Below are 115343 nucleotides of genomic sequence, written 5' to 3' on the forward strand. Positions count from 1 at the left end.
AGTCTGGCTACATTTCTTCCAATCTTTCCTAATCCAATAATTCCCAAATATTTACCTTTTAGTTCTACTCCAATTAGATCTTTTTTAATCCATTTACCATTCTTGGTAGCATTATTGGCAACTGGTATATTCCTGCTTAGTGAGAATAGAAATCCTAATACTAATTCAGAAACTGCGTTTATTGAAGCCTCCCCTGCATTAATTACTTCGATATTGTTATTTTGGGCTTCATTTGTGTCTATATTATCCAGACCAACTCCTACTCTTGCTATTATTTTTGCTCTCTTTGCATTTTGTATTACCTCTTTTGTTATCTTGGTCCTACTGCGTACAACAATCACGTCATAGTCTTTCACTTTAGATATTAATTCTTGATTTGTTATCTCAGGTAAATATTCAACAGTGAGTCCCGCCTTTTTTAAAATCTCCATTCCCTTTTCGTCAATGGAATCGCATACTATTACACTGCCATCAATTTGCATATTTGAAAACTTTTTAATGGGAATATATTGATTACTTTTTTATTTTAAGGAAAATGTTTCCAATGTTAGGGAGACCTAACTGATTCGACGAATCTATTAGCATACTTATGTGTTTCTTTGATCAATAATTGTATTAATAATAAAAATACTTATAATACATAACGCCGTTATTAACAGTATGACCTCAAAAGAACTAGATATGGATTATAGTAAATATGATTTTAAAGATTCCACCCAACTTTATGTATATTTAAGTAAAAAGGGCCTTTCTAGGGGTACGGTAGAAGAAATAAGCAAAATGAAAGGGGAACCTGATTGGATGCGTGATTTTAGATTAAGGTCATATGACGTTTTTATGAGTAAACCAATGCCAAACTGGGGAGGAGACTTGTCTCACATAGATTTCCAGAATATTTATTATTACGCTAAGGCTGCCGAAAAGCAAAGTAAGAACTGGGATGACGTTCCAGAGTCAGTTCGAAATACCTTTGAAAAGTTAGGTATACCGGAAGCAGAAAGAAAATTCTTAGCTGGGGTAGGGGCACAATATGAATCTGAAACAGTTTATCATCATTTGCGTGAAGATCTGGAACAACAGGGTGTAATATTCTTAGATACTGATACCGCAGTTAAAAAATTTCCTGATTTATTAAGAAAGCATTTTGGAAAAGTTATTCCGCCAGAGGACAATAAATTTGCAGCACTTAATAGCGCTGTATGGTCAGGCGGTTCATTTATTTATATTCCTCCAAATGTAAAAGTGGACTTACCATTACAAGCATATTTTAGAATTAATGCTGAAAATATTGGACAATTTGAAAGAACTTTGATTATTGCAGATGAGGGTGCCGATGTTCATTATATTGAAGGATGTACTGCACCTGTATATTCTACCGAGTCATTGCATTCTGCTGTAGTCGAATTGATTGCAAAAAGAGGAGCACGAATTAGATATACTACTATTCAAAATTGGAGCAAAGATGTATACAACTTGGTTACAAAGAGAGCATACGCTTATGAAAATGCATCTGTTGAATGGATAGATGGCAATCTAGGTAGCAAACTAACGATGAAGTATCCTGGCGTTTACATGTTGGGTAAGAATGCTCATGCCGAAATTGTGTCCGTTGCCTTTGCAGGAAAGAATCAACACCAAGATGCTGGTGCAAAAGTGGTCCATCTCGCACCCCATACTACATCCAGAATTACTAGTAAATCTGTGAGTAAGGATACAGGAAGAACCACTTATAGGGGATTATTGCATGTAGCAAAAGGAGCCTATGGAGTAAAATCAAATGTTCGCTGTGATGCATTATTACTTGATGAATTTTCAAGGACTGATACATATCCATATGTTGAAGTAAATGAGGAGGATGCAACTATTACTCATGAGGCAACAGTGGGAAAAATTGGTGATGAACAAATATTTTATTTAATGAGTAGAGGCTATTCTGAATCTGATGCCTTGAGTATGATTATAGGTGGATTTATGGAGCCGTTTACCAAAGAACTCCCAATGGAATACGCTGTAGAACTAAATAGAATGGTAAAAATGGAGATGGAAGGGTCAGTAGGTTAATGGTTAATTTAGCCTCATCACTAGTCTTTTTATTTTTTCATAAAGATTGATTCATAATGATCCAATTATCATTGCTGTCAGAAAATAATGTACATGAAATACTGTCCAAAAATGAAAGTGAACCCCAGTGGATGATGTCTTCTAGAAAGGCGATTTTGTCAAAGTTTTCTGGTTTACCAAATGAGGTTTCACCATTATATTCTAAATACAGTGGATTAACTGTTTTAGAACCAAACAAAGTTTATTTTTCCAATGAGAATACCTCTTCTATTTCAAAAGACCTTGAAATGAGACTAGAGGAAATAAGGTCCTCTCCAAGTGTACTTTTAATAGGTTCTTCTGTTGTACACATTTTTGTTCCAAAGGCTTTATCCAAAAAAGGTTTAATTATTTCGACAATTCAAGACGCCATGAAAAACAATTCAGAACTGGTGAAGAAATACCTTTTAGATAACTCTATCAATTACGAAGAAGATCGTTTTCTCGCATTAGGTTCCTCCGCATTTCAATCTGGATTCTTTATTTACATTCCAAGAAATATGATGATTGAGGAACCGATTAGAATCGTATATTCTTTAAAAGATGATCGCACCTCATCAATTTGTAGGAATATTGTTATCGCTGATGAAGGCTCAAAAGGAACAATAGTACAAGAATTATACTCATCATCTACTACATTTTCATCATCTTCATCCTCAAATCCAGAGGTATCAAAGACAAATAATGAAGCTAAAGGAAATGATGCAGGTGATAATAGACAAGAAAGCTATTTTGAGGTTCTTGAATGTATTGTCAAACCAGCTGCGGAACTTGAGTTCATTACTTTGCAATCTATGAATTCTGATACTGTTTGTGTTGTTAATAGAAAGGCCTTTGTTGAAAAGGACGCCAAGATGTCTTGGTATTCTGGAATGTTTGGTGCACGCCTTTGTCGATTCAAAACCGATAGTGTCATGAAAGGCTCAGGAGCACGAGCTGAAGATGTAGAAATAGTTTTTGGCACAAATAATCAATCATTTGACATCTCTTCTAATCTTGATCATATTGGATTTAGTACTAGAGGCAAAGTGCTGGTTAAATCAATTGTAAAAGATGCAGCCAAATCCTTATTTAAAGGAATGATAAAAATTCGAAAGGATGCACAAGCATCAGAATCTTATTTGGCCGGACATGCAATATTATTGAATAAAGGTGCTCAGGCAGATGCCATACCTGGATTGGAGATTGAGACCAACGAGGTCAAAGCTACGCATTCTGCGTCCGTTTCTCAGATTGATGAAGAACAAATATTTTACTTGATGTGTAAAGGGTTGGATAGAGAAAGTGCAAAGCGGGAGATAATAAATGGGTTTGTAGAACCTTTATCTAGAAAAATGGGTCCATTTATTCGTGCTTGGATAAGTTACCTGTTTGAGAACAAGTGGACTGGAAAACCTCTAATGTTAAAGGGCGATGAGGTCATGGAGCAGATTCTTGAAGTAGAAAAATCACGTTACAAAGAAACTGCAGATATATTTGAGAAACATTACAAGTACCGGTAAAGGAAAATTTTCGAAAGATGAGCTTTACGTCTTTACTTTTATTTTCAATATTTGAGTTAGGTGTTATGAATTGACAGGCACACAAAATTGGATTGATGTTTCCCAATTTCTCAAGTTAAGGAAAGGAGAAATGGACGAATTTGATTATGAAGACAAAAAAATCATGATTTTGAATCTAAACGGCGAGTTTTGCGCCTCAGATCGCATTTGTACTCATGCATACGTTGACCTCACCGGGGGTATTTTGAATGAATCTGAAAGAACAGTAACCTGTCCATTACATTTATCGTCTTTTGATCTGAAAAGTGGTAGCGCTTTGAACCTGCCTGCAGAAAAGCCACTTGAAATTTATCCGATGAAAAAGGAGAAGAACAAGTTGTTGATTTTGATATAATTGTTACTACCGGCGCATCATTTTATGTCTGTGTTCTAGGCCTCTCTTAAATCACATATTCAAAATAAGTCACTGTTTGATTAATCTGAGTAATGATTCTACAGCTCCATTAATCGTAAATTCAGACGATTCCATAAAATCTATTTTATTTTTCTTTAGTTCAAGTGAAGTTTTTGGTCCTATTGAAACCACCTTATTTATGTTCAAGTCTTGCAGTACCTCACTCTCATTTTTGCCATCCGAAAATTGAGAGAATTGATGATAAATTATTTTAAAAAAAGATCTAACTGTGGAGGGGCTTGTAAAAATCAGAAATGTTTTTTCAACGCGGTCAGGTAATTCCAATAACTTCTTCCATTCCTCTGAATATGATGCATTTTTATTTTCTCTTATTTCATAAAAGAAAACTTGATCCAAAATTAGATGTTCAAATTTCGTATCGATATAATTACTAGACTTTACCGATTCTGCACTTCGGGGCATCAGGATTTTTGGGATTTCTTTTTGATGTTCTGTTTTACCTTCTCTATCCAAGTTTTCTAAAAACTCAATTATTTCCGATGAAGAATATTTCTTGTCGATGATATTGGCAGAAGATCCTAACTTTGACTTAAATCCATATCCTTGCAGTATTTTTTTGGTCTTAGGTCCAATTACTATTATGTTTGTCTTATTTAACTCCTCGATAATTCTTTCATAGTTGTGTTGGTTTTTTGCGATTTCAAAAAATGTCTTGACTGCATTTGAGCTCAAAAAAATACAATAGTTATAAAAACCACTGCTGAGTCTTTTAAAAGACTCTGTTACTTCTTGTGAATCGATTTTGTTGAAAGTTACGGTGGGTAACGCAATCAACTCAATCTTATCTAATTGAGCTTGGTCAATGTTTTGGTTTTGAATATCATCCGTCAATACTCCTTCATTTGTGATCACAATAATTATCTCTTCCAACTTATCTGATTATCTCTTTCTTTTTATTTGGATCATAATTCCACACTGGATTATTGATTGTACCATTTGATCTTCTTATGTAGATTTACTATATCTCCAATTATAACGACGGCGGGAGGTTTTACATTATATTCTTTAGCTAAACTAACTATGTTACCTAAGTTGCCGGTAATTATTTTCTGATTGTTTAAGGTGCTATTTTGTATTATTGCTATTGGGGTTCTATCATCAATTTTTCCTCCTTTTATTTTATTTATGATCAATTCTAACTTTTCTGTTCCCATGTAGATAACTACGGTATCAACCGCTTCAGATAATTTATCCCATTTTACTTCAGGAGTTTTCTTTTCTGGATCCTCATGACCGGTAACGAATGCAACAGTGGAGCCATACTTTCTATGCGTCAGTGGGATCCCCGAATAATTAGCTGCCCCAATACCAGATGTAATCCCAGGAATGATTTCAAATGGGATTTGATTCTCAACCAATATCTCTGCTTCTTCACCTCCTCTCCCAAATATAAAAGGGTCACCGCCTTTGAGTCTTAATACACTTCTCCCCATTTTTGCATACTTTATCATCAACTCATTTGTCCTATTTTGATGGGTAGTCGGGTCCCCAACATTTCTACCGACGTATACTTTCTCTGATGAATCTGGAAAGAGTTTAATAATTTCATCTCCAATTAGTCTGTCATACAAGATTACATCAGCATGTTTTAACAATTCAAACGCTTTTATTGTCAATAATTTTGGATCACCGGGACCTGCTCCACAAATGTAAACTTTGCCCAATCTATCGTTGTTTTTCATTCTATCAACTCATCTAGTGTATCGATATTCATACTAGTATTATTCCATTCTTTTGTTATTTCTTTGGCACCTTTTGAAATTAATACTTCTGCTACCGTCTGACCCAATTTTCGTGGGTACGCAGCATTATATTGTTTCTTTACTTTAATGGATTTTCTTCCATCTAACGAATAAACTACGGCAAAAAGTGTCATCAATTTTTCCTTATTTTTTAAAGTCGCTAATGCTCCCATTGGAACTGTGCAACCTGCTCCGATACTTTCGGTAAGAGATCTTTCAGCCTGGATTTCTTTATATGAATTCTTGTGCTCAATTCGCTTTAGCATTTTTAAGAGGTCTTTATCATCTTTTCTACAAACAATTGCTAAGGCTCCTTGACCAGGGACCGGTGTAAAGCTCTGAATACTTAGTCTTTGTGTTATCTGATTTTTTATACCCAATCTCTTAATTCCTGCTTCTGCTAGGATTATTCCAGAGTAATGATTTTCTGTTGATTTATCTAATCTTGTTTCTATATTCCCCCTTATTGACTTTACCCTTAATTTCGGATACTTGGTTCTAATCTGTATAGCTCTTCTTATACTGCTTGTTCCTATTATAGAACCTGCTTCTAGCTCCTGAAGCTTTTTGTTATTTATACTGTTTATGAAAACATCGTTAGGTCTTTCTCTTTTGGGAATGCATGCTATTACTAACTGATCCGATATCCCTGCGTGAAGATCTTTAAGACTGTGTACTGCAAAATCAGCCTTATACTGAAGTAATCTTTCATTCACTTCTTTTTCAAATACTCCAGCTTGATTGATTACATAAAATGGTCTTTTATCTCTATCACCTTTAGTAGTAACTTTGTCCATTCTAATGTTTAGGTCAGGTTCAGTCTCTCTCAAAGATGAAACAACTAAGTTAGTTTGATAGGTGGCTAATTTGCTAGCTCTGGTAGCAACAACTATTTCCTTAATACTTTTTCACCTTCGCTAATGCCGTTTCATAAGCATCTAAAGTTTTTTCAAGATCTTCCTCATTATGTTGAGTTGAAATAAAACAGGTTTCAAATGGGGAGGGGGGGATAAATACACCTTTTGCGAGTAATATTTTAAACATATCCATAAAGAACTTTGTATTTGATGATTTTACTGAATAGTAGTTTCTTATTATTTTATCAGAAAAAAAAATTTGAAACATGGAGCCAATAGAATTTATGGTAGCATCAATTTTCTTGTCTTGTACCATATTTCTTAACGCTTCAACTAATTTGTCGCAAGTTCTGGCTACTATGGGATATATGATGTTCCTGTCTTCAATTAAGATCTCTAAAGTTTTCAGCGCTGCTGTTACTGAAATTGGATTCCCAGCGAATGTACTTGCTTGATATACCGATCCACGGGGAGCTAATCCCGACATTATTTCTCTGCTGCCTGCGAGAAGGGATATTGGATATCCATTTCCCAACGTTTTGGCAAATGTAGCCAAATCTGGTTTTATACCGAAAAATTCACTTGCTCCTCCCAAGGCTAATCTAAATCCGGTTACCACTTCATCAAATATCAAAACAATGTTGTTTTGTTTAGTTATGTTTCGTATACTATTAAGATAATCTTTTTCAGGAAGAATGAGACCTGTATTAGCCATTACTGGTTCAATTATGATGCAAGCAATGTCATTGTGATTCTGTTCATTATCTATCACCGATTTCAGGGACTCAATATCATTAAACGGAACGGTGATAGTTTTTGAGGCACTCTCTGATAATATGCCATCAGAATATTCTTGACCAGCTGCTCCCGAACCAGCTTTATTTAGGACATAATCATAAGCACCATGATATCCACCTTCAAATTTTATAATCTTTGTTTTTCTTGTAAATGCTCTTGCTATTCGAATAGAATGCATCGTTGCCTCTGCTCCAGTATTCATAATCCTTATCATTTCTGCACACGGAATTATTTTGGAACAAATTTCTGCTAGGAGAGTTTCCTTTTCCGTAGGTGTACAAAACAAGTTGCCTTTGTCTATCTGACTCTTTATTTCAGAGCCAATTTGTTGATTACAATGTCCTAGAAAAACCGATCCATAACCTAAGCAATAATCAATTAATACATTACCATCATTGGTAAATAGCCTACTTGCGTTGGCAGATTCAACAAAAAACGGGTACGGTTGAAAATATCTGACCGGACTATTAACCCCTCCTGGAATCACCTTGGATGCTTTTTCAAATAGAATACGTGATTTGTCAAATGTTATATCAGTCATAAGGTATAATGATATTGTTGGTTATATGTTCTAGATATACATTATCTATATATTGTTGCTTATTATGGTCCCCGGTCTAAAAAACGACAGACCTTCGATCTTTTTTTAATTGGAGTTTTGGATGATTCATTAATTGTTTCGAATTCCATTAGAGATACATTTCTACATATATACTTACTTTCATTAGCTACTATTCAGAGAATCGAAACGGATTCTGTTTTTCAATATGTTTACATTTGTTTAGCGTCATATTTATTATACAAGGAGTAATTACATTACAAATCTATATGCTATGCCTTATTCGTCAACAACAGGAAAGAGGCATTTTATAAATAGTAGAGCTGGACCTGTATAAGAAAACTAGTAAAAAATATCCTCAAAAGAAATCTATGAAGAACGCTGTCTCGCTGCTGGTACCAATATTGTTAATATTATTCCAATTATTGCTAGAATAATTCCTATTTCCTTGCTATGATATTTGCACAAGGAGGCAGCAAGTTTGAAATCAAATATAAAATTACTCCATTTATGGTAATAATAATTCCAGTAACTAAACTCACATTATATTTGTAACCTTGTTCGAATATCATTGTTAAGGGTAATCTAGTAGCAAGTATAAGGAATGCTCTACCAAAACGCGGACAATATTCCTGTATGATATTACATGTTGTATTGATACCATACTTTGACTTTCATTGTGATTTATTTTATAACGATTTTGGTTTACTGAAACTGAAACATCTAATTCCTAAATCTAAATACTTGACACTTTAGGAGTAAAAATGTAATCTAAATCATCTGCAACATAATCTTAAAAGCTAGCAGTTTGTTTCCTGATTTTGGTTTTTTTTCCAAATTTTCTTGCCTTCTCCAAAATCCGGTAGTAGGTCATTGTTTGATTAAAAACTAATGAAATAATGAATATAGTTGCGAGTATTACAGCCAGCATGAAAGTTAATTGCTGTAGAAAACTCATACCTATTAAAAAAACTAATACACTTATATGTCTAATCATTTAGATGTGTATTCTTAATTGCTCAACGAATAATTGGTTGTAAAATCCCATCAATAAATAATTATTTTTAAAAATTCAGATCGCCAAAAGTGGTTAGGCAGGAGACTTACCAGCTACCAGACTATTTCTATATGGATAGATCTTTTCAAAATACTCTAATTCCTGTTAATTTATCTTTAGTAAGAAATTCATAAAAGATAATAAAGGCAAATGTCCATATGAGTTAATGCAAAATTATGTAACATTAATTCTTGTTGTTATTATGATAGGTGGTTTTGCTTTTATAGGCGTTATTGCAACTACCACTTTGGCCCTGCCTCTTGACTTTCTTGACAACACTTATGTTTTTGGACCCATTACTGGATTGACTCAAGATAATAACGGTACAATTGATTGGGTACTGGCAGGGGTATGGAGAGCGAGTTTACCTAACGCTACTGATGCCTCCTCTAATACAAACAGTAGTTCATTTAATGCAGCAATCGAAATGATTCGACCTGATGGTACTGGTAGACATACACATACTGTAACTGATTTTACTCTATTAAATTCATCACAATCTGATACTAATTCTACATTCTACAATGGAACTTCCACTGTAAGCCTTGCCAAAGGACCAGCCCTTGACATTCCTACTTCCGTTACATTGTCGAATAAGAGTATAATATCCATATGGCTCGATCCTGAAAGTGTAGATCATCATTTTGGCGATTCACATACCATATTTGGAATAGTAGCAAGCCCTGAATTTGACAAATCCATCCAGAATTCTCCTCTACATAACGGAGCCGGCAATAATACACTGGATCATTAAATAACTGATTTTTTTCTTTTTATTTTTTGACTTTTAAAAAACTATTTAAATAATGCATCATTGATATTACGAGATGAAGCTTATTCCATTTGCTATTTTAAGCACACTTGTAATTGGTGTGCTGTTATTAACAGCGAGCCAATTCTCCGCATATGCACTCGAATTTGCACATAAAACTATGTGGGGAGAGAAAGGAGTTGCTCAAGGTCAATTTAACCAGGTTTCTGGTATAGGTGTTGACTCTGAAGATAATGTGTATGTATCAGATTTTGCTGGATATACAACCAAAATGATCCAAAAGTTTACTCCTAATGGCACATTTATCCTTGGTTTCGGTACTTTTGGCAATGGGCCACAGTACTTTACTAATCCTGCTGGCATCGCAATAAATTCTAATAATTCTGTTTACATTGCTGACTTTGGGAATCCAACGTATGCAATAAAAGAATTTACCTCCAATGGCACTTTTATTCGATCCATCGGTGGATTTGGCCTTGGCCCTGGATTATTTATTAATCCGGGTGGGGTTGGAGTGGACAAAGAAGATAACCTTTATGCAACAGATTTTGGAGAAAATAATAACGTACAGAAATTCGATCCGAATGGATTTTATGTGATGAGTTTCGGGTCTCCGGGTATCGGCAATGGTCAATTTAATAATCCTGCAGATGTAGCCGTGGATTCAAATAATAATATTTTTGTAAGTGATTCTAGTAACAACAGAGTACAAAAATTCGATCAGAATGGAAACTACTTGATGAAATTCGGAACCTTTGGATCGGGCAATGGTCAATTTAAAGCACCTATTGATTTAGCAATAGATCCTGCTAACAATGTCTACGTGTCAGATAGTGACAATAACAGGATTCAAGTTTTTGATAATAATGGTAACTATATCACTCAATTTGGAAATACAGGTGCATTACATGAAAGGATTGAGGATCCAGTCGGAATTGCGTTGGACTCCCAAGGGGATGTATACGTAGCTGATGGGAAAGACACAGACATTCATGTGTTCTCTCCAATACCTTAATTTTCTATAACTTCATAATTTTCTATATAGTATTATACTTGATTATCTAATGTTTGACTAAGCTATATTCTACTAAACTAAATTAAACTGTGTTTCATTCCTCTAACTATTCTTTAAAATTTCTGCCATTTTTTTTGCATAATAAGATATTATGATATTTGCACCTGCTCGTTTGATAGCAGTCAGAGATTCCGTTACAGCAAGATTTTCATCCATCCAATTATTCGATGCAGCTGCTTTTATCATAGAATATTCTCCAGATACACTGTATGCTGCTATAGGATGAAGAGTATTTTGTTTTGCAGCATAAATTAAATCTAAATTGGGTATCGCTGGTTTTATCATTAGTACATCTGCGCCTTCCTCTACATCGGATTTGATTTCTCTACTTGCTTCTCTTGAATTATTATAGCTCATTTGATATGACAATCTATTTCCAAATTCAGGTTTAGAGTGTGCTGCGTCTCTAAATGGCGAAAAAAACGATGATGCCTGTTTGGCAGAATATCCCATTATTAGTGTATCCTTAAATTCATTATCATCAAGAATATCTCTTATGGATTTTACTTGGCCATCCATCATGGCTGATGGTGCTACTATATCAGCACCGGCGACCGCATGGCTTAAAGCGGTCTTTGACAATATGTCCAAAGATTTGTCGTTATTTATCTCCTTTCCTTGGAAAATTCCGCAATGACCATGTGATGTATACTGGCATAGGCATACATCCGTAATTATGACTAATTTATCCCCATAGTTCTTCTTAATGGATTTGATTGTTTTTTGTACAATACCTTTGTCATTGAATGCATTTTTCCCATTCAGATCTTTCTTTCGTGGGATCCCAAAGAGAATTATTCCCTTAATTCCGAGACTTGAAATACAATCAATTTCTTCTATGATTTTATCAGGTGAATATCTAAATATTCCTGGCATTGATTCTATTTCCAGATTTTTGTTTATCCCCTCTTGTACAAATACGGGTATAACAAAGTCTTTTGGAGATAAACGTATCTCTTGAAGGAGTTCTCTTATAGCAGCAGTTTTTCTTAATCTCCTTAATCGCATTTTTGGAAAAAGTTCATAACTATAATGATTATTTGAGTTGAAAGTTGTGGTATCTATAAAATCGCTTTCTACACTTTGGTTCTTGTCCATGTTCCTTAATTTATCCACGTTACGGTTTTTCATAATTAAATAACTTTAAAGCCAAATTTATTAATTCATTTTCATTTTTATTACTTGTAAATTCTTTTCGTAAGTTATTCATAGGTGTAGATAGTATCCCTTCTACTAGTGCATATGAAAACTGTTCCAGTATCTTAACATCATCATCACTAACTCTATTACCAATCAATGATAAGGCCTTTTTAAATTCTTTATTCCTTATCGAATCTGCATTCTTGAATATGGTTATTATGGCTGGCTCCGAGCTTTTTCTTTTTAAAATTTCCTTGATTGCTATTAGTTCATCATCTATTATTTTTTCTGCCGATTGAATTTCTTTTTTCCTTCTTCCAACATTCTTCTCTACGATTTCTGAAATTTGATCGATATTTACCAATTTGATATTATTTAGAGTAGCAATTTTGTCTTCTACAGTTCTAGGATTTGATAAATCAAAAATCATTAATCCCTTGTTCCTGTTTTTCATCATATTGGCAATTCTCTCATATGTTAGTAAATAATACGGAGCAACAGTAGATATGAATACAATGTCTATATTGTCATTGATTTTTTCCAAGGCCGTTTCAAAAGGTATGGGAGAACCAGCTACAGTATCTGCAAATGATCGTGCTCTTTCAAAAGTTCTACTTGTAACAAAAAATTTCATATTTCTTTGTTTAAGGGCTTTCGCGATTAAACTAGCTCCTTCTCCAGAGCCAATAAGAAGAATCTCTTTTTCCTTTATGTCATCAAAATATTCATAGGCTAAATTTACTGCCATAGATCCAACCGACGTGCTTCCTTTGTTAATACCTGTTAAAGTTCTAACTCTACTTCCTATTTTTATTGTCTTGTCAAAAAGTATGTTTAGATTCGGACCTGCAAACCCGTTTTTTCTTGAAAACTCTAGGGATCTTTTGACCTGACCTAAAATTTGATCCTCTCCTACTACTAACGAATCTAGCCCAGATGTTAAGTTCACCAGATGTTTTAAAGCTTCTTCTCCATCGTTTATTATTATGTTATTTTTCACTTGATCTGCTGGTAAATTTATTAGAGAAGACCATGCATTGATCAAATTATCATAATCGGGATTTAGCCCTACACCATAAATTTCAACGCGATTACATGTCTGTAAAATTATACATTCTTGCAAATCAGCTAAATTCAGCAGGTGCTGATGAGCATCAAAAACATCTTTAAAAGCAAATTTTTCTAATATGTGAATAGGGGAGTTTTTAAATGTGACTCTAATATTGACAAATTGTGATGATTGTACTCCAAGATATAGCGTCATCTGCCTTTATTATCCTCCCATTTATCTAATGTATTAATAATTCTTTCTTTGACCTTATTCATGTTATTTTTTGCTACTAATTCTTGAATCTCTTGATCGTCTACTAAACTATACAAAAACATCCTTCTTTCATGCTGATTCTTTATGTAGTTTCTTACATGTTCTCTGGCAAATTCTTGAATTTTAATATTATCTGTATCTTTTTTCCCTATTATATTTTTTATAGCATTTTCAATTCTATCTCTGATAATCTTGCTCATCAAGGGGCTTTTTCCTGACGTGGAGATTGCTATCTGAATAGTTTCATCAATATTTATTATAGATGTGAAAAAGAAATCACTTGATGAGGCATCATCCATGCTATAAGAAAGTATGCCCTTCTCCTTTGCCCTAGCTATAATTTTTTTGTTCAAAAATGGATCATTAGTGGACGCAAAAACTATAAAAATATCGCTAAATTCGTCTATGATATTTGGATCTTCAATTTTTCTCCTTATTATTATGATTGGGGTGTTTTTACCCTCTATTTCGTATAGTGATTCATTGACAGTTTCGCTTACTATTATTATTTTACAATCCTGATTAGACAACGATTTTATCCTCTTTGCACCTTCCATGCCCGCCCCAATTACCAAGATATTCCTGCCTTTCAAGTTTAAATCAACAATCACATCTATTACAGATCGTTTTCAATTTGATTTAATATAGTTTATTTAATAAACTAGATTATCTCAGACTCTAAATAATAAACTAGAATTTCTGTGTCCATTCTTTATCGTTTGCTTAGTCCAATTGTGTATTTTTTTAAATTACCTTTAACATTGTTTAGTCCGAATTATTAGCATTATTGAAATATTGGAATAGATAAGATATTGTATATTTGAATTTTAGTCCAGATTCTAGTCCGTTTTTTAATACTAAGTCAAATAAAAGTCCTTTTTCTTTAGATTTATTACCTAATTTACCTGATGATACGATAAGGTTATTAAAAGAGTCAGGCTTTTTGTCCATAAAGGATCTGGTTATTGAGGGACCGATTGAAATTTCTGCTAGAGTTGGAATCAATATCGATGATTCTATCTTCATTTATAATCAATCTATTACATTTCTTGAGGATCTAGGAATAATGGAAAAGCGATTTACCCCAGCTACAACCTTGTATCACAAACGAAAAAAAATTGGAAGGATTTCTACTGGTTCTAAGAACTTCGACAAACTTCTTGGCGGTGGAATTGAAACTAATGCTATTACTGAGGTCTATGGGGAATTTGGAACTGGGAAAACGCAGTTATGTCATACTGCTTGTGTAATGGTGCAACTTGATCATTCGGATGGTGGGCTAGAAGGCGGAGCACTCTATATTGATACCGAAAATACTTTTAGACCGGAAAGAATTGATGCCATTTCGAGAGCCCGTGCCCTAAACCCCACTAAAGTTCTTGATAACATTGTGGTTGCAAAGGCGTACAGTAGTTCGCATCAGGAACTAATATTGTCTGAGTCAAGCAAAATAATTGAATCTCAAGATATAAAGTTAATGATATTTGATTCTGCAATTTCTTTATACCGTTCCGAATTTCTGGGATTATCTACACTATCAATCCGTCAACAGCGATTGAATAAGTTAGTTCACACTATTATGAGGATCGCTCAAACTCACCAAATCGCCGTCTTACTAACCAATCAGGTTCAATCATCACCAGAGTCGGGTTTTGCTGGGAATGCCTTTAAAGCTGCTGGAGGAAATATCTTCGCACATTCTAGTACATACCGGATTTTCCTGAGAAAGGCAGACAGAAATCGGATCGCTAGAATTGTCGATTCACCAAATCACCCTGAGAGTGAAATTTTGTTTACAATAGGAGAATCTGGAATTTCTGATCCTATAAAAAATAAAACATAAGTAGAGATATTGTATTTTATTGTAAATAATTTTTATTAGGGTATTTATGAAAAGATGTTATGCCCTCATCACACGGAACTAGAAGGAAATCTCGATCGATATTAACAAAATCTAACAAAATTACAGGTATATCATATTTGCTTATCGAATATAAACCAGGTGATAAAGTTGTAATTGATATAGATCCAAGCGAGCATAATACTATGCCTCATAGACGTTTTCAGGGCAAAGTTGGAGTAATCGAGCATGTTGGCAGACGAATCGTTAGAGTCGTCGTAGTGTTCGGAAGTAAGCCAAAGTACTTGCAAACAAAACTTAACCATATTCGACCCATAGTTGTCTAACTAACTAAAAAGTGTGTGCTTGATTTGCCCGAAGTAATAAAAAGAGAGATCGTCACTTTGTCTGAAGTGAAAAAAATATTAGAGACAATTCCTGTGGATGAAATGGATCAAATTCAACGTTGGACATTTGATTACTCTAAGAAGTTTTCAAAGGTTGATTACGAGCCAGCTAAAGAAATGGTCGATAGGCTTGTGGCTGAGGGTGATTTGACCAATGAAGAGTCTGTAGAATTGGTAAATGTAATGCCACGTTCCATAGAAGAATTAAGGGCTTTTACCTTTGGGTGGAAAAAATTAATAGTTACAGAAAAACTTGAAAAGATAAAATCCATTTTACTCTCTAATAATGAGAATAATGGGGACGAACAACTTCAATCCCAAGTTGAAAGTTAAATAAAAAGTCATTACTTATATATTTGTAAAGGTAAAACAAATTTTGTCAAGGTATAATTCAAACAGAGATAATTATAGTAGACATGGTGATACTTTTTCTCCACGAAAATTCGAAGAATATGCTTATATTTTAGACTATATCCAAAATGGAAAATCCTCAATAGTGAGAATGAGAGAAGGAGTAATTATTCATGCAATAGGTGAAGAGCATTTAACGTTATTAGAATTATTAGGAATTAGTAACGAAAAATTTAGTATTGGTGAACGTGTTTATATCGGTAAAGATGGACGCGAGAAAATTATTAGCGTATTGGGCAGACTTGATTATAATCATATTTCTCAATCCGCAAAAAATGAATTACCAATTGTAATTGAAAAAATAGTGAATGTAAATGAAAAACGATTTATAGATTATTTCAATTCTGCTCAGCCAATGACACCAAGGGTTCATTCCCTTGAGCTTATCCCTGGAATAGGTAAAACATACATGAAGTCGATATTGGATGAAAGGGATAAGCGAAAATTCGAATCATTTTCAGATTTACAAAATAGGACTGGATTACGAGATGTAACAAAATTAATTGCAAAAAGAATATATGATGAAATTTCTGGCGAAACGCGCATGAATATCTTTGTGAGAAAATAGGGATAATTTTTATTCCAGAATTTTCACAATAATTAATCCAAAGAAATAAGGTCACAACATTTCTCGACTCACATTGAAAAAATCGACCAAATTAGGACAAAATTTTCTCATAGATCATACTATAACAAGAAAAATAATTCAGGAATCTAGAATCAATATAGATGATGTGATATACGAAGTTGGAACAGGAAAGGGCATACTTACTACAGAGCTATGTAAAATTTCGAAATTTGTTCATTCATTTGAACTGGATTCTGCTCTGTACTCTCATTGTAAGAAAAATTTGAAACATGCGAATTTGGCATTAAATCATTTGGATGGTTTTAATGAAAATCTGACCATTCCCTTTGATATTTTTTTCTCCAGTTTGCCTTATTATGAGAGTCGAAACGCAGTAACATGGCTATGTCAAAAAAATTTTAAAAGGGGAATAATCCTGTTACAACGTGAATTTGTTGAGAAACTTCTCTCAAAGCCTGGAGAGAAGAATTATAGGGCTATTTCTATATTGTCTCAGTATAGGTTCTCAATCAATAAATTACTTGATGTTCCTCGTACGTCATTTTCACCAATGCCAAAAGTTGACTCGGTCTTGATCGAGATAAGTCCAAAAACATTACCCTTGACAAATAAAGTCATTAAGGACATTCACTTCTTGTTGTCCTTTAGGAAAAAGACTACCTCATTTATAGTCAATTATTTTAGAAAGAATTATGCCCAAGATTTAAACAGTTTTGATCATAATGGGTTTGGAAAAAATAAACTGATAAAATTGTCTCCAGAAGAAATAGTTCGATTTAGTTCCTACCTGAATAATACCTTTAATAAACAAATAATGGCAAATTGATTCATTAACCAGCCATAAATTTAAGAAGGAAGAATTAATTTCTAAACCCAGTGATCTTATTTGCTATTTCCTTTTGTTCTCTCCATAGTCTTGTATAACTAAGGATATTCTAAGTTGAAACAAGATCCGTCTAATGTTTATCTTGATTTGTCTATTTTTACGATGAACCTTACCGAAGGGAATACAAATTATCAAGATCTTAATTTGGTATGCTACCCATTCCAGCCAATAAACTTGTTCGCAATCATCCGAATGTGAGAAAAAATCCTGATTCATAAAGATAGAATATTAATAGAAATAAGGTGCACTTATCATAATGCTTAACTTTTTTACTACTTGCAATATTGTGAATTATATATGGGTTTCTGCAACTATTTTATAATCGAATATATTAGAAACATTTAGAAATTTGTATTAAAAAGAGATAGTTTGTGTTGTCTTGATTGGCGAATACAATATACTAATTCAAAGTATTCATTCGATTTCATCAATTTTATGGTGGAGTGTTACCTTAATTGTTGTCACTATTATTAGACCTTTAAACGGAGGGGGCAATCTGTCCATAATCTTGCCGCGTGTTCGTAAACTTGTGATATTTACCTCTACTATTTCTATCATAAGTGGATTTGGCCTATTTGGCCTCAATTCAAATTTCCAATTTGAGGATTTGATTCATACAACAAAGGGTAACGTCATTTTATTTAGCGGTTCTTTGTCTCTAATAGTATATTATCATGTCTTGTCTGGATCAAAGCCCAATTCAGTGGCATCAAAGTTGCATAAAGTGTTAAAATTGACTAGATTTATACCTTATATCATGTTCGGTTTTCTTACTACTGCCTTGGTATCAATGTTCATTGCCTCTGCGATCATATTTTAGATGACATCAGACTTTAGAACTGTAAATTCTACGTTGCTTTACTTGTTGGTATTTAATAATACATTGCAAAATTCCTCTTTCCTACTTATTTGATGATAATTTTATTTTACTATCAGGATGGGACAATGGGCATAGGTAGAAATTCCGGAGGCTACGCTTCCTACTATTAGTTTTTTCCATCCGGATTTGCCTTTGGATCCAATAATTATTAAATTAATATTTTCCTTCTCAGCATATGTTAGGATCCCTTCTACTATTGATATTACAGTAAACACCACTTCAGTTTTAATATGTACCTTTTTTTCCTCAGCTCTCTTGTTTATTTCTTCAAACCATTTTTCTGCTTCTTGCTTTGCGTCAAGGTTTAGATCATTTAAAGAGCTTGATGTAATAGCCCCAGCTACTGTTTCTTTGTGAAAAGCAAATCCTGATTGTGAATACAAGACATGCAACGCTAATAGCTCACTTTTGTATTTATCCGCTAGGTCTATAGCATAATTAATGGCTTTCATAGAATTTGGAGAACCATCTACAGGGATCAAAATCTTACTAAATATATTATTATTCAAGTTCATCTATGAAAACATTTTCGAACATAAAACTATTTTTTCAATGATCTCGATTCAATATTTAACATTAGATGTTCGTTTATCAAAAATAACAGTCGGTTGTTAGATGAATCTCAAAAAAAATAATTTAACACTTTTTGAATTTATTAATTACATTTTATATCTGACACTTGATTTACGTGGTACACTTTCCAGATAATAAGACTTATATTCAATTTTCAATAACAATCTTGTGATTGTCAAGAACCTACAATCACATTTCTGTCGCCTACTCTGTGACCGGCATTCTTGCATGTATAATACTTTTACTAGTCTCTTTCAATTTATCCTATGCCGTGGACCACCCCGACCCCAATACAACCGGTAATCCAAGGGCCTATGTCAAAAATTATTCATCCTATCTTGATGCTGACAATAACACCATAATTATTGGTTCCGTTGCAAAGTCTGATTATCAGATTTACCCCCAAAATGTTACAGTAGGTATCTTAACATATAACAATATTACAGCAAGCGATGAAATCATTGCTGAAAAACCTTACAATACAATATTGTCTAAAAATAATGAGCCATTTCCATTCAAATTTAAATTAAATTCTACCATTTTTCCTTTAGCGGCAGAAGCAGAGCCGTTTATTCTTAAGAGTGAAAACGTCAGTATGCCTACCACTAAACTAAATACGATCAAATTGGATTATCCTGCGATCCCACAAGGTAAAAATAAGGAATTATTTGGCAACATAACTAACACTAGTCCTGTAACAATCAATAACATCACCTTGTTTGCAATTGTAAATGACAGAAATAGCATACAAATTGACTCTGCACGGACCCTTATACCTGTTTTAAAACCCTTTGAACAAGTGCAGTTTTCATTTACACCCGACCCTGCTATAAAGGATAGAGTTTATTTTTATAGTTGTGTTGGAGGTGACATCGATGATATGAAAATTGATGAATTCAAAATTGTCAATATATCTGCTACAAAAATATTGGGATATAAATTTTCAGCACTAGTTCAAATCGATTCGATGAATTATAATGATAGCAGTAAACAGTTTAATTTTGCGATAAATAATATTTATCCATACCCCGGATCACTATCGGTAGAGTTGATGCCTGTCCAAAATAGTCCTATTTCCATCATGATGGACGGATCGCCTTACCAGGCTACAAATCTAAAAAACACCAACAATAAAACATCAATAGATTTGTCGATACCCAAAGGTGTCCATGATGTTGCAATATTAAACATAGAGAAGTAACACATAGTATTCAACACTTGAAAGGACGATGGTGGATGAATGCGTAAGGACACTGGATGAATGCGTAAGGACACTGGTTACAATTTAAGCTCTCAAGGCAAACTATTTCTCAAGAATCACTAAACAACCAGCCGAAATTATTAAATTAGATGGTTTTGGTCAAATTATGTATAATTTACCTCATCAATGATGTTAAGGACTGATGATCCCTTTTCATAATCCAGTCACCCTATGTTGGTTATAACTAAAGGTAATACCAATGATAGAGTAATTCTTAATATTTATAGAATTATTCTCTTGGTGATGATGGATGCAGAGTATATTATTAAAAAACTAGGCTTAGATATGCATGTCTCTGAGGGTGGATATTTTAAAGAATCATATCGTTCCCTTGATATGATATCTAATAATGGATTTCATAAGAAGAAATACGAACATGAGATTTCTAAAGAGACACCTTGTCCAGAAAAAATGCGTCCTGCTTCAACTTTAATATATTATTTGTTGGTTGGAAATCAATACTCTGCTATTCATAGGGTCCGGAGCGATGAAATTTGGCATTTCTATTTGGGTAGTCCTGTTACCATTCATATAATTAACGATGATCGTATTAATCCAATAATTCAACTTGGCAATAATCTTGAAAAAGGAGAAAATATTCATTACGTAGTAACAAAGGATACTTGGTTTTGTGCCGAAATAAACAACAAGACATCCTTTGCACTGATGGGTTGTACCGTTTCTCCAGGATTTGATCTTGAAGATTTTGAATTAGGTAAAAAGGATAAATTACTACTCCAGTATCCCCAACATCAGGAACTCATAGAAAGATTTTCAAAACAATGAAACCAATATCAAAATTCTATTTTTTTATTAGGCAGCTAAGATGATCTCATAATATACGTGATATTAATGGTAAATGTTACTCATTGCATTTACGGCATTATATCAATTAGACGATCTACCAAAATCTTAAACAGTTTATTCGATTTTAATGGATAGCCTTTATTCTGATGATATACTTATTTTGTATTTCTTTCTACATAGTTTGTGGATTTGCTCTTCGATATCTTTTGTTGTAGATATCATTTGCTCCTCTAGTCCTGTTTTTTGCTTACTAGTCTCATCTTTCCTTTGATTTTCAGACATGATCATTCTTTCCGCTTCTTTTCTTTCCGCTTCTTTTCTCTTTAATTCGTCTAGGACTGCTATTTTGTCTTTATCCTTTAGTCGATCTACTCTTGAATCTAACTCTTTGATCTCAGATTTAAATTTGGGTAATTCGTCCATTAGCATGTCAAAGTATTGTAATACCTTTTTAGAATCTTTTAATACAATTTTGTTACTCCTTACAGATTCTTTGATATCTTTTAGTAGTGTTATGTATTCTGACATATTTGTTTTGGAAACTATTTCTGAAGGTTTATTTACAATTGTATCTATTTTTTCTACCGTTCCTCTTGATAGTCCATAAGAATATTTATTTGCTGCTTTTGTCAAATGGCTGGAAATTTCGTAGAGTTCATTAATAGATTTCTTTCTCCTCTTGTCAATTTCTTCCTTTTCCTGTAGGTATTTTAAACATTTACTATAGTCTGAAGAGGATTTTATTGAATTAATTTCCTTTTCTCTCCTATCTTTTCCTTCTTGAAGTTGTCTAATCTTTTGATCAAGATTTTTTATTGCAATATTAGTTCTGTTAATCTCATCTATTTTGGAATGCATACCTAAGAGGCTAGATCTACATTGTTCTATCATTTTTCTTTCATCAGTTATCTGTTCATATTCGTCGTTTAATTTTTCAGAACTATCACTTATTCTTTTTAATTCTCCCCTTAAACTATTTGCATGTTTTTTCATAAAGGTATTGACGATTCTGCTATGCGAGCTTGTAACTTCGCCGAACCTGTTTATTGATGCATCCACTGAATCTTTGTATTTTATGAAATCTTCAAAGGTCTTGGGAATGGGTAGAATGTTGGAAGATTCACGTTTCAATGCCCTCACAATGGTATTTTTTGTATTCTGCACCAAGGGCATCAGCTTTTCCTCTTCCGTATCAATAACTTCAGCGTCCAACTCCTCTGCAATAATATTAATGCGTTGAAAGGCTAGATTCGTGTCCTCAAATGTCTTTTCCAAATTAGTCAAAAGATTCTTCGAGATCCTTCCTTCACTCTTTTCTAACTCTTTTATAGCGTCCTCAATAGTAATTTTATTGTCTTGGGCCTGAACTATCGGTATTGTTGAATTTGAAGTACCAGCTCCAGCACCACTCTTTTTACTACTTAGTTTTGAAATATCTTTATCTCTTTTCTTAAAAAAATTAAACGAGGGCATGAATCTATATTAATTTCGACAAAAATAAGTATATATGTTAACGGAAAATTCAATTTTTTCCACGCCATCTTAGATCATTATACGACTTTGGGATGATAAGACATCATTCATGAATTACTAAAATCTGGTTAACGGTCATCAATTCAAAACCTTTTTTAGAATACATCAGTTGACAAAAAACCGACCTAAATTGCAATAGATGGAGTTAGCGATTCAATAAGATTGCTCAGAAACAATAAATCATTGAAAGAGAAATCATGTTAGAATCCTAAACTCAGTTATGGATTATTGTTATTTTTCCATCAGATCTTGTCGTTTTTTTATCAGATCCCTCAAACAGTATCTGAAGGCAAGATACTCAAGGAGTAAGCCGGTGTCGCTATCTGCATCTCTTGCCTTGTTTATGAGGACTTTGCAAGTTTTCGTCACTATAGGATAACCATTATTAATGGATTCTGCGATGGAAACGCATTCCCTTAATAGTTTTTCTTTTAATAAAATCAAGTTTTCGACTATCGGATTATCCTTTTGTTTTTCATCGTCGTTTAATCTGACTATTTTATTGATGAGTTTTATATTATATGCTTCGTTGGCATCAATTATTTTTCCAGTATAAATCAATTCTTTTGCTTTTGAGATGCCTACTATTCTTGATAATCTCTGAGTACCTCCCCACCCAGGTGAAATTCCTATCTTAACTTCTGGTTGCCCTATTTTTGCATTACTGGATGCAATTCTCAAATCACAGGCCAGAGCGATTTGACATCCACCGCCCAAGGCATAACCATTGATCGCAGCGAGCACAGGCTTGGCTAGCCCCTCAATAAGGTTTAATAGTTCATGAACATGATTTGCGTATTGTATTGCATCATTAGGAGACATCTTAATAACGTTTTTCAAATCCCCTCCAGCACTGAAAGAGTTTAATCCTTCTCCTGTTAGGATTACAGCACAAATTTTCTCGTTGGTTTCACATAGGCAAATCTCCCGCTTTAATTCAGTAACCAAATCGAAATTAATCGCATTATATACCTCTGGTCTATTAATTTTGATTATTCTAGTGTTTTCTCTTTGTTCGGTAATAATATATCTCGTATTCGGCAATTAGATATTGTATTTTAATTGTTTAGATATTTAGATTATGAAAATATCCTATGTCTGATAAATTTAATAATCGGTTTTTATTATTTCTATTCCCTTTCCGTATTGTAAAATCTACTTTTTCAATTAACGGACCTGCTACCGACATTCTTTATAACTAGCAGACAGTCAAAAATATCATGCCTGCAAATACCCAACAATTTGAAAATGAATCCTATCTGAATCTTGAAACTTATAGAAAAAATAATCAACCAATAGTTACACCCGTATGGTTCATCTTAAATGATAATGATATTTTTATAGTAACAAAAGAAAAGACTGGAAAAGTGAAACGTCTAAAAAATAATAATATTGTGAGGGTGGCTCCATGCAATTATAGGGGAGTATCAAAGGGAACGTGGGTGACTGGCACGGCACATTTTGTTGGAGCACAGGAGAAAAGCAATATTCTAGAGATGAGAGATAAAAAATATGGTATCAAAGCAAAGATGGCAAGCCTACTTAGTATACATAAAGGAAATTATGTTGTAATTGCAGTACAAGTTTGATATTTTATTGTCGACTTTATCACACAAGTTGGATTCCGGGGGTATTTGAAAAGATCATAAAGATAATCACGAATATCAAAATCATTCAATATCTTTACGACAGAGGACCTCAATCATAATTGATAGTTGATTACTATATTCAAGAGTAATCACCAATTAAAACGTAATTGATAACAAAAAATAAATATCATCACTAGATAGTAATCAGTATATCAGAGATAAAAAAAGAGAAACCGGTAAGTTCTAAGAAAAATAGAATAGAACCATTTGCAGTGGCAGACGAGAATTCTTTTGACGATTTACTAAAGAAACTCGATGAAGATGAGATTAAAATAATTGTTCAACTCTATGTAATTAAACGAGGTAAACGGGTAACAAACATCAAGGGGTTTACCGATCAAGAAAAAATGGAATCAATTGCTCATGAATTAAAAAAGACTATAGGTACAGGTGGAACCGCAAAAAATGGGATGATTGTGTTGCAAGGGGATCATAGATCGAAGGTAACTGAATTTTTGTTGACCAAGGGTTATCCTAGAGAATCTATCGAAGTAATTTGATTAAGAATCTATATATACAATCAAATGATTTTTTTGACGAGGCTATTACTACATTAATTTCTTCTTTCTCATTAGATATATTGTGTAAAGACATTCTGATTTCCAAGACGTAAATAAACCATGTACTCTAACACTCTATGAGATTTTAACGATTTTTTTGGATTTGTGTAAGCGGTATAGTTCAATATACCTATCTTACTTATGGGGGTATATTGCTTTTTTACCTTACAATGTTTTTCTATTGTATAACTATTTGCATAACTGCTTTATGAAATTCAAATTTACCTCTCCCTTCATTTTTACTTTAATGAAGGGATTTCTCAAACTTCAATAAATGGTGAATATGATCTTAATGTTAATCCTATAGACTATTTAGAAGCACATAATATGTACAATATTAGAAATTAACCACATGGAGAGCTCCGGGTGGTCTGAAATGGATGAGTGGGGCCCAGAAAAAATATTGCAGGTGTATGACCCTGACACTGGTATGAAAGGTGTTTTGGTTATTGACAATACCTCTACTGGTCCTGGCAAAGGAGGAATAAGGTTTGCAGAAAGTGTTACTCTTACAGAGGTTTTTAAGCTCGCAAGAACAATGACTTGGAAATGTGCGTCAGCAGGACTACCATTCGGCGGTGCTAAAGGAGGAATTCTGGCCAACCCAGGTAAAGTAAATCAAGTAGAATGGATTAAATCCTTTGCTAAAATGATAAAACCCTATTGTCCCTCCCAATATATTGCAGCTACTGACGTTGGAACAACCGAATTGGATATGGCAGTATTTGCACATGAGATCGGAGATATGCGAGCATGTACTGGTAAGCCGCAAGAACTTGGAGGAATTCCTCACGAACTAGGTACAACTGGTTATGGTGTAAGTGTTGCACTAAGAACCACAATAGACTTTTTAAAAGACATCAAACGTAAAGGATTAGATATTTCCAAACCTCTTCTCGCTCTCACAAACACCTTAGACAAGAAAAGAAATGATTTTAAAATAGTTATTCAGGGATTTGGCAATGTAGGTTCATTTACTGCAAAATTTCTAAATGATTTAAATATAAAAGTTATAGGCGTTAGTGATGTCTCGGGGTTTGTATTTGATGATAATGGTTTGGATATTCCGAAATTAATGAGCGACATGAAAGACAAGTCCAAGTTAAGTGATCTACCAGTAGATAATCATAATCATCAAAACCACTCTTATAATATTTTAGATAAAGACGAAATTTTTAATGTAGATTCAGATATTTTTATTCCTGCAGCTTTGACCGGTGTTATCAACGATAAGACTGCCCCCAAGTTATTAGAGCATAATGTAAAGATAATTGTAGAGGGTGCAAATATTCCAACAACTCCTACAGCTGATCAATATTTAGTGGATAATAATATTTTAATCATACCCGATTTTCTTGCAAATTCTGGTGGTGTAATCGGATCATTTGTTGAGTATCAAGGTCGAACAGAAAAAGAAGCCTTTGATCTAATAGAATATAAAATTACAAATAATGTTAAAAGAGCACTTTACAATTCACTTTCATTAACTGACCAGAAAGATGATACTTCAGAATTTAATGTTAGAAAGGTTGCGATGGAAACAGCAAAACAAATAGTATATAGAGCAATGTTATTAAGAAAAGGCGCAATTAGTGTCGCAAGAGAAGCATATGCAAGAAAGGAACGAGTAATTTATTAGATTAATTGAATTGATGTTACTAACACAAATGGATAAGAAAGGATTTGCCTATCGTATATTGTGAATCTGATAGAATTATCCTTGGATCCTTACACGTCGTAGAAACCTTCTATTGGTAATCAATACTCAAATTGTTGCAATTGATAAAACCATACAGCAAACGTCTCAAAAACAATAATTAGTGTGATTTTTAACTTAGACTCTGCAACCTATTTTTCCACTCTTAGTTTCTATAACAACGAGGTTGCAGACTATAAATAAATTAAAAAACTATGATTAACGTTATGTTTTTGCTACAGCCGACCAAATTATCGTAAAAAAAGATAATATCGACACTTTAGATGCTCTGTTCATTTAACGAAATCTTATAGCTTGAAGATACTTTATCTTCTTTATGATTACCAGAAACAAAACACCTTCAAAGTACGTATACTATGGTCTGTATTTGTATTTTTCAGGTCTATTGCTTAGGAGAGCAGCCGAAAGATTATCTTATATTTTCAAACGAAATCATGTTTCTATTTGGAACTGGATTCAAAAGTATCATCCCAAAAGGATATCATCAAAGAGAAAAAGGATCGCAGAATATATTATAGATGAAACACTGATCAAGGTTGGTTCTCAATATATCTGGCTTTGGGTAGCCATAGAACCAAGAAACAGACAAATTCTCGCACTAAACATATCTAAGGAAAGAAACATGCTCATAGCAGAGAGATTTATTTCCGGTTTAGTAAGGATTCACGGAAAGCATCCAGTATCTACAGACAGAGGTACGTGGTATCCTCAAGCATGCAGGTTCTTGAACCTTGATCACCACATTCATTCCCACTACGAGAAAAGTATCATAGAAAGGAAGATGCAGTACATCAAGGATAGGGCTGAAAGTTTCGATGACTACTTTCCATGCAAAATGAAGAATTGTAATCTAAATCACATAATCAATTGGTTGACTCTATTTGTAGATTATCACAACAAGGAGAGAAACCGTTAAGTGAACAGAGCCCTTTAGATTCAAAAAACCATTAAATAGCATAATGAAATGATGCTTTAAAAAAAAGAAAAGATATTGTGTAGAGATTGTCTATTCTGATCATGGATTGATTGTCAGAGGATTTTGTTGCTTCTCGGTTAAGCTGCTTTTCCAATAGTTTGGCAGGTTTTGCACCCAGCCATCATAAATATTAGGAATCGCTAGTACTCCTTGCCCTCCTGTTCCCTCTAAATCTGTTATTTTGTCATCAGTTATTGTATCATTTGAAGCAACAAGTGATACCTTTCCAGCAATCGATGCATCCACCGGATTTCCATCATTGTTTGGATCCCCATCTACTACTATGGCCTCATTTGAGAAGGTACTTGAAACGTATGCATAATATCCACCCCCTTTCTTTGCACCGAAATTAACTCCGTGACATCCGGCATCACATGGTAATTCTTTTACTACCTGATCAGTGTCGGTATCCAGTATTGTTATTGTTCCGCCGGTATTTGCTGTTACTATATATTGACCATCTGGACTTACAGGTGTCTGTATTGGAAGAAAACCGACCGGCCCAGTTGTATTACCTGTTATTGGATCGTAATTGGCGAGGAGGTTAATTTTCTTTATCAGCGTAGCGTTGGTAGTATTTATGACACTCATAGTACTGTCAAAAAAGTCTGCAACGTATGATTTACTACCATCCGGCATCATTCCAACTGCAACAGGGGATACGCCAGTCTTTACTTTTCCGATTATTTTATCTTGCATCATATCATATATGGTTGTAGTTCCAGTAAGCGCATCTGGAGTTACCATGTATCTGTCATCAGAACTCATCCAATGACCGTGTGGATGAGTTGAGGGTGCTGATGGAGATTGTAACAAGATAAACTTTTCAAGATTAAATTCAGGATTCGATGACACCACAGTTACTCCATCTTCACCGTTTAGCGCTATATACAGTTTGTCAGTTGTAGTTCCAGTCATTACATGAGATGGGTCATCTCCAACTTGTATGTCCTTTACAAGCTCACCAGTTGTGCGGTCAAATATGGTTGTTCTGTTATCAAACCACTGAGTTTGGTAAATGAGTTCTTGATTTTTGTCAGTCCACATGTTGTGAGGATTATTCATATTGATTTCAGGCAAAGCAACTTTCTTACTTACGTTCCAAGTGGTACCGTTAATGGCCGTAGCAGTTCCCGGTTTAGTCTTGCCAGCAGTTTTTTCAAACTGTGTATCAATCCATATTTCTCCCACTGCAGGAACCGTTGGATTTGACAAAGGAGTCAAAGTAATGTTTTGACCATATGTCTTTTCTAATACGTCTTTGACATTAACGACAGTCCCGTTTGTTATTCTAGCATCTACATCAGGATATGAAACGTGCCATGGTTGGGAGATATTTGTATAATCCTGCCAGTTTGGTGGAGAAGTTGCAATAAAGAATGTCCTTAACAACTTTAAGGCCAAATCACTATTTGTAGGAATCGTAACTCCGTTTATCAAAGTAAGTTCTTCGCCCAAGTCCAGTCCCTCTGTATCCGGATCATCAACAATGACTGCAGCAAGCATGAAAGGATGAAGACTGCATGCAAATACATATAATCCAGGCTCGTCAAGGTTTACTATTGCTCCTCCCTTGTATGCCATCATTTGACTAAATGGCATGTGGCTAGCGTTCTTAGGATATATTATGCTAGTTACGGTGTGAACGCCATGTGTACTATCCATCATAAAGTTAACTGTTCCAGACTTGTTTATTATCGCTAGTGATTCGCTACCTGTGTTTGATATGTCGCCTTTGAGATTTGTAAACCATTTACCTGGTTCATCACTAATTGAAAATGATGCAAAGTTTTTGTAGGGTGATGCGCCAGGAATACTTTTTTGGGTCGACTTGTCTTCTGTCATCATTGCCTTTACTTGTGAGGATGCGTTGGCAGAAAGTACCTTAAAGGTAGACATCATGCCTGCTTCCATATGAGAGAACACATGACAATGGTATTGCCAGTCGCCAGGACCCACACCATCGCCTGCATCTATGACAAATACATGGGTCTTACCTGGATGGATTTCTTTTACATCAATGATATTACTTGTACCCGGATCGACCCATCTGTGAGCATGTAAATGGAATGTATGAGAGTGACCATTGGGGTTTGATGACGGGCCTATTCCAACAATGTGGAAACGGATCTTTTGATTCTCTTCTGCTACAGGTACTGGATTTGTCCACAGAGGAGTTTGCGTACCGTTCCTATCTACTTCCATCCCCCAAAAGGTTGACCCCACCATAAACAATAGGACTTCTTTATCCAATTCATCAAGAGGTATGGTTGTTATTTTTCCATCTACAAGGGCCTCTGTCATCCTATCCTTAGGATTAACAATAACTACTCCATATAGTCCTCTATCACCTAATTCTTCATCTTGATATACGTATGTTCCTGGATTAGATGCAACAAAATCTTCTTGGGTTGTATTTCCACCTAGATGGTTGATTGTTATAAGGGCCTTGTCACCCTCGCTTATCACTATAGCCGGTCCAGGAATGGTGGCGATAGTACTATAGTTATTTGTGATGTTTAATTTAGTACCATTAGTTTGATTAATTATGTGTTGAATCATTTTATATGCTGGCTCACCATCTGGTAGTACCTGCTCTTTAATCACTATGTCATGTACAGCAGAACTTGAATTTAGAACCATGTTTCCATCAGTTGTATTTGACGAAACTTTAGATGATATAGTATCAAATACCTTACCATCATCGTTATTTGTCTGAGTCATTGGAATAAATGATTCAATTCCTCGTGCTATCCCGGGAGCTGTCATTGTTGAAGACAAAATTAGCGTTGCAATGACTACGGAATAAAGAACATTAATTTTCTTGATCCATCTAGTATGGTTATTATCGTTGTTGTATGACATTTCAAACCACCTCTTTATTTACTGAATTTTCAAATACTTGTGCATCTAAAGAATCGGATATAACAAAATCTCCCTTCATACCTCCGAGAAGGTTAATTGTCGAATTATCATAGTAGCTTGAATTTTTGTTGGCTTCAATAGTAAAAACATGATTTGCAAGAGGACCTATTATATGAGAGTTGATAACCTTGTTTGTTCCCGGACTTAGCCATTCAATATTATCCATTGTGAAATTGTGAAATTCGTTTCCTGTCGATTGAATATTGAATCTAACGATACTATTATTGGCTGCAGTTAATGTCGGATTGGTTCCCAATTGTGTATGCTTTCCACCCTTTGAATAATCTACTTCAGTTCCCCAAAACACATCATCATTGACAAATAAAATATAATCTTTGTCGATGTCGCTGACATTTACCTGTTTTGGAACACCATTAATCAAAGCATTTACCTTTCCGTCAGAGGGATTTATAATTATACTTGAAAAAAGCCCTACTGTCTCAAGACCATCCATGCTTTTTCCTAAAACATTTCTTCCAATGGTATGATCATGAAAAGGCCATGAGCCAGCCGTACCATTTGCAGCATCCCATTTAACAGTAAATGGTTTTGTAGGAGAAGCAGCCTGATCAGAAACCTTGTTTAATTCCTTTAATGTTCCGTCACTAGTTATTTTATAATGCGCACCATGAGTGTGAACACCTGGATAACCCCATCCCATTTCATTAACGAGTGTGATAATTACCTCATCACCTTCATTTACTATGATGGTAGGCCCAGGAATAGTAGTCTCATTAGTATAGTTGGAAGTAATATCCTTAGTTTCATTACTAGTAACATCTCGAACTAAATAACTGTTGAGATTGTAAGCAATTCGATCTCCGCTTAGTTCATCCACTCCCATCTCAATTTCATGGGATTTTACATGATGGTTTTCTTGTTCTATCCTTGGGTTAGACTGAGCAAATACGTTAATAGCACTACTTGATGGTAGAGAATTTGCAACTATCAAACCAACCGTTAGAGCTACTATTATGTTACGCGACTTAAGTAAATTGTATATGTACAATAACCTGATCGAATAAATAATAAAACGGCGTTATATAATAGATCGGTATTGAATGCAAATTTCTGTAATCTTTAGCAATTGTTTGTATACAAAACAACGAAATCTAGCTCGATACTGCAGTTTTGCTGGGTGCAACATTCTATGTCGCGGTATAACAGAATTAATCGATTGGATTGATCCCACATATTTATAGAATAATTGAAGGTGACGCCAAAATTGAGATAACCTCTGAATAGTTATTAAAATGTAAAACTAATAATTATTCAAAGAACTATTTGATGCACATCCTTGTTCTCTTTTTATATGTATCAGATAGCACAACTGAATGCAATTGATTAAAATGCAATCCTTTATGTGGAAATATTATTATAGGTCTGTCATTAAATAATTGAGGCTGGGTCATTATTCATTTTGATAATCTCATCCAGTAACCATATATTTAATCAAATTAGGATCCAAGCAACTACTTGATCATTCTTCTGGGATCATTGTTTCCGTTCATACAATTATGATAAACAGATATCTGGTACAGCAATACGGATAACAGTACAATACCATGCACTCTATCATCTCCTTTTAAGGGTACTGGATCTATACTGAATACGGACTCGATATGTTCTATCAGAGGTTCTATGGGTATACATCTCTATTTTTTTAAGAATTGTAATTGTAGATAATATTTCAATAATTTATGGGAATTATAATCTATTAATTTAGGTAAATCCTTGACTACAGATCCTACAATATTATTAATTTTTGTTTTTTTTTCTTGAGATCAAGCTAATGGATATTGAATTGAATGGTATAAAGAAGAAACAGAATTATATGATCATATAAAGCTAGTAACTATATTGATTTATGTGAAATGGTATATTTATTTCTCAAATCTCTATCCAAATACCTTTTTTAATGTCCTCAAATCAATTTCTCTAAAATATCTATTATTACTACAATAAGAGGATGGATGTCGATGTAATATATATCACAACCCCTATTACCATTATAAGAAAATAATATTCTTTTGGATGAAATTTAAAGCCTCTTTATTAGATTTAATTTAGATAACTCTCTAGTTAATTAGTTAATTACTGACATACACTATAGGGTGGATTCTTTAAGAGTATAAGAAACCCCATCCAAAGATCTCATTAGTTTGGAAGCTGAAGTATATCTTTGTATTCACTATTACCTCAACCGTGAAAAAAAAGCTGAATATTGTTTGGATATGTATATCATTTCCTTTAAAAATTAAACATTATACAATTCAAACCGGAGATTAAGCGATTTAGTGTAGATATCTTTCATACCTTTTTTGCCTATACATCAATTGGAAAGGAAAGATAAGTAAAGATTGCCTGGAAAATCCAATATATCTCAGAAGAATTCTGCATTGTCTAGCGTTGATTTTGGTACAATGGAATTTATGAATGGTTAATATCAAAAGATACAAATTCTTGAGATACTTGGATAGTAGTCAAAGACTATTTTGATAATAAATATGTAATTTTATTTGATAAAAGTATTCTTAGCGATGTTATTGTTGCTTATAGGGACGTATGCCTTTGGTGTATGACCTGTAACACTGATGATTGTGGTCATGTGGGATTTGCTAAATGTCTGAAACAAGATTACGATCGAAACGACCAAATGGTTCTTTAGGTAAAATAGGATAAAACCATAAGTATTAATAATCAATGATTTCTCAAAAAGATCACTTACATCTTTATATTTGCATAAAAATTATTGACAAGACCGAAGCTTAATCATTTCACATGAAATAAGCAAGTAATTAAATTAACTTCTAAAAATATTCAAAAACCGCTTTGTCTATCTTTTATCTCCTATATACAACAAGTTCAAAAGGGCTAAAAAATTTCATTGGTTGTATGGTTTTAGATTTGGACAGGGATTAGATTGAATATAACATCAATTGATTTGCCTATATCTCATACTACAACAGTAAGCTCCTACTATATTTTCAAACCGATCAAAGCGTTATCTTACTATTAATACTGCACAGTCTACTTCTTCCGCAACCTTTCTTGCAACACTTCCCAATTTCCTAAACATTCCTGAAATTCCTTTATGTCCACTGCTACCCATTACAATGAGATCGGTGTTATTCTGTTTAGTAAAGTCTATAATTTTTTCAGCAGGATCACCTATTTTAATTTCTGTGGTAATATAAACATTGTTTTCAGTATACTTGTTTTTGACATCCTTCATAATCACAATCATTTCATTCTTTATCTCATTATGAATCTTATTAACTAACGGAGATATGATCACTTCATTGTTTTTTGATTCTATTTTTGAAAAATGAATCGGTAAAGGAATTTCGTTAATTACATGTAGTACAAAGATTTGAGTTTTATCCACCGTAGATAATTCTATAGCTTTTTCCAAGGCCTTGATGGACAACTTGGAGGTATCATAAGGTACTAGTATACGATTAAAAGGCATCAAACCATAATAAGTTTTGAAGAATATAAGCAAATATCTACTTGATTAGATAGCAAAAAAATTGAAGATAGCTCTGTCATTACCTCAGTCATTCTAATATCGTTTATGAATCTGGGAATATATGCAAAATTCTCTGACTATTTCATTTCTGAATCTTCTTTTGTAATAACAATGCTTATTGCAGCATTTGATTTATTCTTTGTATATGGATTAACAGGGTATTTTACTTCGTATGTCATAGGGAAAAGGGACAAATCATCTAGAATTGCTGCCTTTGTAATTATGAGTTATATAAATAATACACACTTGTAGTAGTATTTGCATCTCAATTTTTCGGAACGGAAGTAGCTGCCTTGGCGGCATTTTATAATTTGGCTTATTATGGCTTAATGGTGCCATTGAAAAAATTATTTTTGATTGGAACTATGTAGTATTCTTTTCGTCTTCTATATTTATTTATTAAAAAATAAAATTTGAAGCAAAAGGAATTTTGTTGCAATGGATAATAAAAAAGTAATGTTAATCTACTTTTGGATCTATCTACTGCATATATCTACTAACACATATTAAATTAAAGGCACGAAGTTCAATAAACTATTTTATATCCCGTAGTTTCATCATAATAATATATGTTTGCTCAAGTATATGATATCAAATATTGTTACTAATTCTATCACCTTATTATTGTCATAGGGCAAGAAACTGCTTCTGATACTTTTCTGGATACACTTCCAAGCCCTCTAATTTTAGCTAAACCCTGCAGTCCATTGCTTCCCATAACTATCAAATCAACTCTATTATTGTTAGAGTAATCTATGATATGATTAGTGGGATCGCCATAAAGAAATATTGACTCTAGCTTAACTCCGTCTATGGATTTATATGCCTTCTTTTTTTCATTCATATCTTTTTGCATTAAAGTTTTTGTTTCTAGATATATACTATTAGCATGTTCATTCAAAGATGTATTCTTATTTTCACGATTAATTTTCACTTTACCTAAAAGAGTTTTTGTAAAGGGTATTTCCTCTACTACATGTAGCATTAAGATTTTAATGATTCGCTTTTTTGGATCACCTAAAAAGATCGATTTTGCTAAATATACTGCATACTCCAATGCGTTTTCGGAAAAGTGAGAACCATCATATGGCACCAAAATGACTTTTATGTCCAATCTTAAGTAAAAACATACATATCATATCTTAATAGATTTACTATGACTGTAGGTTCCAGTTGATACAGTTTGACTGTAAAATAAATGTCTATTTATGAATCCAAATTGCTCTTATCAATATGTCGAATTAAAAACAAGTGATTATCCCTAGTTCATCTATTTTTTTATATCATGCAAAAGGATCTCCTTATACTATCGTTAGAGCAGCTAACATTACCTTAAATAAATATATTTCAAAGAAATATGGGGCTAATAATATACGAGCATATAGTTTACCTCGGAAATATCGCTACGGCGGCAACATATGAATCGATGACTACCGTAGATAGAGATTTGGCTACTCAAGAACCTTCAATGAAGAGGGGGGTAGACCTGAAGAGCTGGCAAAAGTTGTTACATGTATTGCGGATGATAACTTTTCTTTTGCCACAGGTAATACCATAATTATAGATGTTGGCAATATATGATTGTAATAAAAATAGTAGGGAAAGCCTTAAAAATTTATCTTCTAATATCAATTAGTTATATTATAGTTGTTTGATAATTTTGAAACTAAAGTAATTGAATGTAAACAGTGTCCTCGTTTGATTAAATACATAAACCATGTAGGACAAACAAAAGTAAAGAGGTTTATTAATGAGAACTATTGGGCAAAACCTTTACCAGGCTACGGTGATTCTGCGGCCACCCTTTTAATTATTGGTTTAGCACCTGCAGCTCACGGCGGTAATAGAACAGGCAGAATATTCACTGGAGATAGCTCTGGCGATTGGTTAGCAAAAGCATTATTTGAAACAGGTTTTGCAAATCAATCAACTAGCATATCTAAGAATGATGGATATAATTTAAGGAATGCCTATGTTACAGCGATAGTTAAATGTGCCCCGCCGAAGAATATTCCGATTCCTACGGAGATAACGAATTGTTCTCAACATATGAAGACAGAATTAAAGTTATTAGAAGATCATCTTAAAGTTATTATTACTCTTGGAAATATCGCTTTTGATAGTTATTGTAAAATATCAGGTTTAAAAGGGCTAACCTTTGGTCATAATTTAGTATATCCTTTAGAAGGGGATAAAAAATTAATATCTTCCTATCACCCTAGTAAGAGAAATACAAATACGGGAACCTTAACATGGGATATGTGGATTAAGGTATTCAGAATTGCTCAGTCATTTGTTAATGCATCTCAAAAATAGCCTAGGTTTTCAAATCATATTTATATTTTGTTGATTTAAATAAATTAACAATAAAGACAATTACATATTTTTCCTATACATGCTACCATCTATATAGTATTAGAATTTTCAATATGTAAACAAGTTAGTACAAGATGACAGAGCGAAAAATATTAGAAACGGATTAAACGCATCCCGTTGTTTTTCCATTATCTTTGGACAATGCAATTACAATAAATTATAGTATATTTTTCTCTAATTATTACCTTCTCAATAACCCTTGAACTCTTTTATTTAAAAAGAAGAAAATTATAACTTTACCAAATCAATGTTAGATGAACCTCAGATATTTTACTATAGGGCATTCGAATCGTCAATGGGATGAGTTTATGCGTCTCTTAGAAGATAATAAGATAGCATCAATAGCTGATGTACGTAGGTATCCTGGTTCTCGAGTTTGTCCGCAGTTTAACAAAGAAAATATGATTAGAGAACTTCTGATAAAAAGCATTGAATATAGACATATAGAGAAACTTGGTGGAAGACGAAAACAAAGTGATAAAACATCAGTGTATGATAATAGCGGGTGGCAAAACAAGTCTTTTAAATTCTATAAAGACTATGTGGTAACAAGTTCATTTAAAGAAGGCATAAAAGAATTACTTTTACTTTTAGCAAATTGTGATGGTTTTCTTGCTGTTATGTGTTCAGAAGCAGTGCCATGGCGCTGTCATAGAAGATTAATAGCAGACTATCTAATTATGATTGAAGGTATTTCTGTTTACAATATTATTGGGAACAGCAAACGCTTCAAACCTCATAAAGTAACTTCATTCGCTCTTCGTCAATCAGATGATTTAGTTGTTTTTCCTAATTGACTGATCATGTCTAAGAAGATCCACTATCATTTTGTTTCGAAACGTATCTTGTTACAAATGGAATATCAAATCGGGGCTTATCCCAAAATTCATTAGAACATACATTGTTGAATTCATTTTTGAAGTGTGACCTCCATTCATAATGAGAAGAAAAAAATAAGACTAAACCTTCTCCACACTTGAGAATCCGTCTAGATTATAAGATAAACTAAAATTATTTTACCCGATAAGAAGTTTTCCAAATCTGTGATTTGATCAGTTTATTTTTCAGGCAGAATAGGGTTCGAAAACCGTGCGCGTGATAGAACAAGGAGTGGGGAGAATGATCTAGAATTCGTACAGCTAAATCTTGCATAATCATTTAAATAAAATAATTTTAAGACAGTTATTAACCTTACATGACCTTCTAAATATTTTAGCCAATGTTTTTATTAAAAAGAGGATTGGTAATCCTTAGTATTCGAATTGATAGTATCACGTCTTTGTTATTTCACCGTTTTATCGTCGTCTGGTTTTTAATGTCGTAGCATATCAGATAAATCAAGATTCTGGAATTGCTTTTACAGTAATTATCGTTACTTTTAGTGTACATGAGGCGATGGTGTGCTATCTTTTGAGAGATTCATTCTATGTACCTTCGGTTTTTTCATGATATTCCAGATTAGATTGATCTACCTTAATCGCTTGGGGAGGACATACAGATACGTAGGCCATGCACCAAATATAATCATGTTCTCTGATTGGATGGGACTTGTCGGTATAATCTTTTCTTTCTTCCTTTTCTATGCTACCAGTTCCTTCATTTGTCACATTGATCATCTCTAATGCAGGAACATCTTGTTCTGATATATACCATTGATATACTTGAACAGGACAAGCTTCTATACAAGCCCCATCAGCAAAACCAGAATCCCAGTCTAATGCTACAGAAGTTCCAGGAACTCCTAATCCTACATGTTCTTCCTCTCTTGCTTTGTATGCATCCTGGACTTCATTGCTGATGGATGTTTATGCGTCAGTTATTGCCGAACCCTAAACATAGTGAAAGTGTTCTTTATCAGAAAGATTATGTTTTCCAATTACTTCATAATTCTTTGGAAAATCTGGATCTACTGGCATATAAAAATAAATTCAACGATACTTATAAACACCTACAATCGTATCAGAGTAGAAAGTCATCAACACACTTTAGCTAATTTCTCTAGTTCACATTTATAAAAGACAATTATTAGGTATACTGAAAGATTAAGATAACTTTATCCATCAAATATGGTAAAAGAGGGTTTTTGTATCTTTGGGGTATGGGTAAATGTTTACTCGATATTAATAATATTCTGGTTTTAGATATAACAACTGATAATCGCTTAAAGAAAGTATTAAATACCTTTACAAAATAATAATCTTCCATCAGTTTTTTATACAATGCATCTCTGAACTGCAACTTAAGCCGATAAAATAGATATAGCATTACATAAGGATGTGTATGCAAGTCATATGCCTTTTTTTCTGTTTACCACTAAAAATCCAATTCCACCACAGATTATTCCAAAGATTAATACCAGTATTGCAATAGCAATTGGTTCAACAAAGGGTGCTAGAACTTCATGTGCTTGCCCTGCGTTAAATCCCAACCCACCTACTGAAGTTGGAAGCATTGCTGCTCCACCTGTATATCCAGCTAACATTAATAGAGCCATTGCAACGGTGGTACCTATATTCATAAGAATAAGATGTATCCAAGCAAATACTCTCGCACCATTGTGATCTTTGTACTTTTTTTTGAGGACTCGCTCTATATATAAATAAAATAGGGCTGAAACTGCAACACCAATTACTCCAACTACGATGTACATAACATAGCCTAAAGTAAACCAAGTGCCTGCTCCTCCTCCTGCTATTACTCTAGACACGCCCGGTTCTAGTATCGAAATTTCTCCAAATATTATGAAAACTGTTAACCCAACAATAATTGCTCCCTGAACTATCGCAGCTGTTATGAATCTTCTAGTCCAAACCAGATTTAACTGATGATTTTCTCCATTATGCATTTGTAAGTTAATGTTTATTGTACTATTTTTAGCACTATCATTCCCATATTCTTTGACTTTTACTATGAGAATATAGCTGCATAATTCTAGTCCATTATTTTGTCGTATTAATCTTGTGGAAAATAGACTTTTGTAAATAGACAATTCTGCAAATCTAATTCCGTGTTTTTGATGTCTAATATTTTGTGATATTTTTTTATATTATATAGCATGCGACATGATGAGAATAAATGAAGGCATAGTAAGATGAAATTTTTCTATTAGTGTTATTAATACGTATCACAAAATAAAAGTGTAAATGAACTACAAAATAAATTTTGATGAATCCATTCCTGATATGATTGAAAGGCTAAAACAGGAACATGTACAATTTGAAATAACTTTAAACAAAATAACCAAATACAATGAAGAGAATAACATCAACAAGGCAATAGAAACTATAAACTATATGAGCCAACCAATAATAAAACACGCTGTTGAAGAAGAAGCAAGGTTAATGCGAGTAATAATGCATAACGCGAAAGAAGAATCCGCCGATTCTATTAAAATAATGCAGGAGCATAATTGGGTTGTGGATTTTCTAAAACATAGAGTGTCATCTTTAGAAAATAGTATTTACCGACAACAAAACAAACAGGATAAACAATTTGAACAGAAAACTCGGAATGAAATTAATGAATTTGTTACAAATCTAAAGGAGCACTTTGAAGAAGAAGAACAGATTGTTTTTCCACTTGCACTAAAAGCAGATTTGAAGTAAACAGATTTTTTTATGATATTAATCATCTTCATCAATTAGTTTTATCCTAAGTTTGTCTTATATAGATGGTATTGCAGTCTTAGAAATTTATTTAAAAATACGGTTTTTTAATCTAAGATCGTTTATCTAACATAAATCTAAAACCCTGATGTTTATTTGGAATAAAATATCTTTACAGATGCTTTTCTTTTCACTAGTTTGCTGAAGATGGTTTCAGCAAATTGTTATTATTAAGCTGTACATTTTGACTAATTTTATCGACTTCTTTTATCTGTTGATTTTGTTGATTTATGAACTCAGTTATTTTGGCTAAAACATCCTCAAGCTCCATACCTTTTCTACCCGGACCACTGCCATCTACTAGCCCTCCAAATATTGAATTATGCATATCATGTGACTGCTTGTCAATATAACTTTGTCCTATAATATGAGATAAAATCCCGATAGTATTTTCTTGCAGTCCCATTAGTTAACATCCTGCCAATACTTACAGAAGCCAGACCAGCTAACTGTTTATTAAGAAATTGCTTATTAAAACGAGCCGCATTAGCAATTACATCTGACGGAGTTAAATTATTTTTATCTTGTTTATTATTTTGAGTCTGATTATTGATGACATAAAATTTAAAACAAAGTTATAGTTATAATACCTAGATTTTGTTGTTATAACCATGATTTGTTCATTAATAATTTAATTAATTTTAGAATTTTCCATATCTTGTCTTATTTATTATTGGTTATTTTAGGTTATATGAATTCATCTATGCTCTTTAGGTCTATTCTTTAATTGATAAAAATATAAATACAATTCTCTTCAATCTTGCTATCATATATTTTTAAAGGAATCTTTGCAGGAGGATTTTGTGATATACCAGTTTCTAGTTCAAACCTAGAAAAATGCAGTGGACAGGTGATAGTTTTTTCCTCTTCATTTAAGAAACCTGTCGACAGATCAGCATATTCGTGAGTGCATATTCTATCAGTTGCATAAATTTTACCTTGTATGATGGTTACAAGAATCTTTTTATCATCGTAATCAAATGCCACAATCTTATCATTATTTAAAATATCCACTTTACACACATTTATCCATGCCATCATAATATATCGATAATGATATCATCAATAACTGTTTACGTATTCTTTCAATTTTTACATTGATATTACAACAACGGGAGCTCAATTCAGATGTATAATGTATAAAAGATTAGCTAATCTAACGATGTATAATAAAATAATATGACGATATTGTAGCTATACCTTTTTTCTATCTGGAATAGCCCTTTTAGATATCAATGGATAACAGTATGATCGATTTACTTTACTAAAACAATTTAAGAATCATTTATGATAATCTTCCTTTTTGCTAGTTTGCTCTTACAGTATGGAACCAATTCGCTACAATTTTCCATTAATTTAATGCTGATTACTCGATACATTTTGATCAAATATTAATGATGATAAAAAAAGAATTTTGAAATATTACTCTATTCATTGAAGTGATCGTATATGATAAGGTTGCAATTTTAGAGATTATTGTCTATTTGTTTCACCCAAAGACTTTGACATTTCGTCATGAACCTGTAAATTTGCTTCATCAACTTTTATTGATTGAGTAGGACATACTGTTACACATGCCATACACCAAATGCAGTCGCGTTCTCTTATTGGGTCTGATTTATCTGTAAAATCTTTTCTGCCATCTCTATTGCGATCCTCACCTATTCCTTCACTTGTTGCATTGGTCATCTCTATTGCAGGAACATCTTGTTCTGATCTATACCATTGATATACCTGAACAGGACATGCTTCTATACAAGCTCCATCAGCGATACACGAATCCCAGTCTAATGCTACAAAAGTTCCATGCACTCCTAGACCTACATATTCTTCATTTCTTTGCTTATAAGCCTCTTGAACATCTGCATTTTCAGAGGATTCAGCATCAGTTCTTCCTGGGCCCCAAACAAAATGATATCTCCCATCTGCGTTTTTGTGTTTTCCTATAATTTGGTGATTCTTTGGAAATTCTGGATCTATTGGCATATAGTGATAATATCATTTACCTATATAACAACTTGGAATTATTTGCAATCGTTAGTAATCAAAAGGTCAATTTAAAAAAACATTCACTTATAGTAGAATCAAAAACGTGAAAATATTTTATTAAAACGGTTTCTATCATCGATCTGAAAATAGTCTATTTTGCTATGCTTTGACAAATGATTGAGCAATTCTAAATACGTTAATCCATATACCTACTTTTTAATATTCTCGAGATATTCCTTCAATGCAACTGCATTGTTGAATTTTTTGTCTTTTGCTCCATATAAGAAAATTACTGGACCTTTGTCTACTTTATCTAAAATGGTATTTATAGATTTATTACATTTCTCAAGTTCTTTAAAATATCTTGATTTAAATTCATCCCATTTTTTTTCTTCATGATCAAACCATTTTCTTAACGGGGTACTTGGTGCAACATCCTTTATCCACAAATCGATATTTACCTCATTTTTGCTTAGGCCACGAGGCCAAAGCCTATCTATTAAAATTCGGAAACCGCTGTTATCTTCATCACTCTTTCCCTTAGGATTATCATATATTCTTTCGATTTTTATCAATGATATTATAACGACTTTGTACTTAATTCATCTAGGATGTATAAAAGATTTGTCAAATCTTAGTAATAAAGGAGAAAAATAAAAAATGCATTTGTAATATTGACTCGATGGATTTCTCAAAAATAATTAAAGTTATGTATCAAATATAATCCCAAATGATCGATTCAACATTAGTTATTTCAAATACCAGTACAATTATTTTAAAGCCATTATAAAATAATATGATTTCGCATTTAGTGTGTGAATAGTCATAAACCGTTTGTATCTCATGTAATTGTAGAAAAAAAAAGGAGAAAAGGGCGATACAAACATAATAGATATATTATTCTAAAGCCCTGATTTCCAAATAACTTTGAAAAAATGGGATTAATGAAAACAATGCCAACTTCAGAGATATTGAATTTGTTTGGGTTGCAAATCCGACCAAAAATGGAAACATGCCGCATGAAATCAAAAACCAAAAGTTCTTGTGAAATATTCCTTTAAATATTTCAAAATTGTATGCAAATAAAAAACCTCAACAATTCCTAACAGTATTAGAAGAGGCGCGAATATCAATTAGTAATAGATTCCCAAAAGATAATAAAATAGCACAAAGATTATAATAATCATCCAAGACTGTTTTTTAATAATTCGCCCCAAGGTTTAATCTTCTTTGATCCAATATTAACATCTATATGAACAGCAATTTCCAATGACACAAAGTAAATTAATGCTATCTTCCCTAACCTTTCGTAATCGTAAGGATTTAAGATCATGATTCCTTACTACAAAGGAAATTCACATCCCGGTATATGTTAGAAATAACATTCCGCAAAATAATCTGAACCTTATTGGACCAAATTTCGAGACGAACCATTCGTTTAATCTATTATATTTATGTATTTCTTTTTACCAAAATTATGTTGAAAATGTAAAACATATGTTAACTTGTAGTAATCTGAAAAATCCTATTGACAAAAGAAATGACGATAATTCCACTTCTCCATTGTTTTAATAATTAATTTATCAAGATCATGATGGTCACATCATACCATCTATTATTCTTACTTGTAAAAAGAATTACTAAACCAAAAATGTGAAAAATCGTCGTATAATTCTTTCTGAGGTATAGGAAAATCAGCCGATATAACTGTAGTAATTAATTCCTTATTACTCATCAGTAGTTTAAACATGTCATGTTCAGTAACAATACCTACAAGGGCAGTTCCTTCCAGAATAATAACTCTTCTTATCTTTCGTTCATACATTAATTTCATTGCGTCTAAAACCGATGCATTTTGTGAGAGTGTAATTAATGGATAACTCATGAGTTTTCTAATAGGAACTTCCAAGTCTGATAATGAAAATGTGCTTACTACTCTAACTACATCCCGCTCAGTAATGATGCCTACTGGATTTTTGCTCTCATTATTATCAATAATTACAACTGAACCTATATTGTTGTCTATCATAACCTTAGAAGCACCAAAAACATCTTGTTCTTGATCAATTACTTTAACATTTTTATTAACTATCTGTGAAATACCAATCGATTCTAGACCCATTAATTTTCTTATATTTCCTTTTATATTAAACTATATATTCTGAAACTGCTAGGTAATAAGATATAAGCAACAAATCTTGGTATTATTACTAATTAAAAGTATACAAAGGAAATAACAAACTTAGTTTACATGTGAAATTATTATTTCAGTATAAAATGATATCATACATTCAATAAATTCTCATTAACTTATACTTTTACTCATATACCCGTCCCCTGCTAAAAAAGATAATGCAATAGATAGTAGATTATATACAAAATTAACCATATATCTGATATATGCGCGAAAGTGGGAAAGTGCACTCATCAATCAGATGTATTTGATTAAACAATTGATGATCAGATATCAAAAATACATTCGAGTGCAATCGTTTAAATTGCAATCTCTTTATTAGATACATTATTATAGTTTAGAGAATAGCTTGATGATACTATGAGAAAATACCATATTCAAAATATACCAACACATTGTTACTCTACAAATATTTTTAGCAGCAAATTTAACAATAGAAAACAGCAATATATTACAATCCATGCCAACTCAAGAAACAGTTATTGCATTTGAACCAATATGAATAATAACCACGTGGAATAAAACCGAGACATATCAAATGTTAAAGAAAAATAATGCAAATAAAAACAAACAAATTGTAATATTGGGTGGAGGATTTGGAGGCATTGGAGTATTAAAAAATCTTCAAGATGAATTTCGGGAAAATAAAAACATAGAAATCACCTTAATAAGCAAAAATAATTTCCTTCTTTTTACCCCCATGCTTCCTGAAATAGTATCGGGAGCTATTGAAACAAGACATATAGTAACTCCTATTCGTTCATTTTGCAATAAATCAACGTTTTATGAGGCGGAAGTAAAATCAATAGATTTAGACAACAAAGAGATAACTATAACTCATACTATTGGAAGAGAAACGCAAGATTCTGATGTTGAAGAAAAAGAAGGACACGATCATAAACTTCGATATGATTATCTTGTTATTGCATTGGGAAGTGAAAACAATTTCTTTGGTAATTCTAATATCCAAGAAAATGCATTTACGTTAAAGACTATTACTGATGCAATTATTTTAAGAAACCATTTAATCAAAGTTCTAGAACAAGCAAACATAGAACAAGATGACAAAGAGTTGAGAAAAAGTTTATTGACTTTTGTAGTTGTCGGAGGAGGTTTTAGCGGTGTTGAAACGGTAGGAGCAGTTAACGATTTCATACGCGAATCTGTCAAACGATATTATCCGAATATTTACATGTCAGATGTAAAAGTCATCCTAGTTAGCGCTACTAATAATCTATTAGAACAAATAGATGAGGATCTAGGGCATTACGCTTTAGAAAAATTAAAGCAAAATGGAGTGGAATTTATTATGGATACTCTGGTTAAAGATATAGCCAAAAATACGACAATATTAAATAACGATATTGTAATACCTTGTTATTCTCTTATTTGGACTGCTGGAGTAACACCTAATAAATTAATTACAGATCTTAACTGCAAACATGATAAAAATCATAGAATTATCGCGAACAATTATTTAGAAGTAACTGGGTACGAAAATAGTGTTTATTCTCTAGGAGATTGTGTTTCTATAATCGATCCTCATACAGGAAAACCATATCCTCCCACAGCACAGCACGCAATAAAACAAAGTGATGTTGTATCAAAAAACATTATTTCTTCTATCAAAGGGAAACCTGAAAAAGACAAACAATTATTTGATTACAAATCAAAAGGAATGATGGCACAGATTGGTAAAAGAACTGGAGTCGCAATTTTCTTTGGTAAAATCAAATTGCATGGGATATTAGCTTGGTGGCTTTGGCGTATGTATTATTTAATAAACTTACCCACAACAAAAAAGAAAATCAAGGTCATTGGGGATTGGACATTTGATTTCATCTTTAAACCTGATATAAGTCAAATTCAATAAAGAGAAAGGATAGGAAGATTTTGATATATTTAAAAATAACAATAAGAAGAAAAGGGATAAGAGGATAAAAATGGACATTGAAACCATTCTCGTACTTCAAGGAGGGGGTTCACTTGGTGCTTATGAATGTGGAGTGTATAAAGCACTTTACAAAAGAGGCATCGAATTTGATATTCTCGCTGGTTCATCCATTGGTGCCATTAACGCGTCAATAATAACTGCTGCACAGAATTCAGAAAAAAATACTTCTGAAATCCTTGAATCTTTTTGGCTCACGCTTGCTGAAAATATCAACCCATCAGGTTTCAATTTTGAAATTCCATACCTATCTTTTGATAAAAAAATGGCTCTATGGGCTTCAATGCAATCGTCGTTTTTTGGTAATTCAAAGGCATTCTTACCAAAATGGTTTAGTCCCGGTTCTCCCTTTTATTTTGATCCATCCAATTGGACGTATCTCTATGATTTGACTCCACTCAGAAAGACATTAAAAGGGTTTATAGAATTTGAGAATCTCAAGAAAATTACTACTGACAAAAATGATAATAAATTCGACAAAAACAAATCAAACTCTGCAAGACTAATTGTAACTTCTACAGACATACAGAAAGGAGAACCAGTGATCTTTGATAATGCTCATATGGACATCGATGTAAATATGATAGCTGCTTGTGCAGGTTATCCTTTCTATGGATTAAAGTGGACCATAATAGATGGGAGATATCTATGGGATGGAAGTTTGTTAACCAATACCCCAATGATGGAGGTTATGAGAGCGTCCCCGCTAAAAAATAAGAAGTTATACATTGTAGATGTTTTTCCACGTCAGCAAGAAGAAATTCCCAGTAATATGATTGAAGTTTGGCATAGAGCCAGAGATATAATGTTTATGGATAAAACAGACACAAATATAGAAATGCTAAAGATTAGTGAAAAATATCTAAACCTCTTAAAGAAAATGCACGATATTGTTAACTCAGAGGATGCGAAAATAGATCAAAGTACAAGAGATAAACTAAATCAATTAGATTCTGACTATCGTTCCTTAACCCAAAGTCATGGCGCAGCCATAATGGATGTGGTAAGAATAGGTAGAAAGGAAAGAGATTCGCATTATTTATTTGAAGATGCAGACTTTTCTAAATATAGGATAAAAAGACTTATTGAAGAGGGTGAAAAGGATGCAGAATCTAAGCTTAAAAGGGAAAAGAATGTTGTAAAGTGATTCTATATGAGGAGAAAAAGATATCAACGTACTCATGGTGTTGTGATCTCAAAAACATGTTAATGATCAAGTGCATTATGTAATGGTATTCGATGATTTCCCATTTTGGTTACGGTTTGCACATTTTATAAATATAGTCTTTATCATTTTATTGATCAGAAGTGGTGTCGAAATACTTAGTGCTCTTCCAAAGTTATACTGGAATGATCATGCAAGACCAGGTACAGAGTGGATAAAATTTACCAAAAAAAAGTTCACACCTAATTTTAAGAAAAGGACGTGGATTTCCCTTGAGGAAGAAGAATCTTTTTCATCGTGGATAGCGTTACCGGGTCACAAGAACCTTGGAATAGGCCGTCACTGGCATTTTTTATCCATTATTTTCTGGATATCTAATGGTGCAGCATACTACATCCTACTTTTTACAAGCGGTGAATGGCAGCGGCTCATTCCTACTTCATGGTCGATTTTACCAGAGGCTATTAATGATGTGATGTTGTACGCAAGCTTTCAATTTAATCTTCCAGGTAATCCTTATGATTCAATACAACAACTAACGTATTTTAGCGTAGTTTTCTTACTTGGTCCATTCATGATTGCAACAGGTGCTGCAATGTCTCCTTCTATAGATGCTAGATTTCCAAGGTATCCCAAGATCTTTGGAGGCAGACAGGCCGCACGATCTCTACACTTTCTCGGAATGATTGGCTTTGTTTTGTTTATTATAGTACATGTAGCTATGGTTATATTATCCAATTTTTCAGAAAACATGGGTAACATTTTCTTAGGTCAGGCTACCAGTTTTGGCATCGCAGTTGGAATATTTGCACTTTTTGTTCTTGTAGTTGTAGCAGTTAATGTCTGGGCTACTGGCATTTCACTTAAAAATCCAAGGCTTGTACAGCGCAAACTTGGCGCTATAATAGATCCCATAAGACAAACTTTGTTTAATAAAGTTGTATCAAGACAACAGTTTTCAAAATCAGATGTAACACCTTTTTTTAGAGTTAATGGTTATCCCCCTGATACAAAAGAGTATGAAAACCTGATGAGAAATGGCTTTTCTGACTGGAGATTAAAAGTTCTGGGATTAGTAGAAAAACCACTTGAACTCTCACTTGTGGATTTGTATGCATTAAAAAAAGAGATACAAATTACAGAACATTCTTGTATCCAAGGATGGACCGCTATAGGAGAATGGGGTGGAGTTAGTATGAATCATCTTCTTTCAAAATGCAAACCTCTCCCTCAAGCAAATTATGTAGTGCTTTACTCTTATCAATTTACTGACGGAGACCAATTTTATGAGGCAATTCCAATAGAACTTGCTAAACACCCACAAACCATACTTGCGTATGAGATGAACGGGGATTTATTAGATATACCTCATGGGGCACCGTTACGATTGAGAGTTGAAACTCAACTTGGATACAAGATGGTAAAATGGATAAAATCTATCGAACTTGTAGACGATTATAAAAATATAGGTATGGGGCAAGGAGGACATCGTGAAGATCATATGTATTATGATTTAGGTGCAGGGATTTAGAAGTATAAGAGATATGTTTAGACCTGAAATACATCGATCATGGTATAACAAGTTCAATGTCCTGTGCTGACCCTGTTAACTTAGATGCTTTCCCAAAATTATCTTTCTATAGATGATCATACAACAAGAGAAACTGTACCAACCCTATTTCTCGGCGTTCTTCTTGTACCTTGTAAATAATTTTCTAAACCTGTTGAGCAATGAATTGGTTCTTTCGACAACTCACCTTCTTTTAGGGGAATATTTTTTGCTTTTGGGTTTCGCTTTTATTTTATTCTTATCCCTTGTCCTTTCTTTCTCTTGCATGGTACGTGTAGGAGATAGTCTCGTTTGATTAGATCCTGCTCCTCAGATTTGAAATTGTATGCTTTGTCTAGACAAAGATGTTGCGGCCACATTCTTCTTCCTAATTTAGGTTTGGATGATGAAAACGATGATAGTCGTCTGATAACCGTAATATCTACAACATCAGTTCCCAGTTTGACCTCATGGGTGCTGGCATATGATATGATAAACAGAAAAAGGGATACCGTCCTTATTTGTCAAAATATGTCTTTTTGTGCTCAGTTTGCTCCTGTCTGTAGTATTATTCCCGGTCATCGTCCCCTAAAAGCGATCTGATAGATGTGCAATCTAATGATTGCCCTGTCCAGTTTATACCACCTTGATTATCCTATATTTTTAATAGTCTGATCCCTATCCTTTTAAAGATATCTAGTCTATTCCATTCCTTGAATCTCCTATGACATGTAAAGGTCAAACCGTCTTCTTTGGTGAGTATCTTCCACTGACAGCCAGTTCGCAGGACGTATAGGATACCGTCATGTACTTTTCTGTATGGTACTATCGGTTTACCTATAATCTTGAATGGTTTCTCTCGGTAAAACAACTTTAATCTCATCCCATAATTCATCAGGAATCTTAAGTATGACAGACGTTCTTTATTATTACTCTCCTTAAGGATACTGGTCGTACCACTGTAAAAAAATCAACTAGCTATAATTCTATCGAATTTGGCATAAGCACTTGATAATAAGACTGAGAAAACATCGAATATTTAAAAGAAATTATCTATATTTGTATTTAAATAGCCATGTACAAAGGCTTAATCTTTTTATTCTTAATACTATATGTATAAACATATCTTGTCAAATTATGCTTCATTTAATTTAACAAATCAAAAAATTTCAAATATTCTAGTAGCGATAGATGGCTCCGAACATTCATTCAAAGCTGCAGAATATGCCATTGATTTAGCTAAATCTTTTGGAGCACACCTATATGCCGTTACCGTTACATATATTCCTGCATCAGAAAATCTATCACAAAAAGATGTAATAAATAAATCACTAATAGAAGACAATATTGATAATAATGATAGAAAAGATGCAGGGAAGTGGTTTGAAAGCTTTACTCAAAATGCAAAAGAAAATGATATTCAATTAAAAACAGAATTAATTAACAGTGCTAGATCTGTAGACTATGTAATATTAGAGTATGCAGAAAGACAAAAAATTGATTTAATTATGGTTGGAACTAGAGGACGAACAGGATTTAAGAAATTATTGTTAGGAAGTATCGCCTCTTCTATAGTAACATATGCTCATTGTCCTGTAATGGTTGTTAAATAGTATTAACTAATGTCAAAATTGAAGGCAGTATCAAAGATAACTCCAGAGAAATGATACTTTAATAATTCGCTCTGTTCACTTAAGTATTTATAATTTACTGTCATGACAATCATCAAACTGATTCAGTAGATCATTATGTGGCCTAATTTACAATTCTTCAACTTGCAAGGAAAGTAATCCTTAAGACCTTCTGTTCTATAGTTGGTATACTGCATATTCCTGCAGTAATGTTGTTTTGATATTGGGATGTATGTAATTGATCGAGTTGCAGGAATCTACAAGCTTGTGGATATTAGGTGTTCCCATTCGTAAAAGGGGGGGAGCTTTTCATGAATCCGGACCAAATCTGATATAAACCTCTATGTATTGACAAGTTCTTAAATTTTTTTTTCTTGATTATTTTTTTGTATGATGTTCTTGAATCTAGTTCCAAAGTACAAGATAGTTTCATCTAAAAAAATAAGGTAATCTTTCAAATATTTCCTTGTAAAAAGTCTGAAAAATATAAATGCAAACTGTAACCAATATAGTTTGACGGTATTCCACTTTTGGCAATTCTAATGAATCTTTATTCTACATCCTTATTTTAAGTGAATAGAGCCAAATAATTACAGAAATTTTGAACCTGATAAATTAAGGAAAAAAATAAAAGCTAGATAAACATTATTGTGTTTTCTTTGTGAATAGATAAACTTTCCTTCCACCGTCTAAGGCTTCTCTATATTCAAGTATCATAAATATAAATAGGAATACTTTTTTATTATTGCATTTTTGTCAATATTTTGTTAATTTTCCTAAAGGATTTACTGAAATATAAAAGTATAACACATAGTCATCATGGTTTGAAGTTGTTAGAGATATGATGTTAGAAAAGTAATTAGATTAATTCCATTTATATGACTTTATCCATAGTTATTTTATGATGAATCTCAATTTTTCCCTTTAGTGTTCGATGGAGGCTTATTGCATCTTCTTCCAAACTCAATTAAACAATTAACTGAAATGTGATCTTGTTATGGTATATATGATATTATTGTATAATTAGAACAGAAGATAAAGAATTTGAAATACTATTTAATTATTTTTTGGGTCAGTACAATTTTCATGAGATGTCATATTCTCTGGCTTAACAAGTCGGTCATATTCTTCTCCAGACAAATACCTCAACGCAAGTGTAGCCTCTCGAAGAGAGATGCAATCTTTATGTGCTTTTTTAGCAATCTCTGATGATTTATCGTATCCTATGACAGATTTTAATGCAGTTACTAACATTAGAGATTCTGATACCATATCGTACATATATTTTTTATTTGGCACAATTCCTTGATCTTCTATTTGTTTTTCATCAACATGTATAACGTTTTTTTGTATACAAAATTCGCGAAATGTATTGCATACATCCGCTAAAAGCCTAATTGACTGCAATATATTGAATGCAATAACTGGCTTGAATACATTAAGTTCAAAGTTACCTTGTGAACCTGCCATTCCAATTGTCATGTCATTACCAATAACCTGACAACATACCATAGTCATAGCCTCACATTGAGTAGGATTCACTTTACCTGGCATTATAGATGATCCGGGTTCATTCTCCGGTATACGAATTTCACCTATCCCACAACGCGGACCAGACGCCATCCATCTTATGTCGTTAGCAATCTTCATAAGAGAACAAGACAACGTTTTTAATGCGCCACTCATCGCAACAATAGGATCATGACTGGCCAAAGCAGCAAACTTATTGGAAGCGGAGCGAAATGGTAATTGAGTCTCTTTTGCAATTTGTTTAGACATTTCTTCGCCAAATCCTTTGCAGGAATCTAGTCCAGTACCTACTGCCGTACCACCTATAGCAAGATCATATAATCCATCAAGTGCTTGTTCTATGTACTTGTAATCCATATCAAGTTGCGCAACCCAGCCTGAAATTTCTTGTCCAAACATTATAGGTACTGCATCTTGTAAGTGGGTCCTGCCGACCTTGACCACATCTGCATATTCTCTGGCTTTTTTATGTAAGGCGTTCCGTAAATTAAGTATACTTTGCAGTAATGATATTCTATTCTTATTGTTGTGAAGATGTTGTATAAAGGGAGTATCTATAATCTCCAATACCGATGCAATGTGCATTGCAGTAGGAAAAACATCATTAGAGGATTGAGACATATTAACATCATCATTTGGATGTATCGGCTGTTTTGACCCGACGATTCCACTAGATAATTCGATAGCACGATTGGAAATGACCTCATTGACATTCATATTTGACTGAGTTCCTGAACCTGTTTGCCACACAAAAAGAGGAAAATGATCATCTAGTTTCCTAGAGATAACTTCTGTAGCTGCATTTACAATAAGTGTGGCTTTTTCCTGTGATAATCTCTTATTTTTAGGTAATAGTGGAGATGAATTAACAATTGCAGCACATTTTTTGATTAAGGCTAAAGAATGTATTATTTCTAAAGGCATGTGATCATTCCCAATGGAAAAATGTTCTACAGACCGTTGGGTTTGTGCACCCCAATACCTGTCTGAATTTACTCTTATTTTACCCATACTATCAGTCTCATTACGCATATCATTCGTCGTGGAGAATTGGGATTTTCGTTTGTGTAACCTGGTTTGTAGATCTTTAATAGCATTGTATATATTAATCGAGTCTCCTGGCTTATCAAATATATTGTCAATAGATTTAGAATTTTTCAGTTCCAATATTCTACATATCGTGTCTATTGTTTCAATATCTTTATTTGAAAAATTTAAAGTATACATAGATTAGTTACGTCTCGTTTCTTTAAAAGTTATTTAGACGTTTCATTTACTTCATTAAATAAAGGATGAGTATTTCTATTCAATAAAAATTAAATCGAGAGATTATAATCGGTTTGAGTTGTTTTTACCGAAATATTCAATTGTATTAATATATTATAGTATTCAGATTGACCAAAAATGATAATCTTGATTCCACTCACGCACTAGATGTCTTAGTTATAGGTGGCGGTTCTGCAGGTCTTAGGGCCGCTATTGAAGCCCACGATGCCGGTGCAAATGTCCTTATAATTAGCAAGAGTAAGAGTGGAAATCCTCATACAGTATTGGCCAGGGGAGGTATTAATGCTGCATTAGGAACTATGGACCCTGAAGATAATTGGATGATACATGCTGCCGATACTTTAAAAGAAGGCGAATTTCTTGCAGATTATAGAAGAGTCGAAATTCTTTGTAAGAGCGCTCCAGATGCTATTAATGAGCTAGTCAACTGGGGTGCTAGATTCCATAGAGAGAAAGAAGATGGAAGATTAACTCAACGATTTTTTGGTGCTCATACATACAGAAGAACAGTTTTTTATGAAGATTGGACTGGCGATGAAATTGTACGTGTATTAATGAATCAAGTTGATCAAAGGAGAATCAAAATCATGGATGATATTTACATCACACAATTACTAGTAAAGTCAGACAAAAAAGAAGACGATCCACTTTCAAAGGAAATCAATGGAGCAATTGGAATTGATCTAAACAAAAGGCAAATTATATTATTTGAATGCAAATCTGCTATTCTTGCTACAGGTGGATACACTAGAGTTTATTCGACAAGCAGTTCTAGAATTTTTGAAAACTATGGTGAGGGCATTTCCTTAGCTTATCGATCAGGTGTAGAACTAGTAGATATGGAAATGGTGCAGTTTCATCCGACTGGAATGGTTTGGCCTGATAAAGCTTCAGGAACTCTAGCCACTGAGGCTATACGAGGTGAAGGAGGGATATTGTTAAATTCGTCAAATGAAAGGTTCATGAAAAATTACTATCCCCAAAGAATGGAACTTGGACCACGTGATGTTGTAGCCCGTGCTATTTATAATGAAATTCTTGAGGGTAGAGGTACAAAACATGGAGGAGTATGGTTGGATGCGACTCATCTTTCGAAGGAGAAAATTTTAGATCGACTCCCTACCATGTATGAACAGTTCAAAAGTATTAATGGAATAGACATATCCAAAGAGAAAATGGAAGTTGGCCCTACTGCACATTATTCGATGGGTGGCATAGTAGTAGATGACAAATGTAGAACAAAAGTCAAGGGTCTGTTTGCAGCCGGAGAAGCAATAAGTCAAATTCATGGGGCTAATCGATTAGGCGGAAATAGTTTACTGGATACCATGGTTTTTGGTAAAATTGCAGGCAGAGAAGCATCTAGATTAGCAAAAGAGACAAAAGATGAAATTTCGCTCACGATTAATTCTTTATCACCACCTTTAAGCTTGAATGAAAATACATCAAAGGAATTCAAAGACGAAATCTTTATGGTTAAAGAACCACTGGTCTTTCGCAATAAAATACAAGATTTAATGGAGCAGTATGCTGGAATAATAAGAGATAGCGCAAAGTTACAAAAAGGATTAAAGAATCTGTTGGAATTAAAAGAGGCATTTTACTCTAAAGACCATATTGTAAGGGATATTCGATTTGATGATGATAAAGATAATATTGAAAATATCATTTTAACTTTAGAAGTAAAATCTTCTTTAATCGTTTGTGAGGCCATAATGAGGAGTGCATTGATGCGACAAGAATCTAGAGGTGCTCATTATAGATCTGACTTTCCAAATATAGATAATGAAAAATGGATGAAAAACATTTATTGTAAAAAAAATGGAGAGTCAGAAATGATATTGTCTACAGGTGAAGTCAAGGTAATCGAAGGACCGTTAAAAGATCTGCTCAAATCTCATTCCAAACCAGAACACCATCGTGAATTTGAATAAGCATTAGTATTATTTGTTCCAAAAACTTCATAAAAATGACGGATTATGTGTTTAACTAGCTATATAATCATGGATAGAAAATAATTATGAAAAGAAATTGATCTTATATAATAATGTGTTATTATAGCAATATATGACTGAATATGAGAACATGCGTACAGCGGATATCATCGCCGAAGCATTACTTGATTGGAATGTAGATGTCATTTTTGGGTTACCGGGTGATGGAATAAATGGATTTATTGAGGCATTAAGACTGAGACAGAATAAAATCAGATTCATCCTCGTAAGACATGAAGAATCTGCAGCATTTATGGCTTGTGCTTATGCCAAATATACCGGCAGGTTAGGTGTCTGCGTGGCTACTTCAGGGCCTGGAGCAATCCATCTTTTAAATGGACTATATGACGCCAAGGCGGATAATACTCCTGTTCTTGCAATTACAGGTACTACATACTCGGATCTGATGAATTCTAATTATCAGCAAGATGTTAATTTGTTGCAATTATTTTCAGATGTTACAGTTTACAATAGTATGATTACTGTTCCTGAGCAAGCAGAAATGACTGTAGATATTGCATGTAGAACTGCATTAGCACAGAGAGGGGTAAGCCACCTAACTATTCCTATCGACGTCCAAGAAAAAAAGCTAAGTGGCAAATATTCTAGACATAATGTGGCTTATCATACATCAGATGTACATATTACAGAAACATCCCCAAACCATGCATTAATAGAAAAAGCATCTAAAATTCTTAATTCAGGGAGCAAGGTTGTTATATTAGCTGGACAGGGAGCTCTTCAATCAGGAGAAGAAGTTATTGCAGTCGCAGAAAGATTAGGTGCACCAGTTGTCAAAGCTCTTTTAGGTAAAGCGGTAATTCCTGACGACAACGTCTACAGTTTGGGCGGTATTGGTTTACTAGGCACTGAACCATCGAGTGATGCAATGAGTGAAGCGGACACTCTCTTTATGATCGGGACGTCATTTCCATATACAGATTATTTACCAAAACCAGGTCAAGCAAGGGGGATTCAAATAGATATAAAAGCCGAAAAGATTGGTCTACGATATCCAGTTGAAATTGGTTTGATAGGTGATTCAAAGACAATACTTTCTGAATTGCTTCCATTGTTGGTTCAAAAGAAAAATCTAGAATTTCTAAAATCAAAGCAGCAAGCAATGAAAAACTGGAATAGATTATTGAGAGAACGAAGCAGTAGAACCGATAATCCTATTAAGCCACAAGCTATTGCAATGATGGTCTCTGAGGAATTAGAGGAAAACGCAATTATTTCTGTGGACTGTGGCACCAACACATCCTGGGCCGCTCGTTATATAGACATACGAAAAGGGATGAAATTTTCCCTCTCAGGGACTTTATCTAGTATGGGAAATGGTTTACCTTATGCAATTGCAGCACAGATTGCTTTTCCAGGAAGACAATCTGTCGCATTTGTTGGCGATGGTGGCTTGACTATGTTAATGGGTGAATTTGCCACTGCTGTTCAGTATGATCTTCCAATAAAGGTCATTGTTATAAAAAATAATACTCTAGGAATGATTAGGTGGGAACAGATGGGTTTTCTTGGAAATCCCGAATATGGGGTAGAGTTTACTCCAATTGATTTTGCAAAGTTTGCTGAAGCATGTGGAGGTAAAGGCTATTCAATAAAAAAAGCATCTGAAGCAGCATCTATTATCCACAAGGCTATGAAGGAGAATAAACCAACATTAATTGAAGCATATGTTGATCCTTTCGAACCTCCTATGCCTCCAAATGTTGGAATGGATTATGTAAATAATTTAGCCCAATCATTCGCAAAGGGACAACCATATGCCAAAAGAATTGGATTAACGTTATTCAGAAACAAGGTGCATGAAGTACTAAAAAATTATCATACTCATTCATAATAAACAGACGAGGCTCTGATTTGATACCATTTACCTCGTTTTCGGAGCGCTTCATTGAGTACGATCAATTTATCCTGTAAGCAATAACAACATTCAATATTAGTTAGGCGAGCCTCTTTTTTTGTCTTTGAAGTTGAGGATACTGGACCAATATCTAGGTATGATTAGCCCACCATTGTAGATAAATGAGAATAATGAACTTATCTAGCAAATAATTAATCTCCATTAATGGAACAAAGTACAATAATATTTGGCAACCAAGGTTAAATGTGGTTCATAAGTGAGAATGTTTTTTGTGGCAAAAAAGGAGAAACAATATTCTTTATATATCTATACTATAGTAATAGAATATGACTAAAGTCGAACTCAAATGTACAGAAAATGGACCCATTATGGTAATGGTAGATGGTAAAACCTTTACAGTGTTATGCAGATGCGGTGGTTCTAAGAATAAACCATATTGTGATGGTACGCATGCAAGGATAGGTTTCAAGGCAGAATCTAGAGAAATTCAGATTTTATAATCCCAAGTAACATCTGATTATCCTGACAGCCTTTTTATTTTGAGATTTTATATTATTTTATGTTATTTAAGGAAGTTGAAACAAACCAATAATAAACGTAGAGATGAGTATTAAATTAAGTATCTTATTAATATATAATATTAAATAAAAACATAAATGGTTTATAAAATCAATTTTAATAAATCCATCCCCGATATGATTAGTAGATTAAAACAAGAACATATAGAATTTGGATTATCTTTAAACAATATAACTAGATATAATAAAGAGAGTAACATTACAAAAGCAATTGAAGCTATACATGAGATGAGCGAATCGATAATCAAACACGCTGTTGAAGAAGAAGCAAGGTTAATGCGAGTAATAATGCATAACGCGAAAGAAGAATCCGCCGATTCTATTAAAATAATGCAGGAGCATAATTGGGTTGTAAATTTTCTAAAACATACAATACCAGATATAGAAAATAATTTTTACCAACAAAGTAAACAGGATATGCAATATCGACAAAAAGTTCAGAATGAAATTAATGAATTTGCTACAAAACTGAGCAATCACTTTTCTGAAGAAGAACAAATCGTTTTTCCTCTTACGTTAAAAGCAGATATGCAGATATGAAGTAGACTAAATTGAAATCAAATCTTCCCGCCAACAAATGCAATAACAATAATCACAATGTGACATAAAAAGAAAACCTGAACTTGCAGAAGTGAAAATCAAACAGAAATGAGAAGATCATTAGTATCCTTCTCATGGAGTATAGAACGTAATTGATAAGGATTTGAAAGGTTAAATTGGGAATAGTGATTCAATGATTCAGTGATTATTACAAATGATGTAATTGCATACCTTACAGCGAAAGACTATTAGTTAGTAAGTAACATGGATTTATCAAATGTAGAGCAAATCGTAATGCAACTTTGTATTCATAGTACATTCATTACTGCACCGGCTGAAATATTAGAAAAAAAGTGTCGACCAAACCATGAAGGATGTAAAAAACATGTCAAAAGAAAACTTTACCATGAAGATATTCACTAATTATTCTAGCAATATTTTATAAACGACTGATTATAATTTATAAAATCAAACGCCCTATGCATCTTGCCACCACATTTAGTAAATATATTTTTTCAGGTGGTCTCATTTATTCTATGGTAATGAATACCCTGGTTGGAGCATTTAACTTGTTAACAGCGTTTTCATTAGATGGGGAAATATATCGCATGTTTTATTAGATAAATGGAACAAGAGTATGATGAAGCCACCAAATTTGTATTAAAGGTAGGCACAGGATTTCATTCGGATTGATAGTGTATGGTTTTATAACTATATTTAAAGGCTCATCTCTTGTGGGATTGTGGGGTTTGGATACTCAAGTCTAAATTATTTTGGGAATGATAAAACATATCTACAACTACATGAGTTATCAAACAAATTATCTAATCGGAGACTATAGGATGTTTTGATTACAGATTTTATACATGTAAACTCAAATATTACAGTAGAACAAGTAATTCAAAACTACTTTAATGTTTATCGAAAAAGTGAATTCTCTATACTAGATAGTGAAGGTTACTTACTATGGTCTGTATAAATAGACAAATCGGAGAATCTCATTCTTTATCACGTTTATTGTCCCAAAATAGTAAATCAAATAAGAAAAAACTTGAATGTATAGTCAGCAAATCCGGTTTACTCAATATCACAAAGAATGATAATAAATTCAAAAAGAATACTAAATAAATAAATAATAAAAATAACAACTGATTAAACAAAAAGTATATGTACGTCATTGCAAACACTTTTGTTTTAGTTTTTAATTTTTGGCGTTAGATGTCATTATCATATCAGTAACTTATAAAAAGTGATTTTTTGCGGCTTCAGAAAAGTATACAGAATATGTGAACAAGGTGGAAAATTAGAATTTTTTTAGAGTTGAAATTATGATAGTTTGTCTAATTCTTTTATATCAAAACATTGTAGAATATAGTTGAAATGACGGAAAATTCGAAAGATCAGTCATTGTCAGAATTAACTGTAGAAAAACGGAGTGGGAATATTGAAAAATTCGATGAGGAAAAGCTTGTAAGAGGAATTAGTAGAGCTGGTACACCATTTTTGATTGCTAAAGATATTTCTAAATCGCTAGTACATAAATTGGCCGAGAATCCTCCTATTGACAATTTCATTTACTCTAGTAAAATTAGAGAATATGTTACACAAGAACTAAAGAAAAGAAATCAAAATACAATAGCTGAATCATATGCAGGCTATAGTAAAAATAATGTAACCTCAATTAAAGAACAACTTAAAAATAATAAATACGATTCAAAAGTTTCACAAACAAAAAACACTCAATCAAAACAGTTTGAAAAAGACAGAAAACGGTTTGCAAAAGACAAGGATAACGCCTTATAGAGATGTAAAAAAGCAGAAAATTAATAAAATTAATCATTTATTCTTTGCGATAAAACATGTTCCACTCACATACATGTTTATGAGATGATTACTTCAACCAAATAGATATATACTAGCTGTAGTAACCAGTTCCATAATAATAATGGAAGTACAAATATTTGTAACATAGGGCTATTTTTTGAATCAATTTACTTTATATTGTTCCATAACTAGATGGACTTTTCTTTCATATAGGGATTAATTTGTAATGGGAAGAATGATGTTTAATACTTTGAACTTAAATTTCTACTCCAATAGTGACGTCAAACCCATGTCGAATTGCTAAGTGATAGTATACTACTTAAATCAAAATGGAGAGGTAATGGTAAGGTTGGATAATAATGAAAGGATTGAACTGCATAAACATAGCGTAAGATTTGATGACGATTCAAGGGAAATAGTTATTGATACCAGTATTGCAACTTACTAGATAGCTATAGATCAGGTTTCGTACTATTAAATAAACCAAAATATTTTATAAAAGCATAATCAATGTTATATTATAAATTTATCTAAACTACATTTCATTTATTAAAAATTAATTATTGAAGTCAGTAACGTCAATTTATAATCTATCGATAACTTATAAATACACTGGGCGCCTCTTGTACCAGATGTCGTCTATTTTCTTACAAAAGCAGAAATTAGAGGATAATCGACAAGAGCGAATTTATAGCAATAGATTGCGTTTTAGAAATTTAAGATATTTTTTAAGATGTCAGAATTGCTTTTGGAAGGCGTCAACTTTATCCATTACACCATATCAACACGATGCATATTTAAAAAAATGCCCTCTTATTGCGATGATAGAATCAATATGTTTTTGATTGACAATAGATAGTATTCCATATAAGACAATCAATTACAATGACAATAGGATTTTTGCAACCCGAATACAGGGTAAAATTTATGCAACTGATAGAATTTGTAAATCCGAATATGTTGATTGGTCAACAGATTTTTTCTAAGGAAAAGAAAAAAACATTAACTGGTCCGCTGCATCTTGTTGATTTGAATTAAGAAGTGATGTGTCACAAAGCCTCTTGCAGACATCGTTGTAAAAAACAATGTTTGTATGATTGTAGATAACTGGATTCATATTCTGATCATTTGAATATTTTTAAAAAAACATAACTAGTATACGGAGTGTAAAAGATCCAAAATAATCAATTATTACATTGGAAGATATAAAGAATATACTTGAAAGTGTAAAATTAATTAAATTATCAAAGACGATCTCATGAAATACCCTACAAGATATGAATATGATTATATACTTTATTCTCTATTCTAGAACATGAATAATCAAACTCAAAATAATAAACAAGATAAAAATAATTTAACTCCGTCAGATGTAATTGCTAATGCGGCTCGATTCAATAAACAATTTATTAATAAACAGTTGGCAGGTCCTGTTACCGTAAGTGTTGGCAAAATGTTAACTGTAATGGGGCAACAACATAGTATTATTGGTATTTTATCTAATATCCTGGGAGATAGTCATAGTGATAAGGAATTGCATGATATGCATAATTCAATATTTGGAGGGCTAGTAGATGGCAGTGGTCCGGGTAGAAAAGGTATGGAGCTTGAGGATGTTTTAGCCAAAATAACTGAGTTCATAAATCAACAAAATCAACAAATTCAGGAACTCATTGTTAGAATTAGTCAAAATGTAAAGCATAGTGAAAATTCAGAGAAATCCTCTTCCACTAAATAGTAAAAAAATTATCTTTTAGACTAAATACTTTCAATAATCAATTTGAGTTTTATATTCATTGTAAATGGAGTCTTAAACTAAGCGGTCGAATTTTTAGATGAATTTGTAATATTACAGTTCTAACACTGTCTGTACCCAAAAAGATAACTATGATTGTAGAAGAGATTCGCTTGAGATTACGTCAAGTTTAATAACAATCAGTTGTAACACCCGTAGTAAAACATGGAATCATATACAAACTTGTAGATTCATGAGACTTTATCACTACATCCAATCTCGATGTGAAAAAAAGGTTACAGGGTAACCTCGCAATATCTCAGTGATAAGACATAGCAGGTTTGCGATTACTTTCCCTAAAGTACAAGAACTGAATTAAACCTTTTAAAATAATGGTTGGATTTGTTTGCATTTAATTATATTAAATTTCATGTCTATTTTACAGAGGAAGAGTAATGTGTTAAATTATGTCAAATCAAATAAACCTGAATAGCCCTCAATAAAGCCCGGGTCTATATTCGTCTGTAATTTATCTTTTTTCATGTTTTACAACTTACTGCTTTGAATCATCTACCATCAATAAACAATGATGGAGATAGAAATGATTACAATGACTTTGCTCGATTAAGTTTATTTAGTATCATCCTTTAACTCGTCGCATTTTCCAATTTTTCTATCAGAGTATCAACATAATCATTATCCATATTTCCTTCAAGACTTTCTAATGGACATGCATCTTTTGAGAATTGCAAAAGTACTTTTAAATTCTTCACATCAGTTGCTGAAAATTCAACTTGAACCATCTAGTAAATTCAACGTATTGTCTATTAAATATAATGATCATTTTATACCAATTCCAAAAGTTAAGATCTTAAATGATTGATTTTACTAAAATTCATCATTATTGATAGGAGTGTACTATGTTTCTCTAAAATATCTTTTATACTTTGACGTGTATCCTCATTAGGCTTTTCTATGGAATGTAGGGACCAATATTTTCCATTAATGTATATTAACGCTTCTTTCTCAGAATTATATATTGCATATATTATCTCTCCAATTAGCATTACATGATCCCAAAAAGTGACCTCTTTGAATAACTTACATTCAGAACTTAATGAAGCCCCTTTCACCATAAACACATCTATACTATCTGCTTGTTAGAACTGAAACCCCAAATCCTTCAAAGTATGAATTTTGTTATGGTATCTTCTACTATCTCCTCCAGCTACACTAGCAAGTATTGTCTGATCAGTTGCACTTAAGATAATTCCAAATTCTTTTGACGTTGTGATGTTTTTGACAGTGGCCTTTGTGAGTCCTAAAGAAACCGCTATAGGCCCTGGTCTATAAGATAGATGATATATTCATTCGCATGCCATAATATCATGACCATGAGGACCGTTTGATGTTATCAAGCCTATTGACATAGCGAATTTATTTGAACGGGGATCACCGCAAGGTAAACCCATAAAATAGAATTACAAGGCAGATATAATAAAGCGTTTAGAAGTTTTCTTCCATTAATCATGGAAGAAAATGATCTTACCGTTCCTAGTTTCACTGATTTTAACTTAAGCACATTCTGACCAGACTTTTATTTTTTGAGTTCTCATCTTTGGTCCTGCAGATTATTGTTTTATTATTGGTATTTAGAGACAATTATTGTATTTATATGTAAATAACACAAGATCAGCCTTTTATTCCTGATGCCCATATGATATAGATCAGCTGATGTCAATAAATTTGATAAGAATTGTAATAATGATATCTATGTTTATGATATATCAAGGCAATTTTGTAAATGAAAACGACTATAAAGTCTATTCCATGAATGCCTCTAGTGAAATCGACAGATTGTTTAATAACCTTACTCTTGATTATTTAGGATCCACGGGCTTTAATATTAACGGCAAAGATGATTTAATAATGGATGTTGACAATTTAACAAATCTTCTTTCCTAATAACAGGGAAGTCAAAATCACTTGACATATTGACTAAGCTAATATTTTACTTTTAGAAACACGGAGTTATTGATCAGTTCTATAAAAAAAGCAGATAAGATTCCAAACTTCAAATTAGAAGTTAGATGATCGATCTATAATAATGTGAAAATATGGATATCTAAAAATTTTTTTCTAGAGAAATTCTGCTGCGTTTACGTGACAAAGCCTACGAAAGTTGCATAGTTGATTCGTGTGATAGATAGATATTGTTTTTAATGCTTTATTTTATTCAGCAATCAATTGTATGCCCACGGGTTCGAACCATTTTTAACAAGGAAAATTATGGAATTTGAGTTGATGCACGTTTATACTAATTAAAATTGAAATGTAGATTACAGACAAAAGCCCTCCATCCGACTAACTTCAACACTTATAATCAAAGGATCGATCTTTTCACTTTATTAAAATATAGGATGATAAGAAACTTCAGTTATGCCGCTTAATCAAAAGATATAGGAGAAGACGTCAATTAAAGGATATCAGTGTGACACTATTGCTTGTGACGAACCATCAACTGTTCAATGTCCTCTATGCAAAACCCATGTGTAATAAACACAATACTGTACACATTCATAATCTTGAATGATTGCATCACATTATTGAAATTTTGACACCACCCTTTGTTATCAATTATAGATTGTGCCGATATCTTCCCATTGACAAAACGATACTATAGGGCGAATCTTAATAACAAATATAATTACAATATAGATGATGATATTTGATATAGATTCTACTGCATCATAATTTATTTTCATTTCTGAGTATTTTTGATGATCTTTTAAGGACCACTATATCCCTTTTTGCCGTAATTAACCCTATCGGTACTATACCTTTATTTGCCAGTATGATTCAAAAAATGCAAAAAGTCGATCGGGATAGGGTATTAAAAGCAACTGTTATTACAGCAAGTGCTTTAGTGATGAACTTTACAGTTGCAGGGACACAATGAAAAAATCAAGCTTATTTGATGGTAATACATTCGAATGCAATTATTTCTACAATAATAAAATGGTGTCACTCATTTATTTATCATGTTTCACCCAAAGACTTTGACATTTCGTCATGAACCTGTAAATTTGCTTCATCAACTTTTATTGATTGAGTAGGACATACTGTTACACATGCCATACACCAAATGCAGTCGCGTTCTCTTATTGGGTCTGATTTATCTGTAAAATCTTTTCTGCCATCTCTATTGCGATCCTCACCTATTCCTTCACTTGTTGCATTGGTCATCTCTATTGCAGGAACATCTTGTTCTGATCTATACCATTGATATACCTGAACAGGACATGCTTCTATACAAGCTCCATCAGCGATACACGAATCCCAGTCTAATGCTACAAAAGTTCCATGCACTCCTAGACCTACATATTCTTCATTTCTTTGCTTATAAGCCTCTTGAACATCTGCATTTTCAGAGGATTCAGCATCAGTTCTTCCTGGGCCCCAAACAAAATGATATCTCCCATCTGCGTTTTTGTGTTTTCCTATAATTTGGTGATTCTTTGGAAATTCTGGATCTATTGGCATATTTACGTGATCCTAGTAATACTTATAACGCTTTGCAATCCAATATTAGTTAGGAAGCACTAAGCAATTAACTAAATCAGATAACTTTTATAAAAGTTGGATGAATTAATTCGAGTTGTCCTTTTGATTTATTGGCTCTAAACTATCTGATATAGGTAGCTTTGATCATTTATCAATACAAATGAAAATGGCAAGAAAAGATATTATTCTTTACTAAAGCCTTCTTTGTGTATCCAATAGTATGAAACCTTATCAGCTCCAATCCAAAAGGTTTCAGTTCCAGCATCAATTATTATTTCTTTTGATTTATCATCAAATCTTACGTTATGTTTATGCAGTTCAATCCTTTCATTATTATCCAACCTTACCATTACCTCTCCATTTTGATCTAAACAATTTTTTATATTTTCATAATTTGCCATCTATTAATAAGAGTGTCTTCCTTTTTAAACCTTGTTACCATCTCACCAGAATTGTGATTTATTGACAAATTAGAAAGTTTGGAAAGATGATGGATAGTTTTTTTGTCCCCAGTTCACTATACAATCAGATAGGTGATCGGAATTCTTTACCCAAAGTATGTGTGATCATAAACTGATTATGTTATAGTTTTAGCCTTATTTTCTATATGACTTTGTATTGCATTTCTTAATGTATCAGTAACGATATGAATAATCCGAGGATCGTCAACTTTCGGTATTATATAATCCAATTTTAACTGTTTATTATCGAGTATATTTGCTATGGCTGTAGCAACGGCTACCAGCATACCTTGACTTAAAGTATTGATTCTAAGATCCAAAAGAGCGCGCAGTATTGATGGGAAAACTACTGCATTGTTTATTTGATTTGCGAAATCTGATCTACCAGTAGCAACAACTTTAGCACCTGCTTCTAAAGCATCAGGAGGTAGAATTTCAGGATCAGGATTACTTAAACCAAAAACAATTGGGTCTGAATTCATTGTTTGTATCATATCTCTATTTATCAATTTACCCTTTCCAGACACCCCTATGAATACGTCTGCCCCTTTTATAACCTCGATAAGACTCCCATTTAATTTCATAGGATTCGATTTCTTTGATATCTCTCTTTTATATGGATTTTCTATACCCGCAATCCGATTTTCATATAATGCTCCAATGCTGTCAGTTACGACAATATCCTTGCATCCTGCTTCTGTCAGTATTCTGAATATTCCATATCCGGCTGAACCTGCTCCTGCAATTACCACTCTTATTTTGTCTATTTTCTTTTGTACTAGTTTAAGTGCATTTAATAATCCTGCTAAAGCGATTATTGCTGTACCATGTTGATCGTCATGGAAGACCGGTATCGTAAGTTCTTTCTGTAGTCTTTCTACAATCTCCAGTACTTTGGGTGATTCAATGTCCTCTATATTTATAGCACCAAAAATTGGTTGAATGGATTTTACTAATTTAATTATCTCCTCCTTATCTTTGGTGTCGATACACAAAGGAAAAGCATTCACACCACCTAAAACTTTGAACAATACTGATTTTCCTTCCATGACTGGAATTGCCGCTTCTGGACCAACATTTCCTAATCCCAATACTCGGGTCCCGTCACAAACAATGGCGACATTGTTCCATTTTGACGTATAATCAAATGCTAATTTTTTATCTTTACTTATGTCTCTGGCTACATATGCCACACCAGGAGTATAAATAAGGTCAAGTACATCGTTCTTGCCTTTAAAAGATTTATTTATGGCAATTGTATTGTGAATTTCGATTTTTCCCTTTAGTGTTCGATGGAGGCTTATTGCATCTTCTTCTAGGCTCATTTAAACTATCAAAGTGAATATAGTAGCGTTATTGTATATACATTCCTATATAGGAGAATAAAAAGTATGAATTACCAGTCTAACTGTGTACCTTAAATAATTCAAAGTTTAGTATTATTTAGAGATGAAATGCAGGAATGTCAAAGACCTGACTGAAGGATTGTATACTGTGTTTGTGTGATCAATTAATTTTTAGAAAAAAGAATTTCATATAAGTTGCACTCCAAAATATCTTCTTGGATCAACAATCACTTTTGAAGTGAATAACTTTCCATAGTATGTGATGCATTTTTGCAGTTTGAGTCTTTTTACTATCGTAGTAGTCTGGTACATACGGAAATCAAATATAGTTAGTGTATGGTATTGTATTATAATGACAAAAGAAATAGCTCCGAGAGACTTATAAAAATAAACGAGAGCCGGGCAAATATATTATAATAGATGTAAGAGAAGGAACCGAGATGAAAGTCCAAGAATTCGATGGTGGGATAGCAAGATATGGGGAACATTCAATATACCACTGGCACACTAAATAAGACTCCGAAATGGAGATTTAGATGACATACACAAGTTCCAGTATAACTTTACTTTGCAATGGACAACAGGGCGAACATCGGTACAGATGAGCTTAATAGACAAGGGTTTAATGCCTTTAGTATTGAAACTGGATTTATTGCATGGAAACAGGAAGTGGAATGACGACAAAATGTCATTAAATTTAGAAAAATGTAAACGGCCATATGAATAAAGATATTAAACAATATTGAGATCATGGAAAGAAAAACCTTTGCACCCGGATTGATTAGATGGAGTTTCCAAAATAATATTAAAAGTGGCACGAATTATCTTGACTTATACAACAAGGGCTAACATACAGATTAGTGAAATATGAATTATACTAAACGTAGTAATTCACCAATGAAATTGATTAACTAGGTGATGTTTTAAATTCTGTTTACAGAATTATCATCGAAAGACTATTTGAGAATTTTCAATACTGTTTACCATATGGATACTATAGTGCTTAGGTCTACCTCGTACTTTTATCAACAACTTTCGGGAACTATCATTGTCATCCTGGCCGGGAGATTATCCTAAAACATATTACTGATAGGGAATTCATGAAACTTCTGAATTCAACAGAATGAATAGGATTTGGTTTTATCCCATATTCCCTTAAATTTTGGTTTTGTCATTATTGTTTCAGCAAGACCTTTCCAGCGAAACCGAATGTCAGAGGAAATCATTTTTCTTTTATTAAGTGAAATAAGAATTCAAATAAGTCCAGAAAAGCCACTATTGCATAATATTCGTCAGAGATATCAACTAAAGAAAATCGTTCTTCAAATATAGGACTTTCCTTTGCCATCTTGGTAAATACCTCCATATTCTCGAGTTTAAACCTTGCTTCCATTATTCTAGGACATATTTGCCGTCCACTTTGCATTTTCATATTTTTTCTCACAATTGAAAAATTAACTATCGTCACAACAAAAAGTCCAGCGACGATTATGAGAGAAATTAAGGGGATGTATGCCACAAATGAATCCGTTTATAACATAGTAATAAAATAAACTGTATAATTATTTAACAGAAACTTAAAGAATGAAAATATTGAACAACTATTACCAAGAATAAATGGTCAATATCCAAAAAATAAATCTAGTTACATCTTTTAATTCCTACAATTTTTTTATCATTATTTATATTTAGTAACTTCCTTGTACTTATATGAAATCTGCAAGAATCGTTAAACCACATGAACCTCTGAAAGTACAACAACTTGACATTCCCAAACCTACGGGTACTCAGGTTCTCATTAGAGTTCATTCTTCTGGAGTCTGTCATAGTGATATTCATTTGTGGGATGGAGGATATGAAGGCCTTGATGGACAAATCCTTAAAACTACTGATAGAGGAGTAAAATATCCGTTGACTCCAGGTCATGAAATAGCAGGCACTATAGAAAGTCTAGGAGATCAAGCTGAAGGATTTAGCAAAAATGAAAAAGTTATTGTATACCCGTGGATAGGTGAAGGCTTATGTCCTGCTTGTAGAAGTGGCGAGGAAAACCTTTGTGATAAACCAAGATCATTAGGCGTTTATTTAGATGGAGGCTATTCAGAGTATGTATTAGTACCAAGTTACAAATATCTTATAAAAATAAGTGATGATTTGGATATGGATGCCGCTGCGACATTGTCATGTTCTGCACTTACAGCATATGGAGCAGTAAAGAATGCTAATTTAAAACCAAATGACAATGTTGTGATTGTTGGCACAGGAGGATTGGGCTTGATGGCCATACAGCTTGCAAGAGCAGTTACTGGTGCCAGGATAATTGCAATGGATATAGACGACGACAAATTAAAAACTGCCAAGGATAGTGGCGCTAACGATATAATCAATTCTAAAAAAGAGGATCCTTTAAAGGCAATAATGAAATTAACTAACGGCCTGGGGGCTGATGCGGTAATTGATTTTGTCAATGCATCAAAAACCGTAGAGATTGATATGCAATTTCTTAGAAGAAGAGCAAGAGTAGTATTGGTAGGACTATTTGGTGGCGAATTAAAATTGGGTCTAGTAAGTATGCCAACAAGAGCATATCGATTAATTGGATCGTATACTGGAACGATAAATGATTTGGTGGAATTAGTTTCATTAGCTAAAAGAGGAGTAATAAGACCACTAATTTCAAACCGATTTAAACTTGATCAGGCAACACAAGCATTGACGATGTTAAAAGAGGGTAAAATAGAAGGTAGAGGTGTAATAAATCCATGAAGGATTCTATAACGGATTCAGCGATGGAATTTAAAACAATAAATCCTGCAACAGAAGATGTTATCAGCCAATATCAAATTATGACCAAGGATCAGATAAACGACAAAGTAAAGAAATCCAAAATCGCATTTCAGGAATGGAAAAAAGATACAAACAAAAGAATTGATTTTCTCCATGCTTTTGCTAATAAATTACGAAAGGACAAAGAAAAACTTGCTAGGACGGCCACAAATGAAATGGGAAAGGCAATAAAAGAAGCTAGATCCGAAGTCGAAAAATGTGCTTGGGTAATGGAGTATTATGCAGATAACGGACAGATCCTTTCAACAGATGAAATTATAAATACAGATGCAAGGAAAACTGTAATAAAATTTCAGCCTATTGGAGTAATTGGTAGCATAATGCCATGGAACTTTCCTTACTGGCAAGCATTAAGATTTGCGGCACCTTCACTAATGGTTGGCAATACAATTGTACTAAAACCATCTAGTGCCACCATGCAGTGTGGAATTGAAATGGAAAATGCTTTCAACAATACCGGGTTTCCAGAGGGGGTATTTCAAACCCTAATAGGTAATTCAAGTATCGCAGAGTCACTAATTGATTCGGATATTAACGCTGTAACATTTACAGGAAGTGTTCCTATAGGTGCAAAAGTCGCACAAAGGGCCACATCACAAGTAAAGAAAACGGTTTTAGAGTTGGGAGGAAGTGATCCTTTCATAGTGTGTGGGGATGCGAATATTGAGAAAGCATCTGACGGCGCTATAAAGGGGCGCTTTATAAATTGTGGTCAAAGCTGCATAGCTTCAAAGCGTTTTATTGTAGTAAAAGATATAGCTAACGAGTTCATTGAAAAATTTGTTCAAAAAACTGAAAAACTTAGAGTAGATGATCCTCTATTAGATGATACCGATTTAGGACCTCTTGTAAACTCTAGTGGCCTAAAGAAAATAGATTCTCAGGTTAAAGCCTCCATTAAAGAAGGTGCCGAAGTGCTAACAGGAGGGAAACAAGTAGGAAAAAAGGGATATTTTTACAGACCCACAGTTCTTAAGAATGTTAAACCAAAAATGTCTATAGCTCAGGAAGAAGTATTTGGCCCAGTCGCTCCGATTATCATAGCTAGTGATGATGTGGAAGCCATAAGAATTGCTAATGATTCAGAATATGGTCTTGGAGCAAGTATATGGACTCAGGATTTAGACAAGGCAGAAAGACTTTCAGGTGCTATCGAGTCAGGTATTGTATCTGTTAATAATGTCGTAGCTTCGGATCCTAGAGTTCCATTTGGCGGAGTAAAAAAGAGTGGTTTTGGGAGGGAACTGTCAAGATATGGTATGCTGGAATTTGTAAATATAAAATCAGTCAGGTTCTACGATCAATTAATTCATAACCATCATGTTGAGTGAGGACGGAAAGATGTCGAGTAAAGTAATAGTGATCAATTGCATGCATAAGGTAGGACCATTTGACTATGTCTGATAATGCTATCGAAAATGTATTAATTCTTCAAGGTGGTGGTTCTTTGGGTGCATTCGGATGTGGTGTCTATAAAGCTCTTGTAAAAAATAACATCAATTTGGATTTGATCGCGGGTACTTCCATTGGAGGTATAAATGCTGCAATAATAGCAGGAAGTAAAAGTGAAGAACACACTGATCAACTCCTCGAGAATTTTTGGGTAGAACTATCTGAAGGCTTTGTAGATATCGATGGTCTTTCACCATTTTTTGCTTGGAACAAGTATATGGAACAAATGCAAATATTTTCTAAATATGGATATTATCACTATTTTTCAGCTTTATCAGCAACAATAGCAGGAATAAGAGAAAACTACTCTTCAGATAGAATTAAGACGGAGATAAAAGTAGGACAAATGAAGTCCTTTTACAGTTCTGCCGTTTTTGGAAATAGTAAAATGTTTAACCCTAGATGGGCATCAGAATATGCTTTGAAGGATCCAGAATATTTTACACCACAAAAATGGACTTTCTTATATGACCACTTGCCTATAATAAAAACTCTAGAAAAGTACGTCAATTATGACAAACTAAAACCAGAAGCAAATTCTAAGATCCGCTTAATTTTAACTGCTGTAAATGTTCTAAATTCACGCCCTTTAACATTTGATAGTTATAAAGAGCAAATAACTACTAAACATATCCTTGCAACTTCTGCTTATCCACTATATAATTTTCGTTGGATAGAAGTAAAAGACGGAGTCTTTGCATGGGATGGTAGTCTACTTAGTAATACTCCATTAAGAGAAGTTATAGCAGCTTCACCAAAAAGAGATAAAAGAATATACATCGTAGAAAATTATCCAAAGAACATAGACAATCTGCCAAATAATATGCCCGAAGTTTATCACAGAGCTAGAGATATTATGTTTTCAGATAAAACAGAACACAATGTACAAATGTCAAAGGTGATATCAAGGTATTTAGATTATATTAAAGAACTTTATCAAATAGTAGAAAATAATATTGATAAATTACAGATTGATGAAAAACAACTCAAGAGAATCCGTCAAAAATATAAAATATACAAACAAGAGCATGGAGCGGAAATCAAAGAAATTTATCATGTAAAACGTGAGGAGCCATACCCTCATATGTCTGAAAATGCAGATTTTTCGCCGCAGACAATCAAGAATGCTATAAAGGAAGGAGAAGAAAAAACAAACGAAATCATAAAAAATAAGAAATAAGTAATAAAAGCCCCTGCATGAAACAAGCTGTAAGACAATGAATGTTTAATTTACTTTATCTTTTTAACATAATCATATTTCTCGCATCTACTGTAAACAAACAAAAGTAAATTTATTTAATTTGAAATCCACTGTGGAAACAGAATTAGTAAATTCTTCTGAAGTTGTGATTCTATGATGTTTCTTACCAGCCCCAAAAATAAATTATTTTCCTCTCAATCTCGTCTTTGAAGATAATCTATTATAATACAGAGTTAAAAAATTAGGAACGAGTTAACTACTGTCGGTACTATTTAATTATCTTCCTTTGGATATCTTAATTCCACCAGATCATAAAGTTTTTCTCATTATTATTACGTCAATAACCCGTAAACTCTTCCACCTTTATTCTTTGTTCTGAAATTTTTAATTCTTCCTGTAATAAGGATTGCATAGCTTTTAACATACTTGGAGGACCGCAAATGTAGAATATTGAATTGTTTAATAAACTATTGTCGAGGTATTTTAAAATCATTGCTTTGTTTATTCTCCCATACTCGCCTTTCCAATCATTTGCTGTTGTAATTGATTGATTATCATCATGTTTGTCTTCACTAACAGTATAGATGATCTTCAGATTTTTGTTTAATTTTGTCCATTCATCAAACTCTTTTTTGAAAAGGATGTTAACCGGATCCCTATTTGAATCAAACAATACTATTTTCAGGGGTAGTTGCTTATCTGTAGCGTATTTTATCATACTTCTAAATGGCGTAACACCAATTCCTCCAGAAAGAAACACAGCCGGTTTAGAATGATCATCATGCAACACAAATTGTCCTTCAGGACCCCTAACCTTGACTTTGGCCCCAACCTCTAACGTTGAAAGTCTTTTTTTATATGGAGAATCCCTCATCCTTGTTGTGAACATTATAAAATCCTCTGTTGGTGAAGATGAAATGGTAAAATGCCTGATTGGACCTTTAGGATCATTATCGACACCACCTATATCAAAAAAGGCAAATTGACCTGTAGTATAGTCTGATAGTAATGTTGTCTGGCTCTTTTGTACTTGATTATCTTGTTTACTAAACTTAAATGACATTACATCGGTTCCCTCCACTCTTATTTTTTCTAATAATTCTAGCTCAGGTAGGGGCGATGATTTAGTTTTACCTCGTATCTTAACCAGTATGTTGTTATCTTCTATTTTTACTTCATACGCTGGTTCTGGTTCATTTGCTGGTGGGCTTGTTACCTCTCCTGTTCTTACATCAAATTTTGAATTATGCCAAGGACATTCGACTTCATATCCATCAAGAGTGCCATCTGCTAGAGGCCCACCTTCATGAGTACAAATATTATTAATCGCGTAGTATTTTCCGTCAACATTAGCAATACATACACTTTCACCGTCAACTTGAACTTCTTTCATTTGTGATGGCGGTATGTCTTTAGTATCAGCAACTCTAATGAAACCTTCGTTCACTTTCGTTCAGGTTTATTATGCATAACAATTTGTATATGGGTTCCTATTTCAACATCCCAAAATTTGTATTCTATAATATTATTACACATTTTAGCATTCTTCTTACTAAATATATGCATTTTATACGCAGATATAGTAAATTGTTATAGTAACCAAAAAGAAAGAAACTAATTGTCTATCTATTACACTTTACAGAATCGAAATTTTCCTGCGTTTATTAATTGATCTTTTGCAAATATCCCAATTAACAAGATTTATTTACTGACCTGCCACTTTGTTTATTCCAAAAGAGTAATTATTTATCATTATTCCTCATTAAAACAAGTTAATACCTTTTTCAAATGGATCAGCAAACAAGATAGGAGAAATATCATCAATTAAAACATTGTAGTAATAAAACAAATTAAGTTGATAAGATATAAGTTAATTGACAGACAAAGCAATTAAGAGATCGAGATATTCAAAACATGTTAAAAATCAGACTAGATTAAGATAATATTAAATTTAATAAACTCGATAACTTTCTGAAAGGATTTGGACTCGGTAATATATGAGGTATTAAACCCGCAGGACCGGTATAATCTGCATTTGGAAAGTCAGATCTAAAGTGAGCACCTCTAGATTCTTGTCGCATCAATGCACTCCTCATTATGGCCTCACAAACAATTAAGAAGATTTTACTTCTAAAGTTAAAATGATATTTTCAATATTATCTTTATCATCATCAATTTGGTATTCTTTTACAAAAATTGTCTTTCCCATAATTTTCTTTTTTTATGGGTATTCAACCAATGGTTGATAATCAACAACCTTCTTTAACAGTATCCTCGTACAACCCCTTTATAAAATAGAAAAGTAATACACCATAAAGAAAATTATGAATTATTGCTAAAACCCATTTAAGCTTGAATATCACACAAATTATCACAGCTTTGACCTGTTTATATTCATGGAATGGATATTAAGTATGAGAGCATTATGGGTTCAGAAAAGTTTGATCAAGGCGTACTGGGAATACACCATGTTACGGCCATTGCCCGTGATCCTCAGAAGAATATTGACTTTTATACAGGTATTTTGGGATTAAGATTAGTAAAGATAACAGTAAATTTTGATGATCCTACAAACTATCACTTGTATTATGGTGATGAGTTAGGTAGGCCCGGAAGCATTATTTCATTTTTTCCGTTGGAATATGTACAACAAGGATGGAGAGGTACGGGACAGGTTGATACGATATCATTTTCGATTCCCGAAAATGCAATAGAATATTGGATTAACAGATTTAAAGATAAAGGAATATCTCATAGAGGACCTACAAAACGATTTAACAGCGAGCAAATCATAACATTTGTTGATCACGATGGAGTAAAACTAGAGCTGGTGGCAAGTAAAGAAGCAGAAAATAGAAAAATAAATGCATGGAATGGGGGTCCCATATCAATAGAGCACGCTGTTAGGGGTTTACATTCAATTACTCTTACTCTAGAAGGATATGAAAAAACAGTTTCTCTTTTAACTGATATACTGGGATTCTCTAAAATAGTAAATGAGGATAATAGAGTTCGTTTTCAGATTGATGATACTGTTAGAGGAGAAAAAGTTCAAACTACGGTTAATTCTGCTCCTTCAATAGTGGATATAATATGTCACCCATATAGTCATCGAGGAACAAGTGGTCCTGGTACCGTTCATCACGTTGCATGGCGAACTTCTACAAACGAAAATCAAGCTGAAATACGTAATCGAATAGTTAAATTTGGATTGAATGTTACCCCTGTTATTAATAGGGTCTACTTTAATTCTATTTATTTTCGAGAACCAGGAGATGTATTATTTGAAATAGCAACCGATACACCTGGCTTTCTAGTTGACCAAGAATCTGCGGAATTGGGAAATAAACTTGTATTACCAAAATGGTTGGAACCTAAAAGGATTTACATCGAAAAGACATTGCCTTCACTTAAAATACCCTCTAAAGGAAATATGGGGCCTGAAACGAAATAAAATGAAAACTAATAAAAATATCCAAATTGAATACTGGATACTGAATATTTATATATAAATAGCAGTCAATATTTTTTTTCGACTGGTTAAAATGGTATAGGTTGATAAACAATTGATCAGCAATCGTATTTTAAGTTCAATTGCAATTCGCAACCAGTTAAATTAATACTACCAGTTCATTTAATTAACGTATAGTCTAATATGCATATTGAGAATTCATCTTCATTGGCTTTGTCCCTTACGGGTTATACGTTTTAATCTAGTCACAGTTAAGATCTCAACTCCTCATGATATGGAGAACACTCTTTCACGTGGAAGACTTGAAGAGATGATAGAGTTTGGAAAAACTGTAAAGATCCTTTAGATGGAACCTCGTTGGCTATCCAAGAAATTGCTGTAATCCCTTTATTTGAAAAGGCGACTCATACTTTCGGTAAATGTAACATTCTTAGAGTTATAATTTACACTCTTGAGTCGTTACTAGAATGACTTCCTCCTAAATATTTTAACCTATTTTCTAAATCTGTTCCCATAGGGTACATTTTATCATTATTCGTATACTCATAAAGATACACCTGAAAAGTTTTACAATTGGGGCAATATTGATAATATAACCTATGCCATAATTTTGTATCATCATTAGATTCAGGGTTATTGTGCCTTAATTGAGGGTGAAAGTGTTCTTTACAATTCTGGCATTGCATGGTAGTAGTAGCTCGTAATATTATTAAACCGTTATGTGGGCGGCGGAATTCAATGATGACTTGCTATATCGATATGAATTTGAGTTTTGAATTACTCTATTACTTTAAATATGCTTATACTAACTTGAGCGAAGGGACTTCATAGCGCCCGCCCAAGTAACCAACTCGTCTAGCATAGTGTTAATCGATTTCTCATGAATATTATGAGGTTTAAATATTGAAAAGTTTTCAAAATCCGTATATATAGATAACTGCACTTGAGCTCGAACAGTAGCAACCTTAACCTCTGCCATAACCAAACGCAATTGTTCGACTGCACGTACACCTCCAGCGCTACCATAACTAACAAATCCAGCAACTTTGTTATTCCATTCTTTGAAGAGAAAATCAATAGCATTTTTTAATGCACCGGGGATTCCATGGTTATATTCTGGTGTCACAAACACATATGCATCGAAAGAGTCGATTTTTGCAGACCAAATCTTAGTATGCTCCTTAGAATACTGACCCATAGAAGGTGGAATCGGTTCATCCAGTAATGGGAGGCTGTAGTCTTTAATATCCACCATCTCATATTCGGCGTCTCCTCGGCTGTTTGCCATCTCATATACCCATCGACTTACCGCTTCACCGTTACGTCCAGGCCTCGTACTGCCAATGACAATGGCAATCTTTAGTCTTTGGTTATTCATATAGCATTTAAACCGCGACATCAATTATAGTTTATGGATAAATTTGTAATGATCTAATCCAATCATAAAAGTTGAGTTATATATTCATGTTTATAACCTATTTCTTACAAAAAGACCTATCACTTGTGATTTAAAATATCAAACTAAATAATCTGTTATATACTTAAATTAGATAATGAAAAATAATGAATAGGTCATCTGAAGATTTTGTATATAGGGTATGGATGGAATCTTCTGTTGCCTAAGATAATTTGAAAAATGCAATATATGGATGCTAAAAGATTATAGTTTTTGGTTATATCTATCTTCAAGGTACGAAAGTCCTTTATCAGTTGTTACATATTGTAAATTGATCTCTGTAAATTGTAACATGCGATTATCCACTATGTAGGCTAATGTTCTGTTAATTTGACTTTTAGAGAGATAAGTTAAAGATTCAAAAATTTTTGATTTTGCAATGCCTTCTTTAGAGATTTCTAATATCTTTACGATTAAATCTTCTTTAAGAGACAATAACAACTAGACATTATCACGACTAAAATATGTAACTAAAGGGGAATGAAAGAATAACCTGCCTATCTAAATTTCGATTTCACATAATTACACAAGTCCATATTCTAAATCATTATTAATTCTATCAAAGATTCATTCAGCTGGTAAATGGAAGAATCAGATTAAAAAAACTTAATTCAAAAAAATCGGTATTTCCAGTTATCTCATATTAGACCACCTCATTACCATCTATCTTCCATTTATGAGGCATTATCCAATTCTTGATACAAGTTTAATCCCACATTTATCTGCTCACCGAAAGAATGTTTATTTTTTATGATGTCCTGTTTTATGGTTTTGTTATAGGAAAAGGGTTGGAAGGGGTTAAAGGTATAGTGCCTATTGTAAAGTCGAGTTGCCTGCTCCCACATAATTGAATGCTATAAGCGCACCAGGGCTCCACAAAGTTGTGGTAGGTGTAATTGGACCATCTTTCATGGCTTGCACAGGGCCTGCCGGGTCTGTAATTACGTAAATGGTACTTCCGTCTGGACTAAAAGCAATATCTCGATAGCGGTTCTCAGAGCGGAAAAGATCTTGAGGTTTACCTTTGACTGCTGTGCCGTTGTCGTCCAGTGTCATTTTGATGATCTTTCCTCCCTTCAATGTAGTCATTAACAAGTTATTCTCCCATCCGGGAATAGTGTCGGATGTATAAAGACGTAAACTCGATGGTGCAACGGTTGGATAACACGTAGAGGTCATCTCTCCGCATGACTTGCCTGCCTCTGTAAAGTTAAAGCCTTTATCTACTGTGTAAAACGTTTGTATTGGAGGGACGAAATTTGTTGCATTGAATTCACTTTCACTTTTTACAGTCACACCAACAGGGGCAGGTGCTACATCGTTAAATTTTAATTCTGGACAATTCTTTGCTGCAGACCAGTTGTAATACTGATACGCTTTGTCGTCAATATAGCCTGAGACATAAGGCCATCCATAGTTTCCACCTGCTACAAGGCGGTTCACTTCATCATCAGAATTATCGCCATGCTCCGAAATGTAGATATCGCCAGTAGGACCTATTGCTATACCTTGAGCGTTACGATGACCATAGGTGTAGATGTGGCTTTGGATTCCATTAATAGCAGGATTATCTTCGGGAATTGAACCATCTGGATTCATACGAAGTACTTTACCTTCATATGTACTCCAGTTCTTGGCTGCCACCTCTTCAACTGTTGGAAGGTGTTGCGCCATGTTATTCAGACATGCTAAAGCCAACTGGTTTTTGCCCTGATCACCTATGGTATAGTATAGTTTGCCATCAGGTCCGAATGTCATACGTCCAGAGTTATGATCACTGCTTCCTGATAAACCACTAATTAGGTCTAGCGGCTCGCTAATATTGTTCGTAGTTGGATCGTAAGTGAATCGAGTAATTTTGGTTTTGAGCTCAGGCGCTGCTCCTTCATCAGATGTTTTTTCATATGTATAGGCTACGTAAATATGGTGTGTGCTATTGAAGTTGGGGTCAAATGCCATTCCTAGAACTCCATCCTGGCCTTTAGATTGGTTCGCGTTAGGGATAGGCATCGTGCTAAGCTTTGTACCATTAGTGGGATCTACTCGTAAAATGTCCTTTCCTACTCGTTCTGTGATCCAGAGCGTATCATCAGGACCATAAAGAAGGTTTAGAGGAGCGCTAAGATTTCTTGCTATCACATTCACTGAGAAACCCTGTTCATTCAAAAGTTGTTCACGAGCTTGTTGTTGTGCTGGTGTTAAGGTTTCATTATTTGTTAAAGGAAATGGATCTTCTCCTTGTGCCAATACTGTTTGGACAATATTGGTGGCCGTGATAGTAGTATTAATAGAAAACCCACTAAACGTTGCTGGAACTACTGATAAAAGTATTAGTCCAAACAATGTTACTGTCACAATATAACGCGTTGAGTTAAATTTTGAATCTTTATGGATAAACATTACAAAAAGGTTTTAACATAAAATTATATAAAGATCTATATTTATTTCTTGATATTTTTTGAATCATTATATTAAAATATAAATCTGAACAAAAAACCTCATTTTTTGTGTAGAATCTCTAACTATTATATAACTTTTATGCAATATGAGTAATACTATGATTCAAAATAAAGGATTATCAAATAAAAAATCAATAGTTGTAGCCTTTATAGAAATCTTAACAGATGTTTGTTATCACTCTAAAATATTTTCAAATTATGCCACATAGATGGGTATATCAACTATAATCAATATAGTTGAAGTATCAGTAAACATGATTTCGCGTAATCTTATCACAAGAATCGGGTTATTTTTGGGCCCATTTTTGTTCATAATTGTAATCTTTCTTCCATTACCACAAATAGACGAGTTATCAATTGAAGCTAGGGTGGTTTTGGCAGCAACCCTCTGGATGGCCGTCTGGTGGATTACCGAAACAGTTCCTATTTACGTAACCGCTTTATTGCCTCTAATAATCTTTCCTTCACTTCATGTCACTAGTTTCACAGAAACCTCATTTAATTATGCAGATCCTATTATATTTTTATTTCTAGGTGGATTTCTCCTGGCCAAAGCTGTAGAAAAGTCGAATTTACATAAACGGTTTGCATTTAATATCCTAAATCTATTTGGTACCAACCCAAAATATATTGTCGCGGCGTTCATGCTGGTAACATGGCTTTTAGGGGCATGGATGAGCAATACGGCCACAGCGATATTAATGCTTCCAATAGCGTTAGCAGTGATTTCATTGTTAGACAATGTGGAAAGACATAGCAAGTTTGTTGTGTGTCTATTGCTTTCCGTGGCATACTCTGCAAGTATTGGAGGGGTGACAACACTAATAGGAACCCCACCAAATGCAATATTTGCATCCTTAGCTAACTCCATAGCTGGCGTAGATGTAACGTTTAGTCAATGGCTTCTTCTTGGATTACCAATTGGAGGAATATCCCTTTTTGTAGTATGGCTCTATATGATCAGGTTTGGCTCCAAAATTACAGATATAAATTCAGATGTTATAGGGGACAAGAATGTAATTAGAAAGAAATTAGGAGAACTTGGACATATTAGCAGAGATGAAAAATTAGTTGCAATTGTCTTTATTTTAACAGCTGCCGCATGGATTACTAGAGGGTTGATTTGGAAAGACATCTTACCAGTGGTGGATGATTCTATGATAGCAATTGCTTCAGCCATTTTGCTATTTTTAATTCCATCCACTTCATCTTCATCATCATCATCATCAGGCAAAGAAAATCTCAAAGGATCAAAGTTAGAACACCCATCAAATATCATGAACAGAATGTCCTCTAATGGGAATCAAGATAATGACAACCATAAAAATAACAAAAATAATGCTATTAGTAATACATCTTCTAGACTATTGGATTGGAATACTGCTGTTACTATTCCTTGGGGTGTTCTTATTCTTATAGGTGGAGGATTGGCTCTTGCTAACGGATTTACGTCCACAGGGCTTGGCGACTGGATTGCAGGGCAGTTGAGTTTCCTTGGAGGTGCAAATTACATAATAATCATTCTTGTGCTTGTAACTTTGGCGATACTACCTACTGAGATGATAAGCAATACTGCCACTGCGGCATTGTTACTTCCTATATCGGCCTCACTTGCAACATCGATGGGGATAAATCCCGTATTATTCATGGCACCAGTAGCAATAGCTACTAGTTATGGCTTCATTATGCCCGTTGGAACTCCGCCAAATGCAATTGTCTATTCATCCGGATACATATCTATGGCAAAAATGGCCAGAGCTGGTATCCCACTGGACTTTATATCAATCGTGATGGTAACAATATTGACTACTATATTAGTTCCGCTTGTATTTTGAGGTAGTTGTGAATTGTGAATTGTGAATTGTCGAAAAAATATAAAGATGTTTTTTTTCATATGGTTATTATGATATAGAAGGAATTTTTTATTGATGTCATTAATATTTAGGCTAAATGTGATTTCTCTTGATAATCAGTATAATGACATCATAGATATATTCTTTAAGATGAATCTGAAAAATAGAGTTAAGTATAAAAAACGGTTTTGTTGTATAAACACTTTTAGTAATCCATCAATTTATGAATTGCTATTACATAATAATAATGTCCTACAATTTGGATTAATATGAATCAATATGAATTAACTAGGTTTTCCATTTTTTATATTAAATGAAAGACTCAAGAAATAGTCAAGATATCAGAACTAAATTTGTTTTAAATTAAAGTTGACGATATTCAAAGAATGAACAATCCTGTATTTTCACTAAACTGAAAATTAATGTGTTTGTTTAGGTTGACAATTAACATTGTATGCTCTAGAGAATTATCAATACCTTTGCTTAAGCCCAATTAAGTTCCTGATTAGATCATATTAAATAGTATTATGATTAACTGGGTATGCAAGTATCAATACTTGAAATGCTTGCTTAGAAGTGCGGTAGTTGGTTAGCATTATACCCCAGCGACCACATTTCTAATTAAATATATCACATTTTATAAATATCAAATATAAAGTTAATTATATCCCTTTTTGCGTTACCCTCAATTGTAAACTGTTTATAGATATATTGAGTTCTTAATCACGCGGACCATGATAATCCTCTGGATATGCTTCTTTATTAATTGATTCTATAGGTTCTCCTGATGGTAAAGGACTGTCTTTGCTAACTTCATATTTTGACAAATAAGGGTGATCGATTCTTAAAATTACATTCATACCAACTTGATATATCTCAGATTTTGGTATATCAAACCTCTTATTATTTTCTCCAAAGACTACAATCTTTTCATTAGTTTCCTTCATTACATGTCCCACATGATCTTCGTTTTTTGCTCTAACTCCTTTATTGAAAAGGGAATTTGGGTATCTTCCTTCATAAGTTCCTAAATCTATCTGTCTGTCGTTTGACTCCCAAGGGTCTTTTCTTCCTGATGGTAATGGGCTGTCCCTAGATCTAGCATACTTTTGTAAATCAGAAAAATTTAATCCTATTAACACATTGCCTCCAACCTGTTGTATTTCCTCAATAGGGATATCATATCTTTCATTTCCTTTACCAAAGACAATAATTTTATCCGGAGTTTCTCTTACAACAAATCCCAAGTCAGAATTATCAAGCGATTTTACCCCTCTATTGAAATACTTACCAGATGTCATATATCACATTGGCAATTTCAGGTATTTATTATTGGAGGTTTATTATTTGCATTTTAAGTCATTAGCATGCAACAATATTTGTCTTCATTGCCAATTACACAAGTACAGCAACTATAATAGATAGAAACGATCATAAATGTTTCCAAAATTGCTTATATGAGAATATTGATGAATTAAGTGGGCTCTCCTATTTGACAATTCAATATGGTTAGTATGATCTCAATATTTGCCTCATTGATCTATATCCAATAATACTATCACCAAAATAGCGTGAGTAATAGACAAGGCTTGAAATAGGCTATATGAAATCGTCTATTATTTATCAATAAATAGTTACTAAATTATATGATAGGCTAGTGGGTTATTAATGCAGATATTGTGTGTCTAATTCTAAAAGTTTAACCACACCATTAGAATTGGCTAATGATTATGATATTGAAAACTCTAATGCATTCATCTCACTGTAGGGAGTAAACGTCTTTTGATATCAAAATTCCATAAAGAAATTCTAATGGACTAGAAAGAAAAAATAATTCAAATTGGCCGATAACACGGGACTAAAATCTTTGACATAAATTTAACAATATAATACCATATTCTCGGATTCTGAGGTACGGTTTAGTCAATGCTGGAAGCGAGCATCCAAGCCCGCTTACATATGACAAAGTTCTCTTAATTGATTGCAGAATTTAATCTTATCACGATTTCGTCTATATATCCTTTATCAATTTCAAATCCAATGAATGAAACTCCTAGTTTATTTGAGGCAATTGCGGTTGAACCGATACCTAGAAACGGATCCATTGCTACCAAATCTTGTTTTAGACCATGTAATCGTATACACATTTCTGGTAGTTTGACTGGAAAAGTTGAAGGATGAGGTCTTTCAGCTCTCTTTTGAATGGTTTTATATGGTATAAACCATGTATTGCCTCTGTCCCTTTTATCCCCTTTTGTTGATTTCCATCTTCTGATATTCGTCTTGTCCTGATAAGGAATTCTAACTGGTAATTTATCTAATGCTGTATTTCCTTCCTTCGTAAAATGAAAAATATACTCATGACAGTCGTTTAAGAAGCGGTTGCTTACTACGGGTTTGAAATGTCCAACGGCAATATCATCTATTACATTTTGATAATTTCCGACATCCTGTTTGTTGATGGCTATTGACTTTACCCAATGTATGACATTTTGTAAAGTGAAATCTTCTCTAATGGTATTAGCCACATCCCAGGCCAACCATTGATCTTTGGGTCTATTACCTATGTTCAAGAAAAACGAACCATCATTTTTTAAAACTCGTTTTATTTCAGTTCCGACCATTTTTATCCAATCCAAGTATTCTTTTCTGGGAAGTGTATCTTTATAGGAATTGTAATTTAATCCGATGTTATAAGGAGGCGAGGTAACAACTACGTCTATTGTATCGTCTTTTATAAAATCCTTCATTCCTGTTAAGCAATCTTTTAGATATAATTTGAGATAAGAACTCCGAGTCCCTTTTATGATTCCAAAGGGCAAATAAGATAATGGTTTTTCCATTGCCAATAGTAATTATATCCATTTTGCTTAGTTATAGCTTTTTGCAAACAAGGTTGAATCCAGGAATTGCAAAATGAAACATATTTATGAAATCCATGGAAAATTAATTTGAGTTGATTTTGACCCGGTTGTGACCAAATTTTAATTACTATCCGATAAATCATATTCAAAAATAGCCTTAAGTTTTTTTATAGATTCATAATATCCTTTGGTATCGAGATAACTACTGGAATCATTTAATTGCTTTGACATTTCTTCCATTATTGAATCATCAACGTTGGCTTGCAACTTACCCTCTGATTGGTTGATACGTTCGGCATTAGAGATTTTGTCCTTATTTATAAGGCCTTCCAAACCCGATACTTTGATTGAATCTTTAGGTTTGATGGTGGGTTCATTTTGTGACCTATCTTCTACAATATTTTCAAGCGCCCTTGAGGGCCGATTTGATTCTTTTGACATAACAAACATCGAATCAACCTTGTCTTGGTCATAATAATCTGACAAATTAGTAACAAACGGTAAATCTCTTATTAATAGTGTAATAGTCTTTGTCATTGAATGAATTTCTCTTAAGGGCTGTATTTTTACTGAATCTTCTGAGCTGGGGTTCATTATGACATTCCAGAGTTCCTTTTTTGATAATTCCAGTTCATCGATGACTTTTCTGTATAACCCAATGTAAATATGATGGTTTTTTGCCATCTTGTAAAACCATGCCTTGTCCTCTAATTCCTCGGATTTCTTTAGATACTCTATTCCGGTTCTTTCAATCCAGATCTTCGTCTTTGAGGCAATATAGCATTGAATGTGATTTACCAAGGTAACTCCTCTCAATATGGCTTCCTTGTAACATAACCTTGTCCATTCTTTTTCAGTGTTTTTTAGAAATCTAATTGATTTAACTCTCTTTGATATTACTATATTCTCCTCAAACAAAGAGCCATATTCTTCATTTATATGAGCATTAATTTTATTTGAAAAATCTGAATTCGTGTTTATATACAAGTCGTAATGGCATAAAGCTTTTTCTCTTTTGTTTTATATTTTCATTTGTTTATGCCTATTTTCAAATGTTCGTAAAATTGTGATCGAGTAAAACAGATTCCGATCTTATAGGCAATTTGCAATATTGTTATTGATTCGTATAGAACATTATTAAAGGGATATTCAATTTAGTTCTGAAGTCCTTCAGAACTAAACTCCTAGCCATTTTAATAATGTTATATAAGAATGTTCCAAGAAATAAGTAAGGTTTGTTTGACCCTACTAGTAGCAAGAATGATCTTAATATATACATGAAAGAAGGATTTCACTTGATCCTAAATTCTAATAGTAAAATCTACTTGGTGGATATTTTATTATCGGCTCTAAATTCGTCAATGAAAGTCTATCTGTTGATAGTAGTTTCTTATAGGTGGTTGTCCTGTCTTCAAATTAGGAATTATTTCTTAAATTAGTGGAGTCGCCGTTCAGTATAATTAACTTATCGTCTAATGCTTTGCATATTAATTCCAGTCACACCTTGTTCTGTTTGCACTTTATTCCTCGATTCTTCACCATTTCCATTTCTGTCCGAATAATTATATTCAATGTCTTTAAAACTTGGATACGGTTGTTTGAAAGACAATCTGTTTTCTATTCTCAAACATTTTCCTTTGTATGGCAAGCGTTTTTGATAAATCTGATAAAGCTGGTTTAGATGTTTTACTTTCAAATATCCTCCGGGAAATTTAAAGGAAATTCCGCCACCTTTTTTGACAGGTATTTTTTCTGCTACTGCTATTTCCAAATCCTTAATCGGTATGTCATACGCACCGTCTATCTGCATGACTTTCCACTCCATAGGGTCGGCCGATAGTGATTTCTCACCTCCAATGTTTCTGCAAAAATGTTCAAGAATCTGGCCACATGTAATATAAAAATCCATCAGGCCATCATGGGTAAACAAATTGAACGGATGTCTGGACGATCTTATTGTCATTATCATCCTTCCGTTGGGGTACAGAGATAATAGAACCCCTCTATATCTTGTTAGGGTATAATTTGATACCTTGGCTTTATTTTTCTGAGATGGGATACTCCATTCAAAATATTGATAATCATCCTTATAGTTTAGTTCTGTGGCGATCACTATATGGTGGAATTCAATAAATTTATGGTCTAGCATTTCGCCGACTGCATCCATGTAAAATGTGGCTACCTTTAAAATCTCATTGACGTTTATAGCTCCTACTGAAGGTTTCACATCATAGGACACCTCGTCTTCCGTTTCAAAGTCTTGCATGTTAGAAAGAGCGTATCTTATTGCGTGACCTTTTCTTCTCGGGTGAGTGACAACAAGATCCCTTCCCTTTGCCCTCATAATCAATTTCTTTTTATTTTCATACCTAAGCCCAAGAATTACGATATCCTTAATCGTAGGATATTTTCTCGCCAGATTGAATTCTCCAATCTTCTCTAACACCAATCTAATATTCCCAGTTATTTTCTTGCCACTTATGGTTTCCAATTCGTCAACCAACGCTCTAGCTTCCTCGGTTGAGTGGGATTCATCATCTAGTGATGACTTGCCTTTCAGGTAAGCCAATAATCTTTTATTTATCAAATTATAGAAAATCCACCCCTATGACCTTTGAGATGGACGATTTCCCATTACTCGTGAATGATGTGTTGCCTAACGATTCTATAGATGGAAATGTTATGCTGGAAGTCGAGCACATTCCTTCATATTTTCTATCCATTCTAATGAATACGTGACTACCTGATGGAATGTTTGTTATATTTTTGTTATTTATCCAAATCAACAATTGTTCACGGTCTATCTGTAACGGATAATTAATCGGGACACATTTAATTTTGGTTAAGATAAGAAAATGAATGGATGAACTCTTATCCTCATTAGTTGTTTTAGTGAAGTCATGTTTTATATCGAAACATTTTTTACTTTTATTCGCCTCCCGTAGATCAACGAATGGATAGGTAATGAATAGAAACTTCTTGCGTCTTCCTGATTGATAATTTAGACTTTTCATCCCTGTGTCAAGTGTTTTATTAGTAAAAATTGCCATCCCAAAAATGTAACATAATAACGGTCATGTAACTATGCAAACTCCCTTGTCTGATAAATCGCTATAGACTTTTTCGGTTAAATCGAGACACATTATTGCATCCATTACAATTTGTATAATCTTCACTCTACCACAAATCGGAAATTTTAATAATCGCATAAGCAGATCCCAATTGTCTTTAAAAATTATGACGTCTATAACTATCTCTTTATCATTAATCTCTATTAGGGAACGATTTAATACTAACTTGCCTTCGTCATTTAATTTCATACAATGAATAGAAAAGTAATCATATAAATCACATAGAGTGTCATAACTTTCTTCAGCGGTTTGAGAATTTTTCCTTACAGTATGGGAATTCATAAACTATTACTCCACTTCATCATATTCATCTTCGAATTCTCGTTTCGATTAATCCAATTTGTTGGTAAAAACTTTACTTCTTCTTGTATCTTGAAAAGAAATCTAAATATGAGAATATTTTGCCATTTCCACGATTTTTTATCTGTTACTTTTTCTTTCTTACGAGTAGGCATTTCATTTGTATTTTTTTTGCAATAGCAATAGGATAAAGATTCTGAATTTGACTTTAGATCAATCTTTTTGTTGTGTGGTCCGATACACTCGGTACTGTTTTGAACATGTTTATATGGTTTTATAAAATTCTTAATGATCATTTTATTCATCAAAACCCAAATCTAGATTAAGTAAATCATTACTACAATCGTCACAAAACCATCCTGATTTGTTTATGTATAAGATTCTTAAGCGTCTTTTTGCGATTTTATTACAATGAAGGCCATAGCATTTTTTATGTACCTGACTATCATTAATTGGCATACCGTCAGGTCTATTTTGGATGTCGTTCATCTTGAATATCTCACCTGATAGTCATTGTCTGTTGATCCTTAGACTCGAAACTTTGATCAACAGACATCATATTTTCATTATTCAATATGTGTTTCCGCCTTGAATGCTTTCTCCAACAATCTTATAATAAAACGAGATCTTGGAACATCTCCTCTATCACTATCAATTTTTCTCAACAATTCACTTGGAATTGTAAAGGAAATATTTTTAATCATTTATAAAATATTTATAATGGGGTGGATATAACTATTTATGTGATTAAATATAATAAAAATAACATATTATGTTTAAAAAGCCGTTTAGAAGTAAATTATATAAACATAGTTGGTTAGAAGTTGCAGAAGAAGACACAAACACGTCCCAAACTTGGGGGCGTATAAAAGATAGCTTGAAAGAAGACCTAGCCGATATGGTCTTACTATATAAAAAACTTCCAAAAGAAAAAAGGGATCAACTTTATACACAAGAAAATTTTAGAGATGTTCTCAACCTTTTACTAGAACATGAAAAATGTGACGACTCCATAAAATTGGGTATTGCAGCTTTTCTTGTAGAAAAATCTCTTGACTTTTTCAAAATAGAATTCTTAAAACAGCATCACAACACAATAGAAATAGCGAATGCCATTAATGATCCGCTTGATAAAGCCAAAGCAATTTGCAAGGATATTGTTTACATGCAAAAAATGAAAAATATTAAACCCGAGTTTCCTAAGGAAGATCTCAGATATTTGGCTAGTTGGAATGAACTGGCGGTAAGAGAGAAAGGAGAACTAGAGAATTTCCTTGCGACGGTGATGGATCTTGTACCCGAGAAGATCGATCTCCATTATTCTTCTATTAGCAATAGTTTCCATGGAGATTTTCAAGAGTTTTATTATAAAAATAAGTTTTACATTCATTTGGAGCTGAACAGTGCAAAAGACAAGGCCATACTAACAGTGACTCATGAAGGAGGGTTTAAAGAAAGTATACAATTTACTGTAAAATCACGTGAATATGATTACTTACTTTATTATGGAAAATCAGAAATTGAAAAGATGAAATCCAAGGGAATAAAATTCGACTAAAGATTTTGTGATACTATCGTAACAATTATCAAAAGATATTCAAATATTATTGAATTTATTTGATACCTATCTTGGAAGTTAATTGCTGAAAATTTATCTTACATATCATTTCTGGTTAGTTCGGGTGTCAGATGACGGGCCAATCAAGTATCCTATGATAAATATACAAAATATAATCTTAATGGTTTGAAACATCGATGATATAATATCCCAACTGTAAAGAACTTTACTATGTGTAATGGCGCATCGAAAACTTGGGTAAAATAAACCATGATAAACGGATAAAATAAAATAAATTTGAATTTTGATTCAATACTTATTCTATTATATACATTAGCTCAATTTTTGTAGTTCTATTTTATCGAGTAACTGTTGAAATTTGTATTCCATTTCGCTTGTCAAAGTTGATATTTTTTCGGCATATTTTTTTTCTAGTTCACTAATCTTGCTCTCTTCATGCTGTTTGATTTCATCATATGCGGACGGATTCAGAGGATAACTGCATTTAGAACAATATTTGTTTTCTATCTGATTAACGATTTCACAGCGAGGACAAACCATAATTGTTGGTTTTGGTTTCAACTCGTTGCCTATAATAATACCGTTTTGCTCTAGTATTTTGTTTCGAAGTTCATCACCCATTCTATTCTTAATATATCTTCTTCCTTGTTGTGAATTCATAGACCACCTGACCTTTTTCTTCAATGCATACTCAGGTAAATAGTCGGAGTCGGCCGTTATTGCTGAATGTCTTATACAGTAAGGGTTCCATTTTTTAGTATTTAGAAAATATTCAAGTCTTTCTTTTTCTCTTTCATCCGTTATAGAACCACTTTCCACTAATCTCTTTATTCTGTCTCTTAAATGGATCATGATATCGTATATATATCCTGTAAGTATTGGTGAACCGTCCCTTAGATTGCATACGAGCCTAGCGTCACTATTATTTCTGTCTGGATGTTCATTAAGCCAGTCACGTAAATAGGGAAGTGAAAATGTAAGCAGTATTGGACCACTTCCCGTCTTTGCTGTAAAAGGTATCTCCCCCTCTCCGTATTTTTCCTTTAACCTCACGTGTTTTATTTTTAAAAGAGTGATTTCATGAGGTCGGGCATCAAGATCCCATAATAAGGCTATAATTGCTTTATTTCTTCTAGAAATTTCATATTTAATTACTGCTTGTAATTCATCTCTCTCCCAAATGTCATTACCTGTATAAGGACTAGTTCTTTTTGATTGTTTTTTCTTTATCTTTATAAAATCTGGTGTAATCCAGTATTCCTGTCCTTTACCTTCTTTCTCACAGTTATAGAACCACCTATAAAAAGTTCTAAGTTTCAATAAATAGTCGTTCCATGTTGTTAAATATTTTTTCTCTAGATCATAATTCTTAATCTTTGTATTTAGATAATTTATGATTTCCTGTGTTTGCTTTACATCCATGATATTCGTATTCTCTAAATGTTTTGCATAATAATAAAGAGCCTTCAAGTAGGCTATCTGGCTATTTATTGAATTACCTTTTTCAATTAGATAATGATGATAATTTATAATAATCTCAGAATTTTGTTTGTTTGATAAAGTATTAACATTTTCAACAACTTTTTTTAGAGTTATTCCCATTGGATTATCTTCTATACGATTACTATGTACGGTATAATTAAAGATTATGCAATATACCGCCATAAAGCATAAAGGTATAGTTCAATATACCTCTTTTCCTATTGATCCTAATGCTCGACCATCTATCTACCAAAAGGATTGATTGGCAGAAACCGAGGAAGGAAGGAATTACATATATCGTAGATAAATTCCAAGGATTTGATAGTGCAAATTTCAAGATAATTTCTCCGCTAATAGACATTGTAAAAATTTATGGTCCACTGCCCCTCTTGATTTCAAACGATCAACTTATGGACCGGATAAATTTCTACCATGAACATGACATATTGGTTTCCGTTGGAAGTACATTAACAGAATATGCGTTGTTAGAAAAATCATTTGATAAATACATTGAAGATGCCTCAAAGCTTGGGTTTGACATTATCGAAATAGGTGAAAATAATATTGAATTATCCTTAGAAAAAAAGAAACAGATTGCAGCCAAATTAAAGTCTAAAGACTTGGTAGCACTATGGAAAGTAGGAAAGAAAGATCCAAGAAGGCAACTTTCGTTTGATCAATTAATTACTAAAATTAATGAGGCAATAGAAGTAGGTTCAGAAAAAATTCTCCTTGAAGGTAATCTGGGATATGCTGTAGGCATATACGACGAAAGAGGAAATATTAAATGGAATATAGTTGGTGCGGTGACCTCGAAAATATCTCCAAATAAGATCATATTTGAAACTCCTTTGGAAATTCAACAGTCAGCAATGATTGCTGAATTTGGTCAAAGAGTAAATCTTGGTGAGACAAATTTAGAGAACGTAATATCCATTGAATCGCAAAGAAAGGGATTCTTATCCAGAGCGAGTTATGGAATTTCCAGCATGAAAAAAATAGCCAAAGGTAGTCCAGCTACAAAGTTTATTTATTATATCATTCGCACTAGAAATTCTATGGAACAGAGCGAATTAATTAATATTACTAATTTACCTCGTAGAACCGTTCAAACAGGGTTGGAGGAACTAAAAGACCAAGGACTAATAGTTGAAAAGACTAATCTAGATGACATAAGAAAGAAGATATATCATATAGTAAAAGATGAATGGCTATAAAATTAGAACAATCAATCTCATACACATCTCTGTAGCCAACTTCCTATTAAGTGCTCCATGAAACCTTAAAAGGAAAGCGGGATGAATGTGAATTAATTAGATAAATGGCGATAACTGGAATTGCTTCAACATCCATATTTGTAAAAGATCAGCAGGAATCTTTGACTTTTTGGGTCGAAAAGATAGGCTTTGATGTTATATGTGATATCGAATTGGAATCAAACTTTAGATGGGTGGAAATTGCCCCAAGGTCATCGAATTCCTCGATCAATCTGTATCCAAAATCTCTAATTTCTAAAAAAGATCTTAAACCAATGCCAGTGATATTTTTTAGGACTGATGATATCTATAGTACATTTAACAATCTAAAAGCAAAAGGTGTTACTTTTTCTCGCAATCCTTTAAAGTCTATTCTAGGAATTCATGCGATGTTTAAAGATGTCGATGGAAATGAATTTCTAATTCTAGAAAAGCATAAAAATTGACTTATCCGGTAATACATTGAAAAATGAAATTTTTTGAACAATCATTCAAGGTCAATTGCAGTATAGATAAAGTTTGGAAGTTTTATACTGATATTAAGCATTTAGAAATAATTACGCCACCTGATCTGAAATTACAAATTATTGAAACCTCCAATAAACAAATTGTAGAAGGGCTCAGAATGACCATATCTGGGAGGTTAGTTCTTTATAACAGCAAATGGAATTCAACAATATCTTTGGTTGATATAACCAAACACATGTATATAGATGAAATGTTACACGGACCATTCAAAAAATGGAAACATATACACCTATTTTCAGATATTGGAAAAAATCAATCAGTTGTTACAGACAAGATTGAATTCGAATTACCTTTTTTCTTTTTAGGAAAATTAATGGAAGGATATGTAGAAAGTAATTTAAAGAAAATTTTTGAATTTAGGAAAATTCAAACTGTGAACATATTATCGAAAAAATCTGCTGGCGAGTAGCCTTATTTCCAATTAGAATATGTAAATAGACAACTAGTGAATATGTTCGAAATAGTGAAAAAATTAGGAAGATTTTACTGTATGAATAATACAAAAAATAAAAATATTATTTTCTATGAAAATTCTTTGTATATGCCTCGTAAATACCAACCCTTGTTAGTTGGTTCCTTTTTGATTTTTTCTTTATTTATTGCTAATGTGTCTTTATCACATGCATCAAATCCCATTTCTATGATTAATCCTAAGGATTCCTCCAATACAATGCAAGAGTTAAAGAATTTTGCTTTATCCAAGATAAATGAGGATCGTGTAAAGCATGGACTTTCGCCATTATTACAAAGTAATAATACAGCTGCTCAAATTCACGCAAATGAATTATTACAAACAAAAACTATTTCTCACCTGACCATGGATGGATTTAAGCCATACATGCTATATTCTTTGTATAACGGTACTGGCTATGTTCAGCAAAACATAGGTCAAATAAGTTATGTAATTTCAAACGAAGGCCAAAATTACTCCAAAGCATCTGATTTATGTTATGATTTCAAGCGGTTTTACTGTCCAGTCATTGATCAATACAAAGCAATTAATGATTTGGAATACTCAATGATGAATAATGATGAGGTTTGTTGCAATAACGGACACAAGAACAATATTTTAAACAAATTTCATACCCACGTGAGCATTGGGATCGCATTTAATAAATATTATTTTGTCATGGTACAGAATTTTGAAAATCACTATCTAAGCTCCGATCTTAAAATCCTAAAAAACAATGAAGACATAATATTGGAAGCTAAAATCAATGATCAAAATAAGTTTAATTTTGTCATAAATCATGTCTCGTTTTTCTTAGATGAGTTCCCGACTAAACTGAATTATGAAAAAAATAGAGACAAGAATAGTTACGATTTTGGAGATCTTAAATTAATGATATCTAAGCCCTTACCATCAGATTTGCAATATATTCAGGAAAAAAAAGATGATTCCTACAAGATAATAGAAGCAAAAAAGTGGGACTTGAGTAAGAATAATATTGACTTGGAATTCCAACTTCCAGATACTTTAAACACAAAAAACAAAATCTTGACTATGGTAGTTTATGCCCAGACTCTTGATGATAACCAAAATGATAACCAAAATGATATCCAAAACAAAAACTTTATTAATCCAGAATATGTTCCTATAACATCGTACACTTTTTTTAACTACTAGAACTTAAAAAAAAGTTTTGGAATCCGACAACCGATATACTGTACGTCTTATTCCAATTCTCACCTTCGTTCTCAAAGGATATTGAACCTTATACTTTGAATCTAGGTGTGATTTTTGATAGATGGTCTAGATTCAAAGATACTATTTTATTATCTTTGGTAATTAAGATTTGCCAAACTTGTGTATAGACAAAATCCCAGATAATAATCCTGTAAGTCTAAGCAAAACAACTTGATCGAATATTTCTTTAGTAAGATCTTGTAACTTTTCATCCTCGTGTACATTAAAGTCTTTTTCATAGCTTCGTTCTATCCATTGAAGTACTTTCTTATCTAAATCATCTACTTCCTTATCTCCAATCGTCGAAATTACATTGCCTTCAATCAACTGTCTTACAAATTCAGTAACTGTCCAGTATTGGAATTCAATTAGTGGGTGCATACTAGGTATAATAAATTTCGATATTTAACACTTCTGTTTTATGTTTTGATTCTTAATTTAATTTACAATTGGAAATAAAAAAAATCCAATTTGAAATTCGGATCCAAATTACAAAATCCTTTATGAAATTTTCATCCTATTACCAAATTTGTCAATAAATAATCTGTGTCAATGTCGGTTGATTTTATTGTTCCGGTTTTAATAAGATGCGTTGGCATCATAATTGTAGATACTTTAGAAATAGAAACTATGCTCAGATCATAAATAAAGAACTATATTTAATATTAAATCTTACTAAAATGAAAAAAGGAAAGGCGGCGGATGAATATTATTTGTCGTTAGATAAAGTTAATGAACAAATCACTTCATGCAGCCAGTGTCCTCGTCTCCTACAACACATTCGTAAGGTTAGGGACAATAGGCCGCAAAGATATAGCGACCAAACATATTGGGCAAGACCTGTACCGTCCTTCGGTGATCCTAAAGCGAGATTATTGATAATTGGTTTAGCACCGGCAGCACATGGTGGTAATAGAACAGGAAGAATGTTTACAGGAGATAGCTCCGGGGAATGGTTGATGAAAGCAATGTATGAAACTGGTTTTGCTAATAGCCCAAACAGTGTATCTATTGATGACGGGCTGCTCCTGTCTGACGCATACGTTACCTCTATAGTCAAGTGCGCGCCTCCAATGAATAAACCCATTAATTCTGAAATTTCTAATTGTTCATCATTTTTAAGAAGCGAGTTAGATCTGTTAAAAAGTAGTGTGGTCGTAGTCATAACTTTAGGCAAAATGGCTTTTGATACCTTTTGCAAATTGAGTGAAGTAAAGGGATTGTTCTTTAAACACAATAGTGTTTACCAACTAGATTCTACAAAGACTTTGATCGTTTCGTATCATCCAAGCAGGAGAAATACCAATACTGGGACCTTAACGTGGCCCATGTGGATTCAAATATTTGAAAAGGCAAAATCGATTATCGAGACCAAGGCATAGGGACACTTCTAATAGTTAAGAACATATAAATCAATTATTGACCTGTTGATGATTTAACTCGAAAATAAATACATATCCACATAAATCTTTGAAAGCTACAAGAAGACAAAAAAATGATGAGTTCGAGTCAATAATAGATTCTTAAATCACTTATTTATTAATCCGTCATGATATTTTTCAAGTCGTTATTTACTTGGTTACCTCTATGAGTTTCAAAAAGCCCAGTAATTATCAAGAACCTGTATCGAATCTAATGATAGTTTTTATCCTAAAGGATATTTACGCTTAGCCCAATCTATGATAGATCCATCATACAGCCTTACATTAACAAAACCTGCTTGTTTTAGTTGCAAATAGGTATGTGCGGCTCGAATTCCAGAGTGACAGTAGCAGACTATTTGTTTGTCCCGGGTAATACCTAATTTTTCAAAATCTTGTTTTAACACTTCAACATCCTTGATCATTTTTCCCATGTCTCCTATGCCCTCTTCATAATTGTGTAGGATTGATCCAGGAATTCTTGCATGTAGATGCTCTTGAGGGGTGCGAGCATCTATAATTGTAGTTTCAGGCTTGTCTTTCTCTTGATAAATGAATTGTGCATCAGCTCTCTCAGTTGTTCTAACATGCGCAACAAATCCTCTGTCTGGTTTTGTCGCTGCATTCTTAGTTTCAAAATCTTTTGTAACGGGGTATCCACTTTGTAACCAGTTTTCAAAACCAATGTCTAGGATCTTTACATTGCTGTGACCAAAATAAATGAGTGTCCAAACTATTCTTGCAAGTGAAGGGTCTGGGTATTCACCATATACTATAACTACTTTGGTGTCATCAATACCCATGCTAGTAAATATTTGTTCAGCCACTTGGGGTGCAATTACCAAATAAGACCCATTTTCATCTGTTGATATCACCTTTTCCACACCCAATGGCATAGCATTCTTAATATGGCTGAATCTAAAGGGCATAATTCCCCTGGAATCAATTATTATCACATTTTCATCGTCTAGATGTGAAGCCAACCAATTGGCATCAATTATCATATTCATTTATAAAAAATCATGTATATTTGGCTAATCGTGTTATATTTCTTTAGTGCTTAATTTCTAAAATACTGGTATGATTTTTATGAGCTGTACAAATAGGTTTTATATGCGTTCTTACTAATTTTTCGTATAACCATGGCTTCAGGTAAATATGATGAAAAATCATTACCTCATCATGGTCTTCATCTGCATAAGAATACGCAGTTATTATATGGAGCTGAAAAAGCGGTAGGAAAAGGCGTAGAATTTATGAAAAATGTTAGACATAAGATGGATATTACATTTGATCAGAGAGCTCCTTCAATAGTAATTGAAATCCCCCAATACTATAATGGCTACGATGATATTCTAAAAAGGGGAGGAAAAATTAGATGTATCACCGTAATTACAAAAGAAAATCTGCAATATTGCGAGAAACTCGTGAAAACTGTTACTGAATTAAGACATTTGGATGGTCTTAAAGGGGGAATAGCTATTAATGAAACTGAGTATATGGCTACTACAGTCCTTCAAGAAGCACAGCCATTGACCGAAGTAATCTACAGCAATGTAGACGAAGTTGTAGCTCAGGGGCAATTTATTTTTGATACTTTATGGAAAAATGCTACACCTGCACAAAAGAAGATCAAAGAATTAAAAGAAGGGATCAAATCCTATGAAACAAGATTAATCACCGAATCTAGTGATTATTTGATAGAAACTGAGTTTGAGCGAGTGGTACGGAATTCTTCTGAAATTGATGTTTGTACATCTATTGACGGTTTAAGGATTAACAAGAATCATCTTATAGAATCCATAACGAATGCATTAACAAATGAGCGGATAAATACTCATAAACGAATAAGAATCCTTGTTGAGATAACTAGGGATAATCTAGAGATAGTTAAAGAATTACTAGATTTAGGAATACAAATTCGACATATCAAGGATATATCTTCTATTGACTACACTGTCACTAATTCGGATCTTATTATAGCCGTTAAAAGAACAGAAAAAAACGCTCCTAGCGACAGTATACTGTACAGTAATGATCCATCATATTTAGATCATTTCGCAAATGTTTTTGAAGAGCTGTGGAAGAGTGGCAAGGATCCAGAAAGAGTCATAAAATCATTAGAAGAGGAGACTGAATTATCGTTTATAGAAACCATCGATGATCCTGAGGAGTCAGTGAAATTAGTTCGTACTTTGATATCATCCGCTAAATATGAAATTTTGGCTATACTTCCTAATTTTAATTCATTTTTAAGACAAGTCGAATCGGGAATGATGGAGTTTATGAAATATGTCTCTCTATCAAAAAAGAATGTAAATATCAGAATCCTTATCGTAGAGGAAACTGATAATGAAATACAACACCAGATTTTGACAATATTTGACAAATTTAATGGGAAGATTCCTAGTAGTTCTAACTCTGATGAGATCCCACTGGAATTTAAATTCAAAGGTATAGAAAATTTCAAATTGAAAATTCTAAACAGCAAGTTATTTAGTGAGATAGGATTCTTAATTGTTGATAAGAATAAATCTTTGATAATCGAATCAAAGAACATTCCTTCGATTGATATGATCGAGTCTATTGGACTTTCATCCTATTCGAATAGTCGCCGGATTTCTAAATCATATGCATCCATATTTGAAGCTCTCTGGAATCAAGCTGAACTATACGATAAATTAAAGTTACAGGACAGACTACAAAAAGAATTTATTAATATTGCTGCACATGAACTTAGAAATCCGGTGCAATCATTGTTAGGATATTCTGATATCTTGATCAATACCACAGGAAATATCGAAAACTATAGCAAGTTTATAGTAACTATAAATCAGAGTACAAAGAGGCTTGCAAGGTTAATTGATAAAGTATTGAATGTTACCCAATTAGAAAATGAATTGTTGATACTAAATAAAGAATATTTTAGTTTAGAGAAACTTGTAGAAGAAATTGTAAGAGAATACAATAATAATATACATCTTTTAAATAAAAATCAATTAGAAATCCGGTACGAGCCCAGACCCATTGATTGCAATCATACTAATTCTGAAAACAGGAGAAATTTTGGACATGTATTTGCGGATAGAACACGAATAATTCAGGTTATTGCGAACATCTTAGAAAATGCGGTTGAATTTACAGATAGGGGGACAATTACTCTGCGATTAAATGAGAACAGGTCGACCCATGAGATTCTATTAACCATTAGTGATTCAGGGCGCGGGATAGATCCTGAAATTTTACCTAATTTATTCACCAAGTTCGTATCAAAATCACGCAAAGGAACCGGATTGGGTTTGTACATTTCTAAAAAAATAATCGAGACACATGAGGGAAAGATATGGGCTGAAAATTGTTACGATGGAAATAACAAGATTGAAGGATCAAAGTTTACGCTTACTTTACCATCAACAGACAATTAATAACTTCATAATTTACATTATTATCAAGAAATTATGGTTAACATACAAGCAAATAATCTGTTCCTATTGAATTTTGCTTAAGCCAATTCATGGAAATTTCGCCTAAGACTCAGATGAATTATAACAAATTGTAGGACTTCCTGTTTCGCATACATTATTATTTTAATAAATTGACTATAATGTATTAGAGTGGGTTAAACTTTGATTGGAATAGAATAACAATACCGAAGATAAAAATGAGATTTGTTCCCCCATTGACTAGGCAAGATCATTCCTTAGAACTATACGATATCTTGCTTTTCCCGCATCTAGATGCTCAAGGGCTTCATTAACTTTAGACAATGGATATTCCTCAACAAGTGGCCCTATCTGATGTCGTGTGCAAAATTCGAGCATACTCAAGATAACCGCAGGGCCCCCCGTAGGAGAAGCTCCTATCGATCTTTCATGAGAAATCAATGGAGACATCGTAGCCTTTACCTGGGGGACGGCTCCAACTATATGCAATTTTCCTCCTGGGGCAAGAGTATTGATATAGGCGTCCCAATTTAATTCAACATTTGCAGTTACAAGAATCATCTTAAATTTATTTGCCAATGAATTTAAATTATCAACATTATTTGAATTTATGAAATGATGTGCCCCAAAATTCCTAGCTTCTTGCTCTTTTTTAGGATTAGTAGAGAAAGCCGTAACTTCACATCCCCATGCATTGAGAAAAAGGAGCGCCATATGACCAAGCCCTCCTATTCCTACCACAGCAACGTGATCTGTAGCCTTGATCCCATTTTGAACTATGGGGTTAAATACTGTGATACCGCCACAAAAGAGTGGACCTGCTGTTTTGATATCTAGGTTATCTGGGAGTGGAAAAGCCCATAAGGCTTGACAGCGAACCTTGTTTCCAAATCCGCCATGTCTACCCACAATTACATCTTCTCCAATTAAACATCGGTTATGATAACCACTCAAACATTGTTCACATGTCTGACATGAACGAGATCTCCATCCGACTCCAACTCGTTGACCTTTTTTTAGATGAGTTACCATTTTTCCAACGGCTGAAATTTTTCCAACGATTTCATGTCCTGGGACAAATGGATATTTTGTGATCCCCCATTCATTCTTGAGCATGTGTAAATCGCTATGACAGATCCCACAATATTCAATATCTATATCGACTTCATCAGGTTTGAGTGGTCCTAGCTCATATTCAAAAGGCTTTAATTTTGATCCCGATCTAGTTGCAGCAAAGGCTTGGACTTTCATGGTACTAGTCCGTATGTATTGTATAAATAAATAATCATTTGTCTGGTTGAAACCGATCCTATATCATTAAGAATACAAAATTCTAGCAATTGCTTGGCATAATAGTATATGCCAGGCTAAATAGAACTTCATGTCCTAGATTATTTTTAATAATCATGTGTCTAAAATCTGTTAATTCATTGAAATCTTTAATTCTATAATGAAAAATAAAGGTGACATTATAATATATTTAGATATGTTATCTACAACGGAAAAAAAAATTTCTGACATAAAGACTGTAGGGATTTTGATATTTGACGACGTAGAGGTTTTAGATGTTGCTGGTCCATTTGAAGTTTTTTCGATGACGCGTCTTGATGAAAACAAAAGATATGAAACCTCATCACCATTTCGAGTTGTGCTGTTATCGGAATCAAAAACACCTGTCATAGCAATAGGAGGATTAAAACTAACTCCAGATTTTACTTTTGATGATTGTCCAAAATTAGATTTATTCGTCATACCGGGTGGATGGGGTACAAGAAGAGAAGTAAATAACCTTGTATTGCTCCAAAAGATATCAAAACTATCTACAATATCCACATTGACCGCATCAGTATGTACGGGATCGAGTCTAATTGGAAAAGCGGGACTTTTGGACGGAAAAAAAGCTACTACTCATTGGAGAACATTTAATTTTCTACGTGACTCTGCACCAAAGGCACAAATACAAACAGATGTGATTTTTACAATCGATGGAACTATATTTACTTCTGCAGGGGTTGCTTCAGGCATAAGGTTATCTTTATACCTTGTAAGTCATTTTTTTGGGACACAGGTTGGCAAAGAGACTGCACGTTTCCTTGAATTTCCATATCCAGAGTAATCTAGAGAGATAAGGGTTATTAACAACTTCCTAACATCGCCAAGGAGAATCCTAGGTTTTCTAGAGAAGAACTACACATATCAAGATCAGTTTATCAACAATCACAAGCTAGTTTGTTATTTTGAGTTATATGAAGGGTTTTCATTTAACTACAAAGTACTAGAATTTCAAACACTGTATTTTTTCATTTTCTAGTGGGGTGAACAACGGAATAAAAAATATCATGATTAAATAGCAAATCATCCAAATATGGATAAGAAAATGGAGAGTTCTTGGAGGAAAAGGGATACTGGTATAACGATAAGAATAATTATTTGCTTAAGTATATTGGCCTTTTTGTACATTATTTTTATCACAGTTTTGGCGTATTTTGGCCTGGGCTTTTTTCCAATAATGATAATTTCGGCAGTTTTTATTTTGGGCCAGTGGTTTTTTGCAGATAGAATAGTTTTATGGAGTACTGGAGCTAAAATAGTTACCAAGGAACAATATGGAAGCTTGCACTCTATTGTGGAAAATATAACATCAAATAATAATATGTCCAAGCCCAAGATTGCTGTGGTGAACAACCGAATTCCAAATGCGTTTGCTACAGGCAAAGGTCGTCGCAGTTCTGTTGTTGCTGTTACTACTGGATTGTTAGAAATATTAGATCAAGATGAATTAGAAGGAGTTTTAGCGCACGAATTAACACACATAAAAAATCGGGATGTAATGGTAATAACACTCGCTAGTTTGTTTTCAACCATAGCATGGCAAATGATGCAATTCGGATTTTTTGGAGGAATATATGGTGCCGGAAGGGATCGAAATAATGGAAGCTCTATCGTAATCATAATTGTTGTTTCATTAGTAACTTGGATAGTAAGTTTTCTGATAATCAGGGCCATCTCTCGATACAGAGAATATTCTGCTGATAGGGGAGCTGCCCAAATGACCCGAAAGCCTGCCAGCTTGGCTAATGCATTATTGAAAATTAGTGGAACTATGCATAAAGTGCCATCAAAGGAGTTAAAACACATAGAAGGCTACAATGCATTTTTCATAATCCCTGCAATTTCAGGTGACACTCTTACGCAACTCTTTTCAACTCATCCACCGATCGAAAAGAGAGTTCAGAAATTGCTAGATATGGAGTCATCCATGCGCCGATATTAATACTCATAAAAGTACATATTACAACAATTAGGGTCTCGAATTTGAACTAGTTCTTAATAAATTCATATGACTCTGTTGTTAGTCATGGGAATTGAACTCAGAATGACTGTAATCAAGGAACGATTAGTAATCATTGTTACCTTTGTTTTCCGACTAAGATTAGAGTTTATTCAGCCTGGCAATATCGGTACTACAAATAAGGATAGTGTTCCTTTATAAAATCCTGTGGACTATAACTCCACTTTTCCAAATTTGTTTGCCACGTTCTTATACATGTCTACTTCCTGCTTTGATAATGGTCTTATTTTTTTCATGGCATCATCGAAATGCTTCATATTTATTTTTAAATCCTTTGCTTGTTTCTCCGCCTCCTTGGAATCTGGATATTTGGTTATATGTTCTCTTAATGCCAACATGACTGCTGCAGATGATAATGAGGCTATATCAGCGCCTGTATATCCATCCGTTTTATCAGCTAAATCTTCAATATTGAAATCTTCACCTAACGGCTTCTTTTTTGTATGAATCTTGATAATTTGAATTCTTGATTCCCGATCAGGTGGTGGTACGTAAAGTATTCTATCAAATCTCCCTGGCCTCAATAATGCTGGGTCTATTATGTCAGGTCTATTGGTAGCTCCAATTACTACTACGTTCGTTAGTATTTCGAGGCCATCCATCTCGGTCAGAAATTGACTGATTACCCTTTCAGTTACATGGGAATCTCCATGATCTCCGCCTCTAGTTGGAGCTATAGCATCCAGTTCATCAAAGAAAATTATACATGGAGCAGCTTGTCTAGCTTTCCTGAATATCTCTCTTACTCCTTTTTCTGATTCTCCTACCCACTTGCTAAGCAATTCTGGCCCCTTAATACTTATGAAATTTGCTTCACTTTCATTTGCTGCTGCCTTTGCCATTAATGTTTTACCTGTGCCTGGTGGACCGTATAACAAAATTCCTTTTGGAGGGGTAGCATCAGCATAGGTAAAAATTCCCAAATATTTTAGTGGCCATTCAACAGCTTCCTGAAGCTCTTGTTTTATGGGGGATAGTCCACCTATGTCCTCCCATTTTATGTCCGGTACTTCTACAAACACTTCTCTCATGGCTGAGGGTTCTGTTTCCTTAATTACATCCATAAAATCCTGCATTCTAACTATAATCTTTCTTAAAGTATCAATGGGTATGCTTTCGCTGGAGAGATTTATATCGGGTAGAACTCTACGCAGGGCGCGGATGGCTGCCTCCCTAGCAAGTGCCTGCAAATCAGCTCCCACAAAACCATGAGAAATATCAGCTAGCCTTTGTAAATCAACATCCTTATCTAGAGGCATTCCTCTTGTGTGTATTTGTAATACCTCCAACCGCCCATCCCTGTTGGGAACTCCAATTTCGATTTCCCTATCAAAACGGCCTGGTCTTCTTAACGCAGGATCAATGGCATCTACTCGATTTGTAGCAGCTATTACCACTACTTTCCCTCTTGATTTCATCCCATCCATTAAAGATAACAGTTGAGCCACAATCCTTCTTTCAACTTCACCGGTAACTTCCTCCCGTTTTGGCGCTATTGAGTCAATTTCGTCTATAAATATTATAGAAGGTGCATTCTTTTCCGCCTCTTGAAATACATTACGAAGTCTTTCTTCAGATTCACCATGATACTTGCTCATTATTTCTGGTCCTCCAATTGTAAAGAAATTGGAATTTGTTTCGTTTGCTACGGCTTTTGCCAATAATGTTTTCCCTGTTCCAGGTGGACCGTGTAATAGCACTCCCTTTGGTGCTTCTACACCTAATCTCTTAAACAATTCTGGATGTCTTAGAGGGAGCTCTATCATTTCTCTAACCCTCGCTACTGCATCTCCCAATCCACCTATATCCTCATATGTAATTGATGCAGCCGTACCCTCTTGGGAAATCTGAACTGCTTTTGAAGACTCTTCCGAAACCACTATCTCAGTCGTATCATTAATTATGACTGGACCTGATGGGTGGGTAGAGATTACAACCAAATCTATTCTTCTACCCATTACACTTATGGGGACTGTATCGCCTTTAGTCATCAAAGTTCCATTTAGATATTCAGTGAGATATTCTTCTGCACCCATTATTCGCAGGGGTTCAGTAGGAGCAAATGTTATATCTTTTGCTATTTTTGATTCTACAACTTTGATTTCAACTAAGTCATTAATACCGACATCCAACCTATTTCGGATAAACCCGTCCATACGGATCAAACCTTTGCCTCTGTCACTCTCTTTTGCTGGCCAACTTAGAACGGTAGTCTTCCTACCAATTGATGATAATTCTAACGCATCACCGCTAACAATATTTAATGCTTCGGCAATATCGGGATCTACGCGGGCTATTTTTCGTCCAACATCTCGTTGTTCTGCTTCAGCTACCTTTAGGGTAGCGGTCTTGGATGACTTATTTATATCGTCAGCTTTAGAAGCCATGGTTTTGTAAAAACATAGTGCGATTTAAACGTAATTTTAGTACATTGTTGATATCTTGTCATCGGATCTTGGATATCCTGTATTGTGTGGATTGAAAACGATGACATATTGCCACTTGTTCTACCTACGAAGGTTACTCATCTTCACAGAAAACCAAAGATTTGACAAGTAAATTTTGTCTTAGCTCTAATATCCTTTTTATTTGAGGGTTTTGGGTCTGTGCAGTCTCCAAAGGTAATCTTAATTGACTGTCCCTATCCTTTTGCCTCGTTTAGCGGGACGTTCTAACATATTATACCTATTAGTATTGCAATTTTTATCTCATCTGAATATATATCATGGCAATACTTGTACATGTTGAAAAAGGTAATCCATGGCCCTTCGGATTTTGGTTGTTATATTTACAATCCACCTCTCCTAATGTCAGAATTCGAGAAATTTGCGTGTTTGTATTATGAGCATGAATTTTTAAAGCCTTTACGATCGAAAAGGTGAGAACCTCAAATTAGTGTTTTTACAAAATTAGTTTCTTTTACTTCGATCTTAAAGTAAAGGTGAAATGCCTCATTGAGATGCTCCATCATTAGGTATGGAAAAGAATAAGTGATAGCTGTCTTTAGGTAACTTGTATTGTTCACAAAAATCGTTATACTTCCTTTATTCTTGTTTTTTATCTCTTTTCTTTTCATTTTTCCGGTAGTCTTAGGACAAACAAATGTGACAAAAACCACCTTTCAAGATCCGAGTACAGGGATTACTTTTCAGTATCCATCAGATTGGAAAGTAACAAGTAAAGAATACGCTGATGCGATGCTTGGAAATGACGGTGGCATGGATAATGGGTTGAATCAAGATCCTAAACTTGTTGAACCTATAGTTTTACTACTTCCAGAATCTCTAGATGGATCTTCATTCCTGATATTGTCAGAATTACTTCCTTTCCCTGTACCTATTGAAAAGTATACCGATTTAACGAGAAATTCATTGCTCACGGATTCTACAATCAAATTGTCAGATAACCTTCCGATTTCACTTGGTAATATGAGCGGGTTAAAATATAATGTTACTTCTACAAGCGATCCGTACTTACAAACACAAATTTTGTTTGTTAATGATTCCAATGCGTTTGTTGTAGGCTATACAGTTGGGGAAACTGAAAAGTCGCAAAATATCATGGATATTAACTCTATGATTGATTCTTTAAGAATTGACTGACAATATACGCTCTACTTCTTTGTTCATCTTAGGAAATTATTTATAGAGAATTGATTCATATTGCATAATTGCCTTCCATACTTAGAATCAAACATCATTTCGTTTCATCATTTCAAAAATATTCGGACAAGGATTCTTTTATGTCGATATGTAATTTATTCTATCGTTGACGTTTTCTGAGATATAAACATGCAAAAAATTTTGATAATGGCTGATGAACCGATAAGGACCAAATTAGAAGAAAAATTAAGACGTCGGTTTGATGTGGAATCTGTTTCACCTCCTTTAGATGGCATATGCGAAATCAAAGTGCGCCTTCGTGGAAGCTGGATCACACTCTGTAGATTTTCACCAAATGAAAACTTTCACGATATAATAACGATGTTTAACGTAAATCATGATCTAAAATCTCGAACAACAAAACCGGTGTCGTAGAAACAAAGACGACTCTTGTTCTTATATCTTATTTTTCGTTGTTATATTATCCAATCCTTTTACTTACATATATGATAATGTCGTCTCATCTTTTCGAAAACTGATTAAAGCGATTTAAAAAGCTAGATCCACCTAACTCAGGATTCAATATGATACTCTTGTAATAAATAATACACAAAAATATGTCCGCACCTACTAGTTATAAGTCCCCATCATCGATCCTAATGATCTTACAGTATTTACAATAGTATTCATTCTTTTTAATCATATCCATTTTTCTATTGCAGCGGTTACATCTTGACATTTGTTCCTTTATAACTCGACGCTGAATCCTCTTCAAAACAAAGGGGATGACAAAACCTATCATTACACGCCCTACTACGCGTGATAATACGCCCCTTCTGGGCCTGCCAGAGTTTCCGTATTTTGCCATACTTCGATTTCACGTATATATGAGTAATTGGTATTGAATAATCTTTTGTTTCAGGGAGATTAAGAATTAGATTGAATATTATATGAACTTGTTTAATATTGCCTCTTAATCTATTCGTAATCCAATCTTGATAATGACACCTGTATTTACAACCTAAATTGTAGAATATCCAATCTGAATTATTCGTTCATAACATGGAGAAATAAATAGTCCTTCGCAAAGAAATATGAAGATAGACTTTCACAAAGCGCGTTTAAGCATGTTCGTGGCAATTGTAGCCTGCTCCTTGGCGCAGATCTCATATTTTTCAAAATCTGTTTCCAATACTGCGATATCTCATTGCTTACAATGACATACTCAGGACCAAGAAAATTGAATTTGTCTGCCTACGAAAGAAATTAGATACGATGGGTATCAAATGGCAAATTCTAAAACAAAGGTCGCACATATAGGATTTAAGCCTAAAACAATTCCTTCACTTTTATTCTATGAAAAATTCTAACCCACTATCTTAATTTCTGTGGTTGGCTGTTATAGCAGTTTAATGCTCCTGGTCAATAATGATGAATTGATTGTAATCAGAAAAATCAGATAAATTATTGTTACCATGTTATAGGAAAGAACATATCACGATCGATAGTTGTTTGCTATCTTCATGAATAAGACTACATCGATTCTATCCCAATGTTCCTTTCTATGTCAAATTCTCATCTAACCTGTTGATAATAGTGACTAGAATCTGCAAAAACAATCAAGTATGTATATATAAAATTGAAAAGATATATTACTTAGAAAAACTGGTTGGAGGGTGCTAATTATTACGAGGTCCTGGAGATATCAAGATATGCCAATCAGCGGGAGATAAAAAGTGCGTTTAGACGACTTGCAAGGAGATACCATCCCGACAGGAATTCAACAGTATCTGATGATATAATGAAGAATATTAATATCGCATTTGAAATTCTATCCGATCCAGGAAAAAGGCAACAATATGATGAATCTCTTGTTGGAGAGATTCAGAGAAAATTGGCCCGTTCTGACCAAAATCGTGAAGGTAACTCATCTTCTAATCAAGATAATTGGGAAGTCTATACTGTTTCAGATGACTTGAACAGTGAGACTGAAAGCTACCATAATAAAGTCGACACAAATTTTGAAAATAGATTAAATCCTGAAAATGAAGATGCATCGGTAGAAAAAGATAATACTTTCTTAGAAAGTAGATATCGCATAATTGTCGAGCCATCACTCTGCTTAGCATTCGGTAGTTGTGAAACGCTCGCTCCCAAGGTTTTTGTAGTTGAGAAGAACAGACGAATAAATCCAAAAGCAATAGTAATTTCAGAAACAGCCGAAGATTTCGAAACTATACTTGATGCAGCCAAAACTTGTCCTACTAAAGCAATTTTTATCATTGATAAGTATACAGGAGAACGTATTTTTCCATAGATTCTAATAGATAAACATCTAGATAATTGAAATGACTATTCTTTTGTCAGCGGTTTTGTAAGGAGAAATGACAATCTGTTTCAGCAAGTCTAATTTATACAAGAAAATTGATTTCAAACCAAAGAGCAACTACTGGTGGTGATTTGATTTGGTATTTGTTATCCATCGGATAATTTGTCTTCGTAGCTCCCATGGAATGTTGTTTTTCTTGCAAGTTTCCTTTAATTTGATTTTGGTAGACCTCCAAGTTAATTAACACCATTATATTCTACTAACAATAATCAATGAGACTTAATTTGTTCTAATTTCTGCTGCGAATAGACGTCATAAAATTATTTATCCTATAAAGTATTATGGTTGTTGAGGAAAAAGTTTTTTGAATGATGCTACTATGACTGGGAGAATTACCGCTGAATCTGCCGATCGAGACTTTATGCAGATAAGATATACTGATCTTATAGGCAAGTTTCTCGCAAAATACATTCAAATCGATAAAGAATTGATTCAGGATGTTTTTAGAAAGGGGATAGGGTTGGATGGTTCTTCAGTAAATGGTTTTTCAACTATAGATGAGTCTGATATGATGCTGTTTCCTGATAGGAAAACATTAAGGAAAATACCTTTGTCAAGCTATGAAATAATGACTGTTATTGCTGATGTTTATAATGGATTTGATCAGGGTAGATCTCGAAAAGATCCACGAAGCGTTTCACAAACTTTAGAGGATCACCTTGCAGTGAGTCAGATTGCATGTCAAATAGGTGCTGAAGTTGAATGCTTTGTATTTGATCAAATAATATTTGATATGGAAAAGAATAGTCATGCAAGTAATAATATAAACGGTCAGAATCGTGCAAAAGATGTTTCAATCCTATCTTCAGAACAATATGGAATTGGGAAATATCCTATACGTAAAAAATCTGGGTATGATGTTCCTACTTTTCAAGATTCTTTGATTGAGTTTAGGTTTGAGGTTGCTAATATATTGAAACAATATTATGATATCAACGTCACAAATATGAATCACGAAGTAGCTAGTAGTGGCCAAATTGAAATCAATTTTATGCATGATTACTTGACTCAATCCGCCGACAACGTTCAGATTTATAAAGATGTAGTAAGAAATGTAGCAAAAAAATACAACAAGATCGCAAATTTTATGCCAAAACCAATTTTTGATCCACTGAACAATGAAAATAGTGATAATGGATCAGGTATGCACGTAAGCATAAGTTTATGGTCAAAATCAACAGGTAAGAATGAGAACTTATTCTATGACGAGTCTGATAATTACGCCGAATTGAGCCAAACTGGGCGATACTTCATAGGCGGTATTTTAGATCATGCGAGATCATTATCTGCAATAGTGACTCCGACTGTAAATTCTTATAAAAGAATTATACCTGGATTTGAGGCACCGGTTTATATTGCATGGGCTAGGGGGAATAGATCTGCCGTAGTTAGACTCCCAGTCAACGAGAAAAAGAGTTCCAACTCAAAAAGAATTGAGTACCGGGCCCCTGATCCTTCCGCAAATCCATATCTTGCTTTCTCTGCCATAGTTGCAGCAGGATTGGACGGAATAAATAGAAAAATTGAACCAGGGAACCCAATTAGTGAAGACATTTACAAAATGTCCGACTCAAGGAGGAAGGATCTTGGAATAGGTGTTCTGCCTGGAAGTTTGGAGGAAGCGTTATCTTCGTTGAAAAGTGATTCAAATTATCTAAACCTTTGTTTTCACCATGATTTAATCAGTACGTATACTGATCTTAAAACTAAGGAAATTGTGGAAATAGGTAACGATGAATCAGTTATAAATCAATTCATGTTTTACTATGATGTCTAAGAATATTATTTCTTAATCAATTTCTTTCTCATCTTTACTATTTTTGCTATCCATGGAATTGAACACTATTTCATTTATATCTCTACTTAGGGTGAGTGGTAAACTCTAGTACTTCTTGTATTTAATGTCGATGCGTTCACCTTCTCTGTTCTTTTCTCAATAGGGATAAATCCTCAGTATTGTTGGGGTTCATATATACTTCTCCTCTAGTGGCTTCTTTGATACCGATAATAGGTTCATCACATTCCGGACATATTTGAAAATAGACAAAAATACTAGCATTTCTTTTATTTTTTCCAACCAGCGTATTACGCATGTTAGAATGAAATTGGCTCTGGCATGTGGGACATTCCATACTAATATTTTAATTTGGATCTTATATGTACTTTAACATACGTAGGAAATAACTTAACAGTTGATCAAATGGTGATTCTATTAAAAATATTTCGAACTGGATTCTTTGCTTTTTTCCCTAATACAACCTATCTTCTGAACTTCGTCTGTACACCCTATTATAATATCAGAATTGAATGATATATTCCTGCATAAATAGGAATACAAGAAGTTATCCGCATAATTGGTTATTCGCTTTCATTCTGTAGAAAATTTATATATATGACATGACTGGGTGGATGATGATCAAGGGTTTGAGACTAAAATTAGTGAACCTGACGAATACGCTATACTTGGAATTTCAGAATGTAAGAAATGATTAATAAGATAAATTGACTGTGTTCTCTCTTAAAACAATTTTAGTTACCAAATTTTGTCTTACTTTTGAATCTCGGATTGAAAATTTTCCGGTTTTGATCAATTGTTGATCCGAACAGTAATAATATGTCAATCCATGGTCTACTAATGTATGTCTTCACTAAAGCAAGTATTTTCTCTTCCTGTCGCCTCAATAATACTTGCTAGGACCATATACGCCGTAAATTGGTTTAATATTTCTTCTATTTTTTATCTCATTTTAGATGATTTTAGACAGGATGTTTCAATGCTGGGATTGGTAACTTCTGGATTTCTAATAGGGATTGGCCTTTTTCAGATTCCAGCTGGAATACTGTCGGCAAAATACGATGCAAAATTTATGATATTTTTTGGAACAATGTTGTTGTCTATATCTTCACTTCTTTCAGGGTTGAGTTCAGAGCTATATCAAATAGTAATTCTAAGATTTCTGGTAGGAGTAGGGATGGCATTTTTCTTTGGTCCTAGTGTCATTCTGATTTCAAAATATTTGGGGAAAGGATCAAGTGGGCTAGGTGTAGGGATTTTAAATTCCGCTCATTCGTTGGGTGGAATTATTGGAATATTCGGCTGGATCATCATTGCGGAGGCTCTTGGTTGGAGAACAAGTCTAGTAATAAGTGGAACTTTGGGAATACTCAGTGGATTGTTCTTGCTATATGCTCTACAGATAAAATATTATGACCGTACCAGTAATTTATCTAGCCATTCTTTTAAGGAAAAAGTTTTCATTTTTTTTAGATTCTTTAACCTGAACAGAGAAAACCGCGATCAAAAGGCTAAATTCACGATTAATTTTGATGACCTCAAATCTATCATGTTGAATAAACATATGATTTATGTGGGATTATCATTGCTTGGATTTCAAATTGCTTGGAATTTAGTCTCTACTTTCATCATTCTGTTTCTTAAAGTCGAACTTGATATTGCATCTTCAATTGCGGGTCTGATTGGGGGGTCAACGATGATTGTGAATGTTATTTTTGCTCCTTTTATTGGTAGAATTTATGATAAATTAACTCGAAAAAATAATTTCAATAATGATATATTATTGTTGCTCATATGTGGTATAGTTATTTCAGCAAATATAATTTGTCTTTCATTGCTTAATATTTATCTTTTGATACCTTCGATATTAATAATTGGAATTTTTATATCAGGAGGATTTGTAATTCCATATGCATTGGCAAGGAGAATAGCCTTGGAGAAACTTGGTTTACCTAAATATGAAATTCTAGCTGTTAGTTTTGTTAATGGGTTATCTTTACTTGGGGCTTTTTGGGTTCCCTTTGTATTCTCTATAGTGGTAAAATCATTTGGTTATTCTTTGGCATGGTTATTTGGCGGAACATTGGTTTTAGTATTCATAATTCCCATCATAAAACTCCGCAGCTAAATTCATGATCATTGGAGTTTCGAGTTGTTTCTCTCAAACTCGAATTTTTTTATGATAATAGGTGAGAGTTTTTATTGACTATTATCAATTATAAATCTAGAAACATTCTATCCTTAAATCACGCTTTAAACAATTTTGGATCTTCCAGTCCTCAAGTAATATCTGTGATAAGTTTTCCAGGTCTTGATGAGTTATCTAGAATTGTTGGAATATCTTTGTTTAGAAATATTCTATATCCTGACTTATCGATCATAGAATTCATGTTAGAAGTATTTTGGAGCGCTTTTTTTTCTATATAAGCAAAATCCTTCTCACAGTTAATATTTAGCTCGCTATTTTCTTCAAAATATTTATTCCTGACAAAATTCAAAACATCATTCCATGTATATGCCTTTATTCTTTCTATTGGTTCTCTAGACTCAGTAACGATTGTCTCGTCGTTGTATTCAAAAACTTCAAAGTAGTCAATCGACTTTTTACACTCTCCACAATAAGTCTTCTTACTAATTTGTCTACATTTTTCACATTGTAATATTATAGCCATATTAGAATATTATCAGATCTTGAGTATATTTATTAAATACCTACGGATGCGCTATCAGCGGTCACAATACAAGGCAAGTCTTATTTTTACATTGCAAACTATAATTTCTAATCTCTATTATCCGTACTTCTGGTTGTAAAATAAAGCCGAAAGGACTGGCGAATATCTCATGGGTATAAAAGTGCCTTATTCCATGTTCTATATTCATGTTAGGATGTACCGAAATAATCGGATATTCTGCTATGACTCTTTCTTGCTTTAATTATACTGCTATTTCCAATCCATTCATTTTTTGATATGGTTAAGTTATTACAAGCGAAAGATAGCGCCATGTCCAGTGTTTCAAATTTGTTGTAGTTCATTCTCAAAGCCTCTCTTATTCCCTCTCTTATCTGCCAGACTCCGACAGGGAGATTGTATTCTGGATGTATTTCTCTAAGGACTATTACTGATGCATTTCTTTTTTGATAATGTAGGAATTCAATGACAGCTAACCTCGCAGCAAAATAAGATCCCCCTATTTTTGGATAGTTCTTCAGACCACTTGGATCCTCGGTATCTGTTTCTATCTTCGCATCTCCTTTATTATCTATCCATGCTTCATGCATTTCAAAACTCCATAATTCATCTGGAATCAGGACTATGGAATAATAATTCCCAAAATGAACGTACTTGTAGATCCTAATCTGATCGAGTGACTGAAAGGTTTCAGTTTTTTTTATTAAGTTTAATGAAATTGTTTGATCAATTGCAGAGATGCTCCATTTGGTCGGTACGAGTTTTCTGTTTTTTTTAATTCCAATCATTCCTAAACTTAGGATTTTACTAATTCTACTTATCTCAATTCCTTCTTCGTATAAATAGTTGATTGCTTCCTTTGCTCTAAAATCAAAATCATAAAATGCCTTTTCAATTTTCTTGTCACTAGAAATATCTGACGGTAGCTTTATACTCTCTAATTCTGATGCCAGCCCGAATTGGACCGTGTCAGAATCCGATGTCGCCCTTGATGAGATTTCTTCTAAATTCAATTTGGGTTTTCTCTCAAATGCAACTTCTATTTCAGTAGATCTAGTTGCCATAGTTAATTCCTGAAGGGATTGCATATAACGATCAGCATTCAAATTTGTTTTTACATGCATTGAATGTGTGCCCCTAATTAGAGATAGCTTGTATCTTACTATTTCTTCAATGGACTTTCCTGCCCATTTTTCGGGACGATCCAGTATTGATGAATCGGTTTGCAATGGTGAAAATAGGGGTCCTACTTTTACTTTTGGATATGAGTAGCTACTAACGAATACGGAGGGTGGAGATTCACCTGAGATTTTTTCTGAAAGGTTATCAAAATTCGATCCTAAGATCTGTTTCCAACCTTCTGTTATGTGTTTTTTTATCTCCTCGGTGTTCCTTCCATACATTCCAGATTGAATCTATTTGTTAATGATCTTATTTGAATTTACATCCTACAATGATGGAACTAGAATTGATAGATCGGGAAATTTGTTTAGAATTACGAAAAGTCTATCTTGATGTAATTTGAGAGTAATTTATTATTTCAATTTTTTGAGCAATTCTGACACAGGCAATGTATTCAGGATATCATTTCTTCCTGCCCATCCTCTTCTTGCTTGTCCTATTCCAAATTCCAAAAATGCATAATGCAGGGGGTGATGAGCATCTGAATCAACGACTAATTTAACATCATTCTGTATTGCCATTCTTATGTATTCATCACGTAAATCTAACCTGTTATAGTGCGAATCAATTTCCAGAATTGTGTTAGTTTCTTTTGCAATTGTCATTAATTTCGGAATATCCACGGGATAACCATCTCTTTTATTAATTATTCTACCTGTTGGATGAAAGACGATATCTACACTTGGATTTTGGGCCG

General features: G+C 33.5%; 106 protein-coding genes (2 of these 106 only partly in view). 54 read left to right on the plus strand and 52 right to left on the minus strand.

Features of this window, described 5'->3' with window-relative positions; genetic code table 11:
* Window positions 1–482 carry the 5' portion of a D-2-hydroxyacid dehydrogenase gene (locus NMY3_RS05560; protein ID WP_196817928.1) on the minus strand. It extends 457 nt beyond the left edge of the window, so 482 of the gene's 939 nt are visible here — the first part of the coding sequence; its start codon is at window positions 480–482; its stop codon lies off the left edge, out of view.
* A gap of 178 nt (window positions 483–660) precedes the next feature.
* On the opposite strand from NMY3_RS05560, the gene sufB reads away from it, so the two are divergent.
* From sufB to NMY3_RS05575, 3 genes are all read left to right on the plus strand, one after another.
* Window positions 661–2061 (plus strand): Fe-S cluster assembly protein SufB, encoded by a 1401-nt coding sequence (gene sufB, locus NMY3_RS05565; RefSeq protein ID WP_196817929.1) that lies wholly within the window; start codon window positions 661–663, stop codon window positions 2059–2061.
* 56 nt (window positions 2062–2117) lie between these two features.
* Window positions 2118–3602 (plus strand): SufB/SufD family protein, encoded by a 1485-nt coding sequence (locus NMY3_RS05570; protein WP_196817930.1) that lies wholly within the window; start codon window positions 2118–2120, stop codon window positions 3600–3602.
* Window positions 3603–3672: 70 nt separating this feature from the next.
* Entirely contained in the window at window positions 3673–3996 is a 324-nt protein-coding gene (locus tag NMY3_RS05575) for a Rieske 2Fe-2S domain-containing protein (RefSeq protein WP_231100345.1), read from the plus strand.
* Window positions 3997–4065: 69 nt separating this feature from the next.
* Here NMY3_RS05575 and NMY3_RS05580 read toward each other — a convergent pair whose 3' ends face one another.
* The 4 genes from NMY3_RS05580 to NMY3_RS05595 are packed head-to-tail and all read right to left on the minus strand — an operon-like array spanning window position 4066 to window position 8015.
* Window positions 4066–4947 carry a uroporphyrinogen-III synthase gene (locus NMY3_RS05580; RefSeq protein WP_196817931.1) on the minus strand — a complete coding sequence of 294 codons (882 nt, stop codon included), beginning with the start codon at window positions 4945–4947 and terminating at the stop codon, window positions 4066–4068.
* A 50-nt stretch (window positions 4948–4997) separates the two neighbouring features.
* Window positions 4998–5759: a uroporphyrinogen-III C-methyltransferase gene (gene cobA, locus NMY3_RS05585; RefSeq protein WP_196817932.1), complete on the minus strand. Its 762-nt coding sequence runs from the start codon at window positions 5757–5759 to the stop codon at window positions 4998–5000.
* Entirely contained in the window at window positions 5756–6721 is a 966-nt protein-coding gene (gene hemC, locus NMY3_RS05590; RefSeq protein WP_196818482.1) for a hydroxymethylbilane synthase, read from the minus strand. Before hemC ends, cobA begins: the two co-directional genes overlap by 4 nt.
* Window positions 6717–8015 (minus strand): aspartate aminotransferase family protein, encoded by a 1299-nt coding sequence (locus NMY3_RS05595; RefSeq protein ID WP_196817933.1) that lies wholly within the window; start codon window positions 8013–8015, stop codon window positions 6717–6719. The genes hemC and NMY3_RS05595 overlap by 5 nt, the downstream gene beginning before the upstream one ends.
* Before the next feature lie 1241 nt (window positions 8016–9256).
* Between NMY3_RS05595 and NMY3_RS05600 the strand changes: the two genes are divergently transcribed.
* A complete protein-coding gene (locus NMY3_RS05600) occupies window positions 9257–9844 on the plus strand; it encodes a hypothetical protein (protein ID WP_196817934.1) in 588 nt (195 codons plus the stop codon).
* Window positions 9845–9917: 73 nt separating this feature from the next.
* On the plus strand, window positions 9918–10877 hold the full coding sequence (locus NMY3_RS05605) for a 6-bladed beta-propeller (RefSeq protein WP_196817935.1): 960 nt from the start codon (window positions 9918–9920) through the stop codon (window positions 10875–10877).
* Window positions 10878–10979: 102 nt separating this feature from the next.
* Here the strand turns inward: NMY3_RS05605 and hemB are convergent, their stop codons facing one another.
* The 3 genes from hemB to NMY3_RS05620 form a co-directional block, all read right to left on the minus strand.
* A complete protein-coding gene (gene hemB / locus NMY3_RS05610) occupies window positions 10980–11945 on the minus strand; it encodes a porphobilinogen synthase (RefSeq protein WP_425319395.1) in 966 nt (321 codons plus the stop codon).
* A gap of 109 nt (window positions 11946–12054) precedes the next feature.
* A complete protein-coding gene (hemA, locus tag NMY3_RS05615; RefSeq protein WP_196817936.1) occupies window positions 12055–13341 on the minus strand; it encodes a glutamyl-tRNA reductase in 1287 nt (428 codons plus the stop codon).
* Complete coding sequence (locus NMY3_RS05620) at window positions 13338–14012, minus strand: precorrin-2 dehydrogenase/sirohydrochlorin ferrochelatase family protein (protein WP_196817937.1); 675 nt, start codon at window positions 14010–14012, stop codon at window positions 13338–13340. The genes hemA and NMY3_RS05620 overlap by 4 nt, the downstream gene beginning before the upstream one ends.
* Before the next feature lie 209 nt (window positions 14013–14221).
* Between NMY3_RS05620 and radA the strand changes: the two genes are divergently transcribed.
* The 6 genes from radA (at window position 14222) to NMY3_RS05650 (ending at window position 18354) form a co-directional block, all read left to right on the plus strand.
* Window positions 14222–15244, plus strand: a complete 1023-nt coding sequence (gene radA, locus NMY3_RS05625; protein WP_196817938.1) for a DNA repair and recombination protein RadA — start codon at window positions 14222–14224, stop codon at window positions 15242–15244.
* A gap of 59 nt (window positions 15245–15303) precedes the next feature.
* Window positions 15304–15588 carry a hypothetical protein gene (locus tag NMY3_RS05630; RefSeq protein WP_196817939.1) on the plus strand — a complete coding sequence of 95 codons (285 nt, stop codon included), beginning with the start codon at window positions 15304–15306 and terminating at the stop codon, window positions 15586–15588.
* A 24-nt stretch (window positions 15589–15612) separates the two neighbouring features.
* Window positions 15613–15981, plus strand: coding sequence for an RNA polymerase Rpb4 (locus NMY3_RS05635; protein ID WP_196817940.1), 369 nt, complete (start codon window positions 15613–15615; stop codon window positions 15979–15981).
* 43 nt (window positions 15982–16024) lie between these two features.
* On the plus strand, window positions 16025–16627 hold the full coding sequence (locus NMY3_RS05640) for a DUF655 domain-containing protein (RefSeq protein WP_231100347.1): 603 nt from the start codon (window positions 16025–16027) through the stop codon (window positions 16625–16627).
* A gap of 73 nt (window positions 16628–16700) precedes the next feature.
* Entirely contained in the window at window positions 16701–17474 is a 774-nt protein-coding gene (locus tag NMY3_RS05645) for a ribosomal RNA small subunit methyltransferase A (RefSeq protein WP_196817941.1), read from the plus strand.
* Between the two features lie 439 nt (window positions 17475–17913).
* Window positions 17914–18354: a hypothetical protein gene (locus NMY3_RS05650; protein ID WP_196817942.1), complete on the plus strand. Its 441-nt coding sequence runs from the start codon at window positions 17914–17916 to the stop codon at window positions 18352–18354.
* A 101-nt stretch (window positions 18355–18455) separates the two neighbouring features.
* Here NMY3_RS05650 and NMY3_RS05655 read toward each other — a convergent pair whose 3' ends face one another.
* On the minus strand, window positions 18456–18923 hold the full coding sequence (locus tag NMY3_RS05655; protein ID WP_196817943.1) for a universal stress protein: 468 nt from the start codon (window positions 18921–18923) through the stop codon (window positions 18456–18458).
* A 236-nt stretch (window positions 18924–19159) separates the two neighbouring features.
* Here NMY3_RS05655 and NMY3_RS05660 point away from each other — a divergent pair, with 236 nt between their 5' ends.
* Window positions 19160–20188, plus strand: coding sequence for a hypothetical protein (locus NMY3_RS05660; protein WP_196817944.1), 1029 nt, complete (start codon window positions 19160–19162; stop codon window positions 20186–20188).
* A gap of 231 nt (window positions 20189–20419) precedes the next feature.
* Complete coding sequence (locus NMY3_RS05665) at window positions 20420–21034, plus strand: cupin domain-containing protein (protein ID WP_196817945.1); 615 nt, start codon at window positions 20420–20422, stop codon at window positions 21032–21034.
* Window positions 21035–21193: 159 nt separating this feature from the next.
* Here the strand turns inward: NMY3_RS05665 and NMY3_RS05670 are convergent, their stop codons facing one another.
* Window positions 21194–22528: a hypothetical protein gene (locus NMY3_RS05670; protein WP_196817946.1), complete on the minus strand. Its 1335-nt coding sequence runs from the start codon at window positions 22526–22528 to the stop codon at window positions 21194–21196.
* Window positions 22529–22819: 291 nt separating this feature from the next.
* Window positions 22820–23632: an enoyl-CoA hydratase/isomerase family protein gene (locus NMY3_RS05675; protein WP_196817947.1), complete on the minus strand. Its 813-nt coding sequence runs from the start codon at window positions 23630–23632 to the stop codon at window positions 22820–22822.
* Window positions 23633–23808: 176 nt separating this feature from the next.
* On the opposite strand from NMY3_RS05675, the gene NMY3_RS05680 reads away from it, so the two are divergent.
* The 4 genes from NMY3_RS05680 to NMY3_RS05695 all read left to right on the plus strand — a co-directional run bounded on the left by NMY3_RS05680 (window position 23809) and on the right by NMY3_RS05695 (window position 27430).
* The gene (locus tag NMY3_RS05680; protein WP_196817948.1) at window positions 23809–24177 is read left to right on the plus strand and encodes a PPOX class F420-dependent oxidoreductase; all 369 of its coding nucleotides are present in this window, start codon (window positions 23809–23811) and stop codon (window positions 24175–24177) included.
* A 272-nt stretch (window positions 24178–24449) separates the two neighbouring features.
* Entirely contained in the window at window positions 24450–24737 is a 288-nt protein-coding gene (locus NMY3_RS05685; RefSeq protein WP_196817949.1) for a translation initiation factor, read from the plus strand.
* 412 nt (window positions 24738–25149) lie between these two features.
* On the plus strand, window positions 25150–26436 hold the full coding sequence (locus tag NMY3_RS05690; protein ID WP_196817950.1) for a Glu/Leu/Phe/Val family dehydrogenase: 1287 nt from the start codon (window positions 25150–25152) through the stop codon (window positions 26434–26436).
* Between the two features lie 394 nt (window positions 26437–26830).
* Window positions 26831–27430 carry a DDE-type integrase/transposase/recombinase gene (locus NMY3_RS05695; RefSeq protein ID WP_196817951.1) on the plus strand — a complete coding sequence of 200 codons (600 nt, stop codon included), beginning with the start codon at window positions 26831–26833 and terminating at the stop codon, window positions 27428–27430.
* Window positions 27431–27529: 99 nt separating this feature from the next.
* Here the strand turns inward: NMY3_RS05695 and NMY3_RS05700 are convergent, their stop codons facing one another.
* The 3 genes from NMY3_RS05700 to NMY3_RS05710 all read right to left on the minus strand — a co-directional run bounded on the left by NMY3_RS05700 (window position 27530) and on the right by NMY3_RS05710 (window position 33887).
* Complete coding sequence (locus NMY3_RS05700; protein WP_196817952.1) at window positions 27530–30355, minus strand: multicopper oxidase domain-containing protein; 2826 nt, start codon at window positions 30353–30355, stop codon at window positions 27530–27532.
* A 1-nt stretch (window position 30356) separates the two neighbouring features.
* Window positions 30357–31367 (minus strand): multicopper oxidase domain-containing protein, encoded by a 1011-nt coding sequence (locus tag NMY3_RS05705; RefSeq protein ID WP_196817953.1) that lies wholly within the window; start codon window positions 31365–31367, stop codon window positions 30357–30359.
* A 2052-nt stretch (window positions 31368–33419) separates the two neighbouring features.
* Window positions 33420–33887, minus strand: a complete 468-nt coding sequence (locus NMY3_RS05710) for a universal stress protein (RefSeq protein ID WP_196817954.1) — start codon at window positions 33885–33887, stop codon at window positions 33420–33422.
* A gap of 105 nt (window positions 33888–33992) precedes the next feature.
* On the opposite strand from NMY3_RS05710, the gene NMY3_RS05715 reads away from it, so the two are divergent.
* Entirely contained in the window at window positions 33993–34199 is a 207-nt protein-coding gene (locus NMY3_RS05715) for a hypothetical protein (protein ID WP_196817955.1), read from the plus strand.
* A gap of 361 nt (window positions 34200–34560) precedes the next feature.
* Here the strand turns inward: NMY3_RS05715 and NMY3_RS05720 are convergent, their stop codons facing one another.
* On the minus strand, window positions 34561–35061 hold the full coding sequence (locus tag NMY3_RS05720; RefSeq protein WP_196817956.1) for a universal stress protein: 501 nt from the start codon (window positions 35059–35061) through the stop codon (window positions 34561–34563).
* A 243-nt stretch (window positions 35062–35304) separates the two neighbouring features.
* Here NMY3_RS05720 and NMY3_RS05725 point away from each other — a divergent pair, with 243 nt between their 5' ends.
* The 3 genes from NMY3_RS05725 to NMY3_RS05735 all read left to right on the plus strand — a co-directional run bounded on the left by NMY3_RS05725 (window position 35305) and on the right by NMY3_RS05735 (window position 37120).
* Window positions 35305–35505 carry a hypothetical protein gene (locus NMY3_RS05725; protein ID WP_196817957.1) on the plus strand — a complete coding sequence of 67 codons (201 nt, stop codon included), beginning with the start codon at window positions 35305–35307 and terminating at the stop codon, window positions 35503–35505.
* Window positions 35506–35645: 140 nt separating this feature from the next.
* On the plus strand, window positions 35646–36263 hold the full coding sequence (locus NMY3_RS05730; protein ID WP_231100348.1) for a uracil-DNA glycosylase: 618 nt from the start codon (window positions 35646–35648) through the stop codon (window positions 36261–36263).
* A gap of 368 nt (window positions 36264–36631) precedes the next feature.
* Window positions 36632–37120 (plus strand): DUF488 family protein, encoded by a 489-nt coding sequence (locus NMY3_RS05735; RefSeq protein ID WP_196817959.1) that lies wholly within the window; start codon window positions 36632–36634, stop codon window positions 37118–37120.
* Between the two features lie 627 nt (window positions 37121–37747).
* Here NMY3_RS05735 and NMY3_RS16660 read toward each other — a convergent pair.
* On the minus strand, window positions 37748–37930 hold the full coding sequence (locus NMY3_RS16660) for a hypothetical protein (protein WP_231100349.1): 183 nt from the start codon (window positions 37928–37930) through the stop codon (window positions 37748–37750).
* 680 nt (window positions 37931–38610) lie between these two features.
* Window positions 38611–39312 carry a hypothetical protein gene (locus NMY3_RS05745; RefSeq protein WP_231100350.1) on the minus strand — a complete coding sequence of 234 codons (702 nt, stop codon included), beginning with the start codon at window positions 39310–39312 and terminating at the stop codon, window positions 38611–38613.
* A gap of 154 nt (window positions 39313–39466) precedes the next feature.
* Here NMY3_RS05745 and NMY3_RS05750 point away from each other — a divergent pair, with 154 nt between their 5' ends.
* Window positions 39467–39928 (plus strand): hemerythrin domain-containing protein, encoded by a 462-nt coding sequence (locus NMY3_RS05750; RefSeq protein WP_196817960.1) that lies wholly within the window; start codon window positions 39467–39469, stop codon window positions 39926–39928.
* 193 nt (window positions 39929–40121) lie between these two features.
* Here NMY3_RS05750 and NMY3_RS05755 read toward each other — a convergent pair whose 3' ends face one another.
* From NMY3_RS05755 to NMY3_RS05775, 5 genes are all read right to left on the minus strand, one after another.
* Window positions 40122–40394: a hypothetical protein gene (locus NMY3_RS05755; RefSeq protein ID WP_196817961.1), complete on the minus strand. Its 273-nt coding sequence runs from the start codon at window positions 40392–40394 to the stop codon at window positions 40122–40124.
* 317 nt (window positions 40395–40711) lie between these two features.
* On the minus strand, window positions 40712–41029 hold the full coding sequence (locus NMY3_RS05760; RefSeq protein WP_196817962.1) for a Rieske (2Fe-2S) protein: 318 nt from the start codon (window positions 41027–41029) through the stop codon (window positions 40712–40714).
* A 432-nt stretch (window positions 41030–41461) separates the two neighbouring features.
* The gene (locus tag NMY3_RS05765; protein WP_196817963.1) at window positions 41462–41974 is read right to left on the minus strand and encodes a 4Fe-4S dicluster domain-containing protein; all 513 of its coding nucleotides are present in this window, start codon (window positions 41972–41974) and stop codon (window positions 41462–41464) included.
* A gap of 212 nt (window positions 41975–42186) precedes the next feature.
* Entirely contained in the window at window positions 42187–42552 is a 366-nt protein-coding gene (locus tag NMY3_RS05770) for a DUF488 domain-containing protein (protein ID WP_196817964.1), read from the minus strand.
* Window positions 42553–43598: 1046 nt separating this feature from the next.
* On the minus strand, window positions 43599–44099 hold the full coding sequence (locus NMY3_RS05775) for a CBS domain-containing protein (RefSeq protein WP_196817965.1): 501 nt from the start codon (window positions 44097–44099) through the stop codon (window positions 43599–43601).
* A gap of 610 nt (window positions 44100–44709) precedes the next feature.
* On the opposite strand from NMY3_RS05775, the gene NMY3_RS05780 reads away from it, so the two are divergent.
* The 4 genes from NMY3_RS05780 (at window position 44710) to NMY3_RS05795 (ending at window position 49439) form a co-directional block, all read left to right on the plus strand.
* Window positions 44710–46044 (plus strand): NAD(P)/FAD-dependent oxidoreductase, encoded by a 1335-nt coding sequence (locus NMY3_RS05780; protein WP_196817966.1) that lies wholly within the window; start codon window positions 44710–44712, stop codon window positions 46042–46044.
* Window positions 46045–46114: 70 nt separating this feature from the next.
* Window positions 46115–47269 (plus strand): patatin-like phospholipase family protein, encoded by a 1155-nt coding sequence (locus tag NMY3_RS05785; protein ID WP_196817967.1) that lies wholly within the window; start codon window positions 46115–46117, stop codon window positions 47267–47269.
* Window positions 47270–47351: 82 nt separating this feature from the next.
* Entirely contained in the window at window positions 47352–48818 is a 1467-nt protein-coding gene (locus NMY3_RS05790) for a molybdopterin-dependent oxidoreductase (RefSeq protein ID WP_196817968.1), read from the plus strand.
* Window positions 48819–49148: 330 nt separating this feature from the next.
* A complete protein-coding gene (locus tag NMY3_RS05795) occupies window positions 49149–49439 on the plus strand; it encodes a hypothetical protein (RefSeq protein WP_196817969.1) in 291 nt (96 codons plus the stop codon).
* Window positions 49440–49491: 52 nt separating this feature from the next.
* On the opposite strand, the gene NMY3_RS05800 is transcribed toward NMY3_RS05795, so the two are convergent.
* The gene (locus NMY3_RS05800; protein WP_196817970.1) at window positions 49492–49707 is read right to left on the minus strand and encodes a transposase; all 216 of its coding nucleotides are present in this window, start codon (window positions 49705–49707) and stop codon (window positions 49492–49494) included.
* 256 nt (window positions 49708–49963) lie between these two features.
* Here NMY3_RS05800 and NMY3_RS05805 point away from each other — a divergent pair, with 256 nt between their 5' ends.
* Window positions 49964–50449 (plus strand): universal stress protein, encoded by a 486-nt coding sequence (locus NMY3_RS05805; RefSeq protein ID WP_196817971.1) that lies wholly within the window; start codon window positions 49964–49966, stop codon window positions 50447–50449.
* 1074 nt (window positions 50450–51523) lie between these two features.
* On the opposite strand, the gene fumC is transcribed toward NMY3_RS05805, so the two are convergent.
* Entirely contained in the window at window positions 51524–53029 is a 1506-nt protein-coding gene (gene fumC / locus NMY3_RS05810; protein WP_425319396.1) for a class II fumarate hydratase, read from the minus strand.
* Window positions 53030–53391: 362 nt separating this feature from the next.
* On the opposite strand from fumC, the gene NMY3_RS05815 reads away from it, so the two are divergent.
* The 6 genes from NMY3_RS05815 (at window position 53392) to NMY3_RS05840 (ending at window position 61837) form a co-directional block, all read left to right on the plus strand.
* Window positions 53392–55218, plus strand: a complete 1827-nt coding sequence (locus NMY3_RS05815; RefSeq protein WP_196817973.1) for an FAD-binding protein — start codon at window positions 53392–53394, stop codon at window positions 55216–55218.
* 133 nt (window positions 55219–55351) lie between these two features.
* Window positions 55352–57133, plus strand: a complete 1782-nt coding sequence (locus NMY3_RS05820) for a thiamine pyrophosphate-dependent enzyme (protein ID WP_196817974.1) — start codon at window positions 55352–55354, stop codon at window positions 57131–57133.
* Between the two features lie 350 nt (window positions 57134–57483).
* Window positions 57484–57657, plus strand: a complete 174-nt coding sequence (locus NMY3_RS05825) for a CDGSH iron-sulfur domain-containing protein (RefSeq protein ID WP_196817975.1) — start codon at window positions 57484–57486, stop codon at window positions 57655–57657.
* Window positions 57658–57813: 156 nt separating this feature from the next.
* Window positions 57814–58275: a hemerythrin domain-containing protein gene (locus tag NMY3_RS05830; RefSeq protein ID WP_196817976.1), complete on the plus strand. Its 462-nt coding sequence runs from the start codon at window positions 57814–57816 to the stop codon at window positions 58273–58275.
* 1380 nt (window positions 58276–59655) lie between these two features.
* Window positions 59656–60078, plus strand: coding sequence for an ATP cone domain-containing protein (locus NMY3_RS05835; protein WP_196817977.1), 423 nt, complete (start codon window positions 59656–59658; stop codon window positions 60076–60078).
* Between the two features lie 1336 nt (window positions 60079–61414).
* The gene (locus NMY3_RS05840; protein WP_196817978.1) at window positions 61415–61837 is read left to right on the plus strand and encodes a hypothetical protein; all 423 of its coding nucleotides are present in this window, start codon (window positions 61415–61417) and stop codon (window positions 61835–61837) included.
* Between the two features lie 644 nt (window positions 61838–62481).
* Here NMY3_RS05840 and NMY3_RS05845 read toward each other — a convergent pair.
* Window positions 62482–62637 (minus strand): hypothetical protein, encoded by a 156-nt coding sequence (locus tag NMY3_RS05845; RefSeq protein ID WP_196817979.1) that lies wholly within the window; start codon window positions 62635–62637, stop codon window positions 62482–62484.
* A gap of 60 nt (window positions 62638–62697) precedes the next feature.
* Entirely contained in the window at window positions 62698–62970 is a 273-nt protein-coding gene (locus NMY3_RS05850; protein ID WP_338140372.1) for a flavin reductase family protein, read from the minus strand.
* A 598-nt stretch (window positions 62971–63568) separates the two neighbouring features.
* Between NMY3_RS05850 and NMY3_RS05855 the strand changes: the two genes are divergently transcribed.
* Window positions 63569–63799, plus strand: coding sequence for a hypothetical protein (locus NMY3_RS05855; protein ID WP_196817981.1), 231 nt, complete (start codon window positions 63569–63571; stop codon window positions 63797–63799).
* A gap of 808 nt (window positions 63800–64607) precedes the next feature.
* Window positions 64608–64793 (plus strand): MarC family protein, encoded by a 186-nt coding sequence (locus tag NMY3_RS17050; RefSeq protein ID WP_425319397.1) that lies wholly within the window; start codon window positions 64608–64610, stop codon window positions 64791–64793.
* Between the two features lie 80 nt (window positions 64794–64873).
* Here the strand turns inward: NMY3_RS17050 and NMY3_RS05865 are convergent, their stop codons facing one another.
* The 4 genes from NMY3_RS05865 to NMY3_RS05880 all read right to left on the minus strand — a co-directional run bounded on the left by NMY3_RS05865 (window position 64874) and on the right by NMY3_RS05880 (window position 68724).
* A complete protein-coding gene (locus NMY3_RS05865; RefSeq protein ID WP_196817982.1) occupies window positions 64874–65377 on the minus strand; it encodes a 4Fe-4S dicluster domain-containing protein in 504 nt (167 codons plus the stop codon).
* Window positions 65378–65580: 203 nt separating this feature from the next.
* Window positions 65581–65799 carry a hypothetical protein gene (locus NMY3_RS05870; RefSeq protein ID WP_196817983.1) on the minus strand — a complete coding sequence of 73 codons (219 nt, stop codon included), beginning with the start codon at window positions 65797–65799 and terminating at the stop codon, window positions 65581–65583.
* A 176-nt stretch (window positions 65800–65975) separates the two neighbouring features.
* The gene (locus NMY3_RS05875; RefSeq protein WP_196817984.1) at window positions 65976–67184 is read right to left on the minus strand and encodes an NAD(P)-dependent malic enzyme; all 1209 of its coding nucleotides are present in this window, start codon (window positions 67182–67184) and stop codon (window positions 65976–65978) included.
* 1243 nt (window positions 67185–68427) lie between these two features.
* Window positions 68428–68724 carry a hypothetical protein gene (locus tag NMY3_RS05880; RefSeq protein WP_196817985.1) on the minus strand — a complete coding sequence of 99 codons (297 nt, stop codon included), beginning with the start codon at window positions 68722–68724 and terminating at the stop codon, window positions 68428–68430.
* A gap of 191 nt (window positions 68725–68915) precedes the next feature.
* On the opposite strand from NMY3_RS05880, the gene NMY3_RS05885 reads away from it, so the two are divergent.
* From NMY3_RS05885 to NMY3_RS05895, 3 genes are all read left to right on the plus strand, one after another.
* Window positions 68916–69971, plus strand: coding sequence for an alcohol dehydrogenase (locus NMY3_RS05885; protein WP_196817986.1), 1056 nt, complete (start codon window positions 68916–68918; stop codon window positions 69969–69971).
* Window positions 69968–71383, plus strand: a complete 1416-nt coding sequence (locus NMY3_RS05890; protein WP_196817987.1) for an NAD-dependent succinate-semialdehyde dehydrogenase — start codon at window positions 69968–69970, stop codon at window positions 71381–71383. Before NMY3_RS05885 ends, NMY3_RS05890 begins: the two co-directional genes overlap by 4 nt.
* Window positions 71384–71448: 65 nt before the next feature.
* On the plus strand, window positions 71449–72684 hold the full coding sequence (locus NMY3_RS05895) for a patatin-like phospholipase family protein (protein WP_196817988.1): 1236 nt from the start codon (window positions 71449–71451) through the stop codon (window positions 72682–72684).
* Between the two features lie 358 nt (window positions 72685–73042).
* On the opposite strand, the gene NMY3_RS05900 is transcribed toward NMY3_RS05895, so the two are convergent.
* Together NMY3_RS05900 and NMY3_RS05905 are read right to left on the minus strand one after the other, a co-directional pair.
* The gene (locus tag NMY3_RS05900) at window positions 73043–74152 is read right to left on the minus strand and encodes a Rieske 2Fe-2S domain-containing protein (RefSeq protein ID WP_196817989.1); all 1110 of its coding nucleotides are present in this window, start codon (window positions 74150–74152) and stop codon (window positions 73043–73045) included.
* Between the two features lie 487 nt (window positions 74153–74639).
* Window positions 74640–74828, minus strand: coding sequence for a hypothetical protein (locus NMY3_RS05905; protein ID WP_320410463.1), 189 nt, complete (start codon window positions 74826–74828; stop codon window positions 74640–74642).
* Window positions 74829–75130: 302 nt separating this feature from the next.
* On the opposite strand from NMY3_RS05905, the gene NMY3_RS05910 reads away from it, so the two are divergent.
* Window positions 75131–76159, plus strand: coding sequence for a ring-cleaving dioxygenase (locus NMY3_RS05910; RefSeq protein WP_231100354.1), 1029 nt, complete (start codon window positions 75131–75133; stop codon window positions 76157–76159).
* Window positions 76160–76982: 823 nt separating this feature from the next.
* Here the strand turns inward: NMY3_RS05910 and NMY3_RS05915 are convergent.
* The 3 genes from NMY3_RS05915 to NMY3_RS05925 all read right to left on the minus strand — a co-directional run bounded on the left by NMY3_RS05915 (window position 76983) and on the right by NMY3_RS05925 (window position 80033).
* Window positions 76983–77576, minus strand: coding sequence for an NADPH-dependent FMN reductase (locus NMY3_RS05915; protein ID WP_231100355.1), 594 nt, complete (start codon window positions 77574–77576; stop codon window positions 76983–76985).
* 261 nt (window positions 77577–77837) lie between these two features.
* Window positions 77838–78068 (minus strand): hypothetical protein, encoded by a 231-nt coding sequence (locus NMY3_RS05920; RefSeq protein WP_196817992.1) that lies wholly within the window; start codon window positions 78066–78068, stop codon window positions 77838–77840.
* Window positions 78069–78446: 378 nt separating this feature from the next.
* The gene (locus NMY3_RS05925; protein ID WP_196817993.1) at window positions 78447–80033 is read right to left on the minus strand and encodes a glucose/sorbosone family PQQ-dependent dehydrogenase; all 1587 of its coding nucleotides are present in this window, start codon (window positions 80031–80033) and stop codon (window positions 78447–78449) included.
* A gap of 313 nt (window positions 80034–80346) precedes the next feature.
* Here NMY3_RS05925 and NMY3_RS05930 point away from each other — a divergent pair, with 313 nt between their 5' ends.
* The gene (locus NMY3_RS05930; RefSeq protein WP_196817994.1) at window positions 80347–81927 is read left to right on the plus strand and encodes an SLC13 family permease; all 1581 of its coding nucleotides are present in this window, start codon (window positions 80347–80349) and stop codon (window positions 81925–81927) included.
* A gap of 737 nt (window positions 81928–82664) precedes the next feature.
* Here NMY3_RS05930 and NMY3_RS05935 read toward each other — a convergent pair.
* The 6 genes from NMY3_RS05935 to NMY3_RS05960 all read right to left on the minus strand — a co-directional run bounded on the left by NMY3_RS05935 (window position 82665) and on the right by NMY3_RS05960 (window position 88729).
* Window positions 82665–83246 (minus strand): hypothetical protein, encoded by a 582-nt coding sequence (locus tag NMY3_RS05935; protein WP_196817995.1) that lies wholly within the window; start codon window positions 83244–83246, stop codon window positions 82665–82667.
* Window positions 83247–83918: 672 nt separating this feature from the next.
* Window positions 83919–84695: a DNA-methyltransferase gene (locus NMY3_RS05940; protein ID WP_231100356.1), complete on the minus strand. Its 777-nt coding sequence runs from the start codon at window positions 84693–84695 to the stop codon at window positions 83919–83921.
* A gap of 234 nt (window positions 84696–84929) precedes the next feature.
* The gene (locus NMY3_RS05945; RefSeq protein WP_196817997.1) at window positions 84930–85796 is read right to left on the minus strand and encodes a hypothetical protein; all 867 of its coding nucleotides are present in this window, start codon (window positions 85794–85796) and stop codon (window positions 84930–84932) included.
* A gap of 478 nt (window positions 85797–86274) precedes the next feature.
* Window positions 86275–87396, minus strand: coding sequence for a hypothetical protein (locus NMY3_RS05950; protein WP_196817998.1), 1122 nt, complete (start codon window positions 87394–87396; stop codon window positions 86275–86277).
* Between the two features lie 487 nt (window positions 87397–87883).
* On the minus strand, window positions 87884–88222 hold the full coding sequence (locus NMY3_RS05955) for a hypothetical protein (RefSeq protein ID WP_196817999.1): 339 nt from the start codon (window positions 88220–88222) through the stop codon (window positions 87884–87886).
* Between the two features lie 315 nt (window positions 88223–88537).
* Window positions 88538–88729, minus strand: a complete 192-nt coding sequence (locus NMY3_RS05960; protein ID WP_196818000.1) for a hypothetical protein — start codon at window positions 88727–88729, stop codon at window positions 88538–88540.
* Between the two features lie 283 nt (window positions 88730–89012).
* On the opposite strand from NMY3_RS05960, the gene NMY3_RS05965 reads away from it, so the two are divergent.
* Entirely contained in the window at window positions 89013–89798 is a 786-nt protein-coding gene (locus NMY3_RS05965) for a hypothetical protein (protein WP_196818001.1), read from the plus strand.
* Window positions 89799–90131: 333 nt separating this feature from the next.
* On the opposite strand, the gene NMY3_RS05970 is transcribed toward NMY3_RS05965, so the two are convergent.
* Entirely contained in the window at window positions 90132–91421 is a 1290-nt protein-coding gene (locus NMY3_RS05970; RefSeq protein ID WP_196818002.1) for a tyrosine-type recombinase/integrase, read from the minus strand.
* 110 nt (window positions 91422–91531) lie between these two features.
* Between NMY3_RS05970 and NMY3_RS05975 the strand changes: the two genes are divergently transcribed.
* The 4 genes from NMY3_RS05975 to NMY3_RS05990 all read left to right on the plus strand — a co-directional run bounded on the left by NMY3_RS05975 (window position 91532) and on the right by NMY3_RS05990 (window position 94712).
* Window positions 91532–92518, plus strand: a complete 987-nt coding sequence (locus NMY3_RS05975) for a phosphosulfolactate synthase (protein ID WP_196818003.1) — start codon at window positions 91532–91534, stop codon at window positions 92516–92518.
* Between the two features lie 104 nt (window positions 92519–92622).
* On the plus strand, window positions 92623–93003 hold the full coding sequence (locus tag NMY3_RS05980) for a VOC family protein (protein WP_196818004.1): 381 nt from the start codon (window positions 92623–92625) through the stop codon (window positions 93001–93003).
* 23 nt (window positions 93004–93026) lie between these two features.
* Window positions 93027–93494 (plus strand): SRPBCC family protein, encoded by a 468-nt coding sequence (locus tag NMY3_RS05985; protein WP_196818005.1) that lies wholly within the window; start codon window positions 93027–93029, stop codon window positions 93492–93494.
* Between the two features lie 81 nt (window positions 93495–93575).
* A complete protein-coding gene (locus NMY3_RS05990) occupies window positions 93576–94712 on the plus strand; it encodes a CAP domain-containing protein (RefSeq protein WP_196818006.1) in 1137 nt (378 codons plus the stop codon).
* A 162-nt stretch (window positions 94713–94874) separates the two neighbouring features.
* Here NMY3_RS05990 and NMY3_RS05995 read toward each other — a convergent pair whose 3' ends face one another.
* On the minus strand, window positions 94875–95153 hold the full coding sequence (locus NMY3_RS05995; protein WP_196818007.1) for a hypothetical protein: 279 nt from the start codon (window positions 95151–95153) through the stop codon (window positions 94875–94877).
* Between the two features lie 299 nt (window positions 95154–95452).
* On the opposite strand from NMY3_RS05995, the gene NMY3_RS06000 reads away from it, so the two are divergent.
* Window positions 95453–96154 (plus strand): uracil-DNA glycosylase, encoded by a 702-nt coding sequence (locus tag NMY3_RS06000; RefSeq protein WP_196818008.1) that lies wholly within the window; start codon window positions 95453–95455, stop codon window positions 96152–96154.
* A 263-nt stretch (window positions 96155–96417) separates the two neighbouring features.
* Here NMY3_RS06000 and NMY3_RS06005 read toward each other — a convergent pair whose 3' ends face one another.
* Window positions 96418–97197, minus strand: a complete 780-nt coding sequence (locus tag NMY3_RS06005; protein ID WP_196818009.1) for a sulfurtransferase — start codon at window positions 97195–97197, stop codon at window positions 96418–96420.
* 138 nt (window positions 97198–97335) lie between these two features.
* Here NMY3_RS06005 and NMY3_RS06010 point away from each other — a divergent pair, with 138 nt between their 5' ends.
* Complete coding sequence (locus NMY3_RS06010) at window positions 97336–99618, plus strand: sensor histidine kinase (RefSeq protein ID WP_196818010.1); 2283 nt, start codon at window positions 97336–97338, stop codon at window positions 99616–99618.
* 258 nt (window positions 99619–99876) lie between these two features.
* Here the strand turns inward: NMY3_RS06010 and ahr are convergent, their stop codons facing one another.
* Window positions 99877–100887, minus strand: coding sequence for an NADPH-dependent aldehyde reductase Ahr (ahr, locus tag NMY3_RS06015; RefSeq protein WP_196818011.1), 1011 nt, complete (start codon window positions 100885–100887; stop codon window positions 99877–99879).
* Window positions 100888–101086: 199 nt separating this feature from the next.
* Between ahr and NMY3_RS06020 the strand changes: the two genes are divergently transcribed.
* Complete coding sequence (locus tag NMY3_RS06020; protein WP_196818012.1) at window positions 101087–101752, plus strand: DJ-1/PfpI family protein; 666 nt, start codon at window positions 101087–101089, stop codon at window positions 101750–101752.
* A gap of 261 nt (window positions 101753–102013) precedes the next feature.
* Window positions 102014–102910 (plus strand): zinc metalloprotease HtpX, encoded by an 897-nt coding sequence (gene htpX, locus NMY3_RS06025; protein WP_231100357.1) that lies wholly within the window; start codon window positions 102014–102016, stop codon window positions 102908–102910.
* A 230-nt stretch (window positions 102911–103140) separates the two neighbouring features.
* Here the strand turns inward: htpX and NMY3_RS06030 are convergent, their stop codons facing one another.
* Both NMY3_RS06030 and NMY3_RS06035 read right to left on the minus strand, forming a co-directional pair.
* Entirely contained in the window at window positions 103141–105375 is a 2235-nt protein-coding gene (locus NMY3_RS06030) for a CDC48 family AAA ATPase (RefSeq protein ID WP_196818014.1), read from the minus strand.
* A gap of 500 nt (window positions 105376–105875) precedes the next feature.
* Window positions 105876–106064: a hypothetical protein gene (locus NMY3_RS06035; RefSeq protein ID WP_196818015.1), complete on the minus strand. Its 189-nt coding sequence runs from the start codon at window positions 106062–106064 to the stop codon at window positions 105876–105878.
* Between the two features lie 28 nt (window positions 106065–106092).
* Here NMY3_RS06035 and NMY3_RS06040 point away from each other — a divergent pair, with 28 nt between their 5' ends.
* The 3 genes from NMY3_RS06040 to NMY3_RS06050 all read left to right on the plus strand — a co-directional run bounded on the left by NMY3_RS06040 (window position 106093) and on the right by NMY3_RS06050 (window position 108907).
* A complete protein-coding gene (locus NMY3_RS06040; protein WP_196818016.1) occupies window positions 106093–106590 on the plus strand; it encodes a hypothetical protein in 498 nt (165 codons plus the stop codon).
* A gap of 189 nt (window positions 106591–106779) precedes the next feature.
* Entirely contained in the window at window positions 106780–107025 is a 246-nt protein-coding gene (locus tag NMY3_RS06045) for a hypothetical protein (protein ID WP_196818017.1), read from the plus strand.
* A 1234-nt stretch (window positions 107026–108259) separates the two neighbouring features.
* The gene (locus NMY3_RS06050; protein WP_196818018.1) at window positions 108260–108907 is read left to right on the plus strand and encodes a ferredoxin; all 648 of its coding nucleotides are present in this window, start codon (window positions 108260–108262) and stop codon (window positions 108905–108907) included.
* Between the two features lie 94 nt (window positions 108908–109001).
* Here NMY3_RS06050 and NMY3_RS06055 read toward each other — a convergent pair whose 3' ends face one another.
* Window positions 109002–109169, minus strand: a complete 168-nt coding sequence (locus NMY3_RS06055; protein WP_196818019.1) for a hypothetical protein — start codon at window positions 109167–109169, stop codon at window positions 109002–109004.
* Window positions 109170–109283: 114 nt separating this feature from the next.
* On the opposite strand from NMY3_RS06055, the gene glnA reads away from it, so the two are divergent.
* Window positions 109284–110756, plus strand: a complete 1473-nt coding sequence (glnA, locus tag NMY3_RS06060) for a type I glutamate--ammonia ligase (protein WP_196818020.1) — start codon at window positions 109284–109286, stop codon at window positions 110754–110756.
* A 136-nt stretch (window positions 110757–110892) separates the two neighbouring features.
* Here the strand turns inward: glnA and NMY3_RS06065 are convergent, their stop codons facing one another.
* On the minus strand, window positions 110893–111072 hold the full coding sequence (locus tag NMY3_RS06065) for a hypothetical protein (RefSeq protein WP_196818021.1): 180 nt from the start codon (window positions 111070–111072) through the stop codon (window positions 110893–110895).
* Window positions 111073–111618: 546 nt separating this feature from the next.
* Between NMY3_RS06065 and NMY3_RS06070 the strand changes: the two genes are divergently transcribed.
* Entirely contained in the window at window positions 111619–112902 is a 1284-nt protein-coding gene (locus tag NMY3_RS06070; protein WP_196818022.1) for an MFS transporter, read from the plus strand.
* 151 nt (window positions 112903–113053) lie between these two features.
* Here NMY3_RS06070 and NMY3_RS06075 read toward each other — a convergent pair whose 3' ends face one another.
* The 3 genes from NMY3_RS06075 to NMY3_RS06085 all read right to left on the minus strand — a co-directional run.
* Window positions 113054–113446, minus strand: coding sequence for a hypothetical protein (locus tag NMY3_RS06075; RefSeq protein WP_196818023.1), 393 nt, complete (start codon window positions 113444–113446; stop codon window positions 113054–113056).
* Window positions 113447–113655: 209 nt separating this feature from the next.
* Window positions 113656–114867: an Nre family DNA repair protein gene (locus NMY3_RS06080; protein ID WP_196818024.1), complete on the minus strand. Its 1212-nt coding sequence runs from the start codon at window positions 114865–114867 to the stop codon at window positions 113656–113658.
* 132 nt (window positions 114868–114999) lie between these two features.
* On the minus strand, window positions 115000–115343 hold the 3' end of the coding sequence (locus NMY3_RS06085; RefSeq protein WP_196818025.1) for a helix-hairpin-helix domain-containing protein. It continues 1630 nt past the right edge of the window; the window shows 344 of its 1974 coding nt (coding positions 1631–1974); the start codon falls outside the window, past its right edge; the stop codon is at window positions 115000–115002.

The organism is Candidatus Nitrosocosmicus oleophilus, assembly GCF_000802205.1.
GTDB classification, from domain to species: domain Archaea; phylum Thermoproteota; class Nitrososphaeria; order Nitrososphaerales; family Nitrososphaeraceae; genus Nitrosocosmicus; species Nitrosocosmicus oleophilus.

Coding starts and splice junctions, on each gene's coding strand:
- sufB (WP_196817929.1), top strand. CDS start 661: ATGACCTCAAAAGAACTAGATATGGATTATAGTAAATATGATTTTAAA.
- NMY3_RS05570 (WP_196817930.1), top strand. CDS start 2,118: ATGATCCAATTATCATTGCTGTCAGAAAATAATGTACATGAAATACTG.
- cobA (WP_196817932.1), bottom strand. CDS start 5,759: ATGAAAAACAACGATAGATTGGGCAAAGTTTACATTTGTGGAGCAGGT.
- NMY3_RS05595 (WP_196817933.1), bottom strand. CDS start 8,015: ATGACTGATATAACATTTGACAAATCACGTATTCTATTTGAAAAAGCA.
- NMY3_RS05600 (WP_196817934.1), top strand. CDS start 9,257: ATGCAAAATTATGTAACATTAATTCTTGTTGTTATTATGATAGGTGGT.
- NMY3_RS05605 (WP_196817935.1), top strand. CDS start 9,918: ATGAAGCTTATTCCATTTGCTATTTTAAGCACACTTGTAATTGGTGTG.
- hemB (WP_425319395.1), bottom strand. CDS start 11,945: ATGCGATTAAGGAGATTAAGAAAAACTGCTGCTATAAGAGAACTCCTT.
- hemA (WP_196817936.1), bottom strand. CDS start 13,341: ATGACGCTATATCTTGGAGTACAATCATCACAATTTGTCAATATTAGA.
- NMY3_RS05630 (WP_196817939.1), top strand. CDS start 15,304: ATGCCCTCATCACACGGAACTAGAAGGAAATCTCGATCGATATTAACA.
- NMY3_RS05665 (WP_196817945.1), top strand. CDS start 20,420: ATGTTGGTTATAACTAAAGGTAATACCAATGATAGAGTAATTCTTAAT.
- NMY3_RS05670 (WP_196817946.1), bottom strand. CDS start 22,528: ATGCCCTCGTTTAATTTTTTTAAGAAAAGAGATAAAGATATTTCAAAA.
- NMY3_RS05680 (WP_196817948.1), top strand. CDS start 23,809: ATGCCTGCAAATACCCAACAATTTGAAAATGAATCCTATCTGAATCTT.
- NMY3_RS05690 (WP_196817950.1), top strand. CDS start 25,150: ATGGAGAGCTCCGGGTGGTCTGAAATGGATGAGTGGGGCCCAGAAAAA.
- NMY3_RS05695 (WP_196817951.1), top strand. CDS start 26,831: ATGATTACCAGAAACAAAACACCTTCAAAGTACGTATACTATGGTCTG.
- NMY3_RS05700 (WP_196817952.1), bottom strand. CDS start 30,355: ATGTCATACAACAACGATAATAACCATACTAGATGGATCAAGAAAATT.
- NMY3_RS05710 (WP_196817954.1), bottom strand. CDS start 33,887: ATGCCTTTTAATCGTATACTAGTACCTTATGATACCTCCAAGTTGTCC.
- NMY3_RS05715 (WP_196817955.1), top strand. CDS start 33,993: ATGAATCTGGGAATATATGCAAAATTCTCTGACTATTTCATTTCTGAA.
- NMY3_RS05725 (WP_196817957.1), top strand. CDS start 35,305: ATGGGGCTAATAATATACGAGCATATAGTTTACCTCGGAAATATCGCT.
- NMY3_RS05735 (WP_196817959.1), top strand. CDS start 36,632: ATGCGTCTCTTAGAAGATAATAAGATAGCATCAATAGCTGATGTACGT.
- NMY3_RS05750 (WP_196817960.1), top strand. CDS start 39,467: ATGAACTACAAAATAAATTTTGATGAATCCATTCCTGATATGATTGAA.
- NMY3_RS05755 (WP_196817961.1), bottom strand. CDS start 40,394: ATGGGACTGCAAGAAAATACTATCGGGATTTTATCTCATATTATAGGA.
- NMY3_RS05760 (WP_196817962.1), bottom strand. CDS start 41,029: ATGATGGCATGGATAAATGTGTGTAAAGTGGATATTTTAAATAATGAT.
- NMY3_RS05765 (WP_196817963.1), bottom strand. CDS start 41,974: ATGCCAATAGATCCAGAATTTCCAAAGAATCACCAAATTATAGGAAAA.
- NMY3_RS05775 (WP_196817965.1), bottom strand. CDS start 44,099: ATGGGTCTAGAATCGATTGGTATTTCACAGATAGTTAATAAAAATGTT.
- NMY3_RS05780 (WP_196817966.1), top strand. CDS start 44,710: ATGTTAAAGAAAAATAATGCAAATAAAAACAAACAAATTGTAATATTG.
- NMY3_RS05785 (WP_196817967.1), top strand. CDS start 46,115: ATGGACATTGAAACCATTCTCGTACTTCAAGGAGGGGGTTCACTTGGT.
- NMY3_RS05790 (WP_196817968.1), top strand. CDS start 47,352: ATGGTATTCGATGATTTCCCATTTTGGTTACGGTTTGCACATTTTATA.
- fumC (WP_425319396.1), bottom strand. CDS start 53,029: ATGCGTAATGAGACTGATAGTATGGGTAAAATAAGAGTAAATTCAGAC.
- NMY3_RS05820 (WP_196817974.1), top strand. CDS start 55,352: ATGACTGAATATGAGAACATGCGTACAGCGGATATCATCGCCGAAGCA.
- NMY3_RS05825 (WP_196817975.1), top strand. CDS start 57,484: ATGACTAAAGTCGAACTCAAATGTACAGAAAATGGACCCATTATGGTA.
- NMY3_RS05830 (WP_196817976.1), top strand. CDS start 57,814: ATGGTTTATAAAATCAATTTTAATAAATCCATCCCCGATATGATTAGT.
- NMY3_RS05835 (WP_196817977.1), top strand. CDS start 59,656: ATGACGGAAAATTCGAAAGATCAGTCATTGTCAGAATTAACTGTAGAA.
- NMY3_RS05840 (WP_196817978.1), top strand. CDS start 61,415: ATGAATAATCAAACTCAAAATAATAAACAAGATAAAAATAATTTAACT.
- NMY3_RS05845 (WP_196817979.1), bottom strand. CDS start 62,637: ATGGTTCAAGTTGAATTTTCAGCAACTGATGTGAAGAATTTAAAAGTA.
- NMY3_RS05850 (WP_338140372.1), bottom strand. CDS start 62,970: ATGGTGAAAGGGGCTTCATTAAGTTCTGAATGTAAGTTATTCAAAGAG.
- NMY3_RS05855 (WP_196817981.1), top strand. CDS start 63,569: ATGTCAATAAATTTGATAAGAATTGTAATAATGATATCTATGTTTATG.
- NMY3_RS05865 (WP_196817982.1), bottom strand. CDS start 65,377: ATGCCAATAGATCCAGAATTTCCAAAGAATCACCAAATTATAGGAAAA.
- NMY3_RS05870 (WP_196817983.1), bottom strand. CDS start 65,799: ATGGCAAATTATGAAAATATAAAAAATTGTTTAGATCAAAATGGAGAG.
- NMY3_RS05875 (WP_196817984.1), bottom strand. CDS start 67,184: ATGAGCCTAGAAGAAGATGCAATAAGCCTCCATCGAACACTAAAGGGA.
- NMY3_RS05885 (WP_196817986.1), top strand. CDS start 68,916: ATGAAATCTGCAAGAATCGTTAAACCACATGAACCTCTGAAAGTACAA.
- NMY3_RS05890 (WP_196817987.1), top strand. CDS start 69,968: ATGAAGGATTCTATAACGGATTCAGCGATGGAATTTAAAACAATAAAT.
- NMY3_RS05895 (WP_196817988.1), top strand. CDS start 71,449: ATGTCTGATAATGCTATCGAAAATGTATTAATTCTTCAAGGTGGTGGT.
- NMY3_RS05910 (WP_231100354.1), top strand. CDS start 75,131: ATGGGTTCAGAAAAGTTTGATCAAGGCGTACTGGGAATACACCATGTT.
- NMY3_RS05915 (WP_231100355.1), bottom strand. CDS start 77,576: ATGTCGCGGTTTAAATGCTATATGAATAACCAAAGACTAAAGATTGCC.
- NMY3_RS05925 (WP_196817993.1), bottom strand. CDS start 80,033: ATGTTTATCCATAAAGATTCAAAATTTAACTCAACGCGTTATATTGTG.
- NMY3_RS05930 (WP_196817994.1), top strand. CDS start 80,347: ATGATTTCGCGTAATCTTATCACAAGAATCGGGTTATTTTTGGGCCCA.
- NMY3_RS05935 (WP_196817995.1), bottom strand. CDS start 83,246: ATGACATCTGGTAAGTATTTCAATAGAGGGGTAAAATCGCTTGATAAT.
- NMY3_RS05940 (WP_231100356.1), bottom strand. CDS start 84,695: ATGAAGGATTTTATAAAAGACGATACAATAGACGTAGTTGTTACCTCG.
- NMY3_RS05955 (WP_196817999.1), bottom strand. CDS start 88,222: ATGAATTCCCATACTGTAAGGAAAAATTCTCAAACCGCTGAAGAAAGT.
- NMY3_RS05960 (WP_196818000.1), bottom strand. CDS start 88,729: ATGAACGACATCCAAAATAGACCTGACGGTATGCCAATTAATGATAGT.
- NMY3_RS05965 (WP_196818001.1), top strand. CDS start 89,013: ATGTTTAAAAAGCCGTTTAGAAGTAAATTATATAAACATAGTTGGTTA.
- NMY3_RS05970 (WP_196818002.1), bottom strand. CDS start 91,421: ATGGGAATAACTCTAAAAAAAGTTGTTGAAAATGTTAATACTTTATCA.
- NMY3_RS05975 (WP_196818003.1), top strand. CDS start 91,532: ATGCTCGACCATCTATCTACCAAAAGGATTGATTGGCAGAAACCGAGG.
- NMY3_RS05980 (WP_196818004.1), top strand. CDS start 92,623: ATGGCGATAACTGGAATTGCTTCAACATCCATATTTGTAAAAGATCAG.
- NMY3_RS05985 (WP_196818005.1), top strand. CDS start 93,027: ATGAAATTTTTTGAACAATCATTCAAGGTCAATTGCAGTATAGATAAA.
- NMY3_RS05990 (WP_196818006.1), top strand. CDS start 93,576: ATGAATAATACAAAAAATAAAAATATTATTTTCTATGAAAATTCTTTG.
- NMY3_RS05995 (WP_196818007.1), bottom strand. CDS start 95,153: ATGCACCCACTAATTGAATTCCAATACTGGACAGTTACTGAATTTGTA.
- NMY3_RS06000 (WP_196818008.1), top strand. CDS start 95,453: ATGAAAAAAGGAAAGGCGGCGGATGAATATTATTTGTCGTTAGATAAA.
- NMY3_RS06005 (WP_196818009.1), bottom strand. CDS start 97,197: ATGATAATTGATGCCAATTGGTTGGCTTCACATCTAGACGATGAAAAT.
- NMY3_RS06010 (WP_196818010.1), top strand. CDS start 97,336: ATGGCTTCAGGTAAATATGATGAAAAATCATTACCTCATCATGGTCTT.
- ahr (WP_196818011.1), bottom strand. CDS start 100,887: ATGAAAGTCCAAGCCTTTGCTGCAACTAGATCGGGATCAAAATTAAAG.
- NMY3_RS06020 (WP_196818012.1), top strand. CDS start 101,087: ATGAAAAATAAAGGTGACATTATAATATATTTAGATATGTTATCTACA.
- htpX (WP_231100357.1), top strand. CDS start 102,014: ATGGAGAGTTCTTGGAGGAAAAGGGATACTGGTATAACGATAAGAATA.
- NMY3_RS06030 (WP_196818014.1), bottom strand. CDS start 105,375: ATGGCTTCTAAAGCTGACGATATAAATAAGTCATCCAAGACCGCTACC.
- NMY3_RS06035 (WP_196818015.1), bottom strand. CDS start 106,064: ATGAAAAGAAAAGAGATAAAAAACAAGAATAAAGGAAGTATAACGATT.
- NMY3_RS06045 (WP_196818017.1), top strand. CDS start 106,780: ATGCAAAAAATTTTGATAATGGCTGATGAACCGATAAGGACCAAATTA.
- NMY3_RS06055 (WP_196818019.1), bottom strand. CDS start 109,169: ATGGTGTTAATTAACTTGGAGGTCTACCAAAATCAAATTAAAGGAAAC.
- NMY3_RS06065 (WP_196818021.1), bottom strand. CDS start 111,072: ATGCGTAATACGCTGGTTGGAAAAAATAAAAGAAATGCTAGTATTTTT.
- NMY3_RS06070 (WP_196818022.1), top strand. CDS start 111,619: ATGTCTTCACTAAAGCAAGTATTTTCTCTTCCTGTCGCCTCAATAATA.
- NMY3_RS06075 (WP_196818023.1), bottom strand. CDS start 113,446: ATGGCTATAATATTACAATGTGAAAAATGTAGACAAATTAGTAAGAAG.
- NMY3_RS06080 (WP_196818024.1), bottom strand. CDS start 114,867: ATGTATGGAAGGAACACCGAGGAGATAAAAAAACACATAACAGAAGGT.